This window comes from Neobacillus rhizosphaerae (assembly GCF_937468385.1).
Classification (GTDB): domain Bacteria; phylum Bacillota; class Bacilli; order Bacillales; family Cytobacillaceae; genus Neobacillus; species Neobacillus rhizosphaerae.
In genome coordinates this window covers 1-94310 of sequence record NZ_CALBWS010000022.1, presented here as the reverse complement: position 1 = coordinate 94310, position 94310 = coordinate 1, and the positions used below count along the sequence as shown (strand labels likewise).

The window sequence follows — 94310 nt, the reverse complement described above, 5'->3', positions numbered from 1 at the left end:
TCAGAACTCCTTTATCTACAGGAGTTTGATAGCATTGAGCATTTTGAAAAAGAATTAGAAGACTATATTCACTATTACAATAACAAACGAATAAAGGCAAAATTAAAAGACCTAAGCCCAGTAGAATACCGAACTCAGGTCCTCAAAGTAGCCTAAAATATTTGTCTAACTTTATTGGGTCAGATCATCGAGAAATTAGGCTTTTATATATATTTGGATTTCCATAACGTTGTAAATCGCGTTTTCCTGACACTACCCCTTAATGAAAATAGTAAAATATGGATGTTAAAAAAAGTAAATGACCGAGAGGAATGAAGGGTAAATACAAGCGATCATTCTTGACCGCTTGTATTTCGCTTATTTATCTATTTTAATTTTCTACTCTTTGACCACTCTTTTCACACCGACATAACGATCCTTCCAATATTTTGTGTTTAATGATTGGATCGAAACGCCTTTGCTAACGGTAACGGCAAGAAATTGATTTTTATTTAGGTAGATTCCTACAAATGATACACCTTTTCCATCCGTGTTAAAGAAAACTAAATCGCCTTCTTTGAGATTTTTCTTTCCTATAGCTTTACCAAGTTTATATTGTTCTTTAGAAGAATGAGGAAGATTCATTTTTGCAGGAGAGTTTTTAAAAATATATTGGGTATAACCAGATGCGTCGAAGCCCTTAGGAGTATTTCCACCCCATTTATAATCTTTCCCTATGAATCGTTCGGCCACGGTAGTTACTTCCTGACCCCAGGACACGGATGCTTCAGCTCTTTGTAAAAATGGTGAAAACAACAATGCAATTGCCAATGCCAAAGTAATAAGACCTGCCAAAAATCCTTTTGATAACCGTAAACTTTGATTCATTTTATTCCCCCCTAAAAATGAATTTTATTTTGTAATAACATAATAGTCGTATGGAGGAGAGTATTAGTTTCAGTTATTAGCTTAAATTAAATCGACAATATATTCTTGTTTGATTCGACAAAATCATAGACCAAATGGAAGTGTTTAAGAAAGTTTTTGAAGAAATCAAAAAAGAATTAAGCGAAGATTTTTCATCTATCTAAGAGGCATATTAAATAGCAAAAAAAATCATTCTTTGCCCCATTGTTTTTACCAATCCATCATTTGAATTATTAGTTATTGATTGAGAACCTTGATTCAGTTTTAGTGGATGTTTTTTGTTCATATATTCGAGAGCATTACATACATTTAGAATAGGTGATTGAATAAGTAAGCAACTTGTAGCTGGAAATTAAAGGGGACAAGCTGTACTAGTGTAACAGATCAGGAAATTTTTTTAGGTAGATTGTGCCCATTGGTTAGATGGTTTTTCTTACTTTGGCTCCGATGTTAATGGATACATCGAAATGAAAATTCACTAGACGTGGAAGAGGAGGTGAGTAAAGAGAAGTTAATAACCAATTGAAGGGAAGAAAGAAGAACCGATGGAATTCCTCCAAGAAATCATAAGAAGCTATAGTACATTTTTTTCACTGGAAACTTTAGAAAATGTTGTGACTAACCCTGCTAACTGGGGAGTGATTGGTACCCTTATTATTCTAGAAGGATTATTATCTGCAGATAATGCTCTCGTTTTGGCTGTTATGGTGAAGCATTTACCAAAGCAACAACGGAAGAAAGCTCTCTTCTATGGAATTTTTGGTGCCTATTTTTTTCGGATTTTGGCCATTAGTTTAGGGGTCTCGTTAATCAACATTCCTTGGATTAAAATTGTGTGTGGTCATTATCTTCTTTGGATTGTCTTTCAAAACTTTATTAAGAAAAATGAAGACGAAGATGAAGTGTCATCCAAGAAAATGGGATTTTGGAGAACAGTTTTAACTGTAGAGCTGATGGATATTGCTTTTAGCTTTGATAGTGTCATCGCTGCATTTGGTGTGTCTAATCAAGAATGGGTCTTATTTCTAGGGGGAGTGTTAGGTATTTTAATGATGCGTGGGGTAGCCCAATTATTCCTAACATTAATTGAAAAAGTCCCTGAATTTGAAATAACGGCGTTTGTCCTAATTGCTATTATTGGAGTAAAAATGATTATCTCTGCTTTCGGATTCCGTATGGATGAATTACTATTCTTTAGTATTTTAATTGCTGTATTCTTGGGAACGTTCATTGTTCATTTATTTAAGGGGAATTCTGGTAAAAAAACTCCGATATAGAACTACTACTTCAAATCTTTCATAAACGATCAGACGGCGAAAAAACGACACATTAAATGGCATCAAAAAAGCTTGAGGAAAAAATATCCTCAAGCTTTTTGGTTATATTAGATTCCATTATCCAATTTATATTACCTAACTGTTTAAATTGGAAGTTTTTATCATTGGAGAATATTACAGCTTTAATAGAGGAAATCCGCCGTAATAAAGCGGGGAAATCAATCACATGCCTTTCTATTTAATAGGTAGAGTCATAAGGAATGAATGTTTCCTGCGAACATGGTATAACATGAAGGAAAAGAATAAGAATTTTCCCGAAAGGAATCCTTTACCTAATATGAATATCCTATTATCTTTTTTACATATCCTGCTTGTAAGCTTGATTGAGTTGTTGTACCTTTTTGGTATTTTGGTGGCAGTCGGCTTCATTTTGGGGGTCTTTGAACGATACGCTAGTACTTTCTTAGTCAGAACCTTTGGACCGCGTGCGGTATTAGTAACCGCGTGGATAGGTACTCCTATCCACGAAATCGGCCATCTTATCCAATGTTTTATTTGGGGACATCGGGTAACAAGGGTAAAGTTGTTGCAAGTAAACAGCCCTACTGGTGTGCTTGGGTATGTCGAGCACTCTTATAACAGAAATAGTATGTTTCAGAAGGTGGGGAATTTTTTTATCGGAATGGGGCCTATTTTTAGTGGCATCGGGGCGTTGGTTTTAGGAATGTATTTGCTGGTGCCCAAATCCTATATTGTTTTTAAGGCCTACATTCATCAACATGTTTCTTTAGAAATACTGGATGTGAATGTAGTTAAGATGGCAGGGGGAGCTGTGTTAGCGTTAACCAAAGGTCTCTTTACCGTTGAAAATCTAATCAATCCACTTTTTTGGTTATTTTTGGTGCTGGCCATCAGTATTTCTTCCCATATTGCCTTAAGCAAAGCGGATATTCAAGGGTCTGCCCGTGGGCTTCTAATGATTTTCTTCGTGCTGGTGTTATTTAACATAGTTTCAGGGGTTCTTCAGTGGGATAGTTATCAGATGATTGTAAAACTCGCCGAATATAATGCCTATATCCTAGCTTTTTCAAGCATTGCGTTATTCTTTTCGCTGATTAATCTTGCATTAAGTTTTCTTTTCTACCTAATGAAAAAATACATCAATCCGAGGATTTAATTTATCAGAGTGAGTGATTAAAGTGGATAAGAAACGGATGAATGAGCTACCATATCCAAATAGTGGACCTATTTGAGAGAAGCTATACTTCTGGACCCAACATGTTGTAGGATGTTGGGTCTTTTTTATTCATTGACAACATGCAAACTTTAAATTAACATATTGATAAATATACAAACAAATTAAAAATACGTTTGTAAAAGAACAAACGAAAATGGCAGGTGTTTGAAGTATGGAGCTTTCGGAAATATTTTGGAATGCTTCAATTGAAGAACTTAAGCGTGGGTATATGGAGAACTCAGATTCGTTTATATGCCTTTTATGCGGCGAGATAATAGAAAAGGGGATTGTTTATCCTAATGACGGGATTCTATACGAAGCAGAACGCTTTATGAGGGTCCATATTAACCATACTCATCATTCGGTTTTTGCCTATTTGCTCGAACTTGATAAGAAATTAACAGGGCTCACTGATCATCAGAATCAGCTTCTTCGTTTGTTTTATCAGGGAAAAAACGATACAGAAGTACAAAAAGAAATGGGTATTGGCAGTGCCTCGACCATAAGGCATCATCGGTTCTCCTTAAAAGAAAAAGAACGTCAGGCCAGGACTTTTCTAACGATAATGGAATTATTAAAGGAAAAAGACAAACATGCCCCAGCTTTTGTTTCGATTCCGAAAACAGCTAGGTTGTTGGATGAGCGCTATAATCTTACAAAAGAAGAACAAGAGGAAATTGTGAAGAAATTTTTCCCGGAAGGTTTAGAAGGCCGGGTAAAAAAGTTCCCACTGAAAGAAAAGCAAAAACTCGTTGTACTTAGAGAGATTGTTAACCAGCTAAATAGGGAAAGAACGTATGATGAACAGGAAATAAATCAGTTTTTGAACTTCTTTTATGATGATTATGTCCTTATAAGAAGATATTTAATAGAGTACGGATTTTTAGACCGAAAACCTGACGGCAGCCAATATTGGGTAAAAAAATAATGAGTGAAAGGTGGTAAATAAAATGGATCGAAAAAAAGAATTAAAGCAGCTGTATAAGGAAACGGCAATTGAAGCAGGAATCTTTCAAATCAAGAATACCAAAAATCAAAAGATTTTTATTGGAAGCACCAGGAATTTGAAAACCTTAAATGGAGTTAAGTTCATGCTGGATATGGACGGATACAAGAATAAAGAGTTGCAAAAAGAATGGTTGGTATATGGAAAGGACTCCTTTGAATTTGAGGTACTGGAAATTCTTAAAAAGAAAGAAACAGCCTATTTCAACGAGAAAGAAGAGCTACAAAAGCTAGAAGAAAAGTGGCTAGATCATCTTCAGCCATATGGAGAAAGTGGCTATCATCCCCGAAAATAAAAGAAAGTTACTGCTCCTTACTTTTAGAATCGATGATATTACCTTCATATTCACTTTTTGTATGAGGTTAAAAAAATGGGAGGTTGCCATGCGGAGAAGAATCATTGTCGCTGGTTATGGGACTGTTGCGTACCGGCGGTGCTTCAAATCCGGTAGGGGCTGCTGCAGCTGCGTTAAAAGATGTCATTAATCTTTATCGAACATAAGAACGATCATTCAGATTTGATTACAAGCTGGATGATTTTTTTAGTTGGAATACTTTGATTTCTTTCGATTTCATGGTCATCAAGGTTAAGCAATATACGATTGGTTTCTAACAAAGAAAAGAATGGACGAAAGTATTTCATTAATTCCAAAAAAACTGTATATTAAATGAAGATTAAGTCCAAACCAAATGGATTGAACTAGCGATTGGATGTATTTCTATATCACTTGAACAAACAATTTACATTAGGGAGAAATCATTATGCATGAGGATGGCTACATCGAGGTAACCGGGGGTAAGGTTTGGTATCAAAAATTTGATAACGGGATGGGGGAGACTCCTGTTATTATTTTGCACGGAGGACCGGGTTCGTCCTGTTATTCGCTACAGGGACTGAAGGAGCTTGCAGTGGAGCGCCCGGTTATCCTTTATGATCAGTTAGGGTGTGGGAAGTCGGAAAGGCCAACCGATAAATCGTTATGGCGGATTGAGCGGTTTGTGGAGGAATTAGCTCAGGTAAGAGAAGCACTGAACCTTGATGAAGTACATATACTCGGCCATTCATGGGGGACAACGCTTGCGGCTGCCTATTGCTTAACTAAGCCAAGCGGGGTGAAAAGTGTTATTTTTTCAAGCCCATGCCTTAGCGCTCCTTTATGGGAACAAGACCAAAAACGCAATCTGCAAAAGCTACCCGTCGAAATTCAAGAAACCATTCAAAGATGTGAAGAAAATGGTACAACCGATTCTGATGAATTTACAGGGGCGATTGAGGTATTTAACAAACATTTCGTTTGTCGAATTCCAAAACCAGAACACTTGAGCCAAGGGGCACAATTTAGAAATCCTGAAATCTACAATATTATGTGGGGTCCTTCGGAATTTATTGTGAAGGGTAATCTGAAGACTTTTGATTGTACCTCCCGGTTAAAGGAAATCACTTGTCCAACTCTTTATACATGTGGGCGTTATGATGAGGCCACTCCGGAGACAACAGAGTATTACAGCAATCAGACGCCTAATTCGCAATTACATGTGTTTGAGAATAGTGCCCATATGCCATATTTAGAGGAAGAGGAAGAGTATTTGCGCGTAATTGGTAGATTTTTAAGAAAAAATTGATTTCCATCAATCTCGTAAAAAAATCGTAGTCATGTTGAGACTTAACTAAGAAATAATCCACCCTTGATAGGGGTGGATTATTTCTTAGTTATCTGGATGGCGCCCGAAATTAAAAATTACTATTAAGGTCAGCAGCAAGGGGGATGCATTGGAAAGCAACATGGATTAGGCATCGGCGGTGGACAACATGGGTTAAACATCGGCGGTGGACAACATGGGTTAAACATCGGCGGCGGACAACATGGGTTAAACATCGGTGGTGGACAACATGGGTCATGCATCAGTGGTGGACAACAAGGGTCATGCATCAGTGGTGGACAACAAGGGTCATGCATCAGTGGTGGACAACATGGGTCATGCATCAGTGGTGGACAACATGGGTCATGCATCAGTGGTGGACAACATGGATCATGCATTGGATAACAACAATCATGATAAGTTGGGTAACAAGTTTGTTGCGGATAAACCTGTGGAGCTATATAGGGTATATTTGGTATAACATTTGTTGGCATTGTTGGCTGGGTGGGCATTATATTCGCACTTACCATCGGTTGGTTGGGCATTAGATTTGAACTTACAAAGTGCTTTTTTTCCACAAATATCTCTCCTCGTCAATTTTTTAATACGAGATAGTGTATGTGTCTATAGGAATGCGTGTATAGACATTTCCCCATTCCTCCTCCACGATACCTCTATTCTATGCTTTCATCATTTATTTTCCATAAATTACAGAGAAATAGAAATAAGTGAAGGGAAATATAGGGACATGTCGAATTAATAAAAGAAACTATTCCTAATATGAGGACAAAGAAATGAAAAAATCAGGACAAATTATTCTTCTGGTCATTTCCATCCTATTTACTTCCTACCAGCTCTATTTTCATGATAAGCCATTTTTTACGGTAGACTTTTTTATTTTTTCACTTATTGCTTGGGTGGTGGGATGGCAATTTGATAAGGCACGCTACTATGAAAAAAAAGCACGTGCTAGTGAAGAAAGCTATAAGAAATTGATAGATTCATTGCCTGAGCCGGTTTATATCTCCGAGGAACATAAGATTATTTTTGCCAATAATGCAGCTGTTTTCATGGTTGGAGCTACCCAAAAAGATGAAGTAATCGGTAAATCTATTTTTGATTTTATTGTTCCTGAGTATGAAAATCGCTTATTGGAACGATTTAAGCAGATAAAGAAAGCAAAACAGCCGGTAAACACGATTGAATACAAAGCCAAGCGTTTGGATGGAACATTGTTTTTCTATGAGGTTTCTTCTTTGTTTATCGTTTTTGGTGGAAAAGAGGCCATACTTTCCATCGGGAAGGATATAACGGAAAGAAGAGAACAAACGGAACGGCTGCTGCAAAAGTCTGAAAAACTGGCATTGTTGGGTCAAATGGCTGCAGGTATTGCCCATGAAATCCGTAATCCGCTCACTTCTATTAAAGGATTTATTCAGTTATTCAAGTCTAACCAGCTCCAGGATGAATATTATGATATTGTTCTGTCTGAGCTTGAAAGGATAAACGACATTGTTGGTGAATTCCTAGTTCTTGCCAAACCGTCGGCTGCTGTGTTTGTAGAACAAGATGTAAAGGTATTAATAAAAGATGTAGTAACGTTAATTAATACCCAATCTATATTGAACAATGTACAGATTTTCTTCGAATATGAAAGTGATTTACCAATGATAAGCTGCGAAGAAAATCAGCTAAAACAGGTTTTTCTAAACCTTCTAAAGAATGCGATTGAGGCTATGCCGGGCGGAGGAAATATAGAGGTTAAGGTAATGGCAAAGGGAGAAGGGAATGTTTCTATTCAAATTGTCGATCAGGGCGTGGGGATTCCGAAAGAACGTATTCACACACTTGGGGAGCCATTCTATACCACGAAGGAAAAGGGGACGGGTCTCGGTCTTATGACCTGCTTTAAAATTATCGAAAGTCATAACGGAGAGTTAACCATTCACAGTAAGGAAAAGGAAGGAACCACCGTAGAAATTATGCTGCCAACGATTACTCAGAAGTTATTGAGTAAGGAATTGAGCTTTAAACATTAAAAAAAATAATAATTGAGGACTCTAATTCATTGTTGGGGTCTTTTGTTGTTGGGGCTTACTTAAGATTTCATAAATAGTTAAATATATTTCGAGAAATTTTGTTATAATGGTTGAAGTGTAAAAAAATATGTAAAAAAGAGGAAATATTCAACTGGTTTATCAACTTAGGAGGTTTCTATGGGGAAAAATAAATTTGTATTTTGGGGGCTTGTGATTACAACCCTTATTTCGGCACTGGATGCCAATATTATGCAAACGGCGAGCCCAACAATTGTAAAACAGCTTGGAGGAATGGAGCTATTTGCCTGGATTTTTGTTGTCTATATGTTAGCAAGTACGGTGACGGTCCCGCTTTATGGGAAACTATCTGATATGTATGGACGAAAAAGGCTATTAATAATATCTGTTGGGATTTTCACTCTTGGCTCGATCCTTTGTGGAATGGCGAATTCAATGGTTATGCTCGTTATTTACAGGGGCGTTCAAGGGTTGGGAGCTGGTGGCATGGTTCCGCTCTCGATGATCATCGTAGGTGACTTGTTTACTATTGAAAAGCGCGGCAGGATCCAAGCGGTATTTAGCAGTATTTGGGCCCTATCTTCGATTGTCGGTCCTGTATTGGGCTCGTTTTTTGTAGAAGCATTGACATGGAGATGGATTTTCTTTATCAATATCCCGATTGGCATTGCCACTGTGCTTTGCTTGCTTCCTTATAAGGAACAAATTGAATTTAAAAAGACTCATATCGATTTTAAAGGTTTCTTCTTATTCGGAGCTTCCATTACGCTCTTATTGTTAGCAACGAACATGAGTAATTCCATTTGGTACGTTATCATTGGTTTTATTGGTTTGATTGTATTTGCATTAGTGGAAAGGAAAGAAACACATCCATTCCTTCCAGTAGCGCTGTTTAAAAATAAAGGTATTCTGATGACCAACCTTTTCATGTTAGTTTATTGCTTGTCCTTTTTCGGAACGTCGAATTTTATTCCGTTGTTTCTTCAGGAAGGCGCTCATATGAGTATTTATAAAAGCGGCTTGATTCTCTTAAGTATTGCCGTGGGGTGGATGTTTGGCAGTACTCCTGCAGGAAATTGGATTCTCCGTTTTGGTTATAAACCTTTGTTTATCACTGGAAGCTTGATTACAGCTATTTCCGGACTGGCATTGTTTATATTCATAAAGGATTTATCCTATACTAATTTGTTTATCATTTTGACTATACAGGGATTTTCCTTTGGTTTATTATTTGCGGTTGGAACGATTGCTTCTCAAGAATTTGCTGATTCTTCCATCAAAGGGGTGTCGACTTCACTGCAAATGTTCTTGAGAAATATTGGAACCTCTATCGGGGTTACGGTAATGGGGCTGATTCTTAACCATGCAGCGAACATTGTCATCGGGATGCAAAACGTGTTTCTTTACGCACTATGTTTGAGTCTCGTTACCGTAATGTTGAGTTTCCTCATCCCGGCTAAAACGGGTGCTTTGAGTGAAAGTCCATCCTAGATCATAAATCAGAAAACAGACCGGACGAGTGTTCGGTCTGTTTTATTTGGTGCCTGACACCGTTACATATACTCACTGAACCTTTTATCTTTCTTTCGTTTTCCAGCCATCGGCTTTCTTGCGACTAAGAATAATGAAAAAATAAAGGAAATGGTTAAGAGCGATAATAGGATCCAAATAAAGATTTCAAGTGCATCCAACATAATAACCCCCTAATTTTAGGTTATTAAATAGATTTATGCTCTGCAGTCCTAATTTATTCGTATAACCTGAATCTATTCGAAGGTTCAAGTGAAATATAGAGTGTTAATCTAATAGTGATTTTTTTAACGACTCTAGATTTTTTTTCATCACATCTATATAGTTCATCCCTTTTTGTTGCTCTTCTTTTGTTAAGCCCTCCAATGGATTTAAGACTTCTGTTTTTGCTCCAATTTCATTGGCTAATGTCTGAGCCACTTTAGAAGAAGTAAGTCCTTCAAAATAAATAATCTTTACATTTTTCTTCTTTGTTAAATCCGTTAATTCTTTCAATTTTCCAAGAGATGGTTCAACGTCAGGGGATAGTCCTGCAATCGCAATTTGCGTTAAGCCATATTGTTTCGCCAAATAGCCAAATGCAGCGTGCTGTGTAACAAATTCCTTGTTCTTTGCCTGAACAACGGTTGCTTTGTATAAGCGATCTAATTCAGAAAGTTGAGACTTAAAAGCTTCGGCATTCTTTTGATACAATTCCTTATTTTTGGGGTCTCTCTTTTCAATTGCTTGAGCAATAGTATCAACTTCTTGCCCTGCTAATAGAGGAGACAGCCAGACATGAGGATCTTTAGAAGTGCTATGTTCGGAATGATGGTCTTGCTCTTCCGAGTCTGCATTTATCAATTCTATCCCTTTGGAAGCCTCAATAACCTTTAAGTTTGATTGATTAATACTTTTTAGTACTTTTTCCGCCCAGGTTTCAAAGTACCGACTGTTATAGATAAAAAGATCTGCGTCTTGGATTTTAGCCATATCCTTTGCAGTTGGATCCCAGTCGTGGGGTTCAACACCATTTGGGATTAATAATTCAACGTTTGCAGCACTGCCAGCCACTTGTTGGGTAAAAAAATAAATTGGATAGAAGGTGGTTACGATATGTAGTTTTTTTGTTTTTTCATTCGCATTTTCTCCTTTAGTCTGAACAGCATTGGAGCAGCCACTTAAGATTAATACAAAAATTATCAATGGAAAAAAAAGTCTTTTCAATTGTCTTCATCCCTTTCTTTCATTTTTATAAATTAGAATAGTTACGATTAAGAGTAAGTATTTATTGGTAAAGTAAAAGATTGATATAGTCTTTAAATCGTAATTGTTACGTTTTGTATCTTATAATGATTCTTAACCTTTGTCAATCCCCATGAATGTTCCATTTATTTTTTAGGTTATTCCCTTTATTATCTTTTGGATATACTTGCAGCATGTTTCACACCCTTTTAAACGGAAATACTTAGTTGTCATTTCAAGTACTGTGAAATTGCATATACTGGTTGAAATGTAGTCAGAGGTGAGAAAATGGATTTTAAATTTTCAAAGACAAAAATGGCAGAGGCAGAAGCGTTGTTAAAAATCCAAAAAGAAGCTTTTCAATCTGATTTGAAAAAGTATCGAGATTATGATACTAGCCCAGCTGCCGAATCCTTGGATTTTTTCAAGTATAAAATCAACCATTCCTTTCATTACACCATATTTGTTGATGGTAAAATAGCTGGTGGTGCCTGCATAGTGAAAATATCGGATACCCATTATCGATTGTTTCGGATTTTTCTAAGTCCAGGCTGTCAAAATAGGGGTTTAGGGAGCACGATTGTTTCAACTATCGAAAAGAAATTTCCACAAGTAAAGAAATGGTGTCTTGACACGCCAAAGGATAATGCTCGAAATTGTCATTTTTATGAAAAATTTGGATATAAAAAAACCAGGGAATATGTCATTAATGATCGATTAACTCTTATTGAATATGAAAAGAAGGTATATTGAAAGTAATAACTTTTTATTTAGAACTTCGTTTTTGGGGGAAGTAGGCGAGTAGGCTTCCTTTAATTTTGGCTATTATTAAAAATAAAAGTACAATATAATAATGGATGTAAATAATTTAATGAGTGGGGAAAAACGATGATTGCAAAAACAGAAGCAGATATTAATGGTTTAAAGGAAATTGGCAGGATTGTTGCCTCTATAAGGGATGAGTTGGTTCAAAGGGCGTTACCTGGCGTAACGACTAAAGAACTTGATACACTTGCTGGAGAGCTTTTTGAAAAGGCTGGGGCCGTTTCAGCTCCTATGGGTGAATACGATTTTCCAGGGTACACTTGCATTAGTGTGAATGAAGAAGTGGCACATGGAATTCCGGGAGATCGAATTATCCAGGAAGGGGATTTAGTTAATATTGATGTTTCAGGGTCCAAGAATGGCTATTTCGCAGATACAGGGATCTCTATCGTTGTCGGTGAAGGAGATGAATTGTTAACAAAAATATGCGAAGTTGCTAAATTGGCCTTTGAAGAAGGGCTTAAGAAATGCAAGCCGGGTTCTAAAAAAAGCGGGATCGGAAAAGTCGTATACCAAACGGCGAAGCAGCATGGATTAACAGTAATCAAGAACCTAACAGGGCATGGGATTGGCCGCTCCATCCATGAATCACCTGATTATGTATATAATTATTTTGAGCCATGGGATGATGAATTGCTTAAGGAGGGTATGGTTATCGCTTTTGAACCATTTATCTCAACACTTGAAGAGGAAGTATTTCAATTGGATGACGAATGGACCTATGCAACTGAAAAAAGCTTTGTCGCCCAGTATGAACATACAATGATTCTCACTAAAGAGGGCCCAATTATTGTGACACTTTAAATATTGGATTCATTCTTTGGAAGAAGAGGTGCTTCATTCAGCACCTCTTTTTCCAGTTATATAGATGGTTTTAGGTGTGTAGTTATTTTAGCAATTCCTTAAATTCTCGTCCTTTTTGGACATAGTGGTCACTGGACATTTGCAGCATTTGTAAGTCTTTTTCGGTCAATTCCCGCACGACTTTCCCCGGTGAGCCAAGAACGAGAGAGCGGGGCGGGATTTTGATTCCTCCGGCAAGCAGAGTATTTGCCCCAATGATACAATCCATACCAACTTCTACATTGTCTAAAAGTGTTGATCCCATACCAATTATGGAACTCCTGCCAATTTTACACCCATGCAAAATGACATTATGACCGACTGTCACATCATCTTCTATGATGCATGCTTCAAACATATGTATCGTGGTATTATCCTGAATACTGCATCTTTCCCCAATAACAATTGGTCCATCATCGGCCCGCAAAACCGCATTAAACCAGACTGAAGAATCCTTCCCGATTTTAACATCACCAATGATATAAGCACCAGGGGCCACGAATACAGATTCATGGATGGAGGGGGAAATGCCATTGTAGGGAATAATCATTTCTTTCACTCCTTCTAAATTCCTGAATTATCACTCTATTTAAAGTGATTATAACACAAATGGTGTCAGGCACCATTTGATGAAAGCGCTTTATAATTTACAAAATAATTAAAATAATCAAAAAATATTGACGACTTTCTTTTCTCGTGTTACCCTTATTTTTATAATTTAAGAAGAATCGATGACGAGAAGAGTAGGGTATGTCCGTGTACCAAAGAGAGTCGACGTTGGTGGGAGTCGATGGCAGGAATATCTGAAGATCAGCTCCGAGATGCTTAGCCGAGAGTAAAGGTAAGCTAGGCCGGTAAAGTCCGCCGTTAAAATGGAACGCGTACAATGTATTTGTGCGTCGATCGAGAGCCGCAGCCAATTATTTGTTGCGGAAGTAGGGTGGTATCGCGAGTTAACTCGTCCCTATACACTGGGGCGGGTTTTTTGTCGTTTAAAAGGACATTGCTATAATTTATTCGTTTTTTCAATCAACTGGAACTACAAAAACTGGGAGGGTAAAAGGAAAATGAATCAAAAAGTCGAAAAAAGACCATTTAATGTGGAGGATATTATCATTGCCAGTCATACGATTAAGGATGTAATTTCGCCAACTCCCCTGCAATATAATCATTTATTGTCCGAACGATATGGCTGCCATGTCTATTTAAAGCGAGAGGATATGCAAAGTGTTCGCTCGTTTAAAATCCGCGGGGCCTACAACCGAATCAAAAAACTTAGCTCTGAAGAGATAGAAAACGGTATTATTTGTGCAAGTGCCGGTAATCATGCCCAAGGGGTAGCCTATTCTTGCCAGCTGTTAAATATTAATGGAAAAATCTTCATGCCAAGTACCACTCCAAAGCAAAAGGTAAATCAGGTCAAATTTTGGGGTAAAGACAGTGTTGAGATTGTCTTAGTAGGTGACACCTTTGACGACGCCTATGAAAATGCAATGGTTTGTAGCCAGGCCGAAAACCGTGCATTTATTCATCCTTTTGATGATTTTGAAGTGATTGCCGGACAAGGGACGGTAGCCGTGGAGCTGCTCTCCGATTGTCCTGAAAAAATTGATTATCTGTTTGCGGCAATTGGCGGCGGCGGCCTCCTCGCTGGGGTCGGAACCTACTTAAGACACTTTTCTCCGCAAACGCTATTAATTGGTGTCGAGCCTGAAGGGGCAGCAGGGATGAAGGAATCGATTTTAAAAGGGGAAGTAAGTCCACTTGAAAAAATTGATCCATTCGTTGATGGTGCCGCCGTAAAAACAGTCGGCTCAAAGACCTTTAGCATCTGTAAGGAAATCGTTGACGATATTATTGTTATACCAGAAGGGAAGGTGTGTACCACGCTTTTATCGCTATACAATGAAAATGCCATAGTTGTTGAGCCGACGGGAGCCCTCTCCGTTGCAGCTTTAGATACATATGCAGATGAAATTAAAGGCAAAACAATCGTTTGTATCGTAAGCGGCGGTAATAATGATATTGGCAGGATGCAGGAAATTAAAGAGCGTTCCAAGCTTTATGAAGGACTACAGCATTATTTTATTGTTCAATTCCCGCAGCGACCTGGAGCCCTACGTGAATTTTTATTTGACGTCCTAGGTCCAAATGATGATATTAGCCATTTCGAATATACGAAAAAAAATAATCGAGAAACGGGACCAGCATTAGTTGGTATCGAACTGAAGGATAAAGAGGACTACTTTCCATTAATTGATCGGATTAAGACGAAAGGCTTCATATATCGGGAGGTAAATAAGGATAGCACCTTGTTTCAGATGCTGGTGTAGTAAAATAAAGTCTAAATGAAGCGGGCGAAATGATAAGATTTCGTCCTCCTATCTTTGTTGATTTATCCTTTTTGTCTCTAACTCTAGAATTTCTTGTCCTTTTTGAATTATTACACACTTAACAAATGATGCAATTAAGGTATAATATTATCTGTGAAAGATTGCAACGTCTTCAACAATAGAATTATGCAACGAACTCCTGATTGTTATTTTGAAAAAGTATTGAAATGGAAGCTTTTTTCATTATAATTATTTTGTGTAGATTCAAAGCGGAAAGAGAGTGTTCATATGGGACGTAAATGGAACAATATTAAGGAAAAGAAAGCTTCAAAGGATGCAAATACAAGTCGTATCTATGCAAAATTTGGTGTTGAAATTTTTGTAGCCGCTAAGCAGGGTGAACCAAATCCTGAATCAAATCAGGCTCTAAGATTCGTTCTAGAGCGGGCAAAAACGTACAATGTACCAAGACACATTATTGACCGAGCGATTGAAAAAGCAAAGGGTGGTTCAGAAGAGAGCTATACTGAACTTCGTTATGAAGGCTTCGGTCCCAATGGATCCATGGTTATCGTTGACGCACTGACGAACAACGTGAATCGTACAGCCTCTGATGTACGTGCTGCCTTTGGCAAAAACGGCGGGAACATGGGTGTGAGTGGTTCCGTTGCTTATATGTTTGATGCAACGGCGGTTATCGGTGTGGAAGGGAAAACAGCCGATGAGGTGCTTGAACTATTAATGGAAGCCGATGTGGACGTACGCGACATTTTAGAGGAGGAAGATTCAGTTATCGTTTATGCCGAGCCTGACCAGTTCCATGCCGTGCAGGAAGCATTTAGGAATGCAGGTGTTACTGAATTTACCGTTGCTGAATTAACGATGCTTGCGCAAAATGAAATCACACTTCCAGAGGATGCACTAGCAAAATTTGAAAAAATGATTGATGTCATCGAAGATCTTGATGACGTGCAGCAAGTTTACCACAATGTCGATTTAGGTGAATAATTATCTTGGAAAGCAGACCTTTGTTTAATCAAAAAGGGTCTGCTTTTTGTATAAAATAAGATTGTACAAAAATTTGAACTTTGAAATTTGTCTAGCACCTGCGTCCAATAGTTTAGGGGATATTAATAAGCAATATGAAAGAGCTAGATTAATTGGTGCTCGTGGTTATCACTTATATATCACTTTGCTAGCTTTATGATAGCTAGCGATATCCTTATCATTTTTTTAAAATGTAATAGGTTTCTAAATAAAAAGCAAAACGCCTGGGGTCAATATCCCAAGCGTTTTATTTGCGATTTACCAGCTACAGTCACATTGAATACCATTATCTTGGTGTTAACGGTTTTACCAAGATTGCTGGTGAATAGGTCGTAATGATGCAACCTTCTAGATGATTGGGATTTAATAATCCAAGATTAAGAGCTGATTTTATTTTTACATCATCCGGCTTTTTAACTACTTGAATTAGGTCATTCATCTGTAGCTCTTCTAATCTTTTAATCGTTTCGTCTTCATTATATTTTTCTGTTTTTCGAATTTGTCTTTGGAGCTTGTAGCCGCTGATCGTAATTTCCCCTTTCTTTTCAGAACCAACCAGGTTATTAAAATAAGTTTGAAAAACATCCTTTAATTGATTCATCTCAACTTCTATTTCCTTTTTCTTCTTATTCAGTTCGTAATACTTGACCAACATTTCACCTGTAATGAAGGACTCATTGTTTTTTATCAAAATCCTCGCCTCCTTACGAACGTATATTCCATTTTATGTTGATTAATCGAAAATAGTACACTTTTTATCCCGGGTTATGGAAATAATAGGTTGTTTTTTTGTATTTATTTTGAAAAACAATAAATTCCCACAATTTACAAATTGGTGTCAGGCACCATGATTAGAAAAAAAATTTGCTTTCTTCCTTATTTACTGGCAATCTTAAGAAGATAAAAAATCTTCTAATGAAAGAATTTATAGGTGATTAACATGATTGAGGTAAAGACTTCGAAATTGAGTGATGGAGAGTTAAATAGAGGGGTATTTGCAACTCGTGATATTGCAAAAGGTGAGCTAATTCATGAGGCTCCTGTTATTCCTTATCCCAATCGGGAACATGTTCATATTGAGAAAACATTACTAGCTGATTATGCTTTTGAGTATGGCCAAAACCATACAGCCTTCCTCTTAGGCTATGGAATGTTGTTCAATCATTCCTATCAGCCAAATGCTATTTATGAAATTAACTTTCCGAACCACACGTTTGACTTCTATGCTTATAAGGATATTAAAGCAGGGGAAGAGATTCTAATCAACTATAATGGAGAAGTCGATGACGAAGAACCACTGTGGTTCAATAAAGATAAAATGGAGAACGAATAATTCTTTAATATCAATCCATATGAAAAAATATAGGGTAGACGGAAGCTGTAGTTGCGGCTTCCATCTATCCTTTTTGATGTTTTCTGAGTAACCATGCATCAATATTCAACAAGATAATCTGCTCCTCTGTGCAGTAATACTTGCGACGAGATTGATTCATGAATGATTAAGGAACTGTAACAATTAATCGAGAAAAAAACATAAAGTCGGTACCGGATTGCTCAATAAGGTTGTAGGACAATGTGAACATTCAATTCTCTACCTGACGTCACCCAATTTGTTTCGTAAAAACAGGACACCTGCCTATGCCTTTTCGTAGTTTCAACATAGTCTAGACTGTAACCTAAATAAAGGAGAGATGCTCGAATGAATGATATGAGACAATTAATGGGTGGTTATGGAGGCATGGGAGGATACCCAGGAATGGGTGGCTACGGAGGCATGGGAGGATACCCAGGAATGGGTGGCTATGATGGTATGGGAGGATACCCAGGAATGGGTGGCTATGGTGGCATGGGAGGATACCCAGGAATGGGTGGCTATGGTGGCATGGGAGGATACATGGGACATGGCTTGCACCACGGAGGATGGGGCGGTTATCACGGTCACGGAGGATGGCACCACGGAGGATGGGGCGGTTATCACGGTCATGGAGGATGGCACCACGGAGGCTGTGGCGGTTATCACGGTCATGGAGGAATGGGCGGTTTTCCAGGCCAGTATTGATGGAAGCTTTAAGTGTCCTCAGTTACAATAAATAGTATTCAAATCAAACAGTTTGTAAATCTGACCTCTTTTATGATTTCAACAGTAATGAAAAAAACCTTGAATAAAATCAAGGTTTTTCTCATTAATAACATATAAGTATCTAATTCTTTCAGCAAAACGGAAAATACTTATCGCATAGTCTCGTTATGAGCATGAATCAAGTTCTTATAGAAAATGGACACTGGCAATATTTTGAAAATAATAGAGGAATATTGAATGTACAGAACAGTTTGCTATGTAATTTTTTACAATATCAATAATTATTAATTTATAAAAAGGGTGTTATTGAAATTATTCCTAATAAACTTGGTTTAAGAAGGAATTTAATGAAAGATAAAGAATATAAAATGTAGAATACTGAATTTTGGATGTTGATCTCGATTATATGTAGTGATGTTATTTAAATGATTTTCATCCAAAAATAGGTTAAATGGATAAATTCATAGGAAAAGCCAAATAAAAAGGGAGATTTTCAAAATGATTATACATAAAGCAACAGTAAATGACCTTGATTCTTTAACGGAACTATTTGATTTGTACAGAATCTTTTATGAACAAAAGTCTGACATGGAGGGGGCAAAGGAGTTTTTGAAAGCTAGGTTCACAAACAAGGAATCGGTAGTATTCATTGCCTATGATGATGTTAATCCGGTTGGTTTTGTTCAGCTATATCCATCGTTTTCATCAGTTAGTATGAAGCGTTCTTGGGTCTTAAATGATTTATATGTGAAGGAACATGTCCGTGGAAAGGGCTTAGGAGAGAAATTAATAAAAAACGCGATTCACTTTGCAGAAGGAACGGGCGCAAAAGGAATTTTGCTTGAAACAGCCATCGATAACATAACCGCCCAAAGATTGTATGAAAAAATGGGATTCATAAAAGTTTCCAATTCCTTTTATTATTTTTCCATTTGAATAAATGGCGGGATGCCATCGCTGCATCCCATTATTGGATAGAATTTGAGTTTAATTGATGATTGTCTCTTTATGGAGTGTAGTCATCGAAACCAACCGTAGCAAGTGTTATCAAAACCCAATAAACAGAGGTTAGATATGATTCAAACGTTTTTGGCTCTATTAAATAAACACCCAACGCGGCCATTAAAATGTACAATATAGCAAACGGAGTAAAGACTTTATCCCTAAGTTTTATCAGGTAATAGATCCATTTTTTAACTTTATCCCCACGAGTAATCATACCTACCTTCCAAATTTTCGATTATGCTTATATTTCCTAAATTTTGCTGATTAATGAACTTCTGTTTAATGAAGGTGCCAATTACCTTGATTATTTTTAAATTTTTTCGGGAGTTGTTATTAATCAAAGAATTCATGCATAAATGAACAATATGAAAGGATATGAGTGAGGTTGATAGAAAGGGGGCTAATCACATGAGGAAGAGCACAGTATATTTAGTCTTTTGTATTATGTTAATGGTTTTAAGTATTATGGGATTTATTTTGATTGACTTGAGTACGATTGAACCACCTCACATTTCGGGAAATGGAAATATTGCCATCCTGTTCATGGTGCCAACTGTTTTATTTTATCTCCTATTTCTCTTTAATCTTTTTCGATGGTCTATCGTGGCAGCTTGTGAGATAAAACTCAAGCACCGTCTTCATCTGATAATATTATTGGTTATTGCCCTTATCATTTTAATCTTCGTTGAAGTGGACTTTATTAACAATCTGGTCCATCTGTTGGGTGGAGGACCAGAGGAACCTAAATCGAGAATTTATCGTTTTGGCTGGTACAATCAGTATACGAATACGATTTATTTTAATTGGATTACTTTCTGTATGGGGATGGTACTAAGTGCATTCTTTGCACTTTTCTTTGGTCTCTTAAAGAAACAAATAGCCGCGAAATCCAATCTACGGAAGCAGTCGAAATGACTGCTTCATATTTTCTTTTAATAAATCGAAAGTTGTCCTTTTCAAATAAAGATGAAAGAAGGATAATAATAGGTGATTTTTATCGATTTTTTTGGAAGTTGAGTTATACCCGTTAGCTTAACCTGTAAATTTATTAATTTTCAAAATCCGCTCAATTTTTTTTCAGTCCTGAAGGTTGAAATCTGTTAATGTGATAATAAAGTAGTTTAAGGGGATGATTGTCTATGAAAAATTTGCGTCTAACTAATGAGGTTTTGAGTGGAAAGGTATATATGGTTGAAATGCAGGATGGGGAAATCAGTTCCTTTCGGATTCTTAGTCAAACACCGTCCCATTATATTCTTTCCTATTCGACTGATGAAACAGTAGAGGTATTCGAAAAAGCAAAAAGGGAAGTAAGCGGTATTTTTGAAGTAAGAGATTGGTGGGATACTCATAAAGAGAGTTGAAATCGATAGGGAAAACAAGGAGGAAATAAATGGATAGATCTTTTATTTCAAACGAAATCACCTGTTTAGAATTTTATCATTCTGAGATTCGTCCTCAATTAAAACATTATTTTTTATCAGACGAGCAACTACAATATACTGCACACCCTTTGGATGCTATTGTAGCATGTGAAAATGATACTGACCGCTTCCCGGTAATGATTCTTTATGATGAAAAACCAGCGGGCTTTTTTGTCCTGCATGGATGGGAAGGTGTTAAAGAGTATACAGATAATAAAAAGGCGCTTCTTCTTAGGGCCTATTCAGTAAATTCATCCTTTCAAAGGAAAGGGATAGCGCAAAGGTCATTACAATTGCTGCCCGATTTTGTAAACAAACATTTTCCAGAGATAAATGAAGTAATATTAACTGTAAATCAACAAAATACATTGGCACAGCATGTATATAAAAAAGGCGGATTTATCGATAAAGGAGCGCGGGCGATGGGGAGTAAGGGGCTGCTGTTCATTTATCATTTGAATTTGTGAGCATTTCAAACCAGATTGTTTAAGCCCAACATGATTAATTAATTTTGGCGTGTTAATAGAATCGGTTTATTGAAGGAGAAGAAATTCTAAAATGCAGTTTTTGTTTGAAATAATTGTTGAATTCATCGTTGAAGTTGTTTTTGAAGGATTTTTTCACTTTCTTGGTTCTGTATTTAAGTTTATTAAAAGATTTTTTCAAAAGTTGTTTAAGATTTTACCGGGAAAATTAAATGAGCATTTTTTACATAACATAACTCCAGTTCACAGAAATGGGGGTTTTTTCGTACCGCTTTTCTTTAAAAGATTGGTGCTTTGGAATTAGCTGACACTCAATTTTAGATTCGCTGATAAAAGCGACATATTCGTTGATAAACTAGAAAAAGACGCTGATAAGTTGCATTTTATCAGATTTTTCCACCAGATTGTTGAAGTACACCACAATGAAGGGAGTACAAAAAAAAAAGCGGCCAGAGCCACTTTTGAAAGAAGGAAAATCTTTATGGGTTAGTACAGCATATGATGTAGCTTGTACCTGCATGTAGTGAACTTGTCCATGTTGAAAAAGTATTTTTAACAAATCTTTTGAATAAGATTAACTGAGTTATTCTTAGGTGAGTTCACAAGAGAAGATACTTCGTACGTCTCCATTAAATTGTCATCGAAAGGGACAAGGAATTGATGTAGAAATTTGCTATCAGAAATGGATGGATCAAGCCAAATTTTTTCATCCTCTGGCTTTAAAATGACTGGCATCCGATCATGAATACCTTTCATCAGGTCATTTGGACCAGTTGTAATTACCGAGCATGTGTAAAGCGTTTTTCCCTCCGGTGATTTCCAGCCCTCCCAAATGCCGGCCATGGCAAACATTTCATCTGACTTTAGTTTAATGCGCATGGGGGTTTTCGTTTTATCCTCATGGCGTTTCCACTCATAAAAGCTATCGGCAATGACTAAACAACGTTTCTTTTTGAATGCATTACGGAAGCTGGGCTTTTCAGTTAATGACTCGGACCGAGCGTTGATCATTTTATTGCCAATGGCCCTATCTTTTGCCCAAGAGGGAACGAGACCCCATTTTAAAAACCCCATTCGGTTCGATTTTCCGTCATTGATAACGGCTAGGACTGCTTGAGACGGGGCAATATTATAGCTGGGCGAATAAAGTTCTTCCTCCATAAAGGATTGAATATCGAAACGATCGATTATTTCTTCGAATGTAGCAGTTAATGTAAATCGGCCGCACATAGAGATCACCTCAGTAATTGGTATTCTCATTGTAACAAATTTCCCTACGTTTTTCCTCAAGACTAGATGGGAGAATTTCCAAAATGATAGAAAATTATGTGTGCAATTGCAATGGTTGAAAATGTTCAAAATCAAACATTTAACGTAAAAAGATTGGTTGAATATTACGGCGGACATGAACAGATGGATCGCGCCTTTAACTGGGGGATGAGTTGGAGAGCAGGAAAAAAATAAGTATTTTGAAGATAGAAAAGAGGGGACCCAAACGTGAAAATAGGTCTCCTCATTTTTTGGGCATTGATGAAACTAGCGTGTTCTCCGTGCAAAGTCGACAAAGCGAAACTTATCAGGACGATGCCTCGATTCTGTATATTGGAAGAGGGTAGCATCATCTAAATATACATAATTTTTGATAACCACTACATTGTGAAATCCCTCCAGATCCAGCAGGGTCCGGTCTTCTTCTGTAGGTTCCTCTACAACAATTTCCTTTTTAGCGAAGCTAATCGTCAGATTTAATTCATTTTCAAGGTACTGATAAATCGAATCGGCACAAATTTCTTCTGTTAGGTTTGGAACGTATTTTTTATATAAGAAATCCTTATCTAAAATTATTTTTTCTCCGCCCATTTCCCGTGTGCGAATAACCTTCCAGACGATGTCTTTACTAGAAAGTTGTAGCTGCTTTCTAATAAAGACATCTGGTTTGATTAACTCGAGCTCATTGACAATCGTTTTTGGTTTGCTGCCCATTTTTTTCGCTAATTCTTTAAAGCTGACCAGTCCGGAAACAGGAAAATCAAATTTACTGATGTCAATGACTATCGAACCTTTTCCTCTAACTTTTTGAATATAGCCATTTTGTGAGAGCAGGTTTAGCGCCTTACGTATCGTTTCCCTCGAGGTATCGAATTGATCCTTTAACTCGTTTTCAGAGGGGAGAAGCGTCTGAGGCAGAATCTCTCCGCTTTTAATTTGCTCGACAATGTTGTTATAGATCGTTAGGTACTTGTTTGTCATAAAGACAACTCCGTTCATTTTTTCAGGTGATACACAATCGACTCATATGGCCGTAAGAGAATTTCCTGTTCAATTGAAGCAGAATCCTCATAGTTAGAGATTAACACCTTACTATCATAGTCATCAAGACGTAAATGAGCAGGGAGGACAAATACCTTGTCTTTTTCATAAAAATTATTGATGACAAGCAATTTTTCCTTCTCGCTCGTCCGTAAATAGGCGAATACTTCCGGATCATTTTCTAAAATAAGTTCGAAATCACCGGCTGTAATGATATCATAGTCTTTCCTTAATTGGATTAACTTTTGATAGTAATAAAAAATAGAGTCTGCATCCTGCGTGGCTTTTTCAGCATTAATTTCCTTATAATTCGCAGCTGTGCCAATCCAAGGGGTTCCGGTTGTGAATCCAGCGTTTTTTCCCGCATTCCATTGTACAGGTGTCCGGGAATTGTCCCGCGATTTTTGTTTCAGGATTTCAATAATCTCTTGCTCGTCCAACCCGTCATTTTTCTTGATGTTAAAAATATTCAATGTCTCGATATCGCGATACTCATCAATCGAATCGAATTTCGGATTGGTCATCCCGATTTCTTCCCCTTGGTAAATATATGGAGTGCCCTGCATCATATGCATTGCTGTTGCTAGCATTTTTCCAGATTCTTTATGATACTTTATATCGTTTCCGAAACGGGAGACTACACGGGGCTGGTCATGATTACACCAAAAAAGGGCATTCCAGCCGCCTCCTTGATTCATTTCCACCTGCCACTGAGACAAAATCTGTTTCAAGGATGGAAAATCAAAATCTGCTTTGGTCCATTTATCGCCATTAGGATAATCAACTTTCAGGTGATGGAAGCTGAAGGTCATATTTAACTCTTCTTGGCTAGGGCTGGTGTATTTAATACAGTTATTAATGGATGTAGACGACATTTCGCCGACAGTCATGATATCGAATTTTGAAAAAACCTTTTCATTCATCTCATGTAGAAACTCATGGATGCGCGGCCCATCTGTATAATATTTGCGTCCGTCACTATTATCCTGAGGAAACTGCTGATGTTTGGAAATGAGATTAATAACATCAAGACGGAAACCGTCCACGCCTTTATTTAGCCAGAAATGCATCATTTCATATAAAGCCGCACGGACCTTTTCATTCTCCCAGTTTAAGTCTGCTTGACTGACATCGAACAAATGAAGGTAATATTGTTCAGTGGTTTCATCATATTCCCAAGCAGAACCACTAAACTTGGATTCCCAGTTTGTCGGAGGTTCGCCATTACTGCCATCCTTCCAGATATAAAAGTCACGGTAGGGATTCTCTTTAGAAGACCTGGCTTGCTTAAACCACTCGTGTTCTGTTGAAGTGTGGTTGATGACGATGTCCATGATGATTTTCATGTCCCGTTTATGTGCTTCATCCAAAAGCATATTAAAGTCATCCATGGTCCCATACTCCTCATGAATAGAATAATAATCACTTATATCATACCCGTTATCACGTTGAGGAGATTGATAGATCGGAGTGAGCCAGAGGACATCAATACCGAGTTTTTTTAAATAGTCGAGTTTTTCAATAATACCTTGAATGTCGCCAATCCCATTTCCCGTCGTGTCATTAAAGCTTTTTGGATAGATTTGATAGACGACTGCTTTTTTCCACCATGGCTTTTGCAATTTTAACACCTACCTGATTTTTTTTTGCTATTTTCGTAAACAATGTTGTGTTTAACCAAGTTTATAAGCTAAAAAGTCATTTTTTAATGAAAAAATAACTTTATCAGCGGTTTTTAGTGATATATCAGCGAATAATTCGTTTTATCAGCGAGTCCAAGTCATTTATCAGCGAATTTACGTGTTTTATCAGCGTTTCAAAGATAGCAACAATCTTTTAGAATTGAGTCTTTTATTTTAATGAGAAAAAAGGAGGGAGGCATCTCCCTCCATTACTGGAGTTTTATTTTATTTTTTAAAAGAAAATTTATTCATTCCTGTTTTTGCAAATACAATTGTCAAAATGAAGGGAACGGCTATCGCAACGGCCATGGAAATGGCGAACATCATCATATGCTGCGGCTGAATCGATAAGAATCCAGGAAGACCGCCGACCCCGATGGAGTTAGCCATCACCTTGCTCCCCACTGAAATAACGGCAGCAACCATTGAACCAATCATTGCGGCTAAGAATGGGAATCCATATTTCAAGTTGATTCCAAACATGGCTGGTTCTGTAACGCCAAGGTAACAGGAGATAGCAGCCGGAATCGATACTTGCTTTTCTTCTTCATTTTTTCGATTAATATAAATCATCGCTAGAACCGCAGAACCCTGGGCAATATTTGATAGGGCAATCATTGGCCATAGGTTGGTTCCACCAAGCTCACTCATAAGCTGAAGGTCAATCGCATTTGTCATATGGTGCAACCCTGTAATAACAAGTGGGGCATAAGCAAAACCAAAGATTGCTGCAAATATCCAGCCAAATGAAGATGTTAAGCTAGAATAAACAACATGTGAAATTCCAGAACCGATGCTCCAGCCGATAGGACCTAATACAGTATGAGCGATTAATACTGTTGGAAGTAAGGCAAAGAACGGTACAACAATCATCGAAATTGAATTTGGAACAATTTTACGAAGTCTGGTTTCTAAGAAAGCTAACAGTAATCCGGCTAAAATGGCAGGAATAACCTGTGCTTGATACCCAATCATCTTAATTTGGGCAAAACCGAAATCCCATACTGGAATATCCTTTGCACCCGCAACCCCATAAGCATTTAGCAATTGTGGAGAAACGAGTGTGATACCAAGGACGATACCAAGAATTTGTGAACCACCCATTTTCTTCGTCACCGACCAGGTAATTCCGACTGGAAGGAAGTGGAATACTGCTTCGCCAATCAGCCAAAGGAATGAATGAACACCCGCCCAAAACTGGGATACTTCAATTATCGTTTTGGTCCCATCATCAAGTAATTTGATGTCCCCAATAACATTTCTGAAACCGAGGATCAAACCTCCGACAACAAGGGCAGGGATTAATGGTGTGAAGATATCAGCAAGATGGGCAATCATTCTTTGCAGCCAGTTCATATTTTGCTTCGCTGCTACTTTGGCTTCTTCTTTGGAGGTCCCGTCTACACCGGCAATTTTGACAAAGTCGTTGTAAAAGCTTGAGACTTCATTGCCGATGATTACTTGAAATTGTCCCGCTTGGGTAAAGGTACCTTTTACAAGTTTTATTGATTCAATTTCTTTAATATCTGCCTTGGATGGATCATTTAAAACAAACCGCATTCTCGTCACACAATGGGTAACGGCTGCAATGTTTTCTTTACCGCCAATGTGCTTCAGTAACTCTTTTGAAGTATCTGCGTACTTACTCATTTGTCTTTCCCCCTGTTTTAATGGGTTAACCCCAATTTTCTATCTCTTTTTTTATCCTTTATATACAGGCATTTGTGCGTTTTAAAAAACTCAAACCGCTTGTATATACAAGTTTTGATTGCGTTTTCATTTTAGCTTGTATATACATGTATGTCAACAACAATATTTTTTAAGCAATTGGCTTGTAACAATTGTATACCATTTGAACTAACTTTTACTCTTTACAGCATTAAATGATTGAATGAATATTCCGAGAATGATAAAATGAAGGTGTTTAAATTCTTCTGAGTTTAGACCTCCTATTCGGGAACTTAGTCATGACTACTTTGTTCTCCTTTTAACCTTTGACTATTGATCAAAGGTTCTTTTTTCTGATATATGAACCTTGCTAGATGCTTTAGTGGTATAATTTGGTACTGTTGTGAAAAAAAGAAAAATTATTGGAGGAATGACGATGGGGTGGGCGGAATTCAAAAGTGTACGAAATGACTATAATGATACTTTTAATGGTATGGAGGTTATTTAATTGTTCAGACATTCAATCGTTTGTGAAGTCATGTTTATTCAACAGAATCAAGAAATACCAATCCAAAAAAGAGGGTGGAACTACTAATTCCCCCCTTCTTTTTATGAGCAAAATGGAACAAATCTACATTTTCATTTTCTCAGGATCCATTGTTAGTAAAGCTTTTATCTGATACTTATTTATTAATCGAATTAGAATTTTATAAATTAGGTATCCGATACTAGCACCTATAACATTACAAATTACATCATCCACATCAACTGTACGACCATAACCGCCTGCAACTATTTCAATAAACTGAATAGATTCAATGCTGATTGATATCAAAAAACCTAGTTTCACGATATTTTTAAAATGTATATACTTATTAGATATTAGGGGTGCTAATACACCTAAAGGCATTAATAATAAAATATTTCCGCCTACATTTTTAATGATTAGTCCAAACATAAACGCAGCATCACCATCATAAGCAGTGCCAATATTACTGATATCTTTTATGGTTGAAACAAGAGGAATCAGATTTAACCCAAATTTAATATGCTCGATATTAAAATCTATCCATAATGCCAGTGGAAATAGTGTCACTGACACAACCAATAGTAGGTATAAAACAAAGAGGAAGTTGATGACTTCCATTAACCAATATATCGGATTATTGTTTTTATGTTTTACTCCAATAAGAATACTTCTTACAACAAGATAACCTATTATTCCGAGAATAATAAGGAATCTTCCATTAATCAAGTACAATGTTTTATTCACATCTCTTCCCAAGGTTCTCTGTTTGCCATTATGAGGAACATGGTGAATTATCAGGGAAAACAGTCTAGTTACAAATCAAATTCTTCCTCCGATAAATGCTCAGTGCTATTCCGATTACCAAACTGTTTATCAAGATCGGGACGGTGCCATAGCTAATAAATGGCAGCGACATACGGATAATTGGCAGGAATCCAAATATCATGCCAATGTTGTAAAGCAGCTGGGCTGAATAGATGGTTAGTCCGCCGATGATTAGCAGCTTACCAAACTCGTCCTTTATCTTTGCCGTCATAAGGGCCATTTTTATTAAGATTACTGTTAATATTGCTAAAAGGAACAGCGAGAAACCCCAGCCATAAGAATAACTTAATGTTAGAAAAACAAAATCCGTATGGAGTTCAGGATATAGCGCGTTTTTCGGTATCGCTTGAAATCCCCATGTCACTTCCTTGAGAATTTTTTCAATTTGAATGGGAATATACCCAGTAGTTGAAGAGTAGCTTTGTGGATCCAAAAAAGCGTAAATTCGTTCTTTTTGAAAAGGGTACATTCTTTGCCAAATTACAGTTAACCCTATTAGCCCCGCAATACTGGTTAGAATGGTTGTTTTAAAAATATGTTTTCTGCCGCTAAAACAATACATAGTCAGCACCATTAAGATATAAATGCTAACTGCAGGAAAATTTGTGGTGCCAAAAAACAAGAGTAAAGTACCAATAAACAGAATCCCCAGCAGCCATATTTTCAGTTTGTGATTCTTAAAAAATGAGGCCCAGGCTACAAGATAAAAGGGAAGTACTATAGTTGTGTCGGTTATAAATGGCCCAATGTGAAAATGGGGACGACCATTAATACTAACTAGCAAAGGAGGCATCATGGCATTACCACCGGCAATGAAAAGAATTATAGTTCCAATTGTAAATAAGATCCAGCCTTTTCGTTCCCATTTTTTATAATCAAAACATAGTAATATAGCGACGATTAGGATTCCAAGTGAAATGCCATATACTTTTGGCCCCCAGTATATTGGTAAGTCTGTGTTTTTAAGGGCGATTAATGGAAGGGTTCCTAGCCCTAAAACAGTTAAATATAAAAGAACTAATCCCCAGTCCAGCTTAGGTTTGTAAATCTGATTAAATTTTGTTCCGATTGCCAGCGGACTGCCCATTTGCTCGACAGCTTTTTGTTCTGCTACTTCCTCTGAGTATCCTTCTTTTAAGTAATGTTCTATGTTTACTTTAATATGCTGTTCAAGCTCTTTGCTAACTATTTTTTTGATATCTTTTGAACGGACGTGGGTCATGACCGAATCGAGGAATTCTTTTTTCATCATGAGCTTTCACCTTCAACTAGTCTTTTGAGAGAAGGCCATTCCGAACATCTTTTTTCTTCGAACTTTTTCAACGATTTTCTACCCTTTTGAGTTATGACATAATACTTAAAAGGTTCATTCCAGCGGCTTGTTAACAAGGCATCCTGTTCCAATTGGTGCAGCATCGTGTAGATCAATCCTTCTTGACCCTCAAATTTTGAAAGATTTCTTGCTCTTAATAGCTGGACCAATTCTATTCCGGTTTTTTCAGTACCGAGAAGCTGAAGGACGACTTCGATTACATTTTCCTGTTTTTTATTTCGTTGAATTGTTTCTTGGTGCTTTTCGGTAAACACTAAATCTTTAAAAACAGTGTTCTTCATCGATTGTTTTAGATTTCTTAGTTTATTTTCCACCATCTAAGTCCTCCAGTTCTTCTTTTAATAACGATTTTGCACGCTTTAATCTTGATTTAACGGTGTTTTGATTCACATCCAAGACGGATTCAATTTCTTTCAACGACATATCTTCAAAATAGAAAAGGTAGATGACTTCACGATACTTCATTGGTAACTTCAAAACGGCATTCGCAATTGTTTGTTCCTCTTCATGTTCAAGGACAGCTTGTTCGACATTTTGGCCGGATGAAACGGTCATTTCAGCCATCTTTTCGGTTGCGATCACTTTTCGGAAATACCAGCTTCGTAAATAATCCTTGCAATGATTTGAGGCAATTTTAAATAGCCAGGTTTTCAGTTTAGCGTTTTGTTTGTATGTATGAAGCGCTTTGTAGCACTTTACAAATATATCCTGCGTTAAATCCTCGGCCAATTGTTTATTTCGCACATATGAAAATACAAGCTGCAAGATATCTTGACCGTATCTTGTCATGATTTCATTAAAAAGTATTTCATCATCTTCCAATTTGATTAAGTCGGCAACAAACTCTTCCAGGATGAGCCACTCCTTTCTAGTCTTAATATTAGACGGGGCACCATAGTTAAAAGTTTATTTTTTCTTTATTATTGTCACATTTTGCGGTGATGAGGGGAAGGGTAATTATTTTTAATACCTTCATAAACAAGAAAAAGGAGATAGGATTTTTCATTTACTTGTAAATTATGATACAAAAGCATTTAACTGAGTATGGAAATGTCGGACTATTGGATATTTATGCTAAAATTAATGTACAAATTTTTGTCTTTTGTCATTTGGAAATCCCTCTCTATACTGTTAAATTATTCTCACATATTTTTATTGAAATGAACATAGCAGTAAAACTGAATAAACAATTATGAAACTAGAGCACAAGATTTTTATTTTCTTCAACTTTTTCAACTCCTTTAAATCCTTATTTAATATATGTTTATTCAACGACTCAGAAAGACGCATCTCAGTTGTTACATATAGAAGTTTCGATACAGTTGACTTAATTCTTAACACATCAGGATTCATTACTAGGTGATTGGATTATTGGGCTAACAGGCGCTAGAGTTTAAGTAGAAGATTGCTGTGGTGATCCTTTTTTTGTTATTGAGCTAACAAGGCAGGAGTTAAAGAAGGAAAGAAGAATATAAGGATGGAATAGAATGGAATAAATGTAAGATATTTTGCTTATGTTCCATCCTACAAATAATTAAGCACTTGGTATTACCAGAATGTGATTGGTTAAAGTCATTAAAAACTGATAAACAGGAATGGAGGGGAAATTTATTGAGAAAAAAATTAATGTATTTAATTTTATTGGTTTTTGTCTTTAGCAGTGCTCTTTATTTTGGCCATTATATTAACCAGCAGGAGTATAATAGAAAGTATTCTATAGGATTTAACGAAAGTTCTATTCAATATAATTTAAAGAATTGGCTAAATCGTAATGATGGTAGCAATCTTAATCCTAAAATTTTTGATATTAAAAAGTTAGGTAGTTCTAGTTCATATATGGTCTTGTTCGAATTGGAGAACAAAGTAATAGGTAATGCTCAATTGGTTAAAGGTCGGAATAATAAATTAAGGATTAAACAGGCAAGCTATGGTGATCTTAATGCGTATACTTTTGAAGATATAAAAACCAATAAAGGTCGCTATTTCCTTGTAATGGGTAAAAACCCTGAACTAATGATTGACCATATTGATGTTAAAGTCGATTACACAATGACATATAGTTATCCTATTAATGTATCAAAAGACGAATTTTTTTATAATTACAAAAACATACCAGACGATATACTTCAACGCCCTAAAATTTTTTATTATGATAAAACTAATAAGCAATTATCAGATGATGAATTAAGGGAAATATTTTAATTCCCAACGAATATGATAACTACATTATTTAAAATATATTAATTCCTGAATTCTTATTGAACTAAAAGGTGCATTACTGGAACAATAGTAATGCTTTTTTTCTTATTTTCCACTAACAGGAAGTTAGTTGAATAAAGGTATAAAAAAGAATGCCATAGTTTTCATCTTACGTTAAAAATGTAAGCTTTAAAAACTAAGCATTCTTATTTTATAAACAGCGACATCAATGTAGGCTTTTTTTCATACTATATTTTGGGGGTGAAAAAATGCCAAGAGTAAATTACCGAAGTTCAGACGTTGACTTAATGGCAAGGATGATGAGAGCAGAAGCGGAAGGTGAAGGAAAACAAGGAATGTTATATGTTGGAAATGTAATTGTTAATCGTCTTAAAGCAAATTGTTTAGACTTTTTAAATTTAAGAGCAATTCCACATGTCATTTATCAAGTACAAGGAGGAAATTTTTCTTTTGAAGCTGTTCAAAAAGGTAATGTATTTTATCAAAGAGCGAGAACTGCTGAAAAAAGATTAGCAAAACAGAATTTGGATTATTGGAGAGAACACCCAGGGAAATATGCCCTTTGGTATTTTAATCCATATGCGCCATGCCCTCCAACATGGTACGATCAACCTCAATCTGGTCAATATAAAAATCATTGTTATTATGAACCAAAAGCTGGAACATGTGATAGTGTTTATAAAGGAAGTTGAGCTTACTCTTTGAGTAAGCTTTTTTACATATTTTCGGAATATTTACACAAACTAAAATATATATCATTTTTTAATAAGTCAAGTGGTCAAAAAACTAAAAAAGCATCTTAATAGGTGCCTTCAACCTAAATTTCATATTTAATAAAAAACGCTCAGAAAATGGTCATTTCTGAGCGTTACTATTACTTGAAAGGCATTTATTCGAAACTAATCTTCTTTTTTAATCTTCCTCATCTTGTACGAGGGCTAATTCGATGTCAGCACGTACTTCAGATAGTTTTTTCTTTTCACCATTTGGATAGACGATGCTCCAGAATTCAAATCCGTTGTAACGGTCTGCGTGGTTTTCACCTCTGATGGAATTAATCGCCGCAATCGCAGCACTTGAAAGGCTGCTATATTCTTTGCCTTGGAAAAGTATATGACCGCTTGTTAGATCGATTTCTGCTTTTGTAATGGTGTTTCCATAAGTAGACTCTAAATATTTCTCGTTTTCATTTAGACGAGCATAGATTTCATTCCAAGGTATTCTCGATGGACGAACGGTAGAAGAGGTTTTGACTTTTCGTTTTTCAGGTGTCTCATTTTTTACGGCGTCAAAGATTTCATCTAATACATCCTTATATTTATTGTATATGGCGATACATAATTCATCGTTTACTTTTGCCATGGGTTTATTCACTCCTTTATATACCATGCGTAAGTTATGGACATATTGTTCTAAAAGGTTTTTATTCGCAATTGAAATTTTTGGATGGTTTAAGCAAGGCACAATGACAAAATCATAAAGTCCTTGATAGTCGACTTGAATAAACTCAGGACATTTTGGTTTTACCGTAGTATCAGGAGATAAAAATACCTTTAAATCATATGTATACGAGTCATCCAAATTGTTTAAAATTTTTGTATATGTTTCGGTTTGGTCTTTATTTTCACGTGATAATACTTTATTTTCCACAATAATTCTTACAAAGTCGTTCGTTAAATATAAATCAAATCGGGCATTTAATTTCGTATTTGTATCTGGATCAACGGCAGAGGCTGTTACTTCAGTAGCGACCTCCATTTTTTCTAACTCAAGTGCATCCGATTCAATCAAATCAAAATCAATAGTTGTTTTCACATTCGAAACGTTCTCCTCACAAATATAGTAGAGAAAACGCTTTAGTGGGAATGAGCCTAAATTTAACGACGAAATAGGAGAGAGTAGCCAACTAATAAATGCGCTATGCATTGTTTCGCGGTGTCCAAAACCTAATAATTGAAACAAACTTTCTTTTTCAAAGGATTCCTGTAATCGTAAAAAATCGGGGTCACTAATTATCTTATTCAGTTGGGATTTCAATTCTTTTGTATTTGTAATCATCATGAACCTCACATTCTAGACGGTGTCAAAATCTAACTTGTAATCTATCATAACATGATTTAGAGATAGGGGGGAAAAGGTAATTGCTTATTAAACTAAGAGGCATGCTGGAATAAGCGGGATAAAATGTCTTAAACGTTTCATGGTTTTATCGAAACAAATTAAATCTGAATGGTTAGTTTGGAAGGAAAACTTAAAGTGGGATAATAAAAATTAATTTTTATTCAACTTAAAGGTGAGTTGAATAAGCTACTGAAAATAAATAAAACAAATGGCTCAGTATACTAATTGAGCCATTTGTTTTAATTACAAAAAAAGAAGCAAAATACGTTGCAAGTTCGGTTACAATTTCAAGTTTTGCGATAGGGAAAGGAACCCGGAGGATTTTTCCAAGCTCCATTTTCAATATAAAAAACTTTTTATAAATAAAGTCCCGCTAAGAAAATACCTAGCGTATTTTGGTAGATTTTATCAAACTGTGATAGTGGCAGTGGATTAATTCCATGACCAAGTTCCACCGTGAAGCCTGGCCGCCGCCAATCCTGAATAAACCAGTCCTTATAACCGGCATAGCTTTCGATCGTTTTGACAGGTTCATAACTACTGACTCTACTAAATTCTTTCACGAATAACGTTGACTCAAGTGGTTCGAGATTTTCAAATCCCCAATAGATGACTTCACCTTGAGTATGAAATGCAAGTACGCGAGCAAAATCCCTCTTTCTCGTTAGGTCTGCCATTGCGATTACCTCAGGCTCAGATAACGGTTTTTCCCCTCCATAATCCCTTGGTCCAGGCTGATTAGGATTTCTTGATTTCTCTAACTCCCATCTGGCTGGAAATTGATCATTAAGGTCTACCCCTCGAATATTAGCTTTCCACCCCGTAAAGTCTGTGCTGCCCTTATTGTATTCCGTTACTCTATTCCTCCAGATTTCACTTTTTGGTGGCCCATGTAAAACGAGATCAACTCCATCTGGATTCACCATTGGAACAATCGATAAAGTGGTTTGGTCGTAAAAACTGGAGGTAGATAGTCCCCGAATTATATTGTCATTAGTAAGAGATAATAAATAATCGTTTAAAAAGATCATGATGATAAGTGTGGTAATCCATTCGTTGGCATGAAACGAACCGTTATAATGAACTCTTTTCCTTCCGTTGCCAATGAGAATTTCTGGAATATTTTTTCCGAGAACTGTATTTCCGATGGATGGGACCTGCAGAAAGGGGTACACAGCTTGTAATCGCGTGATATCATTTATCAATTTAGCATAATCGTATGGTTGCCCGCCATCCACTAATCTCCATTTTATCCGCAATGGAACTTTTATGATTTGATTTATTTTGAGATTATTCGGGTTAATTCCAGGATTCACCAGATAGATTGTTTCAAGAGGGAGATGTCGGCTTTGGGCAATACTCCATAATGTGTCCCCGTTACGAATCTGATATTCTTGGGTAACAAAGCCTGGGATTTGAATTCGCTGGCCAACTGAAAGACTTTTTGGCTGTATAGACGGATTGGAATCATTAATGAGTTGCAAATTTATTTTAAACAACTGGCTGTAGTTCCATAAAGAATCTCCTTGCCTAACAACAATCTCCATTTTGCACCTCCAGCTGAAAAACCAGTTTTAATAAAATGTATGCCTAATGGAATGAAATATTAGTTGGTTTTGGTGTTAGGCACGATCCAAGCTTTCTGTTTATAATAAATATTTCAATTCCTTGATAACCTTTACTTTCGAGGAAATGAGCTAAGGATTGACCTAAGAATCCTGTTCCAGCAGCTAAGACAATTTTTCTATTCATATGTTCCTGTCTCCTTTAATCTAAAAATCTATTTTTCCATTCCGGTAAAGGGAGCATGCAGCTTTCTTTTTTCCCAAACCATTTATAACGGTTTTTGGCGATGATTTCGTAAAAGAAGTCGCGAATGAATCGGGGTAAGACAAGGAAGGCTGAAAGCATTTTCCAAGACCCATTTAAATTCCAGCAGACGCGCAGCGCTCCAGTTGATTTAACAAATATTCTTTCATTTTCTATAAAAACAAAGCTGTTGATGTCAGTATTCAATCCATATTTTTCAAGTAGTTTTTGACCGGTGGCTCCTTGAAGGGAGGCAAATTTAAAATTGCCCTTTGTGTCTCTTTTTATGATAAATTGTACGCTACTGTTACAAAGGTTGCAGACACCATCAAATAAGATAATTCGTTCCATTTATTTCACCATCTTAAAGTTTTTACTATTTACGTATGGTTTAAGCTTAGCATATTTTCATTGCGTGTACCCTTTGGTTGCTTCCATTAATGTTATTTTCTGCAAAAAAATCTTGTTGGGTTTGGAATCAATCGGTATATTTGAGATATGGACTATCTAACTTAAATCAAAAATTATGAAACCAAGTGATATTCGAAACCATTTTCATTTGGACCAAGGGGGAAGACTTGATGGATTTTGACCAAGGATTTGATATGTTTTCAATTATGCAAACCATTTTTCCGATATTTTTTATTTTGGTTGTAGGAATTATTCTTTTTACCATTTTCAGAGGAATTAGGGAATGGAGCAGTAATAACAAGCAACCTCGCTTAAACGTTGATGCGGTTGTTGTTTCGAAAAGGACTTCAATAAGTGGGGGTGGAAATGACTCTCATGCCAGTACGTCGTACCATGTAACATTCCAAGTAGAGAGCGGTGACAGGATGGAATTTAGTGTAGGTGGGAGAGAGTATGGCCAATTGGCAGAAGGTGATATCGGTGAACTCGTATTCCAGGGCACAAGATACCACAGATTCTCACGAAGACAACAAACAGGATCATAACCAACAAAAAAGAAAAGAGAGACCAATTTGGTTTCTCTTTTCTTCCAGAAGAAGTGTCCACCGAGGGCGGACAAATGTCCACAGATGGTGCCTGACACCACAGCGGAGGTAATGCAAATATATATTTGGAACCTCAACCTAAATAAAGAGGTTTTTAATGATGATTATAGAATAAAAAAATAAGGGTGGTGAAGAGTATGTGGGAAAATGAGTTAACAAGAGAATTAAAAATAAAATATCCAATCATCCAAGCTCCCATGGCGGGAGGGATTACATCGCCTGAATTAGTAGCAGCCGTTTCAAATTCAGGAGGACTCGGTATGATTGGCGCCGGCTATATGAGTCCAAGCCAGCTTAGAAAACAAATTAGCGAAGTACGACGGTTAACAGATTATCCATTTGGAATTAATTTATTTATTCCTTCAGAATTTAGAGTTGACTCAGAGAAACTAAATTTAACTAAAGCAATTATACAACCGTTTAAGGAAGAATTAGTTGTTAAAGAAGAGCCAATCCTCCCAACTTATGAAGGGGATTTAAGCACCTTCCATGAACAGCTGAGTATAGTAGTAGAAGAAAAAGTTCCAATTTGTTCATTTACGTTTGGTCTGCCGTCACCAGAAGTGATTGCAAGATTAAAAGAGAATTCGATTGTTTTAATTGGCACCGCCACCACGGTTCAGGAAGCAATCATGAATGAAAATGCCGGAATGGATGCTGTCGTTGTCCAGGGGTCAGAAGCAGGAGGCCATCGAGGTACTTTCCAAGGAGAAGAAAAACAATCTCTAATTGGTTTGATGTCTCTTATTCCTCAAGTTGCCGATGCTATTCGAATACCGAAAATTGCTGCAGGGGGAATAATGGACGGAAGAGGAATTATCGCCGCAAAATGCCTTGGAGCTACTGGGGTACAGATGGGGACCGCCTTCCTTGTATGTGAAGAAAGTGGGGCAAACATCCTTCATAAAAACGCCATCATAAAAGCATCCGAAAACCAGGTGGTATTAACAAAGGCTTTTTCAGGAAAAATGGCCAGGGGCATAAATAATCGCTTTATTACAGAAATGAGACGATATGAAGAAGAACTCCCTGTTTATCCGTTGCAAAATGAACTGACAAAAGCTATAAGGAAAGCCTCGGCAGCAATAGGAATACCTGAATACATGTCACTTTGGTCAGGCCAAAGCCCAAGAATAGCGAAAAAACTACCTGCCCGTGAACTTGTGAAAAGAATTGTTACAGAGGCCGAAACGTTGCGAGTAAAACTTTAAAACTAATTCCAACAAAACGTAAAGGATATTTAGTATAAAAGAAAAAGGGCTGAATCAAAAGTTAAAAAAAACTTAGATTCGGCCCCTAACTTTGCCCCATATGTCCACCGCTCGTGGACAATTTGGGCACACTGTCCACGAGCGGTGCCTGACACCACAATTGTGACACCACTTTTGACAATCAAAAACTTTGGGAAATTTATGTATTCTCAAGGTATTTATGGTATTATGAAACAGGTTCGACATTCTTTTCATCTAGTAAACTGTCAATATAGGTTTTTTTGTTTTTGAAAAAGGGAGGGACACATGTGAAAAATCTATTAAAAAAGGCTCCCTACTTATTACTTTTGTTGGTGCTTCCGCCTCTGGGTAAAATCTATGAGCTGTTAAATAATCGTTCAGATAACGCTGTTGATATTACATCTTCAATCGATCATATGATTCCTTTTTTGTCGATTTTTATCATTCCGTATATCCTTTGGTATGCTTATTTGTTTGTTTATTTAGTATATTTTTGTTTTAAGGATACTAAGGTATATATGAAAACATTATTTTTAATCGTGATAGCCGAGCTAATTTGCTTTGTTATTTACTTCTTTTTTCAGACTACCGTTCCAAGGCCAGCACTTACCGGTAACAATTTCTTAACTGGACTTGTTCAGTGGATTTATCTGAACGACCGCCCAGTCAACTGTTTTCCAAGTATTCATGTGCTTACGACCTTTGCGATCATGCTGGCATCCATTCATATTAAAAATAAACATCTTGTTACAAATTTTTGTATCCATATTTTTGGGACCTTAATTATCATTTCCACTCTTTTTGTCAAGCAACATGTTATTTTAGATATGATTGGCTCCATGTTTCTTATTACCTTCCTTTATGGCCTTACATTCGGATTCATTTCATTTCGTGTGGGTGAAAAATCTGATCCAGTTTATTTTAAAAACAAATAGGTTAGTAGTTTAAAGGGTATTCGGGCAACTTTTGTCCGTTTATCCTTTTTTATACTCTTACCCGCAATTTCATTTTTACTTTATGTTCTCAAAATTGAATAATAAATGGGCATATTAAAAGAGTGTCAATTTTGACACTCTGATTTTGTTTGTTAATAAAAAGCTTGTTTAAAAATCAACTATAAAAATCGGATCATTTATGGCATATGAACAGTTTTGATAGTCTGTAAATTAATATAAACAGGATCCTCTTTAGCACTGATTAATTCTACAAAATTATTCTTAATTCCTTGGATTTTACCAATCATATCCTCATTTTCACCTATGTTAAAAATGATTAACTCGCCTATTAATTTTTCAATTTGGACTTCAAATGATCGTGCAAAAGTAATATTACTGGGGTTAACTGGCAGACTGGCATTGCTTAAACCGTAAGGTCGTTGATGATTTGTGTATGGAATTAACCATTTTAGATGGTTTAGCGAGATAAACATTGTCTTGTAAATAGGGGAGTAAAACACAAAGTAATTGTTCATGATACTAATGATATAACCATGCAGTGCTTGTTTACTAGTTACATAGATTTCTGTAAAAATACCCTTTGCAGATGTTAGGGTTTTCCTTAATGAGATTTCTTCATTATGATTATAAATAGGTGTTGGTTCGTCGTTATTATTAATTTCAGCGATTTCATTCTGTTTTAAAAATATCCAGTTTTGGATATGAACAATGGGGATATAGAGGTAATCATTACCGTTAAAGACTACCCATATATCACTGCCAATATCAACCAGTAATCCACTAATTAATTTTTTTCCTGAAATGTCTAGTTTAATATATTTCCCTTTCATATTTTTCAAATTCATTTACTACATCCTTTCCTGGCTATTTCTATGTGCAAATAGAGAAGGGCTTAAGTGATTCATTCCTATAAGTATATTAAAATAATAAGACCTTCCCAGCTCATATTTATAGAGATCTCGTTTTAGAAGATAAAAGTTGATATGCTTGAACGAATCAAAATAATTTCAGCATTAATTTGTAGTTGTTTCCATTACAATCTAAAAGTTTTTTTAGTTCTGTTTGGCCATCCGGCAAATGGAAAAGTTGGATCGCTTTCACGGGAAACTGGTTCACCAGCAAAGCGAAAACCCCTGGACTCATGTTCTTTTTGTTTCGATAAGCTCTGATTATTTGCGCTACTTTCTTCACTTACAGCTTTTACCTCCTTATTTGTTGAGGGGAATATTGAAGGAGGTGTAGTTTCCATTTTTATTGGCCTGGCTACTTCATTGACTGGTTTTGTTTCCTTCCTTTTCTCGATTGTTTTGCTTATTTTTGGTTCTTCGTTCTTTTCCTCTCTATGTTTCCTTTCATGGTTTGATTTTTTCTTTTCTTTGCTTGATTTTTTCGTTTTGTTGTTCGATAATTTCATCTCATTGCTGGTATTTTTCTTTTCATCAGTAGGTTTTGGAAGTGTCACATCAGTCTTTTGTTTTTTACTTACTATGTTATTGGTAATGGCTTCAATCGTTGGCTGTGTTACAGCAGTTTCGGTTATTAGTGGCTGTGACCATTCCATATGATCATTATGCTCTTTCACTTCTGTTTGAACCTCCATTTCTTGTTGATATTCAGTTTTTTCAATTTGTGAGGCAGTTTTTGTTTTGTTTTCGGAAGTATTTAAGGCTTCTTTTATGGATGATTTTACTTTGTTTTCAATTTTATCTTCGGTTTTATGGGTAGAAAAAGTTCCCTTTCCTTTAGCTTCGTTTTCCTTTTTCGTATGTTCTTTTGATACTTCCGACTTTTTTTCCTCTTCTTTAATAAATCCCTTCAAGATGTTAGACACATGTGATAGTTTTATTAATATCCGTTCTTCGCCATTTATTAACGTAGCAAAATCAGCATCAATCTCACTTAAAACACCGCTAAACTTCTGTTTATTAACGCTCAATATGCGAACCCAGGAATGTTGAAAGGAATGTAATAGTTCTAATAGGCTCTGGGTTGTTTGAAAATTTGTTTTTGGTTTCTCGGGCTGAAACTGTTTTGTATTCTTGGTGATGGCTTGTATTTGATCAATATTATAATAAAAAATGTATTTATTATCGGTTTCGAGTACGACATGATCTGCTTCCACACCAATCAGTTTCCCATTAAATACTTCTTCACCTACATAAAGATTTACATTAAAGCCTTTTAATAAATCTAAGGCAGCTGAAAATTTATCTCCCCCCATGTAATAACCCTCCTTAAGCGATAATGGGGTGCTCCTCTTATGGAGAAGCGACATATTAATTATTAGTAATCGTCATCATCATAATCATTATCGTTATCATTGTTGTCATCGGAATCTTTTTTTGTTTTTTCAACCTTTAAGCCGTAGCTAATGTTGCGAACGTGTTTCATGGAGAAACGAACCACTTCTTCCTGCACGATGAGGGAAGCGAAATGATTGTTTACATCACTGAGTACACCTTCTAATGATTCCGGTCCGCTGCGATTTATTTTCACCCATTGAAATCTGACCGCTTCTAGAAGCTTCACGAAGTTTTCTGCTGTTTTATAATCAAATTTTTCCGGAACCTTTAATCCGAACTTCATTAGGTCTTTAGAACTTTCCGTAATACTTCTGATATGATTTGTCTTATAGTAAACGACTCCATCGCTTTCTGTTAAAAGGACAAAATAATCTTCAAATACAGCAAGAAGTTTTCCAAGTCTTGATTCTGGGCCGCCCCGATCTACTCTGATTGTTTTGTCCACTAGTTGGTTCATTATCTCTCTATTCATAAAAGCATTAACCTCCTTCAATTAAATAAATATATACACTGCATCTATATGTATCATGGGGTGATGTGTACTAATAAAGAAGCGTTTTTTGATGCAATTGGTGAAAAATAGGCACAAATAAGTATATGATAATAACCCATATACTTCGTCTTTCCTTAAATATTCATCAATTGTCGTTTTATATATGCATTTCTATTTTGAATAAATTGAATCATCAATCCTTCTCATGATTCATGAACTCCTCGGTTGTTCAATCCCCCTAAAATTTCATGTTTTTTTAGAATAATATGCTTACAAAGAGTTAAATGTGCAGTATAAAAGATTTTAGTGTTAATGATAAAAAAATGTATGTCTATATCAAATCCTGCTTCATTCTCATAAATTAACAATTCGGAAAAACAAATGGAAAGTAGTGGAATTTCGTTTTAAGGATGGTCATTGAAGAATTGCTGTCAAAAGCACATGAAAATGGCGTTGTTGGATTTCTGGACAATAATCCAGTTGAGTTCAAACTTGGCAAGAAGGGGAGGAAAGGAAGGTGGCTCACAAGGCAGAAGGAGTGAACGCGGAAGCAAAGTGAAAGGATTCATCCGACGATGAGTCCTTTTCTTATTTAGCATGGATTGTTACAGCTTTTTTAAATAAAGGAAAAAATAAATACCCAATGAAAACTCCTGCAAGATTTAAGATCAGGTCATCAATATCCAAACTACCTCGATGTGTTATTAATTGCATGATTTCAATGAAAGCAATCAGAACCATAGGAATAAATATAAGCTTTAAAGGAGAATAATTCTTCAACAGCAAATAAATACCGTATGGAATAAATAATCCTACATTGGCAGCTAAATTATAGAACGAAATTAACCAATTTACTTTTCCAGAAAGATAAAAAGAGATTGTAGAAAATGGAATTAGATTCATAGAGTTGTAGCTCTGGTCGTTTGGTCGCAAAAATAACAAAATTAACAGTCCAATCGAGTAAAGAATGAAAAGAGACAAAAATAGCCTAGAGGAAATATGAATCGATTCTTTTCTGATTAGTAAAACAAAGAAATAGACCAAAAAGAAGATACAAAAGAGCAGAACAGCTAAAACAATTGGGTGGAGGTAAGAAGTTAATCTCCAAAATATAGGGGATAAAGCTAGATAAGTACCCAAAGATATGAACAAACTAATCATGATTGATTTTTTCATATACAACAACACCACCGAAATTTAATCAATGACAAAACCTTCTTTTCTGTTTTTATGCAAATTTATCTTAATGTAATACTAATTTGGATATATCCAGTTTAACACAAATATAGATGAATCGATTTTTATGTATTTGTGAAAAACCAACACGTTGACTGTACGGTTTTATTTATGATATAGTATTTTAATAGAGAAAGGGGGGAGTAAGTTGGGAAGTTGTATCGAATTGGTGAAATAGCGAAGTTAATGAATATATCCAAAAGAACAATCGATTATTACACCCTAATGGGCTTACTTAACCCGATTAGAACGGATGCAAATTATCGATTATACGGAGAAGAGTCAATTCAGATATTGGCCTTAATTGAACATTACAAAAATCTGAAAATGCCGCTTGAAGAAATTAAGTCTTCTATCGAATTGATCAAATCAGAAAATGGCATTGATAAACAGAAAGCAGAGAAGCATTTTGAGCAAATTGCGATGATCATGAAACATCTTAAAGAGGAAATAAAGGTAATCGAACCGATTTTGCAAAAATTAAGCAATCAACAAAAAGAAATGCTAGTAAATAAATTATCGTCACAGGGAGTTTCACTAGCACAAACATTATTATTACTATTTAGATAACTAACTTGTAATAAACAGGAGGTGTATTCCTTACTTGAATTATTGAGTAAGGAGACCATTGATCATTATAAATTTGATAACAATAGCAATCTTATTAGCTTTTACAGCATTTTTCGTATCTTACGAATTTGCTATTGTTAAAATCCGCAGTACACGAATTGATCAGCTTGTAGCAGAAGGCAACAAGAGTGCAATCGTAGCGAAAACGATTGTGACAAACCTTGATGAATATTTGTCTGCATGTCAATTAGGTATTACGGTCACAGCATTAGGTTTAGGTTGGCTTGGTGAACCAACAGTTGAACACATTCTACACCCGCTTTTGGTTAACATTAACCTGCCAGAATCAGTTTCAAGTGTAACATCATTTATCCTAGCATTTGCATCGGTAACGTTCATTCACGTTGTGGTTGGGGAACTTGCACCAAAAACGTTCGCAATCCAAAAAGCTGAAACGATAACGTTGATTTTTGCTCGACCAATGATGCTATTTTATAAAATCATGTATCCTTTTATTAAAGCATTAAATGGCTCCGCTCGAATGATTACAGGACTATTTGGTTTGAAGCCTGCTTCTGAACACGAAGTGGCTCACTCAGAAGAAGAACTTCAAATCATTATTTCCGAAAGCTATAAAAGTGGCGAGATCAATCAATCTGAATACAAATATGTGAATAATATCTTTGAATTCGATGATCGAAATGCCCACGAAATTATGGTGCCTCGGACAGAAATTGTCGCTTTTGATATCTCGCAATCATTAGATGAATGTCTGAAAATCGTGACGGAAGAAAATTATACTAGGTATCCTGTCATTGATGGTGAAAAAGATAACATTGTCGGTATGGTTAATATGAAAGAAGTATTTACAGAATATATCAAAGGTAATAATGTCGAAACCAGCATTGAGGAATATGTTCGTCCAGTCGTCCAAGTCATTGAAACGATTCCTATTCATGATTTGTTAGTCAAAATGCAAAAAGATCGTGTTCATATGGCCATTTTAATTGACGAGTATGGCGGAACTGCAGGGTTAGTAACGGTCGAAGATATTTTGGAAGAGATTGTTGGAGAAATTCGTGATGAATTTGATGCGGATGAAGTTCCAGAAATAAATAAAATAGGGCCAAATAAAACTATTGTTGATGGAAAAGTCCTGATTGAAGAAATAAATGATTTGTTAGGATTGGATCTAGACGATTCTGATATAGACACAATCGGTGGATGGATCTTGTCAGAAAAAATGGAAGTTGTCGAAGGCGATAAAATTCAGTACGATGATTATGAGTTTAAGGTTCTTGAAGTCGATGGTTATCATATTAAATCGTTAGAAATTGCGAAAGTAATGAAACAAGAATCCTGTGCATAATGATACACAATAAGGATGTGGACCTTTTCTCTAATTAAAAGGGCCATATCTTTTTTTAGTTTATAACACTTTAAGATAAGGCAAGACTGTACACTTACCGAAGATTTGAAATGAAAGTACTGGTGAATTCCATCTTGCGTTAATAAATTCCCGATAAAGCAAGAACCGTGCATGTATTAATCATTTTAAAGAAGGGATGTGTAAATATTGGGCTTTTTAGACAAAATATTATAAAGACCAACTAAGGAGGAAGAAGCAATGGCAAATGAAAAATTAACTATTGGTATTATCTTAGGAAGCACACGTCAAGGCCGTGTAAGTCCACAAGTCGGTGATTGGGTAAAAGGAATTGCTGACAAACGCGGAGATGCAAATTATGAAATCGTTGATATAGCAGAATACAATTTACCGTTCGTATTTACAACGGATGGTTCAGAACCAGGAATTAAAGCCTGGTCAGAAAAACTAGCTAGCTTGGATGGATTTGTTTTCATTGCTCAAGAATATAACCACAGTATCACAGGAGCATTAAAAAATGCCCTTGATACAGTACGTGATGAATGGAACAATAAAGCAGCCGGAATTGTAAGCTATGGCTCAACTGGCGGAGCCCGTGCAGCTGAACACTTACGCGGAATATTTGGTGAGTTACAAGTTGCAGATGTTCGAGTACATCCTACACTATCCCTATTTACTGACTTTGAAAATGGGACAGTTTTCAAACCAGCTGATTTGCACCTAAATAATGTGAATGCAATGCTCGATCAGGTGATTGCATGGAGTGGTGCATTAAAAACGTTACGGTAAATCCTATTTATAAAAGAAAATGGGAGGAACAATTAACCCCATCTTTTTTTTGCACTAGATTTTTCCAGGACGATCTAGCAAATAAACTTACGGCAAAATTTGGGCTCGAGGCATATCGATAAATTAATGCAGAGGTTTTAAATTTCCACTAATACCCTATTACACTTGTCCATTACGATAATTATTTCAATACGTATAATGTCGTATGGTTCATAAGTAATTGGGGGTGAAAAAATGTCAGTTGAACATTTTCATGGATTGTGTCATAGACATATGGGTAGAGCAGTTGAAATCAGAACCCATGACGGGAGAATTCATAGGGGAATCATTCATCGTGTTGCCAACAACAGAGTTTATCTTCAACCATTGGGACGACGACCTAGAAACCTAGGCGGTTTTGGTTATGGCGGTTGGGGCTGGGGCTGGGGCTTTGGCGCTGGAATTGCGCTTGGTGCTATTGCTGCATTTGCAGTACTTCCTTTTTTCTGGTGGTAGTCAAATAATTAATGTTGTTAGATTAAAAGAGTTAAAAGCATACTAGTACAAGACTGATTCAGCTCTCACAAGAATGGGATAAACTGTCCGGAAGATGGTTTCTTAGTATTTTTGGCAAGATTCCGTATGAATACGATGTGTTAGGCGATGGAGTGGACTCCAATAAACAACATTCAAAGTGTTTAATATAATTTGATCATTTATTCATTCAATAAAAAAACAGACGAGATTTTTTTCTTCTGTTTTTTTCGTTTCATAGTACTTTTACATTATTTGAGTAATGGTATCGGTATTGATGTTTAGTAGATCCTTACTAGTCTTGTTCGATGAATCAAGATAATTCTTAACCAAGTAATACCCAACACAGTACCCTAACATTTTCGGATAGAAACGTAATCCATACAAGATGTTTTGATGCTTTAGGTCATTTATTTGAATATTTTTATTTGGGAACACTATGTTTTTCCACATTTTCTTTAGCTCTTCATTAGAATAATACGATGTCCAAGTTGCTAAGAATTCTTCACCCATTCTTTCACGGACTGCATTTTCAGCTAATCCTTCTAAAATGATTGTATCCAGCAATACGTAATCCTCTTCGTTTTTTTGAAACTTGGATAACCGACAAACATGGTTATACTCATGTGTAAACAAAGCCTTTATTTCCTTTTCCGTATTATCCTCTGAAATAAATAAAAATAGTTTATCTTTGAAGGACAAACCTGATTTTCCGTTAAAGTCTTGTTTTAATTTTCGGTTGTTCTTATCTGATGGAAAAATAAAAATAGGGATATTTGGTCCTTCCCACACTTCTTGAAGTCGTAGTTTTTCTCCCTCCACAATTTCCCATACTTTATTGTTTTGTAACTTTTTCACTACCTCATTTCCATTCCTAAGAGGATGATACATTCCATGTAGTGTTAAGTATTCGTAGATTTCGGAAGCTAGAGCATCCTTAAAGTGTACTTTTAACTTTTCACATATTTCAATTGGTTCATGATATGAATCGAGTAACCACTCATCTGTTCTAATCACACTCATATCCGCACCCCTAACTACATATTTTGTTTAAAATAAATTATGCACTTATCAAATAAAGGTTACGAATCCAATTTCTTTATCATCCAATCATCCTTAAAAATTATTAGGTTCCTATCTTTTTTCCTAAATGGGGTACCGTCAGGAAAATTGACGTTTTCCTGACGGTACCCCATTTAGCGGTCTTTATTATTGTAGTCCCAATATCTAAGTGTATCTGTTTTTCCAGAAGGCTCACTTTTTATTACATTCCCATCTTTGTCTTTATAGACTTCGTATTCTTCATACGTCTCTACGATATAACCAGCAACTCTTTCACGCTTCTCTAGTTTTTCTTCCAATTCAGGAATATCACTGGATGGCTCAACATTAACAGGTTGGGCGATAACCGGTTGATCAGCTGTATAGGCATATTTTATATTCAAAAAGGAGTACGGTGAATCAAGATAAGCTACAAAACCTAAGGTAACTAAAAGAAAAAAAACACTTAAAAAGGTTTTTATTTTCATTATCAGGCTCCTTTATACCAATATATCCTGTAACCCATTTTATGCATGTCCTTAAAACATATGTATTATAAATTACTGTTTGTTAAAAATATTCGGGCTCATAATGGAGAGATTTCTATTGACAGTGTGGCTGGCTATGGGACAAGGATTGAAATTCAATAATAAAAAAAACTCGTAATAAGGTTTAAAAGAGTGATTTTCCCGTTTGTATTGCCATTTTCCGTATTTCACAGAAGTTCATTTTTATGGAAAAAAGCCAGCAAATCCTATTTGCTGGCTTCTACAATCGGTGCTGCAGGGGTTTAAAGTCCCGTTCTATACGGTTTGTTGTGACCATTCTTCGACATTCCACACTTTTGTGACCCAATCCTCATAAAAGTCTGGCTCGTGGCAGACAAGGACAATGGTTCCTTTGTATTCTTTAAGAGCACGTTGCAATTCTGCCTTTGCATCTATATCTAAGTGATTTGTCGGCTCATCGAATAAAATCCAGTTACTTTCAGTCATCATTAGCTTACAAAGACGAACCTTCGCCTGCTCGCCACCACTTAGCTGATTCATTGGACGTGAAATGTGCTCATTCTTCAATCCACAGCGGGCAAGAGCTGCACGGACTTGATGCTGATCCATGGATGGAAAGGCATTCCAGACATCATCAATTGGGGTAATATTTCCTGCTTTTACCTCTTGTTCAAAATAAGAAGGGAAGAGGAAATCACCGCGCTCAACCTTACCATCTAAAGGATCTATTTTACCAAGCATTGTTTTAAGTAGAGTTGATTTACCTACACCATTACAGCCGATAATCGCGACTTTTTCGCCACGCTCTAATGTCATATTCATTTTCGGCAGAAGGGGGTGAGAGTAACCAATTTCCAAATCATTTGCTTCAAAAACATAGCGACTGCTGCTACGTGATTCTTTGAAACCGAAGGTAGGCTTCATCGCAGTTTCTGGACGGTCAATCCGTTCCATCCGATCTAATTGCTTTTGACGGCTCTTCGCCCGACCCGTAGTGGAGTACCTTGCTTTATTTTTTGCAATAAAATCTTCTTGTTTTTTGATGAATTCCACTTGTTTTTCATAGGCATTAATATGCTGATTCTTATTGATTTCCGCGAGTTCCAGGAATTTTTCATAGCTTGCCGTATAACGGGACAACTTAGAAAATTCCAATTGAAAAATAACATTGGATACAGGATTCATAAATTCCGTATCATGCGAGATAAGAATAAACGCATATGGGTAATCTTTTAAATATGAGGTTAACCAACGAATATGCTCAACATCCAAATAGTTTGTCGGCTCATCGAGTAATAAAACTTTTGGTTGTTCCAATAGAAGCTTAGCAAGAAGGACCTTTGTTCGCTGTCCACCGCTAAGGGCTGCGACGTCACGGTCTAGGCCGATTGCATCAAGCCCTAAGCCCCGCGCTGCTTCTTCAATTTTGATATCTAAAGAATAGAAGCCTCCAGCATCCAATGCGTCTTGAATTTCACCCATTTTTTCTAAAAGAACTTCAAGCTCTTCTGGTGTAGCATCAGCCATTTGTGCTGTTACTTCATTTAACTCATTTTCTTTTTCAAAAAGTGGAAGGAAGGCATCACGCAGCACATCTCGCATCGTTTTCCCAGGAGTTAAGACAGTGTGCTGATCTAAATAGCCGTAATGAACACCCGGTGTCCATTCCACACGGCCACTATCATGAATCAATTGCCCTGTAATAATTTTCATTAATGTAGACTTACCAACGCCATTGGCACCGACGAGACCAACATGGTCCTCTGCTAATAATCGAAAGGAAACATCTTTAAATAAAGTACGGTCTCCGAAAGTATGACTTAAATTTTCAACATTTAATAAGCTCATTTTTATCGTAATCCTCGCTTTGTTCAAGAATTAATACATTATTACATCATACTAGATTTTCGAGGTTTCGACTAGATTTTTAACGAGAAAAATACTGTAAATTAGTTGGAAATGTCCTTTTCATCTTCAAGGGTTAAGTCAGAAGGAGGATTGAAAGGAGATTATTGTTGGGTACAATCCCGAGAATATTGGTGCGGAAAAATTGTATCTCAGTATTGGGTTCGTTTCAATCGGAACCGCACCTTGGGGAGAGAAGAGTTTCTTATAAGATGACCTGCTGAGCAATTATCAATTTTGCAAAAAACAAAAGCTCTATCTTGTGTTTGTATCGTAATTTTTCATTGGATTAATGAAGATGCTTAATCAAGCTTAAAAGCTTGTACATATAATGATAAAAATGAATGGAAGGAGTGGATTATTTGGCGGTCAATAAAGATGGTATTTCGATTGGGACCGTTTCTGGAGGAATTGTTAACTTTGGTGGAGCTGTTACTATTGCTCCAATATCGATTACAAAAACGATCACTGGTTCTTCTCCCACGAAAACTTCTAATATTATTACTCCTTTTCAACAAAGTGTTACCAGTTTACTAGATTAGACGGAGCTTAGAATAGTCCCGTCTGATTTTTTACTTTAATAGATTAAAATGCCTTTAAGCTTTGTGATGTTTGGGTTTGGTTGATAATTTTCCCAATTGAAATTTCGTTTGTTTTATTTTTAGAAGTTGATTGACCAAGCCGTTGTAAATTTTCTGAAACGTTAAATTATGAATAATGTCCTTTTTTACGTCAATGGAAAGCAAACCTATTACGACTTAATACAGTTCATAAAAATGATTGAATATTCATTCATTTTAAGTTACTATTAAAGAGTATAGTGTATTCGGAAAATTCTAAACCACGAGGTGAGATTATGAAGAAGTCGATTCTTGATCATTGGTATAGTCAATTGAAATTGCCCGTTATTGTTGCCCCGATGTTTCTGGTGTCAGGCACCGAGCTAGTTAAACATTGCTGCTTGAATGGGGTCATAGGTTCTTTTCCTGCCCCTAATGCCAGACCAATTGAGGTTCTAGATCAATGGATGGGACATTTGAATGCTGAGCTTGAGGCAGCCCGAGCAAAAGATTCAACCCAGAAAATAGCACCTTGGGCAATGAATATGGTTGTACATAGCTCCTACAGCCGCCTTCAAGATGAATTAGCGTTAATTAAGAAACACAAGCCACAGTTAGTGATCACTTCATTAGGTAGTCCAAAACAAGTTGTTGAAATTGTTCATGAGTATGGAGGCCTTGTTTTTTCAGATGTCAGTGACTTGAAATTTGCCAAGAAGGCTGCAGCAGCTGGTGTCGATGGGTTAATTTTAGTTGCCAACGGTGCAGGGGGGCATGCCGGTCAAATCAATAGCTTTGCTTTTGTTGATATGGTCCGGACTTTCTGGGATGGAATCATCATACTTGCAGGTTCCATCTCAACGGGAAAGGGAATACTAGCAGCACAAGCCGCTGGAGCAGATTTTGCCTATATGGGCACACGATTTATTGTAGCTACTGAAAGCATGGCAAATGATGAATATCGTGAAATGTTAGTGGAGGCAACACAAGAAGACATTATATTAACAGATGCTTTCTCAGGTGTCATGTGCAATATGTTAAAACCTAGTATTGTTATAGCGGGACTTGACCCCAATCAATTGGTAAAAAAAGATAACGTGAATTTCGATAATATGCAAAAAGAAACAAATGTAAAGGCCTGGCGAGATATTTGGTCCGCCGGCCATGGCGTCGGGGCAATTGACCGGATTGAAACTACTGCTGATATTGTTAACCGTTTGGAACATGAGTATCAGGAGGCACTGGAAAAGATCAATCATCATGCAGCAAAATTTAGCACGGTTAACGTAAACTAAGTGAGTGTCTGCATGCGGCATAACCAGCTGTAAAAATCATTTTGAAAAAATAACGAACCAATTCCCCTTATGAGGACGGGTTCGTTATTTTTTTCTTTTTTGGAACTAATTTAACGACTTTATAGCCTGGCTTTATTTTTACTCGTTTTGTTTCCTTCTCTGTTTGAATCTGATATATTGTGTGTTTTTTGGGCTCATGTTCTATCTGTTCAATCTTATTAATTGTTTCATTCCGAAAATATTTTTGGATTTTTTTTATTTGTTTTTCTTGTTTTTCACCATATAACAAATCATATGTAAAAATTAACAAGTAAACGAATATTGCACCGATGATGGTGGTATAAAGAAGCGAATATATAAACGACACGAGCGACATCCTTTCTTTTCTCTTTCAGAGTATAATTTATTATACCGTTTTTTCATTTAAAGAATAGTAATTCAATTCATATCATTATTCAACTAGCTCTTTTTAGCAAATATCCTGATTTCGAATTGGGTAATCTAAAAATGAAGAAAAATATTTTTCATAACTTTGTCCACGAGGTATGAACAATTTTGAAAATATATGATAAAGTATACTTTGAGAATCCTACTGTACTGCCGTTTAATTAGAATTCAAGTGTCCGCGTACCAAGGACAAATGTTTCTTTTAAAACGACATTACCAGGTTCAGACGAATTAAGGGGGAATATGAACGTGTCCAGTAACATATTGGAAAATTTTTTAAATGAAAATCTTGAAGATTTAAAGGGCAAAGGTCTTTATAATGTCATCGATCCGCTAGAAAGCCCAAATGGACCAGTTATTAAGATTAATGGCAGAGAACTAGTCAATTTATCTTCCAATAACTATTTAGGACTTGCCACCGATGACCGACTAAAAAAAGCAGCTACTGACGCCATTGAAAAATATGGTGTGGGTGCTGGTGCTGTTCGCACCATCAATGGTACCCTCAAGCTTCATGTCGAATTAGAAGAGAAATTAGCTGAATTCAAATATACCGAAGCAGCCATTGCGTACCAATCAGGTTTTAATTGTAACATGGCGGCCATTTCAGCAGTAATGGATAAAAATGATGCCATTTTATCTGATGAATTAAACCATGCATCGATTATCGACGGTTGCAGGCTATCAAAAGCAAAAATTATCCGTGTCAACCACTCCGATATGGAAGATTTACGTGCAAAAGCAAAAGAAGCAAAAGAGTCCGGTCTTTACAATAAGATAATGGTGATTACCGATGGCGTATTTTCAATGGATGGGGATATCGCGTTACTACCGGAAATCGTCAAGATTGCTGAGGAATTTGATTTAATTACATATGTTGATGATGCCCATGGCTCCGGTGTTCTGGGTGATGGAGCTGGGACCGTTAAGCATTTCGGGCTTTCTGATAAAATTGATTTCCAAATCGGCACGCTCTCAAAAGCAATTGGTGTCGTTGGTGGCTATGTTGCAGGAAAGAAAAATTTAATTGACTGGTTAAAAGTCCGCAGCCGCCCGTTCCTTTTCTCAACATCGTTAACACCAGCAGATGTGGCAGCAAGCAAGAAGTCGATCGAGATTTTGATGGAAAGTACAGAGCTTAATAAAAAATTATGGGATAATGGCAACTATCTGAAAAAAGGCTTAAAGGAATTAGGTTTTAATATCGGAAGTAGTGAAACACCGATTACTCCATGTATCATTGGTGACGAATCCTTAACCCAGCAATTTAGCAAACGTTTGAATGAAGAGGGGGTATACGCGAAGGCGATTGTATTCCCAACCGTTCCACAAGGGACTGGACGTGTTCGTAATATGCCAACAGCTGCACATACAAAAGAAATGCTTGATCAAGCTATTGCGATTTACGAAAAAGTCGGCAAGGAAATGGGCGTTATTTAATCAAAAAGCAGAGACATTCTGGACGATAAGCTAACACCCCTATAAAGAAAGCCAGAATTATTTAGCATAAGTGAAGAGGACGGAGAAACGATGAAACGTATATTAATCACAGGAGCTTTAGGGCAAATTGGATCTGAATTAACCTTAAAGCTAAGAGACATCTATGGCACAGATAATGTTATTGCAACAGATATAAAAAAGAATAACAGTGAAGCAGCGCAAAGTGGTCCCTTTGAAACTGTCGATGTGACTGATTTAAACAAAATGGTGGAGATAGCCAAAAAATACAATGTTGATACAGTCATGCATTTAGCCGCACTTCTTTCGGCAACAGCCGAAGCAAAGCCCGTATTTGCCTGGAATTTAAATATGGGTGGTCTGATGAATGGACTTGAAACAGCTAGAGAGTTAAATGCGCAATTTTTCACTCCAAGCTCTATCGGTGCCTTTGGTCCATCAACGCCAAAGGATCAGACTCCACAGGACACGATTATGCGTCCAACCACGATGTACGGAGTCAACAAGGTAGCTGGGGAATTATTGGCTGACTACTATTTCCATAAGTTTGGCGTCGACACTCGAGGATTACGGTTCCCAGGCTTAATTTCCTATGTTGCAATGCCAGGCGGTGGAACTACAGATTATGCTGTTGAAATTTACTACGAAGCTGTCAAGAATGGCAAATATACTTCGTACATTGATAAAGGCACTTACATGGATATGATGTACATGCCGGATGCTTTGAATGCCATCGTTGATTTAATGGAGGCCGATTCAGCCAAATTGCAGCACCGGAATTCTTTTAATGTCACAGCGATGAGCTTTGATCCAGAAGAAATTGCTGCGAGTATCGCGAAGTATGTTCCAGGATTTGAAATATCTTATGATGTTGATCCTGCTCGTCAAAAAATTGCCGATAGCTGGCCAAATTCAATTGATGCTCGTGCGGCAAAAGAGGAATGGGGCTTTAAATTCGAGTATGATTTAGATCGAATGACGAAGGATATGCTTGAAAAACTCCGTCAGAAACTATAATTGGATGAATCCTGGACCAAAATGGTTCAGGATTTTTTCATGTTCATCCTACTTTATTTTCTAATGTACCTTTAAGGGGGAGGGATTTGTGAAAAGGTCGATGTAGAGGGGTTCTACTTAGGCTTTCGGGATAGAAATTTGTGAAAAGGCCGATGTAGAGGGGTTCTTCTTGGGCTTTCGAGGGGGAAATCTGTGAAAAGGTCGATGTAGAGGGGTTCTACTTGGGCTTTCGGGGTGGAAATCTGTGAAAAAGTCGATGTAGAGGGGTTCTACTTGGGCTTTCGGGGTGGAAATCTGTGAAAAAGTTGATGTAGAGGGGTTCTACTTTGGATTTCGGGGTGGAAATTTGTGAAAAAGTCGATGTAGAAGGGTTCTACTTGGGCTTTCGAGGTGGAAATCTGTGAAAGGGCCGATGTAGAGGGGTTCTACTTGGGCTTTCGAGGTGGAAATCTGTGAAAAGGTCGATGTAGAGATATCTTACTCCGACTTTTTGGGGTCGAATATCGCAATAAACCTTACGAAATAATAAAATATTTTACCATAAAAGCTATTTTCGTAAATACAGGTGCTTTTCTTACTAAATCCCCCTAAATCCATTGATTAGGATGGTAATTTTTTTCGTTTCATGATTTTAAAGGCGAATTCCACCAATTTTTCTTTAAAAGGTCTTGCTATATTCAGCTTTATCGACGAGTTTAAATGGTTTATCAGCGACTTCTATGGTTTTATCAGCGACAATGTTACGTTTATCAGCGACTTTTGTGATATATCAGCGAGTTGCAGGGTAATGGTCAGATCGTCCTAACATTTCAAAAAAAGCAACCATCTATGAAAAAAACGCCTTAAAAAAAGGAACAGCAAAGCCGCTATAGCTTCGCTGTTTATCTTTTTACATAAATAAGTGTCTCTTTTTTCTCGGTAACGCGTCCAATGATTGAGGTATAGACTAATCCATTAGATTGTAATCGGTCTACATAATTACCGGCTTCCTCTTCACTAAGCGATACAAGGAGTCCTCCCGAGGTAATCGCATCACAAAGGACAAGTTGTTCTTCAGGAAGAATATCGTCCTCATAGGCAACGTCATCCCGTAACCAATTATGATTGGACTTAGACCCTCCTGGAACCACGCCATTTTTGGCTAAATCAAATGTTCCTTCGAGAATTGGTACTTTGCTCAATGAAATTTCAAAGCTCACCCCACTACCACGGGCCATTTCACTACCATGTCCAAGCAAGCCAAATCCGGTTACATCTGTGACAGAATGAGGATGATAATTAGTTAGCACTTCTGCTGCTGTTTTATTCAGCATTGCCATCGTTTCGGTTACGATTTGCTCCTGCTCTGGTGTTACTACACTTCTTTTGATCCCGGTTGTCAGGATGCCCACACCAATTGGTTTAGTCAATACAAGAACATCCCCTGGTTGTGCACCAACATTTTTCCATACTTTATCGGGATGAACAATTCCTGTTACGGAAAGTCCAAATTTAGGTTCTTGATCATCTATTGAATGACCGCCAACAGTAATCGCACCCGCTTCTTTTACTTTATCAGCTGCACCGCGTAGTATTTCGGAAAGCATTTCCGCTCCGAGTTTCTTTATTGGGTAACCAACAATATTTAATACAGTTTTTGGTTCGCCACCCATGGCATAGACATCACTTAATGCGTTTGCCGCTGTAATTTGGCCAAACATATATGGATCATCCACGATTGGGGTAAAGTAGTCAACGGTTTGGATTAGTGCTATGGAATCGGTTAAACGATAGACCCCAGCATCATCTGATGTATCAAGTCCCACTATTAATTCAGGAACAGGTTCTTGTTTTGGTAATAAGCGCAAAACTTGCGCCAGGTCCTCAGGACCAATTTTGCAGCCTCAACCAGCTTTTGTAGATAATGAGGTCAGGCGAATTTTTTCTTTTTCACTCAACATGTCCACCTCCATTTTATTAGTATAACTCTTCCGGAATAAATCCGCACTAATCGTGCAGAATATTTGCGGAACAAGAGGGGGATAGGATAAAATATTTTTACTATCATGATGTATGAAAGGACTTTTTTAGGAGGAGATTTATGAAGACCTACCATATAATTGTCGAATTTTGCATGCAATGAAACTATTCATCAAAGGCTGCGAGTTTCGCAGAGGAGTTATTTAACCATTTTTATCGAAATATTCAAAAGTTAGAGCTGATTCCTTGTTCAGGGGGCGCGTTCGAAGTGACGGTTAATGGGGAGAAAATATACTCTAAGCTGGACACAGGCATTTTTCCGAATACTGAAGAAATGATTGAAATTATTTCTTCAAAATAAGATAAAGCCTCATACCGATTTAGGTTATGAGGCTTTAATGTTTTCGATAATATTGTTATGTAAACCGACTAAGAAAAAAATGAATCATACTTAACTTTAAGGAAGCGTAATAAATCTATTTTTTCCTAATCCCTTTTCTGTCTTTGAAATAAACACCTCTAGAATTCCATTTAAAAAAGTTGCGGATATGTCTTGTGTAATTATCTGAAAGGGGAAATCAATTGAACGAATCCGTTTTTGTTGCTTCGGGGAAGGGGGGGATTTTGAAGCTGAAATCATTAATTTTTTTTCTTCTATATATACCTTTATTTCCGATGCCTCAAATCCACTTAGAATGGCTTCAACAATCCATTCCTTCTCTGTCTCATAAAGATCAATTTGAAATTGAGTCTGATCATAATAGGATGTAAGTGGATCGAGAAAATAGTTCTCTAACCACTTTTCCATTAAATCAAAATCAAAAGTCTGTTTTTGAAGCGGTTTCTTTTTTATCATATCCAATCCCCCTTGCACGTTTCATTTTATTCATTCAGACATAAAACGTGAAACTGATGTGATATAATAGGGCAAAAGAAGGATTAGTGAAGGAGTTTTTGCTTGTGAAAGTATGGCTACGTTCAATTCCAGCTGTCCATGAACTTCAAAATCATGGTACGTTTTTGTCTTTACTAGAAGAAAGTAATCTTGATCATACACAGTTAACGAAGCAGTTAAAAGAAGTGGTTGATCAAATTAGGGATGCAATCATAAATGATAAATGGACAGGGAGCGTGCCTGGTACAAGCCATTTTATTGAAGATTTGTTTTTGATCCTAAAAGCTAATTTGAAAAAACAGTTTTCCTATACGATTGAAAAAGTAATAAATGCGACAGGAACGATTTTACATACCAATCTTGGTAGGGCTAGGTTAAGCGAGAATGCCATTAATCATGTGGTTGAAACGGCAAGAAGCTATTCAAACCTTGAATATAAGCTAAATGAAGGGGAACGGGGTTCAAGACATAGTCATGTAGAAGATCTAATTAAAGAAATCACCGGTGCCGAGTCTGCCATGGTTGTCAATAATAATGCGTCTGCCGTTTACCTTGTTTTAAGGGCATTTGCAAAGAATAAAGAAGTCATTGTATCAAGGGGGCAGCTTGTTGAAATCGGCGGGTCTTTTCGTATCTCTTCCATTATGGAGGAAAGCGGTGCATCACTTATAGAAGTGGGAACAACCAATAAAACACATCTGTACGATTATGAGAAAGCAGTGACCCCAGAAACTGCGATTGTCATGAAGGTCCATACCAGTAATTTTAAGGTCATCGGTTTCACAAAATCTGTCGAAACAGAAGAACTTATTGATTTAACCCAAAAGCTCGATGATGTCATTTTTTATGAAGACCTCGGAAGTGGTGCCTTATACGACTTTAGGAAGCATGGTATTGGTGAAGAACCAGTCGTGAAAGAGGTTATAGAAATGGGGGCAGATGTTATTACCTTTAGTGGTGACAAGCTCCTTGGCGGTCCACAAGCAGGAATTATCGCTGGAAAAAAAGAAATCATTGACCGCTTGAAAAAACATCAGTTAGCCAGAGTGGTCCGTGTCGATAAGATGACCTTGGCTGCACTTGAAGGGACTTTAATCGACTATGCCCGCGGCGAAAACGCGATACGGAATATCCCTACCGTACGTGATTTATTAGTTTCAATTAATGAATTAGACGAAAGGGCGAGAGTTTTCGTTGCAAACTTGTTACAAAAAACAAACAGCTATCAAGTGAATATTGTTCCAGATTCAAGCCAAGTGGGCGGGGGAACGATGCCTGATGTAGTGCTGCCAACAAAGGTTATCGCGTTAAAACATGATTCGTTAACGGCGGTACAGCTAAGCAGAAAATTACGTACAGAATCGAAACCGGCTATTATCGCACGCATCCAAAAAGATGAGTATATTATTGATCTCAGGACGGTAACTCCAGAAGATGAAATACATATACTTGATTCGTTAATCCATGTGAACCTTGAGAGGATTTAATTCTAGCAGCTCCAGCCTAAAGGTTGGAGCTGCTTTTTTACATATCATGATGCGAGTTGTGTTTAGCCCGGGTATGATTGCGATTCTTAACTTTGTGAGAACCGCTCATCGGTTCTGGCTGTCCTGATTGCTTAGGAGCATTTTTACGCATATCTTTTCCGTCGTTTTTGTTCATTTTTATCCCTCCTCAACATTTAGGATGCAATCAATAAATCTTTTTATGCTGAATATTTTTTCTAGTTCTGAGCAATTTAAAGGGTATATAAAATGAAGGAGTGAGACATTTATGCAAAAATTTCCTTACAATAAGGACAAACAGCAGGCTTTTCAGGCAGCACAGCAAGGATATGAGGAAGCACAAGGGCTTTTTGAAACAATTGTCAGTGATAGTGCCAGCTACGGGCATCAGCTTAAGCATTTAAAGAACGAAGTAAATGAAGCATATCAGCAGATAGCGAATGCATTTGAGGTAGCATCAGAACACCAAAGGTCTCAGTTAGAACGTTTCCAACAGGACCTTAAAAATATGGTTACAGAGGTAAATATGACCGAATAAGGAAAGCAGGAGGCCACCCCCTCCTGCTATTATTGATTCTTTTTTCGCTTTTTATTGTTCATTCGCTCTTTGACAGTTAAAGGTTCATTTGCCATTTCCTCATTGAATCCAACTCCCTGCCCTTGAGCTTTGGCAGCATTTGCTCCAGGTATGACATGGTTTGCCTTCTGTTTTTTTGCCATTCGATTCACCCCCTTAGTTGTTAATATTTCCATTTGTGCCTAAAAAAATGACAAAGAATCGTTTTTTTGCCATAATAATAAAGAAAGACAACCAACTTAACTTAAGGAAAAAGACATTAGCAATGATAAGATTTTCTATATATTGAGAGCTCTATACATAAAAAACATAAGAAAAACTTATCAAACGCAATAACTTTCTTGTTATTTACTTATATAGTGGGTTGTATTAAGATTAGAATTGTGAGAAAAGTAAAGCTGGATGGGAAAATTCAAACTTTTCGACTTTTCGTTCATTTTGTTTTTATGATAACGAATGAGGGGGTTTTTACACATGGTAAAAAATGACGTATTTAACGCACATTCTTCCTTTGAAGTAAACGGTAAACGCTACCACTATTACCGTTTAAGTGCATTGGAAGAGGCAGGCATTGGTAACGTATCCAAATTGCCTTATTCCGTAAAAGTACTACTTGAATCTGTCCTTCGTCAATACGATGGACGTGTCATCACAAAAGAGCACGTTGAAAACTTAGCAAAATGGGGAACAGATGAGCTGAAAGAAGTGGATGTTCCATTTAAGCCTTCACGTGTAATCCTGCAAGACTTCACTGGAGTTCCAGCAGTAGTTGACCTTGCTTCCTTAAGAAAAGCAATGGCAGACTTAGGTGGCGATCCAGACAAAATCAATCCTGAAAAAACTGTTGATTTAGTTATCGACCACTCCGTACAGGTTGACGAATACGGTACAGGTGATGCATTAAGAATTAACATGGATTATGAATTCGAACGAAATGCTGAACGCTACCAATTCCTAAGCTGGGCGCAAAAATCATTTAATAACTACCGTGCTGTACCACCGGCAACCGGTATCGTTCACCAAGTAAACCTTGAGTACTTAGCAGACGTCGTTCACGTTGCTGAAACTGATGGTGAACTAGAAGCATACCCAGATACATTAGTTGGTACTGACTCTCATACTACTATGATTAACGGTCTTGGCGTACTTGGCTGGGGCGTTGGAGGAATTGAAGCTGAAGCTGGAATGCTTGGTCAGCCATCCTATTTCCCTGTTCCTGAAGTAGTTGGCGTTAAATTAACTGGCGTGCTACCAAACGGCGCAACTGCAACTGACCTTGCTTTAAAAGTAACGCAAGTACTTCGTAAGCATGGTGTCGTAGGGAAATTCGTTGAATATTTCGGACCTGGAGTTTCTACACTTCCACTTGCAGATCGGGCTACGATTGCTAACATGGCTCCTGAATATGGGGCAACTTGTGGCTTCTTCGCCATTGACGATGAATCTCTTGCTTATTTACGTTTAACAGGCCGTGATGAAGATCAGGTAAAAGTAGTTGAACAATATTGTAAAGAAAACGGCTTATTTTTCAATCCATCAGATGAACCAGTCTACACTGATGTAATCGAAATTGAGCTTTCTGAAATAGAAGCAAATCTTTCCGGTCCAAAGCGTCCGCAGGATTTAATTCCTCTTTCAAAAATGAAGGATGAATTCGTGAAAGCTGTTTCTGCACCACAAGGAAACCAAGGTTTCGGCTTACAGACTGATGAACTTGAAAAGAGCGCAGTTGTTAAATTCAACAACGGCGATGAAACGACAATTAAAACAGGTGCTGTTGCGATTGCTTCCATCACTAGCTGTACAAACACTTCTAATCCATACGTTTTAGTAGGTGCTGGACTTGTTGCGAAAAAAGCTGTTGAACTTGGAATGGAAGTTCCTAAATTTGTTAAAACTTCTTTAGCACCAGGATCTAAAGTGGTAACTGGATATCTTCGTGATTCAGGGCTACTTCCATACCTGGAGCAAATCGGCTTCAACCTTGTTGGTTATGGCTGTACAACCTGTATCGGTAACTCTGGTCCATTAAAGGAAGAAATCGAAAAAACTATCGCGGAAAACGATCTCTTAGTTACATCTGTTCTTTCTGGAAACCGTAACTTTGAAGGACGTATTCATCCTCTTGTAAAAGCAAACTACCTTGCTTCACCACCATTAGTTGTGGCATACGCTCTTGCTGGTACAGTGAATATTGATTTCGCATCTGAAGCAATTGGGAAAGATAAAGATGGAAATGACGTATTCTTTAAGGACATTTGGCCATCAACAGCAGAAGTCAATGATGTCGTAAAACGCACCGTTACACCTGAACTTTTCCGTAGAGAATACGAGAACGTGTTCGGCGACAACGAGCGTTGGAACGAAATCAAAACAAGCAATGAACCATTATATACATGGGATGAGGATTCCACTTATATCGCCAATCCACCGTTCTTTGAAGGTTTATCACCTGAACCAGGTGAAGTAGAGCCATTAACAGGACTACGTGTGGTTGGTAAGTTCGGGGACTCTGTCACTACTGACCATATTTCACCTGCCGGAGCAATTGGGAAAAATACTCCTGCTGGAAAATATCTATTAGAAAAAGGCGTTCAGCCTCGTGACTTTAACTCGTACGGTTCACGTCGTGGGAACCACGAAGTCATGATGCGTGGCACATTTGCAAATATTCGGATCAGAAACCAAATCGCACCAGGCACAGAAGGCGGCTTTACCACTTACTGGCCAACAGGCGAAGTTACATCTATCTATGATGCATGCATGAAGTACAAAGAAAATGGAACTGGCTTGATTGTCCTAGCTGGTAAAGATTACGGAATGGGTTCTTCACGTGACTGGGCAGCGAAAGGTACGAACCTGTTAGGTATTAGAACGGTTCTAGCTGAGAGCTTTGAGCGTATTCACCGTTCAAATCTAGTGTTAATGGGTGTTCTTCCACTTCAATTTAAAGAAGGCGAAAGCGCTGAAACACTTGGTTTAACGGGGAAAGAAACCATTGATGTCCAAGTAGATGAAAACGTTAGACCACGTGACCTACTAAAAGTGACTGCTACGGACGAAGCTGGTAACAAGAAAGAATTTGAAGTTCTTGTCCGTTTCGATTCTGAAGTTGAAATTGATTACTATCGTCATGGCGGTATTTTGCAAATGGTTCTTCGTGAAAAATTACAAGCTTAATTATATATAATGAAAACACCATGTCTTTATAGGCGTGGTGTTTTTTGAAAGGGGAAAATATGCTATTAGGATAAAATTGAGAACGAAATCCCATATTCAGATGTGAATTTTCAGGAAATGATTGACAACCACCTTGGATTTTAAATAAAATAAAAGTATTAAACGAAAAGGAATGAAAAAAAGGCCAATGAAATTATAATCTTATTTTTCAGCACATGATTCGAATAATCGAAAAATGATGAACCTGAAGAATAGGATTAGTCTGTCCTTTTTTATATCCTAATCGTATAAACCATTTAAACAAACAAACCTTTATAGGTTTATTTGTTTAACATATTTCATGGTTGTTTATGATTGACGATATAAGAACTCACTTCAGGTTCATGAAGGGGGTTTTTTTATGCAAAAAAATCAGATGACAGTAGTAAAAGGGTTAGGTTTAGACAAAAGCTTTCATGTAAGAAAAGTATTAAACAATATCAACTTTGAGATAAAAAATGGGGAACGAATAGGCCTTGTCGGCAATAATGGTGCAGGGAAAACGACACTAGCCAATTTAATTTTCGGAAGATTAAGTCCAGATAAGGGAATGATTGAAAAATCAAAAGATTTGCGGATTGGATATCTTTCACAGTCGATTGATTATGAAGTTAGTCATTTCCAGCAATCCTTTGTAGGTATCGAGGAAAATGAGTTGTTTCACCATGCTAGCGGTTTAGGTCTTAAAAAGGTTTATGATTGGAAGGAAAATCGTTTGTCTCACTTAAGTGGCGGGGAAAAGCTTAAACTCGCATTATCGATGGTTTGGTCATCGAAGCCAGATTTTTTAATCTTGGATGAACCGACAAATCATTTAGATTTTACAGGGATTGACTGGCTAGTCTCAGAGTTAGCAAAGTTCCATGGCCCTGTTTTAATTATCTCGCATGATCGCCATTTCTTAAATAAAACGGTTAATCGTATCTTTGAATTAGAAAATAGTAATATTCAGTTTTACAACGGTAACTATAGTGACTATCGTGAGGAAAAGCAACAGAAATTAGCGAACCAGCGCCACCAATATAATGTCCAGCAGCGCCAAGTAGAAATGGTTGAATCGCAAATGGAGCAATTAAAGTCCTGGTCAGAAAAAGCTCACCGTGAGTCAACAAAGAAGGGTTCTGGTCCTTCAAAAAGGCAAAACGGCTTTAAAGAATATCATCGTGTAAAGGCGAAAAAACGTGATAATCAAGTGAAATCGAAAATGACAAGATTACAGAATGAGCTTGATAAACACAAGGTTGATAAGCCTGCTGAGGAAGTTGCTGTTAGATTTCAATTTGACAGCCAAGGGAAAAGAGGCAAACGGATAATTGAGGCGAAGGGGCTTTCAAAAGCATTCGCGGATCGGAGACTATTTCAAGATTCCCATTTCTATATTAATCACGGAGAGAGAATTGGACTGTTAGGTGAAAATGGCTGCGGAAAAACGACATTAATTAAGATGATAATAGGGAATGAGCCATTCTTTGAAGGTGAGCTGTGGAAGAGCGAATCAATCAAAATAGCTTACTTAAGTCAGGATGTTGCTGATTTACCAGCAGATAAAACGGCAATTGAAGCATTAGGGATTACCGAAAGAGAAAGCATCCTTCAAGCAAGAACCTACCTTGCTAATTTAGGTTTAACAGAACAGCACATCACTAAGCCGATTGGGACTTTAAGTCTTGGTGAGCGAACGAGAGTAAAGCTAGTCGATATGTTAATGAAGGAATACGATGTTCTTATTTTAGATGAACCAACGAATCATCTCGATTTACCAAGCAGGGAGCAACTCGAAAAAACATTATCTGCGTTTTCCGGGACGATTATTACCGTTTCACATGATTATTACTTTCTCAATAAACTCTGTGATCGACTACTTGTGTTTGAAAATCAAGGTATTAAGCGTTTTGAAATGAAACCTGAGGAGTATTTTAATAAAGATAAAAAGAATGATGTAGATCATAGGAAAGAAGCACTTATGATTATTGAAAATAGGATCGCCGCGATTCTTGGTGAGCTCTCACTTATTGATCAAAAGGACCCGAAATATTTCGTGCTAGATAGGGAATTCAACCATCTTCTTAAAGAAAAGAAAAACCTCTGAATGGAACTAATGATCATTTGGAAGGGCTCTACATGACCATATAGGCAGTGAAACTGTCAGTACGGTCAAATAGCAGGACTCTAGGTGAGCGTAAAGGAAATAAAACCCTATGTACGGTCACCTAGCATGTCTCAACGCCGCGATTATCAGCCCTGTTTTTGTTTTATTTCATGCTCAATAAGGTGAGAAGTTTTTTCTCTTTTTCAATAAGCATTCCTGACTTCCACTCGCCCTCAGACAGATTACGAGTTTTTTCCCATTCATAAATTCCCTGTAAACTTTCCTCAAGCGGCCTGAATGTTAGCCCACTCTGTACGGCTTTTTCAATATTAATGGAAAAGGCACCTCTCCATGGTTCCTCAAGTTCAGGAGATAATGGTGAATTCTCAGGTACCCAGAGCGGCATCTCGGTCCAAGGAGCAACCTTTTGTTTAAGCAGAAATGTTTCATCCGCCCAAACAATTTCTACATCTGTCCCTGTCACTTTGATACATGCATCAACAAACTCTTTCATCGTTAAAGAATAATCGGGACCCGTTGCATTAAAGGTTCCAATAGACCTAGCTTCCATCATTTTAAGTATCCACCTCGACAGGTCAATAATGTCAATAACCTGGACCCGACGTTCAGGTTTACCTGGGACTAAAACTTTACCACCGCTGGCCATTCTATGGAGCCAATATGGAACACGGTCGGTATAATCATTCGGACCAATTAATTGACCAGCTCTCACATTCAACACTCGACCAGGCATATTTTTTTCAGCAATCCGCTCACACAAGGCTTTAAAATGCCCATAATGTTCATAAATTGGACCATTAGCATCTTTTGATAGCTCATTTGCTTCTTCGAGCGACATTTCTAAAACGGGATAGTTCTCATCCAAATTTTCAGGAACCCAGTCTTTATAAACGGAAATACTTGAGATAAATGTATAATAATTTACTCGATCCTTTAAAAAGTCAGTCGTATTTTGCACAGTATAGGGAATAAACCCGCTAGTGTCTAAAACAGCATCCCAGTAGCGGTCTTTAAGCTCCTTTAAGTTACCAAAGCGATTTCCTGTAATTATTTCAACGTCTTTTAACCCCGCATTTTGAAATCCACGATTAAAAATAGTCACTTCATGGTTTTGAGCAAGAGCTTCTTTTACAAACGTTCTTCCTAAAAAGCGGCTGCCACCTAAAACAAGAATCTTCATGCGAATTCCCCTCCATTTCATGCTTTCATCTTATCAAATTTTCACATAATTGCGTTAAAATTAAGAACACTTTTTTGCTAAAATGAAAAGTATTGCATATGTCATGGATATTGTTAAAATTACATTGGTAGAAGATTAATTGGAAGAAAAATTAATTGTTAGATTTGTTTATGTAGACGGGGAGATGCTTTTATATGGAAATTGCTTTTTTACAATCTGTTTCATATGAAAACGGCGTGTTAAAAATATTAGATCAAACCAAAATCCCAAATATAACCGAATTTCTCGAAATAACGAAAATTGAAGATGCTTGGGATGCAATTAAACAATTGAAGGTACGCGGTGCTCCAGCAATAGGAATTGCAGCGGCTTATGGTTTAGTTGTTGGAATAAAAGATGCCCCTGAAAATTCCTTTGCAGAGTTTTATGCATTTTTTAAAAAACAAGCTGATTATCTAGCAACATCACGTCCAACCGCTGTTAATTTATTTTGGGCTTTAAAGCGGATGGACGAGCGAGTACTAAAGGAAAAAGAACGGCCAGTCACTCATATTAAAGCAGCACTTGAAAACGAAGCACATACAATCAGAAATGAAGACGAAGATGTTTGCCGTACCATTGGCGAGCATGCATTAACACTTTTATCCGATGGTATGGGAATTCTTACTCACTGTAATGCCGGAGGGATCGCAACAGCAAGATATGGAACTGCACTAGCTCCTCTTTATTTAGCTAAGGAAAAAGGCTGGAATATCAAGGTATATGCCGATGAAACGAGACCGCTTCTTCAGGGAGCGCGCTTGACCGCTTGGGAGCTGATGAAAGCTGGGATTGATGTCACGCTTATAACTGATAATATGGCGGCGATGGTAATGCAAAAGGGCTGGGTGCAAGCAGTAATCGTCGGCTGTGACCGAGTGGCTGCTAACGGTGATGTAGCCAATAAAATTGGAACATATGGAGTCGCTTTATTAGCCAAAGCCCATCAAATTCCTTTCTATGTAGCTGCACCAATATCAACTATTGATTTAGAAACAAAAACAGGTACTGATATACCAATTGAGGAACGAGAGGCGGCGGAAATTACCGAAGGCTTTGGAAAACGAACAGCCCCTAAGGGAGTAAAGGTATTTAATCCAGCATTTGATGTCACCCCCAATGAGCTTGTTACGGCAATTATTACTGAAAAGGGTATACTAACCGGAAATTATCAAGAAGCGCTTCCAAAACTTTTTAAATCGTAAGAATGGAAAGCAGGGTGCCAATGTTGACGGAAAATAAATATAAAAAACAAATTTGTGATATTGGAAAAAGAATTTATGACAAGGGATTTGTTGCTGCCAATGACGGAAATATTTCGATTCGAGTCAGTGAAAATGAATTCCTAATCACGCCAACCGGGGTAAGTAAAGGTTTCATGACCCCAGATATGATTCTGAAAGTGGATGGACAAGGAAACGTACTTGATGGGGATTACCGGCCAACCTCTGAAATGAAAATGCATCTCCTTGTTTATCAAGAGCGTCCGGATATTCAGGCTGTTGTCCATGTCCATCCTCCATTTGCTACGGCGTTTGCAATTGCTGGAATATCTTTAGACCAGGCGATTTTGCCAGAATCAGTTGTCTATCTCGGAACGATCCCGATTGCGGAATATGGAACCCCTTCGACACAGGAAGTGCCTGACGCCGTTAAGAAATTTGTTCATCACCATAAAGGGGTGTTATTGGAAAACCATGGTGCTTTGACCTGGGGAAAAGATTTGGAACACGCCTATTATTTAATGGAATCGTTAGAATTTACCGCAAAAATCAGTTGGATTGCCAAACAACTGAATGGAGACCGGGAACTATCTAAAGAACACGTGCAAACGCTCATTGATATGAAAACGAAAATGGGAGTTCAAGGCGTGTCCCCTGTGGGTTCAGTTCCTCCTGAGGGAATCCATGCGATGAAAATGACACCTCCTCTTGAACAATCATTAACAGAACACGATGTTAACTTGATAGTTGAAAAAGTTACTAAAAACGTCCTGGATGAATTGAAAAAGCTGCTATAAAAAGCACGTAAAATCGACTTGTTTTTATCACATTTTATTCAATTGTCACAGTTTTGGCATATCCATTCTTTGTTTCAACTAAGTTTATAGTGTAAAATCGATAATGCATAGAACGACGAATGAATTGAAGGGGGATCGGGGTATGATGAAAAAAGTAATTGCTGCCGTTGTTTTAGTTACCTTACTTACTGTAGCGATTGTACAGGCTATGGATAAACAGACAGAAAAACCCGAAACTACAAGTCAGACAACAGCAAACAATGAAGGTCTTGCCATTGGGGCAAAGGCACCTGATTTTGAACTAAAGACTCTGACAGGAGAGACTGTTAAACTGTCCAGTCTAAAAGGAAAAAAAGTAATGCTCAACTTTTGGGCAACATGGTGTCCTCCCTGTAAAGCAGAAATGCCGGAAATGGAGCAATTTTATAAACAAGCCGGAGATGATGTGGTAATTTTAGCGGTAAACATTGACCCACAATTAGATGTCCAAGGTTTTGTTAACGAAAATAAAATTACCTTTCCTATCCTTCTTGATGCAGATGACAAGGTAAATGAAACTTATCAAATTTTATCCATACCCACAACTTATTTTATCGATAGCAAGGGTATTATTAAGAATAAATTTACAGGCTCTATGAAGCTTGAAAACATGCAGGATCTTACAAACAAATTAAAATAAGCGAGAGACGTTGGATTACTCTAACGTCTTTTTTATTTGGAAAAGAAGCGGCGCACAGCAAAAATGAATCAGGATATCCAATCGTAGCGAAAAAAATATATCCATGTTACACGATGAATAAAGTGATACTCTGATCTACACAAACCGCCTTTATTATGTTGGGTTTCCTACTCCAATCAATTTCATTTCTATGCATGGGTTGGAAGTTGAGACTCTTGCTTGTTTTTTTATAAAAATAAAAATACAATATAATTTTCAAAAAGTTGTAATAATTGCGACCGTTTCCGGGCATAATAACTGTTACAATAGGAAATAAGGAAGGTGATACCCATGAGAAAACCAAGAAAACGTTCCTTTGCAGAACTTGTTTCAGAGAATAAATCACAACTTTTAAAAGATCGTACTGCAATGGAAAAGATTGAACAGCGCTTAGAAGAAAAACGCCTCGGCAAAGCTGAGTAATCACAAAGTTTTCCAATCATGGTTCCCTCTACTTATGGGCAAAATCTACATAAGGAGGGATTAAGAGATGAGTAATGAATCAGGGTATAAAACAAAACGTTATAAACCAGATCATATCGGGACACAGCCTCGTGGATTTGGTGGAAATAAAGGGAAACAAATGCAAGATAAATCAGGAAAACAAGTCCAAGTCATGCAAACTAAAGGTGAATAATTTATGGATATAAGATCCACTAGGCCTAGCCAGTGGGTCTTTTTTTTGAGGTAAAAATTTTTTTATATTCTGTGATATTTTTTCTAGACCGTTACAAACTATATTTGTACCAAATACACTTTGATGGAGGAATTTTACACATGTCATATGATAACAAACCAAATCCAGATGATCGCAGTGATAATGCGGAAAAGCTTCAGTCAATGATTCAAGATACAGCGGAGAATATCGAAAAGGCAGAAGAATCGATGCAATTTACCGATAGTGAACAGCAACGCCAGAAAATTGAAGCAAAAAATCACCGCAGACAGGAGAGCATCGATTCCTTCAAAGCAGAGATTCAGGATGAATCATAAGTTAAACTAATTTCCAAAAAGGACTTTGACAATCTGTCAAGTCCTTTTTTATTATATTTGAATTTATAACATTGGACCTCGAGAAATGTCCAGCTCCATACGCCGATAGGTGGGCGCCTTGCGCTTTTCTTAAAAGTAAAGAAAGTATAAAATTTTCGACTTCGAGAATTGTCTAGCTCCAGCGCCCAGCGGCTAGTGTACTTCGCGCTTCTCCCTACGATAAGTCAACATCGGTTCGCTTCGCTCACCGTGTTTCCTTTATCTCAGTCGAAGCGCTCCAGTCCATACGCCGCTAAACGGGCGCTTACGCTTTTCTAATTCGAACTTCTTTTTTCGTGTATTCGTTATCTGTATGGTAAGATAGAAGGGAAATTTTTATGAAGAAGTGATCAGAATGAATTTACAAAGAAACCTAATTCCTAATCAAAACACACAATGGCAACAGTGGGAAAAGGAACTGAACGATACAGGGATTATTAAAGATGAAAGCCGTTTAATTTCGGCTATTAGTCTCGAAACTCAACCTATTACGTTATCTTACCTCTTAACCCTTGCAGCACTTTCAAGACATGGACGCCATATGGAGGACTCATTGGCACTTGCTTTCCTTGATAATGCCTTAAAACTGGATCCTGATAACCAAAGGGCAAAAGAATTTATGATTCGATCTGAATGGATGAAACTGAAAGAGATACTCCTTCCACTATCTTTCCCACCGATAAGGGAAACGGATAATCGTACAGCCAAAAAGAAAACAGCTGAGCAGTATATAGATGTATGTCAAAGTTTTTTATCAGGAGCGGATCAGCAGCTTAATAAAGTACAAAACAGCTTGGATTTGGCCTCAAATATGGTCGATAAAGCTCCCATTCATAAGTATAATCAACTTTATCATTTGCTTTCTGCGGCAATGGAGACGACTGGAAGCCTTTTGAAAGCTGCGGAAGAATACGATCAATCGATTACTGGTGTTTTTCATACATCCATCTTTTATGAGAATTTAAAAATGCATTTGTTAAGTGTCGAGGAAATCAAACAGAAGTGGCTGCAAGAATTTGATGAAATGGATAATACTGTCCAAACGGCAGAAAATGCTCTAGATCAATTAAATAACATGATTGGAATGGATTCGGTAAAGAAACGCGTCAATGATTTTTACCGCTTTCTAAAATACCAAAAACATCGGAAGGAACTCGGCTTTCAAGTGCGGGATGAATTAAGCCTGAACATGATTTTAACAGGAAATCCAGGGACAGGGAAAACCACACTTGCTCGGTTGATGGCAAAAATTTATCATGAGCTGGGTGTTCTGCCAAGGGAAGAAGTTATTGAAACGGACCGATCTCAGTTAGTAGGTTCCTTCGTAGGGCAAACGGAAGAAAATGTCCGTGCTGTTGTGGAACGCTCGATTGGCGGGGTATTATTTATTGATGAAGCCTATAGTTTAAAACGTGAAGGACAAACAGGAAATGATTATGGGCAGACAGCGATTGATACGCTTGTATCGCTGATGACCGGAAGTGAGTACGGGGGAAAATTTGCTGTCATACTGGCTGGATATCCTGAAGAAATGCGAACCTTTTTGGATGCAAATCCTGGTTTACGAAGCCGTTTTCCACAATCAAATTTTATTCATTTACCTGATTATTCGAATGAAGAGCTAAATCATATCGCAGAAAAGGTTGCTTCAGAGAATGATTACATTTTGACGGAAGAAGCAAAAATTGAAATAAACCATCGTATTGATCAGGAACGGGTAGATGAAACATTTGGTAATGCTCGCACAGTCCATAATATCGTTTTAGAGGCGATTTTTAAAAAAGGAGCAGACACCAAGGCAATAAATGAAGATATTTTAAACTTTATGCTGCTAAATAATGATGACTTTCGCACAGAGAGGGAGAAAAATACAGACAAACCACAGGAAAAGCTGAATCGCTTAATTGGTCTTTCTTCCATAAAAGTTGAAATGAGATCACTTATTTCGTTTGTGAAAATGCAGCAGTTCAGGCGAAAAAAAGGGCTCCCAATCGTCCCTATACAACTACATGCGGTTTTCACTGGAAACCCAGGTACCGGAAAAACGACAGTAGCGAAAATCTATGCAGAGTTTTTGAAAGAATGCGGGATTTTAAAAAGAGGGCATCTTATCGTTGCCAGCAGGGCTGATTTTGTGGCAGGATATGTCGGTCAAACAGCTGGGAAAACAAAAAAAAAAATCAAGGAAGCTCTTGGTGGTGTATTGTTCATTGACGAGGCCTATTCGTTGTTTGGCCAAACCACGGGTGATTTTGGTAAAGAAGTTATTGATACCCTTGTTGATGAAATGACAAAGCATAATGAAAATTTAGTGGTGGTATTGGCGGGTTACCCAAATGAAATGGACGAGCTTCTTGAAAGCAATCCAGGACTTCACTCTAGATTTAAGAAGTTCTTGCAATTTCCTGACTATTCTCCTGACGAGCTACTTACGATTATGACAGCCTATGCTGATCGCTTTCAATATCAATTAACAAAAGAAGCTAAGAATTTATTGAAGAAGACATTGGAAAAGGAAAATTTCAAGGGGAATGGTCGTTTTGCTACAAATTTAGTAGACGAAATGATTCAAGCCCAAGCCTCGAGGTTAATGGATATCGAAGAGGATGAAAACTTATTCGAAAACTCCAAGTTTTTGGAGGAAGATGATGTTAAAAAAGCCTTAAGTAAGTTGTAAAAATGGATTGAACAAGAAGGGAAGGATGCTCGTGGAAAATTATTTTGTTTCGACTAGAGAAATTCAGCTTTACTATGCAGATACAGATATGATGGGTGTCATCTATCATGCCAATTATTTAAAGTTTTTCGAGTTGGGCAGGACCGGTTTTATTGAAGATCTCGGCTATAGTTATCTTGCTATGGAGGAGTCAGGTTACTTTGCACCTGTCTATGACATCCAAATCACCTATAAAAAGCCGTTACGGTACGGCGATAAAAGTTTTGTAAAGACATGGGTAGAATTAAACGATGGCATTAAGACCATTTATGGCTATACAATTGTTAACGGGGATGATGAAGTATGTGCTGAGGGGAAATCCACCCACATTATTGTCAAAAAAGACAATTTTAGACCGACTTCATTCAAAAAGGCTTTTCCTGAATGGTACTTAAAATACGAAGAAATGAAGAAAAAATAACTGGGGAAGCCCTGCAACAAAATACACTTTTCTTCTAGATTTACTGGTAAACTGAGGTGAACAGGATGGCCTTTGGAATTAAAAGACAAGAAATTATCGAATGGAAAAGAAGAATTGATAGTGGAGAAATTGCTTTTTTAACGCATTATTGGCTGGATGACCGCTTTCCGGGTTGTACGACAGTTACCAAGGTAGGCTGCCATGATCTTGAAAAACTCGCAGCATGGGGTAACAAGTATGGTCTGAAAAAAGAATGGATCCATCACAGGGTTGACGGCTATTCCCATTATGACTTGCTTGGTGCAAAGCAAAAGGAAATTTTGCAAAGAGAAGGCTTAATTGAACATATTTGGACAAACAAAACAGGCACACTTGAGAGATAACTATTTTTCAAGTGTGCCTGTTTTGTTATCCCTTTTGCATATATTGAAAAACAGGTTCGTCGTAGTCTGATTGATATTCAATCAATAGATCATGGTCATCCAAGTACCATAAATCCTTTTCTTCAATATAGAAAGTTATACCCTCTATGTCTGATTTTGCTCCAATATCTACTGGTTCTTCAGCGGAAATACCAAGAGAAAAACCACTTTGGACTGTACTGCATCCGCCATATCGAACAAAAAAGCGAATGTGATCGCCTTCTGTGAGATTGAGTTCCTGTTTATACCATCGAGCTGCTTCATTTGTAATTTGTAAATTCATTGGTTGAACTCCTTTCTGATGCTACAGTCTTATTATATAAGAATCATCATCAGGAATCGAATTTACAGCCAGTATTTCGCTGAGAATTCCTAGATGTTTTAATATAGAATAATATTTATATTAAAAAAAGCCCCAGTTACCGGAGCCATTGTACCATATGCTGCTGAATTTCCTTGTATTTTGCATCTGCATTCGGAAGACCATATGCTCCTGCTTTTTCTAACGGTACGACGCGGAAATTATGATATTTTTGACTTGTCACATAGGTCGGGTAAAAAACAGGATTTGAAAGTTCAATTGTATTCCCTTTTTCAGAAACATGTTTGGTAATCTCAATAGTTGCTAAACCGCCAATATCTTTATAATCATTATACTGCGCTGAAATAAAGTTTCCTAATGAATAAACAACAAACGTTTTGCGACCATCGGTTGTATTAATCCATTCCATTGGTTGTAAGACGTGTGGGTGTGATCCGAAAATGACGTCAACACCTTCGTTGGCTAGAAAGTTAGCTAAATCTTTTTGATCATTTGTAGGGAACCGTTGATACTCAATGCCCCAATGGATGCTCATCACGACAACATCTGCTTCCTTTTTGGCCCGATGAATTTCTTCCTTCATGTTATCACGGTCAATCAGGTTTACCAAAAAATCTTTTCCTTTAGGAACAGGGATTCCGTTCGTTCCGTAGGTATATGCAAGATAGGCAATTTTGATGCCTTCTTTATTCATTATCCTCAATTTTTGGTGATCATTTTCATTAAGGAAGCTCCCCACATGTGGTAAACCAATATTATCTAAATAAGACGTTTCCGATTGTATGCCTTTTTCACCTTTATCTAACGTATGATTATTGGCAGTCGAAACAATATCGACTCCTGTATGTACTAGAGCGTCAGCGACCTCGTGTGGACTATTGAACATTGGATAACCAGAAAGGCCAAGTTCTGTTCCACCCAAGATACTCTCTTGATTAGCAATCAGAACATCGGGTTTTTCTAATAGAGGTTTCACAGATTCAAACATTGGATCGAAATCGTATTTATCACCTTTAAAGGCATCCTGATATACTGGGCTATGAATCAAAATATCACCAATGGCTCCAAGCGTTGTTTTTTCAGTCATCTGCCGATTCACATTAAGTGGTGATCGTGATTGATGCTTTTTTACTTGATAAACCTTTTCTTCCTGTATAGGTTCTTGCTGTTGCTGAATGTAAAGGATAACAGCAGCTGCAATAGATATTAAAATAATAACAGAAGAGATAATGACTTTCTTTTTCATATACACTCCTTAAGAATTATACTTTGACCATACCAAACTTGAGGATAGTAAAACCGTATTACGATTTCATTTCATAGCCATTTAATTTTAGGTTCCGTTTTATTGATGATTCTTTTAATATTTGTACGATGACGATAAATGACAAATGATGCAAGTAGGAAAACGACAACGAGCAAAGGTATGTCCCAATCGCGAATAAACCCGGTTATTATGGCAAACAGGACAGCAGTAATACCTGCAATCATGGAAGCTAAAGAAACATATTTTGTTATGTAAAGACTGATAAAGAATGCCAATAAAAGCGTAAAAAACATAAGTGGGGCACAGAACAACAAAACACCGCCAGAGGTAGCAACGGCTTTTCCACCGCGAAATCCAGCGAAAATTGGGTAGGTATGTCCAATAACAGCAAAAACCCCGGCAAGCAATGGGTTTATATCAAGGTTAAAAAGCACCGGTAATGAAGCGGCTAACGTCCCTTTCAATATATCGGAAAGTGTAACCACTAACCCAGCTTTAACACCAAGCGTTCGAAAAGTATTCGTTCCCCCTAAATTACCACTCCCATGTTCACGGATATCTGTTTTATAAAAAACTTTGCCGATTATTAAACCTGATGGAATGGAACCAAGTAAATAAGCTAGAATCAAGACTAAAATAATTTGAACCATTAACGATTTCTCCTTCAATAAAAACTTTCAAGAGTATCAACTCATTTAATACTCAAACTGGATATTCTGATTCGGTTTTGCGGCGCTATGCCCCTATTCCATACAAAAGATCCAGTCCTCCTATTTTACCATGTATTTTCGAAAAAACACTAATTCATTTATCAAACATGCAATCGAAACATCTCTGAATCTAATAAGTTTTAAAACGATGGCAAAAATACCTTCTCATTTCCAATAAGATACCTTACGATAGAAATGAGGGGGAAGCGAATTATGGCACGTGTTACTTACCATAAAAATAAAAAATTATCAACAGGTTGGATTGTAGGAGGATTAATAATCGCAATACTGCTTGTATTGTCTTCCATATTTCTCTTATTATATCCTTTTGCATCAACTGATAAAAAATCATATTTCCAAGGAGAAAATCCGATTCTGTTTGATGGAGTTCAACAAGGGAATGCCATTATTGAAAAAAATACAATGTTTGTTCCATTTACTTTCATGAAGGAACACATTGACAAAAACATCATTTATGATGAAAAGTCAAAATCAGTCATTATTACAACCCAAGATAAAGTCGTGCAAATGCCGACAGATTCACTAACCTATTACGTTAATCAAAAGACCGTCAACTTACAACTCTCACCTATTATTTCGATGAATGGGGAAATTTTCATCGCACTTGATCCGATTCTCTCCTTTTATTCAATCCAGTATAAGAAATTGCCTGAAAGTAAGGCCATTTGGATTCAAAAAGATGGTGAAAAGTATGAGAAAGGTAGATTAACCAATAAGGATATCAACAAAGAAAAGCTTAGATTGCGTACTAAACCAACTTTACAGTCGTCATACGTTTCCGAAATGACCAAAAATGAAATTGTCAACATTGAAGGGGACAATAAGGATTATTATCTCGTTAGGAAGGCAAATGGAATAAGCGGCTATATCAAAAAAGACTTTGTTAACAAGGGAGCGCCTATAACCATCAAAGTAATGCACGAAAGCAATACTTTTCAAATTCCCAAGCTGAATGGACCGATTCAATTAACGTGGGAAGCGGTTTATACCAAAAATCCTGACTCTTCAAAAATACCTAAAATGTACGGAGTAAATGTTGTATCACCCACGTGGTTTTCCCTCGCTGGCAGTGATGGAGCGATAAAAAACCTTGCTTCTCTAGACTATAGTAAATGGGCGCAAGCAAAAGGCTATCAAGTTTGGGGAGTGTTTTCAAATTCCTTTGATCCTAAACTCACTCATGAGGCATTAAAAGACTTTGAAACACGCCAAACGATTATCCGGCAATTGCTTCATTTTAGTCAGATGTATCAGCTTCAAGGAATTAATTTTGATATTGAAAACGTAAATCAAGAGGATGGACCGTTTGTTACACAATTCATTAGGGAGGCAATGCCTTACCTTCATGATGCTGGCCTTGCCGGATCATTGGATATAACCTTTTCTGCAGGTGAAAACAACAACTGGTCATCCTTCTATGAAAGAACAAAACTTGCTAAAATTGCCGATTATTTGATCGTAATGGCCTATGATGAACATACAGGTGCTTCATCCGGATCTGGAAGTGTGGCAAGCTTGCCGTGGGTCGAAAGGAACCTTCAAAATTTGCTGACTGAAGTTCCAAATGAGAAGTTGGTTCTTGGTGTTCCCTTATATGCAAGACTATGGAAAGAACAGATAAATCCCGATGGTTCCCTTGAGGTCACCGCAAAGGCGTTGGCGATGGATAAGGTCAAAGCCTGGTTGACTGAAAAAGGTCTGCAGCCGACTTTTGATGAAGAAAGCGGTCAAAATTATGCAGAATATTACGATGAGGTAGAAAAAGCTACCTTTAAAATATGGATTGAAGATGAATTATCGTTACAAAAACGAGCAGCTTTAGCTGTAAAATATCAATTAGCTGGTGTTGGGACGTGGTCTAGAGCTTTTGGTGACCCAACAGCATGGACAGCATTAGATTTAAATGCCGCAAAAGCAGTATCACAAAAATAAGTAAAAGTTAAAGGACCGCATTGGTGGTCCTTTATTTTATTCTTTAGTTGTCTAAAGTAAGAACAAATAAAGTCAATTTTATTACAAAAATATGGAGAATTTTCAAACCATTTGTTAATTTATTGAAAGCGGGGAATTGACACCCTATAATTTAGATAAAATCAAATAAAGAGCGTATTCAAAACCGGCCGAATCGACACGAACATTGGTCGGTTTTCTATATATATTTTGTGAAAAAGGGGCGGAGCGCCGCAATAACGGATTCCATTTATCCGGTCGTCGTGTAAACTATACAATTTTCACTACTAATTAGGTGTAGCTTAGCTCTGCTCATACCGCCTTTATTTTGTTAGGTTGGGGCTTTGAATGAAAGTAGATGGTAGTGTGAAATCCCATTTACGTGATAAAAATTGAGGTGATAAACATGGCAAGAAATATAATGGAATATCTCTATCATAAGTATCCTGATGTTCGTGTTTTATATGTAGAGGATGAAAGGTTTTCTCGGGAGAAACTTCTTCGTATTCTAAATCGTCGGTTTGCTACCATTCATGTTGCTAATGACGGTGTTGAAGGCTTCCAGCTCTATCAGCGGTACCATCCAGACTTAATTATCGTCGATATAAAAATGACTCATAAGAGCGGTTTAGAGATGATAAAAAAAATTCGCGAGCTTAATGATAAAGTTCAGGTCATTGTGACCACTGCTCAAGAGGAGAATGACTTAAACATCCAATCGATTGAACATAACGTCAATCATTTTATCTTAAAACCAATTGATTTAAACCAGTTTTTAGAAGCAATTCATGAATCTATTCAACAAATTAAACTAGAAAAAGATTTTGCCATGATGGATTCATTAACAAATAGTTTCAACCGTTTGAAGTTTCATGAAATTCTAGCTAGTGAAATGAGGCAAGCCGAACAATTTGACCAGTTTTTTTCAATTATTATGATGAATATTGATAGCTTTAAAAATGCAAATGATTGTTTTGGACACCAGGCGGGAGATAAGGTGTTAGTTACAATCTCGACGATCATCCAACAGCGGATAAGAGAATGTGATTTCTATGCTCGCTGGGGTGATGAAGAGTTTATCCTGCTTATCCCAGGTACAGATAGTCAAAATGCTGCAGAGTTAGCAGAATCCCTCCGATGTATTATTGAAGATTTTCCCTTTAAAAATATAAGTCATTTAACCTGCAGCTTCGGAATTGCCGAGTATTCAACAAAGAAATCGAAAAATGAACTGATTCAAGAGGCAGAACAAGCCCTTTATCAGTCAAAAAATAAAGGACGAAACTGTGTAACCATTTATAACAAAGAATGATTGAAGGTGAAATAAGTGCTTTTTTTCTATATTTTTTTATCCTTAGTTATTGGCAGTTTTATTTTTGTGATCTTCCAAAATTTCCTAAAGGACCGTGAGCTTATGAAAAGGCTAAAAGCACGTGAAAAAAGCTATCGGGAGTTAGAAGAAAAATATGAAGTGATGAAAACATTAAATCAAACTTTAGAAAAACGAATTGAGGAAGAAGTTGCGAAGACTAGGGAGAAAGATCATATTTTAATCCAGCACTCCAGACTTGCTGCTATGGGTGAAATGATTGCCAGCATTGGTCATCAATGGCGTCAACCCATAAATAGTTTATCACTTTTAATCCAGGACGTAAGGGAAGCACTGGAGTTTGGTGAAATTGATGACCAATATATTGACCGTTTTATTAGAGAGAGCATGATACAAATTAAACAAATGACACGTACTATTAATGATTTTCGGAAATTCTACACGCCAAACCAGGAAAAAAGTCCTTTCTCCGTAGGGGAATCGATAGAAGATGCTTTGTCCATTTTTTCCTCCAGCCTTAAAAATCATGGAATCCAAGTAGAATTTGAGTATCGAGGGCAACAAATTGCTTATGGGTTTCCGAATGAATATAGCCAGGTTGTCCTAAATATTTTAACAAACGCAAGGGATGCTTTTGTTCAGGGAGACATTCCCAATCGAAAATTATTAATTAAATTAGACGAAACAGAAGATTGTGTGCGCGCTGAATTCATTGATAATGCTGGCGGGATCGAGCCTGCTCTACTTAATAAGATATTCGACCCGTATTTTACCACCAGGAATCATGGAACCGGCCTCGGACTTTATATGACGAAGATGATTCTTGAGAATATGAATGGAAGTGTATCACTAGAAAACACTGGTGACGGAGCGCGGTTCTGTCTTTCAGTCCCGAAAGTAAACGCAGCTTATAAACCAGATCTTATTTCTGTTTAAATGCTATTTTTTATAAGCTCCCAATAAATTTGGGAGCTTTATTTAAATCCCTTTATTATGTTTTTTTATTAAAAAAAGGTAAAATAAAGAAAACAACCTAAGGAGTGGTAATCTTGGCCATTGAAAATCCAAGTCGCGAAGAAATTGGGGCTATTTTAAAAAAAGCCAAAACAATAGCTGTCGTAGGGTTAAGTAATAATCCAGAACGAACGTCCTACCAAGTTTCTGCGGCAATGCAGAAAGCAGGATATGTAATTATTCCAGTAAATCCGACCATCGATGAAGTTCTTGGAGTAAAAGCAGTAGCCTCACTAATGGACATTGAAGGTCATGTAGACATCGTTAATGTATTCCGCCGCTCTGAGCAATTGTTTGATGTGGCCAAGGAATTTGATAAGATTGATGCTGACGTTTATTGGGCCCAACTAGGTCTTGCCAATGAAGAAGCTTATAAATTTTTAAAAGAAAATGGCTACACGGTTGTAATGGATCGCTGCATAAAAGTCGAACATGCGCTAACAAGATAAAGTGTATCAAGAAAAAACTGCTATATGTTTGGCAGTTTTTTATTTTTACTTCCTAAAAAATACAAGAATAATATTACAATATTATGTTGTTTCAAATTACGTATTTGCCAAATCGAAATAAATCGCTACAATTAAGCATAGATGTCGCAAGCACATTCGGGATAGAAAACATACATATGGGTAAGTGTCAAAAGGCAGCACGAAATATGTTTCCCATAAAGAAGTTGTTATTTCCTTTAATGTTGGTTAGAATTAAAGCGGCAAACATGGGTTCTATTTTATTTTTAATAAAGGATAAATGACTCATATAAACGAATGATAAATAAAATTAGTTATTTAGCAATTTGAAGGATGTTTATGATCTGGAAAAGGGCCGAGCACCGCATAAACGAATCAGCACATCGAGTTAGAGTGAAATTTATACCGTTTATCATTTTAAACAGATGAAGCTTGGCTATGCTCGCACCGCCTATATGATGTTAGGCTGGGGCATTGAAATTATTAATTTTTCCAAAGTAGATGGTCGGTTTAATGCCATTTACGGTTTGTAAGTATGAAAGGGGTATTTTAGTGGCAAGGAATCAACAAGCTTTTGATTATAATGATGATGCCATACAGGTACTAGAAGGTCTTGAGGCAGTTAGAAAACGACCTGGAATGTACATTGGCAGCACCGATTCACGAGGTCTTCACCATCTCGTTTATGAAATTGTCGACAATTCTGTCGATGAAGCACTCGGTGGATTTGGTGATCAAATTATTGTGAAAATTCACAAAGATAATTCCATTAGTGTTATTGATAAAGGACGCGGAATGCCTACCGGTATGCATAAAATGGGGAAACCGACACCTGAGGTCATATTAACAGTGCTTCATGCTGGCGGTAAATTTGGTCAGGGCGGATATAAGACAAGTGGCGGGCTCCATGGTGTTGGTGCCTCTGTCGTCAATGCGTTATCAGAATGGTTAACCGTCACCATCAAACGGGACGGCTTCGTCTATGAACAGCGATTTGAAAATGGTGGCAAGCCTGTTACGACACTTGAAAAAATCGGAAAAACCAATCAAACCGGAACGACGATTCATTTTAAACCCGATCCATTGATTTTTTCGACAACTACTTATAATTTTGAAACCTTATGTGAGAGGTTACGAGAGTCAGCCTTCTTGTTAAAAGGATTAAAAATCGAAATTATCGATGACAGAAATAACCTACATGAAGTATTTCACTATGAAAATGGCATTGAAGCCTTTGTTGAATATTTAAACGAAGAAAAGGATGTCCTGCATCCTGTCATCAGCTTTGAAGGCGCTCAGAATGGTATTGAAGTTGATTTTGCTTTTCAATTTAATGATGGCTATTCAGAAAATATGCTATCATTTGTCAACAATGTCCGTACCCGGGATGGCGGTACACATGAAGCAGGTTCGAAAACTGCGATGACCCGAGTATTTAACGATTATGCCCGTAAGGTATCTTTCTTAAAAGAGAAGGACAAAAACCTTGATGGTGCTGATATTCGTGAAGGGTTATCCGCCATTATCTCTGTCAGAATCCCGGAAGAGCTGCTCCAGTTTGAAGGACAAACAAAAGGGAAATTGGGAACAAGTGAAGCAAGGTCCGCTGTAGATGCAGTTGTATCTGAGCACCTTTCTTACTTTCTTGAAGAAAACCCGGATATTAGCTCCCTTCTGATAAAAAAGTCAATAAAAGCATACCAAGCTCGTGAGGCTGCTCGAAAAGCGCGTGAAGACGCAAGAAGTGGTAAAAAGCGCAAGCGTTCTGAGACTGTTTTGTCAGGGAAACTAACACCGGCACAATCACGCAATCCGCAAAAAAATGAACTTTATCTTGTCGAGGGTGACTCCGCGGGCGGTTCAGCGAAACAAGGAAGAGATCGCCGCTTCCAGGCTGTTTTACCATTACGAGGTAAGGTAATTAATACAGAAAAAGCTAAACTGGCAGATATTTTTAAAAATGAAGAAATCAATACAATTATCCATGCTATCGGCGGCGGCGTTGGCACGGATTTCAATGTGGAAGATATTAACTACGATAAAATTATCATTATGACCGATGCTGATACAGATGGGGCACATATTCAAGTGTTATTGCTTACTTTCTTTTATCGTTATATGAAACCGCTCGTCGAAGCCAGAAAAGTGTTCATTGCCCTTCCTCCACTTTATAAAGTGAGTAAAGGAACAGGTAAAAAGGAAATAATCGAGTATGCCTGGAATGAAGATGAACTTCAGGGTGCGTTGAAAAAGGTTGGAAGAGGCTACATCATTCAACGCTATAAAGGTCTTGGCGAAATGAATGCCGACCAACTTTGGGAAACAACCATGGATCCAGAAACCCGGACATTAATTCGTGTAAAAATAGATGATCTTGCCAGAGCGGAACGCCGTATTACAACCCTAATGGGCGACAAGGTTGAACCCCGTCGTAAATGGATTGAAAATAATGTGGCATTCGGGTTGGAAGAAGATGACACGATTTTAGAGAATGAAAATATTACGGTCTCTGAGGAGGGTTCTGAAGGATGAGTGCAACTGAAAAATTCCGTGACTTACCTCTAGAAGATGTGCTTGGTGATCGTTTTGGCAGATATAGTAAGTACATTATTCAAGAACGTGCCCTGCCGGATGCAAGGGACGGCTTAAAACCGGTGCAACGAAGAATTCTCTATGCGATGCATGTCGAAGGGAATACACATGAAAAAGGTTTTCGTAAATCAGCAAAAACGGTTGGAAACGTAATCGGTAACTACCACCCACATGGTGATTCCTCTGTTTACGAAGCAATGGTTCGGATGAGTCAGGACTGGAAGGTTAGGAATGTCCTCGTCCAAATGCACGGAAACAACGGTAGTGTTGATGGTGATCCACCGGCAGCGATGCGTTATACAGAAGCAAGACTTTCAGCGATTGCCGCAGAACTTTTGCGTGATATTGAAAAACAAACGGTTGAATTTATTCCAAACTTTGATGATACCTCAAAGGAACCAACAGTACTGCCTGCAATGTTTCCGAACTTACTCGTTAATGGTTCAACAGGCATTTCTGCCGGCTATGCGACTGATATTCCTCCACACCATCTTGGTGAAATCATCGATGGCGTCATAATGAGAATGGACCAACAGGATGCTACTATTGATGAGTTAATGACCATTATCAAAGGTCCTGATTTCCCAACAGGCGGGATTATTCAAGGAATCGATGGCATTAAAAAAGCCTATGAAACTGGTAAAGGCAAAATCATCGTCCGCAGTAAAGCTGATATTGAAGAGGTTCGCGGCGGCAAACAACAAATTGTTGTAACTGAAATACCGTACGAGGTCAATAAGGCGAATCTTGTCAAAAAAATCGATGAATTCCGCCTTGACCGGAAAGTAGAAGGGATTTCTGAAGTCCGCGATGAAACGGATCGGACTGGGCTCAGAATCGTCATAGAGTTAAAAAAGGATGCCGATGCTGCAGGTGTTCTAAATTATCTTTATAAAAATAGTGATCTCCAAGTTACCTATAATTTTAATATGGTCGCCATCCATAAAAAGCGTCCAAAATTAATGGGACTACGTGAATTACTAGATGCTTATATTGAGCATCAAAAGGAAGTCGTAACAAAAAGATCGGAGTTCGAGCTTAACAAAGCCAAGGAACGTCAGCATATTGTTGAAGGGTTAATGAAAGCTTTATCCATTCTAGATGAAGTGATCGCTACTATCCGGGCATCTAAAGATAAACGTGATGCGAAGGACAATTTAATCGCGAAATATGCATTTACAGAGCTTCAAGCGGAAGCCATCGTTTCCTTACAGCTTTATCGTTTAACAAATACTGATATCACAGCATTAAGGCAGGAAGCAGAAGAATTAGCAAAAATAGTCGAAGAACTTACAAGCATTTTAGCGAGTGAAAAAAAGCTTTTATCTGTTATTAAAAAGGATTTAAAAGAAGTGAAAAAACGCTTTGCTGATGAACGTCGTTCTAAGGTTGAAGCAGAAATTGAAGAATTGAAAATTAATCTTGAAGTTATGGTTCCAAGTGAAGATGTAATAGTAACAGTAACAAAACATGGTTATGTAAAACGAACCAGCGGGCGTTCCTATGCTGCTTCAAATGGTCAAGACCTTGCTATGAAAGATTCCGATCGTCTGCTTGCACAGCTTGATATGAATACTAAGGATGTCTTGCTTCTGTTCACGAATAAAGGAAATTACTTATTCTGTCCAGTTCACGAGCTGCCAGATATCCGCTGGAAGGACCTTGGACAGCATGTAGCAAACATCATTCCAATCGAACGCGATGAGGAAATTATTCAAGCCATTCCAGTCAAGGATTTTGAGACAGATGGATTCTTAGTTTTTGTCACAAAAAATGGTATGGTCAAGAAAACAGAACTAAAAGCCTACAAAGCACAGCGGTATTCGAAACCACTTGTTGGCGTTAATCTTAAGGATGATGATCAAGTCATTGATGTTCACCTGACAGATGGAACCATGGAGCTTTTCTTAATCTCCCATTATGGTTACGCTCTCTGGTTCCCTGAAGAAGAAATCAGTATTGTTGGTATTCGTGCTGCAGGTGTGAAAGGAATCAACTTAAAAGATGGTGATTATGTTGTTGGCGGTAAAATTATCCCCCCTAACAGCAATGAAACCATCGTTATTTCCACCCAGCGTGGAGCTGTGAAACGAATGAAGTTGAAGGAGTTCGAAATAGCATCTCGTGCGAAGCGTGGCGTCGTCATTCTTAGGGAGCTTAAAGCGAATCCGCATCGGATCATGGGCTTTGTTGTTGCTCGTGACCAAGACGTAATCAATATTCAAACTGAAAAAGGCTATACTGAAACGCTTAAAGCAAGTGATATTCGCTTAAATGACCGCTACTCAAACGGTTCGTTTATCCTCGATGAGGGGGATAATGGCAAGGTAACTACTGTTTGGAAAGTGAGTAGTCCAGAAAATCCAAGTGAATAAGTTTTTTAGTGGACTCTCTTGGAAAAAGAGAGTCCTTTTTAGTTTCAGCGCCTAAGTCTCCCTAAATCGGGCTTGACCAAGGCGCTTTTGCTAATTTTTTTTCATCTTTTTTCCATATTTGGACATACTACTACTAATTGAGGATGGAGGGGAAAAGGATGAAAAAAGAGATTTTACTGGTGATCACTTCGTTTTTTCTCATCTCACTAACAGCAATTACTGGGGTATATGCGTTAGAAGAAAAAGCAAAGGTTGTGACAATTTCAAAAGAGGAAGCAGATATTACAGGTGATGGAAAAGCTGAAGTCATTTCTTTAAAGGGTATTCCTTATCAGGATGAAGCATCTTATTTGAAAAAAGTTTTCATAGAGGTAACTGCATCTAATATGAAAACCTATACATTTCCCTTAGATAGTGGTTCTAAAGCGGCACTACAGCTTGTTGACTTAAACCACGATAAGGTGAAGGATTTGTTCGCGACTGTTTTTACTGGTGGAAGCGGAGGCATAGTCGTTACCTATTTATATTCCTTAAAGGATTTTGTTCACACCGACCTAACTGTACCAGATCCTCTAGAAATGGATGCCAATTTCCTAAATGGATATAAAGCAGAAATAAAACTGCTGCAAACCGAGAAAACTTATTTGTTTGATTTAAAGGACCGTAAGAAATATTACAAAACATTAGGTCTTTACTATAAAGGAAAGCTCAATGAACCGACAGAATTGGCGGTTAATGGGTTTAACAGCCTAAAGCCGATTCAATTAGGAGGGAAAAAGGTAGGGTTAAAAGGTTGTCAAAGAGTTACAGGAGTCGCAAATGCTGACACAATCGCAATAGTTGAGTCAACCTGGAATTATAATCGTGGTCATTGGAATCTAATAAATACCGAAGTGAAGCAAGAAAGAGCAAACTAAATAAACAATCAAAAGTAAGCAGTTCATAAACACAGGAAAACCTGTGTTTTTTTTTGCAAAAAAATTGACGGTGTCAATGGCTAGGAATATACTTAGGTATGTTAATTATTAAGTTACCTAAGTAATATGACTACACTTAAAAATTGAGGTGGGAATAGTGGCTGATATCGAAAGCGCCACAGCACAAAAGCTTCTTAAAGCGTTTATGCAATTTAGAAAGACGGGTTGGCATGATAAGAAGATTTCGGGACATAATCCAAGTGAATTCAAGGTTCTAGCAACGATTCAACAAGGTGCTAATGAAAAAGATTACGAGATGAAGCTATCAGAAATTAGTCAACGATTGCAGGTTACTCCTCCGACCGTTACACAAATCATAAATAACCTTGAAAAGGATGGCTTAGTGGAGCGCACAGTTGATCCAGAAGATAGACGTGCTGTTAAAATTAAACTTACACCAACAGGGATGGAGGCTACAGCGAAAGCGAGAATTCGGTTCACTGAAACCTTTACTGGTTTAATTGATTATTTAGGTGAAGAGGAAAGTGAGCAATTTGCTGATTTACTCACTAAAGTTCAACACTATTTTAGTGAACTAAATCGCTAATAGGTTAAGATAGTGAAAGTTTGAGAAAATGGAGTGAATTACTAGTTCATATTCAGTTCATAAATATATTGTATTGTGTATTCATTAACAATTTAATAGGGAGTTGAACCCAATTGATAAAATTAAGTAGATTTTTGAAACCATTTCAAATACCGATTTACTTGGTTTTAGGCCTTGTCCTTCTGCAGTCATTAGCTGAGCTTTATTTACCTACATTAATGGCAGATATTGTCGATAATGGCGTGGTTACAGGCGATACCCATTATATTTGGAAAATTGGCGGCCTAATGTTGCTGGTTGCAGCTGGAGGTATGATTTGTTCTATCGTTGCCAGCTTCTATTCTGCAAAGGCTGCAGCTGGTTTCGGTAAATTACTTCGGAGCAAGCTATTTTCTCATGTTGGTAATTTTTCATTATATGAGTTTGATAAGCTCGGGACTGCTTCCTTAATTACCAGGACAACAAACGATATTACGCAAATCCAGCAGGTATTAGTGATGATGCTAAGGATGATGGTGATGGCTCCAATGATGTGTATTGGCGGTATCATTATGGCCTTATCAAAAGATACGAAATTAACCTTAGTTTTGGCAGTGTCTTTACCTGTTCTTGTCATTACGATTATCGTTATTGCGCGAAAAGGAATTCCTCTATTTAAAGCAATGCAAGTTAAGTTGGATAAACTTAATCGAGTTTTAAGAGAAAATTTAACCGGTATCCGTGTCATTCGTTCATTTAACCGTGTTAATCATGAGAAAAAACGTTTTAATGAAGCAAACTGGGATCTAACGCAAACAGCTATTAAGGTTAATAAACTCATGGCCGCGATGATGCCCATAATGATGATTGTTCTTAACCTTACAACAGTAGCGATTGTTTGGTTTGGGGGAATTCGGATAAGTAATGGCCATATGGAAGTTGGCGACATGATGGCGTTTCTTCAATATGCGATGCAAATAATGTTCTCCTTTGTTATGTTATCGATGATGTTCGTGATGATTCCAAGAGCATCGGTATCAGCCGTTAGAATTAACGAAGTGTTTGAAACGGTTGCGGATATTCAAGATCCGTCTGAACCTGTTTCCGCAAAAGCTAAAAAAGGGCAAGTAGAATTTCAAAATGTAACCTTTAGCTATCCTGGTGCAGAAATGCCTGCTATTTCAAATATTTCTTTTAAAATGAACCCGGGAGAAGTAACGGCTATTATTGGCGGGACCGGCTCCGGTAAATCGACACTTATTAATTTGATTCCTCGTTTTTATGATATTGAAAGTGGTAGGGTGCTTGTCGACGGAGCAGATGTACGTGAAATTACGCAGGAAAGCCTTCGCGAAAAGATTGGTTTTGTACCGCAGCAAGCTGTACTTTTTACCGGTACCATTTCAGAAAATATCCGATACGGAAAAGAAGATGCAAGTGATGCCGACGTGCACCATGCAGCAGAAATTGCACAGGCAATTGAGTTTATCGAAAATATGCCAGCTGGGTTCAATTCGGTCATTGCTCAAGGTGGAACAAATGTTTCTGGTGGGCAAAAACAGCGTTTGTCGATTGCAAGAGCTCTAGTAAGAAAACCAGAAGTCTATATTTTTGATGATAGTTTTTCAGCGTTAGATTTTAAAACAGATGCTAAGCTCCGTGCTGCTTTAAAAGCAGAAACCACTTCTTCCACAATGCTAATCGTTGCCCAACGTGTAAGCACGATTATGGATGCCGATCAGATTATTGTCCTCGATAATGGCGAAATTGCTGGAATTGGAAGACATAAGGAGTTAATGGAAACCTGTGCGGTTTATCGTGAAATTGTTATGTCACAGCTGTCAGAGGAGGAAATCGCATGAGCAGAGATTCCAATAACCACAAACCTCAACAAGGTCCTGGAGGGGGAAGACCTGGTCCAGGCGGGGGATTCGGTCCCATGGGTATGGGAATGCCCATCCAAAAAGCAAAGAATTTTAAAGGAACACTAAAAAGATTAATAGGTTATTTGAAACCTCATAAATTACAGCTGTTATCCGTGTTGATTACAGCGATCATTAGTACTGTATTTGCGATTGTCAGCCCAAAAATTATGGGTAAGGCAACGACAAAACTGTTTGAAGGTCTAATGATGAAACTTAGAGGGGTTCCTGGTGCCAAAATTGATTTTGATTATATTGGTCAAATTGTTCTTCTGTTGATAGGACTTTATATTTTGAGTGCAGCTTTTGCTTATATTCAACAGTATATCATGGCGGGGGTGGCACAAAAAACGGTCTACAATCTCCGTAAAGAAGTGGAGGAAAAGCTCAACCGGCTGCCGTTAAAATACTTTGACTCCCGTACCCATGGTGAAATTCTAAGTAGGGCTGTAAATGATGTGGATAATATCAGTACCACACTTCAGCAAAGTTTAACCCAGCTGATCACATCAGTTGTAACTTTAATTGGGGTCATTGTAATGATGCTTTCGATTAGTCCACTGATGACACTAATAGTGGTCTTAACACTCCCACTCAGCTTTGTTGCCATTATGAAAATAGCGAAAAAATCACAAACCTATTTTAAGGGCCAACAAAAATCACTTGGTCAACTTAACGGGCACGTGGAAGAAATGTACACGGGTCATAAGGTTATCAAAGTTTTTGGCCAAGAACAAAAATCGATAGAAAAATTTGAAGAAACCAATGAAGCACTTTATCAATCAGGCTGGAAGGCTCAATTTATGTCTGGCATGATCATGCCATTAATGTCGTTTATCAATAATATTGGCTATGTGCTTGTATCGGTAGTTGGGGGTATATTGGTAACGAAAAAGGCGATTGAAATTGGAGATATTCAAGCTTTTATTCAATATGCAAGACAATTTAGCCAACCAATTACCCAAACCGCTAATATCGCGAACGTAATCCAATCAACGATTGCAAGTGCGGAACGTGTATTTGAAATATTAGATGAAACGGAAGAAGTGCCTGAAGCGGTTGCTGCTGCAGAGATCGTTACTCCAAATGGGGAAGTTAGGTTCGAACATGTTTCCTTCGGTTATAATGAAAATGAACCACTTATTGATGACATGAATATTGATGTGAAACCAGGACAGCGAATTGCAATTGTTGGACCTACAGGCGCAGGGAAAACAACGCTGATAAATTTATTAATGCGTTTCTATGAAATTAATTCAGGTAAAATAGTAATTGATGGAATTGATACTCGGGATTTAAAAAGGGAGCATCTGAGAGGTCTGTTTGGAATGGTGCTTCAAGATACCTGGCTCTTCAATAGTTCGATCCGTGAAAATATAGCTTATGGTCGAGAAGGAGCAACAGAAGCAGAAATTGTTGCAGCAGCGCGAGCAGCCAATGCTGACCATTTTATTCGAACGCTGCCAGAAGGTTATGATACGATTTTGAACGAGGAAGCTTCTAATATCTCACAAGGTCAAAAGCAATTATTAACGATTGCACGAGCAATTCTTGCTAATCCTGCCATATTAATTCTTGATGAAGCAACGAGCAGTGTGGATACCCGGACAGAAGTTCAGATTCAAAAAGCAATGAACCATTTGATGAAGGGACGCACAAGCTTTATTATCGCTCACCGGCTATCAACAATTCGCGACGCAGATTTAATCCTAGTGATGAATCATGGAAGTGTAATTGAAAAAGGGAATCATCAGGAATTGTTAGAAAAAGACGGTTTTTATGCTGACTTGTATAATAGTCAATTTACTAAACGCAATGGAATAGAAAGTGTTGGGTAATTAACTATCTAGTGCTTAGAAAGCTGGAAAGCTTTCTAAGCACTAATTTACTCCAAAAAGTTTCGTAAAAATCTCCTCGAAAAATTCCCGCTCCATTTTATGATTTGATTTCGAATGCAAAATCCAAGTTTCTTAGCTAACAAAAAAAGAAAAGAAGGGATTAATGAAAGCAGGGGAGGGGTCAATTTTATAAAGAAGGTAAGCAAAATACGGGATTTATCCTTTTGAAATGTATAAGTAAAAGTAATAATAGGGAAATTGAATAAAAGAAATAAATGACAATTATTATATTTATTACAAAAAAATCAAGATAAACTCACGTTTGAGTAAATTATTAAAAATTAGCAGTCTAAAAATATTTCTATTGGTTATGAGTAGCAAGTTAAAATCTATATGAACTAAAACCACTCATTAAAATATTGATTTAATGATTTTAATAGAATCTTTTGTGAAAATTTTATTTCGTCTCATTATCTTAAGTATACTTAGTCAATGAGACAGTTTTAAAATAGGTAACATAATAAATGTTATGTTAACTAAAAAAACAAAAATTACAGCTGCACGTCCATAAATGGCAGCTGCTACATATTGTAATTTTTTTCTTCATTCAACTATATCTTTCGGCATATCCATTTTATCGACAGCAATTTTTAGATCATCGTTTTTAATGTGCGTGTAAATCATCGTTGTTTGAATCGATGAATGGCCTAATTGCCGTCTTAACTTTGGGACATCATTGATTTCTGCATGGTATCTGGTAGCAAACGAATGTCTCAACTTATGGACGGATAATGATGGTTTGCCAAATGCAGTTGCATACTTTTCAATTAATTTTTCGACAGATCTGGCGGTAAGTCTCCGTGATTTTCCTTTAGGACCCATTGGAGCAGAAATGAACAAAGCCTTATTATTTTTATCAACTTGGTACTTAGCAGTCCTAATAGCTAGATATTCTTGTAGGTCGACCATGGCAACCTGGCTGAAGTAAACGAATTGTTCTTTATTTCCTTTTCTGATTACTCTTACACAATACTTGCTAAAATCGATATCATCTAATTCAATGCCAATTAACTCCGAGAGACGCAGTCCGGAACCTAAAATTAACGATACAATTGCCGTATCCCGTTCTTTGTTTAACTGATAAAAATTAAATATTTTTTTGTTATCTTTATTCAATTCACCGTAATCATTGGCCACAAATAAGCGGAACTTCTCATATTCATCCCCAAGTAAAATTTTTCCTTCCATTTTATTCGCTTTCGTTTCCATGCTTTCTTTCACTTCATTGAATTCTATTTTCGCCATCACATTTCGATTGATATACGGCTTTAAATCTGGTGTTTCAGCAATATTTTGCAAATAATTAAACAGGGATTTTAACGCAGATAATTTACGATTCACAGTAAGTTCTTTATTATTTAATTGATAGTGAAGATAGTTTAAAAAGTTTTCCACCTCAAGAACTGTCATTTGTTCCAATCGCTCCAAGGGGATTTCCTTGACGGTACCGGACGATAATTGCTCACTAATCATCCAATTAAAAAAAATTTTATAATCATGACAATAATTGAACAATGACGCTGTAGAAAGTTTTCTTAGCTTATGATTAATAAATTCTTCAACATACCAGGGTAATTCATTAAGTAAGGTTTGCAATTTTTTATAATTTTGTTGTTTTGTCTGATTTACCATATAACACCTCACTTCTACATCTTACTGTATATACATTATTACGTCAAATTTATATTTTACGTAATAATGTTTTTTGCAGTTACAAAAACTTCACTTCTTCTGTTGTACAATGACGAGTGACACAAAAGTCCGGACAAAAATGACACAAAAGTCCGGACGTTACTTCTTTTATACGAATTAATAATAATTAAACCAATTCTACATTACTTTTAATATGATATTTTGGACTTCTGTGTCAAAAATATCATATTAAAAGTCCGGAAATGTGTTTCTGTTGAATAAAAAAGGAGTGTTTGTTTCTTTCAAATGCAAATTTTCGTCCTTCCCTCTTTATTTTTAGTGAGGACCAGAATTAGGTATTTTATATCTACATGCAAAGGCTGCTATTATAGGATTAGACATAACCTATTTTGATCTAATTTTTTACAATTAGGAAAAACATTAAAAAACAAAAAGCTCCTGCGTCCACAGAAGCTTCTAAAAACTTTATGAAAAGAGTCTATTGATTTAGGTTTACTCCCATCATAATAATTAACATCCATCGTAGATGCTGACCATTAGATCTGAAATACGTAATCAGTCGTTGAAAAAGTAATTTGATATACACCTTTAATAGGAAAAAAGCACTCAATCTTGTGAGTGCTTTTTAGAGATATTTTAGTTATACTTTCTATGAATCTTATACTTATTGATTAAAGTACATTCTTAAAATATCCAGCCCCACGGATCATTTCTACGACGATCCGTTCTTCTGCGATCTGTTCTAAAACGGGATGTTCTTCGTCTATCTGTTCTTCGACGATCTGTTCTAAAACGGGATGTTCTTCGCCTATCTGTTCTTCGACGATCTGTTCTAAAACGGGATGTTCTTCGTCTATCTGTTCTTCTGCGATCTGTTCTAAAACGGCTTGTTCTTCGGCTATCTGTTCTTCTGTGATCTGTTCTAAAACGGCTTGTTCTTCGGCTATCTGTTCTTCTGCGATCTGTTCTAAAACGGCTTGTTCTTCGGCTATCTGTTCTTCTGCGATCTGTTCTAAAACGGCTTGTTCTTCGGCTATCTGTTCTTCTGCGATCTGTTCTAAAACGACTTGTTCTTCGTCTATCACTTCTTCTGCGATCTGTCCTAAAACGGCTTGTTCTTCGGCTATCTGTTCTTCGACGATCCGAAGTAGGATTTTGAAACATAAACTCACTTAAACCAAGAGTCTCAGCTAGTTGTACTGCATCTTGAATATTTTTTTGTGAAAACAATTCCACTAATAACACCTCCTACTGATTAAAAAATAAAATTTTGAAAGATCAACTAAATCTTTCATAGGTATGTTATGTGGACTAGCTCCTAAAGGTGAGAGTCATACGTTTATTTTTTTAAAATACTCTTTTATTTGAAACAGTGACAAAGAAAAAAGATCGCCTCTAATGACGATCTTCTGGAACCCATTCTTCTTCAATTAACATGACCGATAGTTGAATAACAAAAATGCCGCATTGATTGGTAGCACATATTCTTAAATTAACCCGAGAGTTCTTCAAGATATTCTTTTTTTTACTGGTACAAATAAATCAACTTTACATTTCCCCTCTGGGTCTTCGGAAGGGTTATTCATATTAAATTCAAGGTTATATCTATCGTAATCTGCATCATAATCGCTATTTGGCAGCCATTCTACAAACATATACTGGTAAGCAAAATTCAACTTATCAGGAGTATCATAGAAGTGATACAAGGCATAATGCCCCCCATCCAATTTTTTGAATTTCATATCTTTATGTCTCTCTTTATCAAATCCGTCAGGAATTGTAACACAAGCATCATGGCGGCAATCCTTGCTTTCGATTAAATTAGGATTATCTAATGAAATTCCGATAAATGATTGTTGAGGTGGGAATAGCCCATTGCTAATTGCCCAATTAATCAGGTTTCCCCAGTGTTCTTGAGGTTCATAATAACTCCCAGTACGTCTAATAAACGCTACTTCCGTTTCAGGTAATTCCTTTATTAAAATATTCATTCTTAAAATCCCCCATTTGGAAATAATCACCCCTCAATACATTTCGCTATTTATTGAATAATTTCCTTCTTCCACTCCCTCACCCGCTAGCTTAAGTACATTCTTTCTTCACAATCTTGTGTACAGAGTAAACATTTTGGAGATTTTGTTTACCCGTACTAAAAAAGGACCGACAAAACACCAATGATTGGAATCAATAAAAATAAATTCCTATTTTTTAAAGGTTCTATTTTGCAATTTTTCATTTAAAAATTTCAGATAACCAAATAACTCTTAATTAAAAAAGCCACCAAATATGGTAGCTGATTACTTTAGCTTAATTCAATATTACCTTTTTAA

General features: G+C 37.1%; 95 protein-coding genes, 2 pseudogenes and 1 other annotated feature. Of the genes and pseudogenes, 59 read left to right on the top strand and 38 right to left on the bottom strand.

Going from position 1 to position 94310, the window contains the following annotated elements:
• On the top strand, positions 1–156 hold a 156-nt coding region (locus M5A78_RS16230; RefSeq protein ID WP_248736326.1), incomplete at its 5' end, for an IS3 family transposase.
• A 222-nt stretch (positions 157–378) separates the two neighbouring features.
• On the opposite strand, the gene M5A78_RS16225 is transcribed toward M5A78_RS16230, so the two are convergent.
• Positions 379–867, bottom strand: coding sequence for a C40 family peptidase (locus tag M5A78_RS16225; protein WP_248736319.1), 489 nt, complete (start codon positions 865–867; stop codon positions 379–381).
• 584 nt (positions 868–1451) lie between these two features.
• Here M5A78_RS16225 and M5A78_RS16220 point away from each other — a divergent pair.
• The 9 genes from M5A78_RS16220 to M5A78_RS16185 all read left to right on the top strand — a co-directional run bounded on the left by M5A78_RS16220 (position 1452) and on the right by M5A78_RS16185 (position 9614).
• Positions 1452–2183, top strand: coding sequence for a TerC family protein (locus M5A78_RS16220; protein WP_248736318.1), 732 nt, complete (start codon positions 1452–1454; stop codon positions 2181–2183).
• A gap of 337 nt (positions 2184–2520) precedes the next feature.
• Entirely contained in the window at positions 2521–3360 is an 840-nt protein-coding gene (locus tag M5A78_RS16215) for a hypothetical protein (protein ID WP_248736317.1), read from the top strand.
• A gap of 232 nt (positions 3361–3592) precedes the next feature.
• Positions 3593–4348: a DUF2087 domain-containing protein gene (locus tag M5A78_RS16210; protein WP_248736316.1), complete on the top strand. Its 756-nt coding sequence runs from the start codon at positions 3593–3595 to the stop codon at positions 4346–4348.
• Between the two features lie 22 nt (positions 4349–4370).
• The gene (locus M5A78_RS16205) at positions 4371–4721 is read left to right on the top strand and encodes a GIY-YIG nuclease family protein (RefSeq protein WP_248736315.1); all 351 of its coding nucleotides are present in this window, start codon (positions 4371–4373) and stop codon (positions 4719–4721) included.
• 83 nt (positions 4722–4804) lie between these two features.
• Positions 4805–4927 carry a hypothetical protein gene (locus tag M5A78_RS24740; protein ID WP_264760463.1) on the top strand — a complete coding sequence of 41 codons (123 nt, stop codon included), beginning with the start codon at positions 4805–4807 and terminating at the stop codon, positions 4925–4927.
• A 260-nt stretch (positions 4928–5187) separates the two neighbouring features.
• Entirely contained in the window at positions 5188–6048 is an 861-nt protein-coding gene (locus tag M5A78_RS16200) for a proline iminopeptidase-family hydrolase (RefSeq protein ID WP_248736314.1), read from the top strand.
• Between the two features lie 268 nt (positions 6049–6316).
• Positions 6317–6547, top strand: a complete 231-nt coding sequence (locus tag M5A78_RS16195; protein WP_248736313.1) for a hypothetical protein — start codon at positions 6317–6319, stop codon at positions 6545–6547.
• A gap of 313 nt (positions 6548–6860) precedes the next feature.
• Positions 6861–8105 carry an ATP-binding protein gene (locus tag M5A78_RS16190; protein ID WP_248736312.1) on the top strand — a complete coding sequence of 415 codons (1245 nt, stop codon included), beginning with the start codon at positions 6861–6863 and terminating at the stop codon, positions 8103–8105.
• Positions 8106–8282: 177 nt separating this feature from the next.
• Positions 8283–9614, top strand: coding sequence for an MDR family MFS transporter (locus M5A78_RS16185; protein ID WP_248736311.1), 1332 nt, complete (start codon positions 8283–8285; stop codon positions 9612–9614).
• Positions 9615–9676: 62 nt separating this feature from the next.
• Here M5A78_RS16185 and M5A78_RS16180 read toward each other — a convergent pair whose 3' ends face one another.
• Both M5A78_RS16180 and M5A78_RS16175 read right to left on the bottom strand, forming a co-directional pair.
• Complete coding sequence (locus M5A78_RS16180; RefSeq protein ID WP_248736310.1) at positions 9677–9817, bottom strand: hypothetical protein; 141 nt, start codon at positions 9815–9817, stop codon at positions 9677–9679.
• Between the two features lie 103 nt (positions 9818–9920).
• Positions 9921–10859 (bottom strand): metal ABC transporter substrate-binding protein, encoded by a 939-nt coding sequence (locus M5A78_RS16175; RefSeq protein WP_248736309.1) that lies wholly within the window; start codon positions 10857–10859, stop codon positions 9921–9923.
• A 306-nt stretch (positions 10860–11165) separates the two neighbouring features.
• Here M5A78_RS16175 and M5A78_RS16170 point away from each other — a divergent pair, with 306 nt between their 5' ends.
• Positions 11166–11630 carry a GNAT family N-acetyltransferase gene (locus M5A78_RS16170; RefSeq protein ID WP_248736308.1) on the top strand — a complete coding sequence of 155 codons (465 nt, stop codon included), beginning with the start codon at positions 11166–11168 and terminating at the stop codon, positions 11628–11630.
• A gap of 135 nt (positions 11631–11765) precedes the next feature.
• Positions 11766–12506, top strand: coding sequence for a type I methionyl aminopeptidase (gene map, locus M5A78_RS16165; protein ID WP_248736307.1), 741 nt, complete (start codon positions 11766–11768; stop codon positions 12504–12506).
• Between the two features lie 82 nt (positions 12507–12588).
• Here the strand turns inward: map and M5A78_RS16160 are convergent, their stop codons facing one another.
• Positions 12589–13095: a gamma carbonic anhydrase family protein gene (locus M5A78_RS16160; protein ID WP_248736306.1), complete on the bottom strand. Its 507-nt coding sequence runs from the start codon at positions 13093–13095 to the stop codon at positions 12589–12591.
• A gap of 172 nt (positions 13096–13267) precedes the next feature.
• Positions 13268–13514, top strand: a binding site (T-box leader).
• A 98-nt stretch (positions 13515–13612) separates the two neighbouring features.
• On the opposite strand from M5A78_RS16160, the gene ilvA reads away from it, so the two are divergent.
• Together ilvA and M5A78_RS16150 are read left to right on the top strand one after the other, a co-directional pair.
• Positions 13613–14878: a threonine ammonia-lyase IlvA gene (gene ilvA, locus M5A78_RS16155; protein WP_248736305.1), complete on the top strand. Its 1266-nt coding sequence runs from the start codon at positions 13613–13615 to the stop codon at positions 14876–14878.
• Between the two features lie 288 nt (positions 14879–15166).
• On the top strand, positions 15167–15886 hold the full coding sequence (locus tag M5A78_RS16150) for a YebC/PmpR family DNA-binding transcriptional regulator (RefSeq protein ID WP_248736304.1): 720 nt from the start codon (positions 15167–15169) through the stop codon (positions 15884–15886).
• Positions 15887–16211: 325 nt separating this feature from the next.
• Here M5A78_RS16150 and M5A78_RS16145 read toward each other — a convergent pair whose 3' ends face one another.
• Positions 16212–16616 carry a hypothetical protein gene (locus M5A78_RS16145; RefSeq protein ID WP_248736303.1) on the bottom strand — a complete coding sequence of 135 codons (405 nt, stop codon included), beginning with the start codon at positions 16614–16616 and terminating at the stop codon, positions 16212–16214.
• A gap of 249 nt (positions 16617–16865) precedes the next feature.
• On the opposite strand from M5A78_RS16145, the gene M5A78_RS16140 reads away from it, so the two are divergent.
• The 3 genes from M5A78_RS16140 (at position 16866) to M5A78_RS16130 (ending at position 18941) form a co-directional block, all read left to right on the top strand.
• Positions 16866–17258, top strand: a complete 393-nt coding sequence (locus tag M5A78_RS16140; protein ID WP_248736302.1) for an SET domain-containing protein — start codon at positions 16866–16868, stop codon at positions 17256–17258.
• A 366-nt stretch (positions 17259–17624) separates the two neighbouring features.
• Complete coding sequence (locus M5A78_RS16135) at positions 17625–17984, top strand: hypothetical protein (protein ID WP_248736301.1); 360 nt, start codon at positions 17625–17627, stop codon at positions 17982–17984.
• A gap of 519 nt (positions 17985–18503) precedes the next feature.
• Entirely contained in the window at positions 18504–18941 is a 438-nt protein-coding gene (locus M5A78_RS16130) for a GNAT family N-acetyltransferase (protein ID WP_248736300.1), read from the top strand.
• A 70-nt stretch (positions 18942–19011) separates the two neighbouring features.
• Here M5A78_RS16130 and M5A78_RS16125 read toward each other — a convergent pair whose 3' ends face one another.
• The gene (locus M5A78_RS16125) at positions 19012–19224 is read right to left on the bottom strand and encodes an ion channel (RefSeq protein ID WP_248736299.1); all 213 of its coding nucleotides are present in this window, start codon (positions 19222–19224) and stop codon (positions 19012–19014) included.
• A gap of 194 nt (positions 19225–19418) precedes the next feature.
• Here M5A78_RS16125 and M5A78_RS16120 point away from each other — a divergent pair, with 194 nt between their 5' ends.
• The 4 genes from M5A78_RS16120 to M5A78_RS16105 all read left to right on the top strand — a co-directional run bounded on the left by M5A78_RS16120 (position 19419) and on the right by M5A78_RS16105 (position 21223).
• The gene (locus tag M5A78_RS16120) at positions 19419–19925 is read left to right on the top strand and encodes a hypothetical protein (protein ID WP_248736298.1); all 507 of its coding nucleotides are present in this window, start codon (positions 19419–19421) and stop codon (positions 19923–19925) included.
• Between the two features lie 224 nt (positions 19926–20149).
• A complete protein-coding gene (locus tag M5A78_RS16115; RefSeq protein WP_248736297.1) occupies positions 20150–20374 on the top strand; it encodes a hypothetical protein in 225 nt (74 codons plus the stop codon).
• A 29-nt stretch (positions 20375–20403) separates the two neighbouring features.
• The gene (locus M5A78_RS16110) at positions 20404–20901 is read left to right on the top strand and encodes a GNAT family N-acetyltransferase (protein WP_248736296.1); all 498 of its coding nucleotides are present in this window, start codon (positions 20404–20406) and stop codon (positions 20899–20901) included.
• 91 nt (positions 20902–20992) lie between these two features.
• Entirely contained in the window at positions 20993–21223 is a 231-nt protein-coding gene (locus tag M5A78_RS16105) for a hypothetical protein (RefSeq protein ID WP_248736295.1), read from the top strand.
• A gap of 248 nt (positions 21224–21471) precedes the next feature.
• On the opposite strand, the gene M5A78_RS16100 is transcribed toward M5A78_RS16105, so the two are convergent.
• Complete coding sequence (locus M5A78_RS16100) at positions 21472–22149, bottom strand: SOS response-associated peptidase (protein ID WP_248736325.1); 678 nt, start codon at positions 22147–22149, stop codon at positions 21472–21474.
• Between the two features lie 96 nt (positions 22150–22245).
• Between M5A78_RS16100 and M5A78_RS16095 the strand changes: the two genes are divergently transcribed.
• Positions 22246–22383: a hypothetical protein gene (locus M5A78_RS16095; RefSeq protein ID WP_248736294.1), complete on the top strand. Its 138-nt coding sequence runs from the start codon at positions 22246–22248 to the stop codon at positions 22381–22383.
• A gap of 72 nt (positions 22384–22455) precedes the next feature.
• On the opposite strand, the gene treR is transcribed toward M5A78_RS16095, so the two are convergent.
• The 7 genes from treR to M5A78_RS16060 form a co-directional block, all read right to left on the bottom strand.
• On the bottom strand, positions 22456–23169 hold the full coding sequence (gene treR / locus M5A78_RS16090) for a trehalose operon repressor (protein ID WP_248736293.1): 714 nt from the start codon (positions 23167–23169) through the stop codon (positions 22456–22458).
• A gap of 14 nt (positions 23170–23183) precedes the next feature.
• Positions 23184–24851, bottom strand: coding sequence for an alpha,alpha-phosphotrehalase (gene treC, locus M5A78_RS16085; protein ID WP_248736292.1), 1668 nt, complete (start codon positions 24849–24851; stop codon positions 23184–23186).
• Between the two features lie 285 nt (positions 24852–25136).
• Complete coding sequence (gene treP, locus M5A78_RS16080) at positions 25137–26561, bottom strand: PTS system trehalose-specific EIIBC component (RefSeq protein ID WP_248736291.1); 1425 nt, start codon at positions 26559–26561, stop codon at positions 25137–25139.
• 649 nt (positions 26562–27210) lie between these two features.
• Entirely contained in the window at positions 27211–27840 is a 630-nt protein-coding gene (locus tag M5A78_RS16075; RefSeq protein ID WP_248736324.1) for a VanZ family protein, read from the bottom strand.
• 76 nt (positions 27841–27916) lie between these two features.
• Positions 27917–29185, bottom strand: coding sequence for an FtsW/RodA/SpoVE family cell cycle protein (locus M5A78_RS16070; RefSeq protein WP_248736290.1), 1269 nt, complete (start codon positions 29183–29185; stop codon positions 27917–27919).
• Entirely contained in the window at positions 29182–29583 is a 402-nt protein-coding gene (locus M5A78_RS16065; RefSeq protein WP_248736289.1) for a PadR family transcriptional regulator, read from the bottom strand. The genes M5A78_RS16070 and M5A78_RS16065 overlap by 4 nt, the downstream gene beginning before the upstream one ends.
• A complete protein-coding gene (locus M5A78_RS16060) occupies positions 29570–30118 on the bottom strand; it encodes a sigma-70 family RNA polymerase sigma factor (RefSeq protein ID WP_248736323.1) in 549 nt (182 codons plus the stop codon). Before M5A78_RS16060 ends, M5A78_RS16065 begins: the two co-directional genes overlap by 14 nt.
• Positions 30119–30877: 759 nt before the next feature.
• On the opposite strand from M5A78_RS16060, the gene M5A78_RS16055 reads away from it, so the two are divergent.
• Both M5A78_RS16055 and M5A78_RS16050 read left to right on the top strand, forming a co-directional pair.
• Complete coding sequence (locus M5A78_RS16055; protein ID WP_248736288.1) at positions 30878–31468, top strand: hypothetical protein; 591 nt, start codon at positions 30878–30880, stop codon at positions 31466–31468.
• A 266-nt stretch (positions 31469–31734) separates the two neighbouring features.
• Positions 31735–32178: a cell wall hydrolase gene (locus M5A78_RS16050; RefSeq protein ID WP_248736287.1), complete on the top strand. Its 444-nt coding sequence runs from the start codon at positions 31735–31737 to the stop codon at positions 32176–32178.
• A 220-nt stretch (positions 32179–32398) separates the two neighbouring features.
• Here M5A78_RS16050 and M5A78_RS16045 read toward each other — a convergent pair whose 3' ends face one another.
• The 4 genes from M5A78_RS16045 to M5A78_RS16030 form a co-directional block, all read right to left on the bottom strand.
• Positions 32399–33547, bottom strand: a complete 1149-nt coding sequence (locus M5A78_RS16045) for a PD-(D/E)XK nuclease family protein (RefSeq protein WP_248736286.1) — start codon at positions 33545–33547, stop codon at positions 32399–32401.
• Positions 33548–33963: 416 nt separating this feature from the next.
• A complete protein-coding gene (locus M5A78_RS16040; RefSeq protein WP_248736285.1) occupies positions 33964–35154 on the bottom strand; it encodes a M14 family metallopeptidase in 1191 nt (396 codons plus the stop codon).
• Between the two features lie 43 nt (positions 35155–35197).
• Positions 35198–35359 carry a hypothetical protein gene (locus M5A78_RS16035; protein WP_248736284.1) on the bottom strand — a complete coding sequence of 54 codons (162 nt, stop codon included), beginning with the start codon at positions 35357–35359 and terminating at the stop codon, positions 35198–35200.
• 15 nt (positions 35360–35374) lie between these two features.
• A complete protein-coding gene (locus M5A78_RS16030) occupies positions 35375–35767 on the bottom strand; it encodes a thiol-disulfide oxidoreductase DCC family protein (RefSeq protein ID WP_248736283.1) in 393 nt (130 codons plus the stop codon).
• A gap of 230 nt (positions 35768–35997) precedes the next feature.
• Between M5A78_RS16030 and M5A78_RS16025 the strand changes: the two genes are divergently transcribed.
• From M5A78_RS16025 to M5A78_RS16015, 3 genes are all read left to right on the top strand, one after another.
• Complete coding sequence (locus tag M5A78_RS16025; RefSeq protein WP_248736282.1) at positions 35998–36372, top strand: DUF2500 domain-containing protein; 375 nt, start codon at positions 35998–36000, stop codon at positions 36370–36372.
• A 197-nt stretch (positions 36373–36569) separates the two neighbouring features.
• On the top strand, positions 36570–37643 hold the full coding sequence (locus M5A78_RS16020) for an NAD(P)H-dependent flavin oxidoreductase (protein WP_248736281.1): 1074 nt from the start codon (positions 36570–36572) through the stop codon (positions 37641–37643).
• A 308-nt stretch (positions 37644–37951) separates the two neighbouring features.
• Positions 37952–38599 (top strand): phosphatase PAP2 family protein, encoded by a 648-nt coding sequence (locus M5A78_RS16015; protein ID WP_248736280.1) that lies wholly within the window; start codon positions 37952–37954, stop codon positions 38597–38599.
• A 197-nt stretch (positions 38600–38796) separates the two neighbouring features.
• On the opposite strand, the gene M5A78_RS16010 is transcribed toward M5A78_RS16015, so the two are convergent.
• The 4 genes from M5A78_RS16010 to M5A78_RS15995 all read right to left on the bottom strand — a co-directional run bounded on the left by M5A78_RS16010 (position 38797) and on the right by M5A78_RS15995 (position 42592).
• Positions 38797–39465 (bottom strand): DUF2642 domain-containing protein, encoded by a 669-nt coding sequence (locus M5A78_RS16010; RefSeq protein ID WP_248736279.1) that lies wholly within the window; start codon positions 39463–39465, stop codon positions 38797–38799.
• A gap of 188 nt (positions 39466–39653) precedes the next feature.
• Positions 39654–40841, bottom strand: coding sequence for a hypothetical protein (locus M5A78_RS16005; protein WP_248736278.1), 1188 nt, complete (start codon positions 40839–40841; stop codon positions 39654–39656).
• 62 nt (positions 40842–40903) lie between these two features.
• On the bottom strand, positions 40904–41395 hold the full coding sequence (locus M5A78_RS16000; protein WP_248736277.1) for a hypothetical protein: 492 nt from the start codon (positions 41393–41395) through the stop codon (positions 40904–40906).
• A 609-nt stretch (positions 41396–42004) separates the two neighbouring features.
• Entirely contained in the window at positions 42005–42592 is a 588-nt protein-coding gene (locus M5A78_RS15995) for a VanZ family protein (protein WP_248736276.1), read from the bottom strand.
• Positions 42593–42808: 216 nt separating this feature from the next.
• On the opposite strand from M5A78_RS15995, the gene M5A78_RS15990 reads away from it, so the two are divergent.
• The 4 genes from M5A78_RS15990 to M5A78_RS15975 all read left to right on the top strand — a co-directional run bounded on the left by M5A78_RS15990 (position 42809) and on the right by M5A78_RS15975 (position 45893).
• Complete coding sequence (locus M5A78_RS15990) at positions 42809–43222, top strand: MerR family transcriptional regulator (RefSeq protein WP_248736275.1); 414 nt, start codon at positions 42809–42811, stop codon at positions 43220–43222.
• A gap of 58 nt (positions 43223–43280) precedes the next feature.
• Positions 43281–44591 carry a hemolysin family protein gene (locus M5A78_RS15985; protein WP_248736274.1) on the top strand — a complete coding sequence of 437 codons (1311 nt, stop codon included), beginning with the start codon at positions 43281–43283 and terminating at the stop codon, positions 44589–44591.
• 258 nt (positions 44592–44849) lie between these two features.
• Positions 44850–45398, top strand: coding sequence for an NADPH-dependent FMN reductase (locus M5A78_RS15980; RefSeq protein WP_248736273.1), 549 nt, complete (start codon positions 44850–44852; stop codon positions 45396–45398).
• Between the two features lie 234 nt (positions 45399–45632).
• Positions 45633–45893, top strand: coding sequence for a hypothetical protein (locus M5A78_RS15975; RefSeq protein ID WP_248736272.1), 261 nt, complete (start codon positions 45633–45635; stop codon positions 45891–45893).
• Positions 45894–46157: 264 nt separating this feature from the next.
• Here M5A78_RS15975 and M5A78_RS15970 read toward each other — a convergent pair whose 3' ends face one another.
• From M5A78_RS15970 to M5A78_RS15960, 3 genes are all read right to left on the bottom strand, one after another.
• Positions 46158–46934, bottom strand: coding sequence for a DUF2268 domain-containing protein (locus M5A78_RS15970; protein ID WP_248736271.1), 777 nt, complete (start codon positions 46932–46934; stop codon positions 46158–46160).
• A 173-nt stretch (positions 46935–47107) separates the two neighbouring features.
• The gene (locus tag M5A78_RS15965; protein WP_248736270.1) at positions 47108–47440 is read right to left on the bottom strand and encodes a hypothetical protein; all 333 of its coding nucleotides are present in this window, start codon (positions 47438–47440) and stop codon (positions 47108–47110) included.
• Positions 47441–47755: 315 nt separating this feature from the next.
• Positions 47756–49309 (bottom strand): ABC-F family ATP-binding cassette domain-containing protein, encoded by a 1554-nt coding sequence (locus tag M5A78_RS15960; RefSeq protein WP_248736269.1) that lies wholly within the window; start codon positions 49307–49309, stop codon positions 47756–47758.
• A 419-nt stretch (positions 49310–49728) separates the two neighbouring features.
• Between M5A78_RS15960 and M5A78_RS15955 the strand changes: the two genes are divergently transcribed.
• Together M5A78_RS15955 and M5A78_RS15950 are read left to right on the top strand one after the other, a co-directional pair.
• Positions 49729–49908, top strand: coding sequence for a spore germination protein (locus M5A78_RS15955; RefSeq protein WP_248736268.1), 180 nt, complete (start codon positions 49729–49731; stop codon positions 49906–49908).
• Between the two features lie 314 nt (positions 49909–50222).
• Positions 50223–51221: an NAD(P)H-dependent flavin oxidoreductase gene (locus M5A78_RS15950; protein ID WP_248736267.1), complete on the top strand. Its 999-nt coding sequence runs from the start codon at positions 50223–50225 to the stop codon at positions 51219–51221.
• A 67-nt stretch (positions 51222–51288) separates the two neighbouring features.
• Here the strand turns inward: M5A78_RS15950 and M5A78_RS15945 are convergent, their stop codons facing one another.
• On the bottom strand, positions 51289–51588 hold the full coding sequence (locus M5A78_RS15945) for a hypothetical protein (protein ID WP_248736266.1): 300 nt from the start codon (positions 51586–51588) through the stop codon (positions 51289–51291).
• Between the two features lie 329 nt (positions 51589–51917).
• Between M5A78_RS15945 and M5A78_RS15940 the strand changes: the two genes are divergently transcribed.
• Together M5A78_RS15940 and M5A78_RS15935 are read left to right on the top strand one after the other, a co-directional pair.
• Positions 51918–53108 (top strand): glycine C-acetyltransferase, encoded by a 1191-nt coding sequence (locus M5A78_RS15940; protein WP_248736265.1) that lies wholly within the window; start codon positions 51918–51920, stop codon positions 53106–53108.
• A gap of 90 nt (positions 53109–53198) precedes the next feature.
• Positions 53199–54143 carry an L-threonine 3-dehydrogenase gene (locus tag M5A78_RS15935; protein ID WP_248736264.1) on the top strand — a complete coding sequence of 315 codons (945 nt, stop codon included), beginning with the start codon at positions 53199–53201 and terminating at the stop codon, positions 54141–54143.
• A gap of 881 nt (positions 54144–55024) precedes the next feature.
• On the opposite strand, the gene selD is transcribed toward M5A78_RS15935, so the two are convergent.
• On the bottom strand, positions 55025–56083 hold the full coding sequence (selD, locus tag M5A78_RS15930; protein ID WP_406603715.1) for a selenide, water dikinase SelD: 1059 nt from the start codon (positions 56081–56083) through the stop codon (positions 55025–55027).
• 194 nt (positions 56084–56277) lie between these two features.
• Between selD and M5A78_RS24990 the strand changes: the two are divergent.
• Positions 56278–56463, top strand: a pseudogene (locus tag M5A78_RS24990) (Rdx family protein); the annotation flags it as partial.
• Between the two features lie 96 nt (positions 56464–56559).
• Here M5A78_RS24990 and M5A78_RS15925 read toward each other — a convergent pair.
• Positions 56560–56958 carry an Hsp20/alpha crystallin family protein gene (locus tag M5A78_RS15925; protein ID WP_248736263.1) on the bottom strand — a complete coding sequence of 133 codons (399 nt, stop codon included), beginning with the start codon at positions 56956–56958 and terminating at the stop codon, positions 56560–56562.
• A gap of 104 nt (positions 56959–57062) precedes the next feature.
• On the opposite strand from M5A78_RS15925, the gene selA reads away from it, so the two are divergent.
• Entirely contained in the window at positions 57063–58484 is a 1422-nt protein-coding gene (selA, locus tag M5A78_RS15920; RefSeq protein ID WP_248736262.1) for an L-seryl-tRNA(Sec) selenium transferase, read from the top strand.
• 37 nt (positions 58485–58521) lie between these two features.
• On the opposite strand, the gene M5A78_RS15915 is transcribed toward selA, so the two are convergent.
• On the bottom strand, positions 58522–58659 hold the full coding sequence (locus M5A78_RS15915) for a small acid-soluble spore protein P (RefSeq protein WP_248736261.1): 138 nt from the start codon (positions 58657–58659) through the stop codon (positions 58522–58524).
• A gap of 111 nt (positions 58660–58770) precedes the next feature.
• Between M5A78_RS15915 and M5A78_RS15910 the strand changes: the two genes are divergently transcribed.
• Positions 58771–59040 (top strand): hypothetical protein, encoded by a 270-nt coding sequence (locus tag M5A78_RS15910; RefSeq protein ID WP_248736260.1) that lies wholly within the window; start codon positions 58771–58773, stop codon positions 59038–59040.
• 29 nt (positions 59041–59069) lie between these two features.
• Here M5A78_RS15910 and sspO read toward each other — a convergent pair whose 3' ends face one another.
• Positions 59070–59222, bottom strand: coding sequence for a small acid-soluble spore protein O (gene sspO / locus M5A78_RS15905; protein ID WP_248736259.1), 153 nt, complete (start codon positions 59220–59222; stop codon positions 59070–59072).
• A 331-nt stretch (positions 59223–59553) separates the two neighbouring features.
• Here sspO and acnA point away from each other — a divergent pair, with 331 nt between their 5' ends.
• A complete protein-coding gene (gene acnA, locus M5A78_RS15900; protein ID WP_248736258.1) occupies positions 59554–62259 on the top strand; it encodes an aconitate hydratase AcnA in 2706 nt (901 codons plus the stop codon).
• A 400-nt stretch (positions 62260–62659) separates the two neighbouring features.
• Entirely contained in the window at positions 62660–64387 is a 1728-nt protein-coding gene (gene abc-f / locus M5A78_RS15895; protein WP_406603714.1) for a ribosomal protection-like ABC-F family protein, read from the top strand.
• A 163-nt stretch (positions 64388–64550) separates the two neighbouring features.
• Here abc-f and M5A78_RS15890 read toward each other — a convergent pair whose 3' ends face one another.
• Positions 64551–65588, bottom strand: a complete 1038-nt coding sequence (locus M5A78_RS15890; RefSeq protein ID WP_248736257.1) for an NAD-dependent epimerase/dehydratase family protein — start codon at positions 65586–65588, stop codon at positions 64551–64553.
• A gap of 194 nt (positions 65589–65782) precedes the next feature.
• On the opposite strand from M5A78_RS15890, the gene mtnA reads away from it, so the two are divergent.
• The 9 genes from mtnA (at position 65783) to M5A78_RS15845 (ending at position 72917) form a co-directional block, all read left to right on the top strand.
• A complete protein-coding gene (gene mtnA / locus M5A78_RS15885; protein WP_248736256.1) occupies positions 65783–66832 on the top strand; it encodes an S-methyl-5-thioribose-1-phosphate isomerase in 1050 nt (349 codons plus the stop codon).
• Positions 66833–66852: 20 nt separating this feature from the next.
• A complete protein-coding gene (locus M5A78_RS15880) occupies positions 66853–67647 on the top strand; it encodes a class II aldolase/adducin family protein (protein WP_248736255.1) in 795 nt (264 codons plus the stop codon).
• Positions 67648–67789: 142 nt separating this feature from the next.
• Positions 67790–68326 carry a TlpA disulfide reductase family protein gene (locus M5A78_RS15875; RefSeq protein WP_248736254.1) on the top strand — a complete coding sequence of 179 codons (537 nt, stop codon included), beginning with the start codon at positions 67790–67792 and terminating at the stop codon, positions 68324–68326.
• Positions 68327–68656: 330 nt separating this feature from the next.
• Positions 68657–68788 (top strand): FbpB family small basic protein, encoded by a 132-nt coding sequence (locus M5A78_RS15870; protein ID WP_248736253.1) that lies wholly within the window; start codon positions 68657–68659, stop codon positions 68786–68788.
• Between the two features lie 67 nt (positions 68789–68855).
• Positions 68856–69002, top strand: coding sequence for an acid-soluble spore protein N (locus M5A78_RS15865; RefSeq protein ID WP_248736252.1), 147 nt, complete (start codon positions 68856–68858; stop codon positions 69000–69002).
• A gap of 140 nt (positions 69003–69142) precedes the next feature.
• Positions 69143–69358, top strand: coding sequence for a small acid-soluble spore protein Tlp (tlp, locus tag M5A78_RS15860; protein WP_248736251.1), 216 nt, complete (start codon positions 69143–69145; stop codon positions 69356–69358).
• Positions 69359–69752: 394 nt separating this feature from the next.
• The gene (locus M5A78_RS15855) at positions 69753–72074 is read left to right on the top strand and encodes an AAA family ATPase (protein WP_248736250.1); all 2322 of its coding nucleotides are present in this window, start codon (positions 69753–69755) and stop codon (positions 72072–72074) included.
• A gap of 31 nt (positions 72075–72105) precedes the next feature.
• Positions 72106–72534 (top strand): acyl-CoA thioesterase, encoded by a 429-nt coding sequence (locus M5A78_RS15850; RefSeq protein WP_406603713.1) that lies wholly within the window; start codon positions 72106–72108, stop codon positions 72532–72534.
• Between the two features lie 65 nt (positions 72535–72599).
• Entirely contained in the window at positions 72600–72917 is a 318-nt protein-coding gene (locus M5A78_RS15845) for a hypothetical protein (protein WP_248736248.1), read from the top strand.
• 25 nt (positions 72918–72942) lie between these two features.
• On the opposite strand, the gene M5A78_RS15840 is transcribed toward M5A78_RS15845, so the two are convergent.
• From M5A78_RS15840 to plsY, 3 genes are all read right to left on the bottom strand, one after another.
• Complete coding sequence (locus M5A78_RS15840) at positions 72943–73239, bottom strand: HesB/YadR/YfhF family protein (protein WP_248736247.1); 297 nt, start codon at positions 73237–73239, stop codon at positions 72943–72945.
• A 136-nt stretch (positions 73240–73375) separates the two neighbouring features.
• A complete protein-coding gene (locus M5A78_RS15835) occupies positions 73376–74524 on the bottom strand; it encodes a CapA family protein (protein ID WP_248736246.1) in 1149 nt (382 codons plus the stop codon).
• Positions 74525–74595: 71 nt separating this feature from the next.
• Positions 74596–75195 carry a glycerol-3-phosphate 1-O-acyltransferase PlsY gene (gene plsY / locus M5A78_RS15830; RefSeq protein WP_248736245.1) on the bottom strand — a complete coding sequence of 200 codons (600 nt, stop codon included), beginning with the start codon at positions 75193–75195 and terminating at the stop codon, positions 74596–74598.
• 273 nt (positions 75196–75468) lie between these two features.
• Here plsY and M5A78_RS15825 point away from each other — a divergent pair, with 273 nt between their 5' ends.
• The 10 genes from M5A78_RS15825 (at position 75469) to M5A78_RS15780 (ending at position 90267) form a co-directional block, all read left to right on the top strand.
• Positions 75469–77208 (top strand): glycosyl hydrolase family 18 protein, encoded by a 1740-nt coding sequence (locus tag M5A78_RS15825; RefSeq protein ID WP_248736244.1) that lies wholly within the window; start codon positions 75469–75471, stop codon positions 77206–77208.
• Between the two features lie 424 nt (positions 77209–77632).
• Positions 77633–78538 (top strand): GGDEF domain-containing response regulator, encoded by a 906-nt coding sequence (locus M5A78_RS15820; protein ID WP_248736243.1) that lies wholly within the window; start codon positions 77633–77635, stop codon positions 78536–78538.
• A 102-nt stretch (positions 78539–78640) separates the two neighbouring features.
• The gene (locus M5A78_RS15815) at positions 78641–79492 is read left to right on the top strand and encodes a sensor histidine kinase (protein ID WP_248736242.1); all 852 of its coding nucleotides are present in this window, start codon (positions 78641–78643) and stop codon (positions 79490–79492) included.
• Between the two features lie 113 nt (positions 79493–79605).
• Positions 79606–80019: a CoA-binding protein gene (locus M5A78_RS15810; protein ID WP_248736241.1), complete on the top strand. Its 414-nt coding sequence runs from the start codon at positions 79606–79608 to the stop codon at positions 80017–80019.
• 570 nt (positions 80020–80589) lie between these two features.
• Complete coding sequence (gene parE / locus M5A78_RS15805) at positions 80590–82569, top strand: DNA topoisomerase IV subunit B (RefSeq protein WP_248736240.1); 1980 nt, start codon at positions 80590–80592, stop codon at positions 82567–82569.
• Positions 82566–85004, top strand: coding sequence for a DNA topoisomerase IV subunit A (gene parC, locus M5A78_RS15800; protein ID WP_248736239.1), 2439 nt, complete (start codon positions 82566–82568; stop codon positions 85002–85004). Before parE ends, parC begins: the two co-directional genes overlap by 4 nt.
• A 158-nt stretch (positions 85005–85162) precedes the next feature.
• Complete coding sequence (locus M5A78_RS15795; RefSeq protein ID WP_248736238.1) at positions 85163–85921, top strand: hypothetical protein; 759 nt, start codon at positions 85163–85165, stop codon at positions 85919–85921.
• Between the two features lie 157 nt (positions 85922–86078).
• Entirely contained in the window at positions 86079–86528 is a 450-nt protein-coding gene (locus M5A78_RS15790) for a MarR family winged helix-turn-helix transcriptional regulator (protein WP_248736237.1), read from the top strand.
• A 113-nt stretch (positions 86529–86641) separates the two neighbouring features.
• Complete coding sequence (locus tag M5A78_RS15785) at positions 86642–88369, top strand: ABC transporter ATP-binding protein (protein ID WP_248736236.1); 1728 nt, start codon at positions 86642–86644, stop codon at positions 88367–88369.
• Positions 88366–90267 carry an ABC transporter ATP-binding protein gene (locus M5A78_RS15780; protein WP_319942307.1) on the top strand — a complete coding sequence of 634 codons (1902 nt, stop codon included), beginning with the start codon at positions 88366–88368 and terminating at the stop codon, positions 90265–90267. Before M5A78_RS15785 ends, M5A78_RS15780 begins: the two co-directional genes overlap by 4 nt.
• 603 nt (positions 90268–90870) lie before the next feature.
• Here M5A78_RS15780 and xerS read toward each other — a convergent pair.
• From xerS to M5A78_RS15765, 4 genes and pseudogenes are all read right to left on the bottom strand, one after another.
• A complete protein-coding gene (gene xerS, locus M5A78_RS15775; RefSeq protein WP_248736235.1) occupies positions 90871–91959 on the bottom strand; it encodes a tyrosine recombinase XerS in 1089 nt (362 codons plus the stop codon).
• Positions 91960–92651: 692 nt separating this feature from the next.
• Positions 92652–93152, bottom strand: coding sequence for a hypothetical protein (locus M5A78_RS15770; RefSeq protein WP_248736234.1), 501 nt, complete (start codon positions 93150–93152; stop codon positions 92652–92654).
• A gap of 13 nt (positions 93153–93165) precedes the next feature.
• Positions 93166–93216, bottom strand: a pseudogene (locus tag M5A78_RS24985) (hypothetical protein); the annotation flags it as partial.
• Between the two features lie 272 nt (positions 93217–93488).
• The gene (locus tag M5A78_RS15765; RefSeq protein ID WP_248736233.1) at positions 93489–93971 is read right to left on the bottom strand and encodes an AraC family transcriptional regulator; all 483 of its coding nucleotides are present in this window, start codon (positions 93969–93971) and stop codon (positions 93489–93491) included.
• Positions 93972–94310: the final 339 nt, after the last annotated feature.

Excerpts from the sequence above, each read along its gene's own strand:
- M5A78_RS16070 (WP_248736290.1), bottom strand. The coding sequence starts at position 29,185 with ATGATGAAAAAAGAATTCCTCGATTCGGTCATGACCCACGTCCGTTCA.
- M5A78_RS16105 (WP_248736295.1), top strand. The coding sequence starts at position 20,993 with ATGCAGTTTTTGTTTGAAATAATTGTTGAATTCATCGTTGAAGTTGTT.
- M5A78_RS16035 (WP_248736284.1), bottom strand. The coding sequence starts at position 35,359 with ATGAATAGAAAAATTGTCTTAGCTGCTGGAACAGGATTCTTAGGTCAA.
- M5A78_RS15865 (WP_248736252.1), top strand. The coding sequence starts at position 68,856 with ATGAGTAATGAATCAGGGTATAAAACAAAACGTTATAAACCAGATCAT.
- treR (WP_248736293.1), bottom strand. The coding sequence starts at position 23,169 with ATGACAAACAAGTACCTAACGATCTATAACAACATTGTCGAGCAAATT.
- sspO (WP_248736259.1), bottom strand. The coding sequence starts at position 59,222 with ATGGCAAAAAAACAGAAGGCAAACCATGTCATACCTGGAGCAAATGCT.
- M5A78_RS16215 (WP_248736317.1), top strand. The coding sequence starts at position 2,521 with ATGAATATCCTATTATCTTTTTTACATATCCTGCTTGTAAGCTTGATT.
- M5A78_RS15975 (WP_248736272.1), top strand. The coding sequence starts at position 45,633 with ATGTCAGTTGAACATTTTCATGGATTGTGTCATAGACATATGGGTAGA.
- M5A78_RS16190 (WP_248736312.1), top strand. The coding sequence starts at position 6,861 with ATGAAAAAATCAGGACAAATTATTCTTCTGGTCATTTCCATCCTATTT.
- M5A78_RS15960 (WP_248736269.1), bottom strand. The coding sequence starts at position 49,309 with ATGAGCTTATTAAATGTTGAAAATTTAAGTCATACTTTCGGAGACCGT.
- M5A78_RS16170 (WP_248736308.1), top strand. The coding sequence starts at position 11,166 with ATGGATTTTAAATTTTCAAAGACAAAAATGGCAGAGGCAGAAGCGTTG.
- M5A78_RS15880 (WP_248736255.1), top strand. The coding sequence starts at position 66,853 with ATGTTGACGGAAAATAAATATAAAAAACAAATTTGTGATATTGGAAAA.
- M5A78_RS15980 (WP_248736273.1), top strand. The coding sequence starts at position 44,850 with ATGGCAAATGAAAAATTAACTATTGGTATTATCTTAGGAAGCACACGT.
- M5A78_RS15890 (WP_248736257.1), bottom strand. The coding sequence starts at position 65,588 with ATGAAGATTCTTGTTTTAGGTGGCAGCCGCTTTTTAGGAAGAACGTTT.
- M5A78_RS15765 (WP_248736233.1), bottom strand. The coding sequence starts at position 93,971 with ATGAATATTTTAATAAAGGAATTACCTGAAACGGAAGTAGCGTTTATT.
- M5A78_RS16150 (WP_248736304.1), top strand. The coding sequence starts at position 15,167 with ATGGGACGTAAATGGAACAATATTAAGGAAAAGAAAGCTTCAAAGGAT.
- M5A78_RS16010 (WP_248736279.1), bottom strand. The coding sequence starts at position 39,465 with ATGAATTTGAAAAATATGAAAGGGAAATATATTAAACTAGACATTTCA.
- map (WP_248736307.1), top strand. The coding sequence starts at position 11,766 with ATGATTGCAAAAACAGAAGCAGATATTAATGGTTTAAAGGAAATTGGC.
- M5A78_RS15835 (WP_248736246.1), bottom strand. The coding sequence starts at position 74,524 with ATGAAAAAGAAAGTCATTATCTCTTCTGTTATTATTTTAATATCTATT.
- M5A78_RS16180 (WP_248736310.1), bottom strand. The coding sequence starts at position 9,817 with ATGTTGGATGCACTTGAAATCTTTATTTGGATCCTATTATCGCTCTTA.
- parC (WP_248736239.1), top strand. The coding sequence starts at position 82,566 with ATGAGTGCAACTGAAAAATTCCGTGACTTACCTCTAGAAGATGTGCTT.
- M5A78_RS15875 (WP_248736254.1), top strand. The coding sequence starts at position 67,790 with ATGATGAAAAAAGTAATTGCTGCCGTTGTTTTAGTTACCTTACTTACT.
- M5A78_RS15780 (WP_319942307.1), top strand. The coding sequence starts at position 88,366 with ATGAGCAGAGATTCCAATAACCACAAACCTCAACAAGGTCCTGGAGGG.
- M5A78_RS16030 (WP_248736283.1), bottom strand. The coding sequence starts at position 35,767 with ATGGAACGAATTATCTTATTTGATGGTGTCTGCAACCTTTGTAACAGT.
- M5A78_RS16220 (WP_248736318.1), top strand. The coding sequence starts at position 1,452 with ATGGAATTCCTCCAAGAAATCATAAGAAGCTATAGTACATTTTTTTCA.
- M5A78_RS16120 (WP_248736298.1), top strand. The coding sequence starts at position 19,419 with ATGAGGAAGAGCACAGTATATTTAGTCTTTTGTATTATGTTAATGGTT.
- M5A78_RS16135 (WP_248736301.1), top strand. The coding sequence starts at position 17,625 with ATGAATGATATGAGACAATTAATGGGTGGTTATGGAGGCATGGGAGGA.
- M5A78_RS16195 (WP_248736313.1), top strand. The coding sequence starts at position 6,317 with ATGGGTCATGCATCAGTGGTGGACAACAAGGGTCATGCATCAGTGGTG.
- M5A78_RS16115 (WP_248736297.1), top strand. The coding sequence starts at position 20,150 with ATGAAAAATTTGCGTCTAACTAATGAGGTTTTGAGTGGAAAGGTATAT.
- M5A78_RS16095 (WP_248736294.1), top strand. The coding sequence starts at position 22,246 with ATGTGTGCAATTGCAATGGTTGAAAATGTTCAAAATCAAACATTTAAC.
- M5A78_RS16205 (WP_248736315.1), top strand. The coding sequence starts at position 4,371 with ATGGATCGAAAAAAAGAATTAAAGCAGCTGTATAAGGAAACGGCAATT.
- M5A78_RS16130 (WP_248736300.1), top strand. The coding sequence starts at position 18,504 with ATGATTATACATAAAGCAACAGTAAATGACCTTGATTCTTTAACGGAA.
- tlp (WP_248736251.1), top strand. The coding sequence starts at position 69,143 with ATGTCATATGATAACAAACCAAATCCAGATGATCGCAGTGATAATGCG.
- M5A78_RS15935 (WP_248736264.1), top strand. The coding sequence starts at position 53,199 with ATGAAACGTATATTAATCACAGGAGCTTTAGGGCAAATTGGATCTGAA.
- M5A78_RS16000 (WP_248736277.1), bottom strand. The coding sequence starts at position 41,395 with ATGAATAGAGAGATAATGAACCAACTAGTGGACAAAACAATCAGAGTA.
- xerS (WP_248736235.1), bottom strand. The coding sequence starts at position 91,959 with ATGGTAAATCAGACAAAACAACAAAATTATAAAAAATTGCAAACCTTA.
- M5A78_RS16100 (WP_248736325.1), bottom strand. The coding sequence starts at position 22,149 with ATGTGCGGCCGATTTACATTAACTGCTACATTCGAAGAAATAATCGAT.
- M5A78_RS15970 (WP_248736271.1), bottom strand. The coding sequence starts at position 46,934 with ATGAGTGTGATTAGAACAGATGAGTGGTTACTCGATTCATATCATGAA.
- M5A78_RS16005 (WP_248736278.1), bottom strand. The coding sequence starts at position 40,841 with ATGGGGGGAGATAAATTTTCAGCTGCCTTAGATTTATTAAAAGGCTTT.
- treP (WP_248736291.1), bottom strand. The coding sequence starts at position 26,561 with ATGAGTAAGTACGCAGATACTTCAAAAGAGTTACTGAAGCACATTGGC.
- M5A78_RS16020 (WP_248736281.1), top strand. The coding sequence starts at position 36,570 with ATGTGGGAAAATGAGTTAACAAGAGAATTAAAAATAAAATATCCAATC.
- M5A78_RS15795 (WP_248736238.1), top strand. The coding sequence starts at position 85,163 with ATGAAAAAAGAGATTTTACTGGTGATCACTTCGTTTTTTCTCATCTCA.
- M5A78_RS16140 (WP_248736302.1), top strand. The coding sequence starts at position 16,866 with ATGATTGAGGTAAAGACTTCGAAATTGAGTGATGGAGAGTTAAATAGA.
- M5A78_RS15855 (WP_248736250.1), top strand. The coding sequence starts at position 69,753 with ATGAATTTACAAAGAAACCTAATTCCTAATCAAAACACACAATGGCAA.
- M5A78_RS16125 (WP_248736299.1), bottom strand. The coding sequence starts at position 19,224 with ATGATTACTCGTGGGGATAAAGTTAAAAAATGGATCTATTACCTGATA.
- M5A78_RS16025 (WP_248736282.1), top strand. The coding sequence starts at position 35,998 with ATGGATTTTGACCAAGGATTTGATATGTTTTCAATTATGCAAACCATT.
- M5A78_RS15845 (WP_248736248.1), top strand. The coding sequence starts at position 72,600 with ATGGCCTTTGGAATTAAAAGACAAGAAATTATCGAATGGAAAAGAAGA.
- M5A78_RS16210 (WP_248736316.1), top strand. The coding sequence starts at position 3,593 with ATGGAGCTTTCGGAAATATTTTGGAATGCTTCAATTGAAGAACTTAAG.
- M5A78_RS16225 (WP_248736319.1), bottom strand. The coding sequence starts at position 867 with ATGAATCAAAGTTTACGGTTATCAAAAGGATTTTTGGCAGGTCTTATT.
- M5A78_RS16045 (WP_248736286.1), bottom strand. The coding sequence starts at position 33,547 with ATGATGATTACAAATACAAAAGAATTGAAATCCCAACTGAATAAGATA.
- M5A78_RS15825 (WP_248736244.1), top strand. The coding sequence starts at position 75,469 with ATGGCACGTGTTACTTACCATAAAAATAAAAAATTATCAACAGGTTGG.
- M5A78_RS15870 (WP_248736253.1), top strand. The coding sequence starts at position 68,657 with ATGAGAAAACCAAGAAAACGTTCCTTTGCAGAACTTGTTTCAGAGAAT.
- M5A78_RS16185 (WP_248736311.1), top strand. The coding sequence starts at position 8,283 with ATGGGGAAAAATAAATTTGTATTTTGGGGGCTTGTGATTACAACCCTT.
- acnA (WP_248736258.1), top strand. The coding sequence starts at position 59,554 with ATGGTAAAAAATGACGTATTTAACGCACATTCTTCCTTTGAAGTAAAC.
- M5A78_RS15925 (WP_248736263.1), bottom strand. The coding sequence starts at position 56,958 with ATGATAAAAAAGAAACCGCTTCAAAAACAGACTTTTGATTTTGATTTA.
- ilvA (WP_248736305.1), top strand. The coding sequence starts at position 13,613 with ATGAATCAAAAAGTCGAAAAAAGACCATTTAATGTGGAGGATATTATC.
- M5A78_RS16050 (WP_248736287.1), top strand. The coding sequence starts at position 31,735 with ATGCCAAGAGTAAATTACCGAAGTTCAGACGTTGACTTAATGGCAAGG.
- M5A78_RS15915 (WP_248736261.1), bottom strand. The coding sequence starts at position 58,659 with ATGAACAAAAACGACGGAAAAGATATGCGTAAAAATGCTCCTAAGCAA.
- M5A78_RS16065 (WP_248736289.1), bottom strand. The coding sequence starts at position 29,583 with ATGGTGGAAAATAAACTAAGAAATCTAAAACAATCGATGAAGAACACT.
- M5A78_RS15995 (WP_248736276.1), bottom strand. The coding sequence starts at position 42,592 with ATGAAAAAATCAATCATGATTAGTTTGTTCATATCTTTGGGTACTTAT.
- M5A78_RS16200 (WP_248736314.1), top strand. The coding sequence starts at position 5,188 with ATGCATGAGGATGGCTACATCGAGGTAACCGGGGGTAAGGTTTGGTAT.
- M5A78_RS15950 (WP_248736267.1), top strand. The coding sequence starts at position 50,223 with ATGAAGAAGTCGATTCTTGATCATTGGTATAGTCAATTGAAATTGCCC.
- M5A78_RS15820 (WP_248736243.1), top strand. The coding sequence starts at position 77,633 with ATGGCAAGAAATATAATGGAATATCTCTATCATAAGTATCCTGATGTT.
- M5A78_RS15840 (WP_248736247.1), bottom strand. The coding sequence starts at position 73,239 with ATGAATTTACAAATTACAAATGAAGCAGCTCGATGGTATAAACAGGAA.
- abc-f (WP_406603714.1), top strand. The coding sequence starts at position 62,660 with ATGCAAAAAAATCAGATGACAGTAGTAAAAGGGTTAGGTTTAGACAAA.
- M5A78_RS15965 (WP_248736270.1), bottom strand. The coding sequence starts at position 47,440 with ATGAAAATAAAAACCTTTTTAAGTGTTTTTTTTCTTTTAGTTACCTTA.
- M5A78_RS16040 (WP_248736285.1), bottom strand. The coding sequence starts at position 35,154 with ATGGAGATTGTTGTTAGGCAAGGAGATTCTTTATGGAACTACAGCCAG.
- M5A78_RS15815 (WP_248736242.1), top strand. The coding sequence starts at position 78,641 with ATGAAAAGGCTAAAAGCACGTGAAAAAAGCTATCGGGAGTTAGAAGAA.
- plsY (WP_248736245.1), bottom strand. The coding sequence starts at position 75,195 with ATGGTTCAAATTATTTTAGTCTTGATTCTAGCTTATTTACTTGGTTCC.
- M5A78_RS16160 (WP_248736306.1), bottom strand. The coding sequence starts at position 13,095 with ATGATTATTCCCTACAATGGCATTTCCCCCTCCATCCATGAATCTGTA.
- M5A78_RS16110 (WP_248736296.1), top strand. The coding sequence starts at position 20,404 with ATGGATAGATCTTTTATTTCAAACGAAATCACCTGTTTAGAATTTTAT.
- mtnA (WP_248736256.1), top strand. The coding sequence starts at position 65,783 with ATGGAAATTGCTTTTTTACAATCTGTTTCATATGAAAACGGCGTGTTA.
- M5A78_RS15910 (WP_248736260.1), top strand. The coding sequence starts at position 58,771 with ATGCAAAAATTTCCTTACAATAAGGACAAACAGCAGGCTTTTCAGGCA.